Origin of the sequence: Ligilactobacillus sp. RTP31139st1_D10_RTP31139_211217 (assembly GCF_040226755.1) — a bacterium.
GTDB lineage: Bacteria > Bacillota > Bacilli > Lactobacillales > Lactobacillaceae > Ligilactobacillus > Ligilactobacillus animalis.
This window is the reverse complement of sequence record NZ_JBCOAR010000003.1, coordinates 57,474-172,816: the sequence shown is the minus strand read 5'-3', so window position 1 is coordinate 172,816 and position 115,343 is coordinate 57,474. Positions and strand designations below refer to the sequence as shown.

Below are 115,343 nucleotides of genomic sequence, written 5' to 3'. Positions count from 1 at the left end.
GCTGTTTTAAGTTTACTTTAAATCTCTTTGTAACCAGTTCCATCACCTTGCTTATCATAGTAAAATATACTTAAATTATTCGAACTATTAAATCACATAGAAAGGTAGGTAACACGAGTGGACGACCCTTATCCGCCTCGCGCTATTTTTGTACGCTTAGAAAAGATTTTCTTTGTCTATCGTAGTTAGTGCTAGGCAGCAAATGTTAGTGCTAGATATGAATTACAGAAAGGAAATATAATAAGTGAGACCTTATCAGAAGAATTTAGAAGAATTACTACAAAATTATGAGCAAGAGGACCCTTTACAGGGCCTTTCAACCAAAACTGCAACTGAAAGACTAGCAAGTGACGGGCCTAATGCCCTAGTTGCTAAAAAAACACCAAACTGGCTGTTATTTATCCGCCAGTTCAATAACATGATCATCTATATCTTGTTATTTGCGACACTATTGACGCTTTTTCTAGGACACTATACCGACGCGATCGTGATCAGTGTCGTGATCATCGCCAACGCTATGATCGGTTACTATCAAGAAGCAAACGCCGCTGATGCTTTAGCTAAGATCAAAGACTTGCTGGCAACTAACGCCACGGTCTACCGTGATGGGATCCGACAAGATATCGATGCGACCAAATTAGTTCGGGGCGATGTCGTCTTTCTTGAAGCGGGTGACCAAGTTCCCGCCGATCTACGTTTGATAAAGACCGCTGACCTTAGGATCCAAGAGTCCGCTTTGACGGGTGAAGCAGATGCGGTGACCAAACACGCTGATGCTTTAGAAACAGCTGACTTACCTTTGGCTGAACAAGCAAACATGGCTTTTTCATCCACTACAGTCGTCAACGGTTCTGGTTTAGGCGTGGTCGTAGCGACCGGTGAAAAAACCGAATTAGGAAAGATCTCGACCGCAGTTGCTAGCGCTAAAACGCGGCCAACTCCATTAGTCAAAGAGATCAACGCTTTAGGTAAAACCGTTTCACTTTGCGTTTTAGGGGCAGCCGTCTTACTGTTTATCTTAGGTTTTATCTTTGAGACCTATTCCCTACCCGTCTTGACTTTAGCGATCGTAACGATGATCGTTGGCTCGATCCCTGAAGGCCTGCCAGCTACGACTTCGGTGATCTTAGCTTTAGGTGTGTCTGACCTCGCTAAAAATAAAAATGCGATCGTTAAATCACTGCCTTCAGCTGAAACATTGGGGGCGGTCGATGTGATCGCAACAGATAAGACCGGGACATTGACTAAAAACGAAATGACCGTGACCGACATTTACATTGATGAACGTCATTTTTCCGTCAGTGGTAGTGGTTATGCTCCAACTGGGACGTTATTTATCAATGGTGAAGCGACTACTGAACGTGAAGCTAAGCTAAAAGAGCTTCTCTTAGCTGGTTATTTTGCCAACGATACGACTTTGACCCAAGTTGATGATACTTGGACGATCAACGGTGAACCAACTGACGGAGCTTTCTTGACCGCTTATCACAAGTTGATGCCAAACAAAGAAAGTGTCCAACTAGAAAAATTAGATCTCTTGCCTTTTGATTCGTTCCACCGTTACATGGCAAGCCTTATCCAGCTTTCAAATGGTGCTAAAAAGATCTATCTGAAAGGTGCACCAGATAAGTTGTTCAACTTTGCCCAACAACAAGATCCAAACTTTGAGCGTTCATTTTGGCAAGCCAAAGCCGACCATTTAGCCAACCAAGGCAAACGCATCGTGGCTTTAGGTGTGATCAAAGACGCTGACCAAATCACTGAACTAGAACATGAACATCTCGAAAATGGCTTTACCTTCCTGGGCTTGACCGGGATCATCGACCCGCCACGCCCAGAAGTTATCACAGCTTTACGTGAGATGAACAAAGCCAAAGTCGAAGTCAAAATGATCACCGGCGACGCTCCCCTGACCGCAGCTGCGATCGGACGTCAATTAGGCTTATCTGATGGTGAATTGCACACGATCACTGGGGTAGAATGGGATCAACTGACGACAAAAGAAAAGTGTGAAGCAGCCGTTAAAAATCAGATCTTTGCTCGGACAACACCGGAAAACAAACTCGAGATCATCGAAGCTTTACAGCAAAGTGGCAAGGTTACGGCGATGACTGGTGACGGTGTCAATGATGCCCCTGCGTTGAAAAAAGCTGACATTGGGGTTTCTATGGGGATCAAAGGAACTGACGCTGCTAAAGAAGCTTCCGATATGATCTTAACCGATGATAACTTTGCGACTTTAGCTACTGCGATCAAAGAAGGTCGCCGGATCTACGACAATATCAAAAAGAGTATCCTCTTCTTATTGCCGACTTCATTTGCTGAAGGGCTGATCATCTTCTTGACGATCCTTTTCAACCAAGAGATGCCTTTGCAAGCGACCCAACTGCTTTGGATCAACTTAGTCTCTGCGATCACGATCCAATTTGCGTTCATCTTTGAACCAGGTGCAAGTGACTTGATGAAACGTCCACCACGTAAGAGCAATAGCCGCTTAATCTCAGGACGTGAAATGCTTCAGTTAGGCTATGTTTCATTACTGATCGCCTTAGTCGGCTTAGGTGCTTATGAGCTGCTGATCGCGACAGGTGCTTCGGCAACGCTAGCAAGTACAGCGATGGTCAATATCATCGTCTTTAGCAAGATCTTCTACTTGTTCAACATCCGCACCGAAGAATCGGCCTTCTCGAGTGCTTCATTCACAAATAAAAAGGCCTTCTCGATCATCTTAATCATGATCTTGTTACAAATGGGATTGACCTACTTGCCATTCATGCAAGATGCCTTTAGCACAACGGGGATGCAACTAGGCGAATGGATCTTGACGATCGTCTGCGGTTTTAGCGTGCTAGCTGTGACTGAATTGGATAAATTCTTTAAACTTCGCTTAGCTCGGGCTAGAAACTAATTTTAAATGAGAAGCTCACCATGGTGTTTAGGCATCATGGTGAGCTTTTTTGCTATCCATTGCCACACGCTTCTTGCGCTAGATCTCAAACACCTATGTTACAATAAAGCTAAAAAAGAAGGTGTCCACATGTCCGAAACTATCTCGTGTCGGCAAACACTTGCCGTGACTAGCCATCGCGTCCTAGCTAGCGACCTAAACGAACATGAAACTGTCTACGGGGGCGCACTACTATCTCTACTCGACGGGACGGCCTCGATCTCTGCCAGTCGTTTTGCCCGCTCACAATGTGTCACAGCTGCCCTCGACCAGGTCAACTTCATCAAGCCTTTTGTGCTAAATGACTCACTATGTATCGAAAGCTACGTGACTGGGCACGGTAAACGGTCGCTCGAAGTTTTCGTCAAAGTCATCGGCGAGCATCTCGATACCGGTGAACGTTTCTTAGGGATGACCGCCTTTTTGACCTTTGTTGTTTTAGATAAACAAGTCATTTTACCCGAACTGAGCGCTGAAACACTGGAAGAAAAAAGCCTCTGTGCTGACTTTCAAAAACGCGAAGCTTATCGACGCCAAAAAATAGCCGAACAAAAGAAACTTCAAGCTTCATTGAGCCTAGATTTTCCGTGGCAAAGTTAAAATTATCAAAAAAGTACGCCTTGAGCCGATCTCAAGACGTGCTTTTTTAATATTATTTTTTGTTCGTTAAAGAACCACTATCGACCGCACCTTGCGCCAAGTTCAATAACAACTTGATCGCTTCTTCATAACTACAATCTCTTTCGTTCATAACTGTCCTGATCAACTCTTCAGTTGACGTCTTAGATGAGATCATCATACTAGTTCCGCACTATATCATGTGAGCAACACCAAAAGGATATAGCCTTCCTTTCTCCAAGATCTGAAGCGCCCCGCTTCTCTTACCGTACATTGAACACTCATAGCAGGCCCACATCTAACCTTTGATCTGCCACGTATGTCTACCACCAACTAGCAAACACGTGTTCATTTATTTTCGTTACTTTTATATTCTAGCGCGCCACCATCAAAAAATAAAGCATTAATATTGTTCAATTTTTTTAACTATCGCAACTATCCGTGGTAAGACAAGCAAACTTCCCTATAAAAAAATTTTGGACTTCTTTTTTATTCATTTTCACTCGCAAATATTAATTAAAAGCTTTAATAACAACAATAATACGATTTTTCTTATAGTCCGCCACAAAGCCTTATCCAACTTGCTTTCATAGTCATTTACATTCTTTTATATGTTATTATTAATTAAACTTTTAATATACATAAGTTAATAGTTATGGTTGTTTGAGATAAAATTTTGCGTAGCTAGTTAAAAACAATTGACGTTCATTTCAAAAACAGCTATAATCGCACTAACTTGATCGAACTATCGCTTTGATGAGATGAGTGGCAACGCCCAACAGAGACTAGCTCAATGCTGAGAGAACTAGATGTTAGCCACGGATGAACTCGGAGCTGTCCAACGGTGCGAGCCGTTAACGTCCGAACTGGGCCTCCAATTCATGAGATAGCCAGTGTGAGCTGACTATAAATCAAGGTGGTACCGCGGTAAAACGTCCTGACGATTCTTTCGTGAGGGCGTTTTTTGTTTCTAGCAAAGAAAGGTGGAATTTTGATGACAAATAAGCAATTAGTATTACAAACTGATTTTGGTTTAGGAGATGGTGCGGTCAGTGTGATGTATGGTGTCGCTAAAACGATCGCTCCCGCATTGCATGTGGCCGATCTGACCCATGAGATCACACCTTACAACATTTGGGAAGCTTCCTATCGTCTCTACCAAACGCTCAGTTATTGGCCAGTTGGAACGGTCTTTGTTTTCGTCGTTGATCCTGGCGTCGGAAGCGACCGTAAAAGCGTCTGTGCGCTCACTAAAACGGGTCACTATGTTTATTACACCAGACAACGGTACCCTTACGCATATCGCCAAATTTTTTGGTTTAAAAGCCGTCCGTAAGATCAATGAAACTACGAGCCGCTTGCCCACTCCGATGAAAGTCACACCTTCCATGGCCACGATGTCTACGCTTATAATGGTGCCCGCTTAGCCAGTGGCCAACTCGATTTTTCTGATATTGGACCTAAGATCAACCCAGCCACGATCGTCAAATTGCCACCAGTCGTCACTGCCGATTCGATCACCGGCATGGTCGATATCTTAGATGTGCGCTTTGGCTCAAAGAAAAAGCGGACTTGGTATACACAACAACCGTTCAAAGCAAGCGACTGGTTCGTCGTCATTTTAGCTATCGCATTATTTGGGATCACACTTTACCTCTTCAAATTGAATCATGGGCGTTTTTATGACCCATTCAACTAAAAAAGCTACCAGTCTACACTGATAGCTTTACATAGAACGATCAAAAAACTGGTCACGATCAAACATCGCGATCAGTTTTTTTATTTTATCAGCATCACTACCACGATCCCGATCACCTCTAAAACAGCATAGGTCCCGGTCAGATATAATGTTCCACGCTTATCTTGTTTACTCAACTGATAGTAGATCACACCAAAGAGCAGTATTTGTAAGATATTATTATTCACGTAAGCTGATCCAAAGACTGATCCTGTGATCACTATATAACTAGCTGAAAAAACACTAAGCAGACAATTAACGATCACCAGTGTCAAAAATAATGCCTCTTTATCGCCTTGATCGCTAGCTATGATCACTAAGAGACCGATACCCCATATTACTAAAAAACCAATCAAAGAGCCGATCGCTGTCCCAATGAGCGTGATTGCATTAATAAAGAATTTTCCTTCAAGCGGTACCTCAGCTGGGAGGGGCGTTGCTACTTGTGTAACAAGATAGACCCCCGCCACTGAAAGAGCAACGACTAAAAAGACAAGGCCCACCTTGGTCAACACAGATAATTTAAGTCCTGAATGTGACATCTCGAACACCTCTTTTTACAATTATTTTCTTCAGTATATACTGTTTTATCACATGGTAGTCCAAGTAAGCATAAGTGGTCATTTATTCGACTTATTTGGCTATCAAAAAAAGCAGAGACCATAATGATCTCTGCTCGTTAGCAACGACTTAAAGCCCCTGCTCTTTTGTATTTATCCCTGGCTTCCAAGTTAAATAGCCTTTATAGTCATCTACGCAAAGGAGTTTTTCAGCATTTTCGATCCGATCAGCCGTTGGCGGTTCAACACCTTCCAAGCGATACTTGATCCCCATTTCCTTATACTTACGAACTCCCATTGTGTGATAAGGCAAGACTTCGACTTTCTCGACATTTTTCAACGTCTTAATATATTCGCCGAGTTCTTTTAAATACTTATCATTGTCGGTGATCCCTGGGACCAAAACGTGTCTGATCCAAACTGGTTTACCGAGTTCAGATAGATACTCACACATGTCAAGAATGTTCTCGTTTGGATAACCGGTCAAGAGTTTATGCTCATCGGAGTTGATATGCTTGATGTCCACCAATAAAATGTCGGTATATTCCAGCAACTCATTGAATAAGCTAAACCATGGTTCACGGCGCGTAAATGGCGCTCCACATGTGTCCAAGCAAGTGCTGATACCAGGTTCTTTACACTTCTTGAACACTTCCAAAGCAAATTCTGGTTGCAATAAGATCTCGCCTCCTGAGAGGGTGATCCCACCGTCTTCACCCCAGAATCCTCGGTACGGTAAAGCTTTTTCTAAAAGTTCACTGGCGGTCATTTGCGTCCCAACATTTTTCTTCCAAGTATCTGGATTGTGGCAAAACTTACAACGCATATTGCATCCCTGCATGAAAGCCACAAACCTGATCCCTGGTCCATCGACTGCGCCAAAGGTTTCAAGGGAATGCACGTAGCCTAAAACCTGACCGTCTTTAGTTGGAACTGGATTAATATATGGATTAGCTTTCATTATTACGCCGCCTTTACTAATTGACTGTTGTGCTCTTAACTACATTGAAGTATGGAATGTTCTTGAAATAACGTCATCTTGTTGTTCCTTGGTCAGATCAGCGAAGTATACACAGTAACCAGAAACACGCACGGTCAACGTTGGATATTCTTCTGGATGTTTTTGAGCATCAAGTAAAGTATCACGGTTGAAGACGTTGATGTTTAAATGGTGACCTTCATTCTTCATATAACCACTGATCATGTTTACCAAGGTCTTTTCTTCTAATTTTTCATCGTGACCAAGTGTTGATGGTGTTACGGCGAAAGTATTGGAGATCCCGTCTGTTGCGTAGCGATATGGTAATTTAGCTACGGAAAGCAAGGATGCCAATGCCCCGTGTGTTTCAGCACCGTAAGCTGGGTTAGCACCTGGTGAGAATGGTTCGCCTGCTTGACGGCCATTAGGTGTTGTCCCGGTATTCTTACCGTAAACAACATTAGAAGTGATCGTCAAAACAGATGTTGATAACTTAGCATCACGGTAGAGGTGATGTTTGTTCATCTTGGTGTAAAGTTGTCTTACTAACCATGCAGCGATCTCGTCAGCACGGTCATCGTTGTTACCATAACGTGGGAAGTCTTTTTCAGTCTTGAAGTCAACTGCCACACCGTTTTCATCACGGATAACTTTAACTTTACCGTACTTGATAGCTGAAATGGAGTCAGCAGCAACTGCTAAACCAGAGATACCTGTCGCAAATGTACGATCTAAACGTGTATCCTTCAAAGCAAGTTGGGCTGATTCATAGTAATACTTGTCGTGCATGTAATGGATCACATTCAAAGCATTTACATAAACGTCAGCGACCCATTCCAACATGTCATCGAATTTCTTCAAGAATTCATCATAATCAATGTATTCTGAAGTGATCGGTGCATAAGCTGGACCACATTGCATCTTGGTCAATTCATCGACCCCACCGTTGATCGCATAAAGAACGGTCTTAGCCAAGTTAGCACGAGCCCCGAAGAATTGAACACCATCAGCGATCGGTTGCGCAGACACACAGCAAGCAATGCCGTAATAGTCTGTGCCCCATGTTTCCATCATCAATTCATCATTTTCGTATTGGATCGTTGAACTTGCGATCGATACACTAGCTGCGTAGTTCTTGAAGCCTTCTGGCAAACGTTCTGACCATAATAAGGTGATGTTTGGTTCTGGCGCAGCACCCATGTTATGCAAGGTGTGCAAGAAACGGAAAGCTGTCTTTGTAACGTGGTGACGGCCATCCATACCCATCCCAGCGATCGATAACGTTGCCCAAATTGGGTTACCAGAGAACAAGGAGTTGTATTCTGGTGTCCGAATGAATGTTACCATCCGGAGTTTCATTGTGAATTGGTCGATCAATTCTTGTGCTTCTTTTTCGGTCAATAAACCGTTGTCCATATCACGTTTGATATAGATATCGATAAATGAGTCGATCCGGCCGATAGACATCGCAGCCCCATTTTGTTGCTTGATGGAAGCTAAGTAGCCGAAGTACAACCATTGGATAGCTTCACGCGCATTGGTAGCTGGATAAGAAATATCGTAGCCGTAAGAAGCAGCCATTTTCTTCATGTCTTGTAAAGCACGAATTTGTTCGGAAACTTCTTCACGTAAGCGAATAACTTCATCTGTCATTTGACCGTCGCCATAGTTAGCTAAGTCATCTTTCTTAGCTGCGATCAAGCGATCGATCCCGTAAAGAGCAACACGAGGGAAGTCAGCGATGATTCGACCACGACCGTATGAGTCAGGTAAGCCTGTCACGATCTTGTTGTGGCGTGCACGCTTAATTTCGTCATTGTATGCATCAAAAACGCCTTGGTTGTGTGTCTTATGCAAGTCGGTGAAGATCCGTTCTGTTTCCGGATCAATTTCCATCCCGTAAGCAGCCAAAGCAACTTTAGCCATCCGAATACCACCATAAGGCATCAAAGCTTTTTTCATTGGCTTATCTGTTTGCAAACCAACGATCTTTTCTAAGTCTTTATCTAAATAGCCTGGTTTGTGTGAAGTGATCGTAGAAACAACTTTGGTGTCAGCATCTAAAACGCCACCAGCAGCACGTTCTTTCAACTTGATGTCAACTAACATGTCGTTTAATTTTGTGGTTGCTTCAGTTGCTTCTTCAAGGAATGATTGATCACCATCATAAGGTGTGTAGTTACGGTTGATGAAATCACGTACATCGATCTCGTCTTGCCAGTCCCCGCCGTTAAAACCGTTCCAAGCAGTTGTTACTGTTTCTTTGCTGTTGTCTTTGAGCATCTATATTCCTCCCTGTGTAAAAAATCCGTCTGACCTAAATAATATAACCTAGCACGTACTAAAAAACGTTTGTTAACGTTTTCATCCTTATATTATCTAAAATCGCGCATAAAAACAAGTCATAATCCATTATTTTTGTACAATTTTAAAAAAATGTTATTTCTATTTTTTTACTTAAATATAATGAAATATTAAGCTTTTTCGCCCACGCCAACATGGGTCGTTTTGACCCACTTAGTCTGGCGCCGAATTTTCTTATAACAGGCCAAAACGATCGCAAAATAAAAAAGGTAATTATACCCCAACATGATGGTCATAAAGAACAGCTTCTTAATAATTCCTAAGCGCCGAGTCTCGTGTTCATAAATACTTAGAATATAGAAATTAAAACAACTATTGATAAACAATAGACTCACTACGATCGGCCAATACAACTGGATAAACCAACTGACAAAGACCAAGACTAACAGATTCGCAAGCCCTGTCGCTAGCGAGATGAATGGTAACAACAAATAAAATGTCATTTCCATTTTAGCTTTAGTTCCTATGGCTTTACTTAATAAGATCTTGGGCCAATAACCCACTAAGCAGTCTAATCCCCCCTGAGTCCAACGAGCACGCTGGCGGATAAAGGGCCGAACTTGAGCAAGTGCCTCTTGATAGACCACGATCTCAGAAGCATAGTGGGTCGCTTTAGCTTGCAGTAAAAAGCGCGTGCTAAACTCAAAGTCTTCCAGCAAGGCATTGCCCCACGGATAATACCCGTTTACTGCACTGACCCGGATAAATTGGCCATTCCCTGACGCTGCTGCATTACCTAACCGATTCCGGATGTTTTGGATCCAATTATTGATGATGACAAATTCGATATCTTGTAGTTTTTGTAGCCAATTTTGCTCCTTAAACATAGCTACACGTGTTTGTAACAACGATAATTCTGGATCAAATGCAAAGTGTTCCATGACCCGCAGATAAGCTGCTTCATCCATATAAGCGTCGGCGTCTAAAACACCACAGATCACGCGCTTACGCAAACTTGGGGCTAGTGGCTCAACGAGTTGCTGGTACGCCCAATTTAATGCCTCGCCCTTACCCTGTTGCGCTTCTGGCAAATACCGTTGCAGCAGCTGGACTTTGCTCCCACAGGCCAGTTGTTGCAACGTTTCATTAACGACTTGAGCTGTCTGATCACTTGAGGCATCATCAATGATCACCATTTTAACTTGTGGTAAGCTTGCTGTCTGCGCCACAAAATTGGTGATCGTCTGCCTGATGACTAGCGCTTCGTTTAGCGCTGGGACCAAGATGATCAGTTGCTCAATGGGCTCTTTTAGCTGCGTTTGTTGCAGCTTTTGATCTTGCCCAAATAAAATTAAAATCAGCACCCACACCAAATAGATACCTATTCCAACAAAAGAGACACTAAAGATCAATTCATCGATGACCGATCCCTCCATTTAGTGCTTTTTGTTAAAAAACCATATAGATTTTACCACACGATTAACTCTAAATGATATAGCTAATTTATTTTAAATAAAAGTAGATATTTTTTAATCTTTTTACCTAAAAAGAGGCTGATAGCCACGAATGACTACCAGCCTCTTTCTAATTTATTTAAATTTCTTCCCAAATATCCTTTAAGACATTTGTTTGATCACGATCTGGACCAACAGAGAAGGTCGAAACTTCGACGCCAACTAATTCTTCGATACGTTTAACATAGTTACGCGCATTTTCAGGTAGATCAGCTAAAGTCTTAACCCCTGTGATATCTTCTTTCCAGCCTGGCATTGTTTCATAAATTGGCTTGCATTGTGCCAATTCTTTCAAGCTAGCTGGGTAACGGTCGATCTTTTCACCGTTCAATTCATAAGCTGTACAGATCTTGATCTCATCTAAGCCAGTCAAGACATCCACACAGTTCAAGCACAAGTTGGTCAAACCTGAGACCCGCTTGGAGTGACGCATTACGACACTATCGAACCAACCGATCCGACGTGGGCGTTTCGTGACTGTCCCATATTCATGACCCGCTTCACGGATGTAGCTACCGATCTCATCGTGTAACTCAGTTGGGAATGGACCATCACCAACACGTGAAGTATAAGCTTTGCAGGCACCCACAACTTTATTGACCTTTTCTGGACCAACGCCAGAGCCAGTTGTGACCCCACCGGCGATCGGGTTAGAAGATGTAACGAATGGATATGTCCCATGATCAACATCTAACATAACACCTTGAGCACCTTCAAATAAAACATGTCCGCCGTTGTCCAACGCATCATTTAAAATAACTGATGTATCAGCTACATACTTCTTGATACGTTGACCATATTCATAATATTCATTGTAAATTGTTTCAAAATCAAGCGGTTCGCCTTCATAATCGTACATCTTTTGGAATAAACGATTCTTTTCTTCCAAATTACGACGTAGCTTTTCAGCAAATGTATCTGCTTCTAACAGATCTGCGACCCGAATACCGATACGAGCTGCTTTGTCCATGTAGCAAGGACCGATACCCTTATTAGTCGTACCGATCTTGTTGTCTTTTTTGGCGCTTTCTTGTAAGCTGTCCAAGACAATGTGGTATGGCAAGATCACGTGCGCACGGTTTGAAACACGAAGGTTATCTGTTGGGATTCCATTTTCATGCAAGTATTCCAACTCAGCAACTAACGACTTAGGATTCAAAACAACGCCATTACCAATGACACTGATCTTATCGGAATAAAAAATTCCAGATGGGATCAAGCGCAATTTATAGGTCTTACCATCAAAAGCGATCGTATGACCGGCATTGTCTCCACCTTGATAACGTGCGATAACATCGGCATTTTTACTCAAGAAATCAGTGATCTTTCCTTTGCCTTCATCGCCCCATTGACTACCAACAACTACTACTGATGACATATACAGTCCACCTCATAATATTTCTAAGCATTACTCTGCTTGCTAGTCTAAATTAATGACCTTGATAATTGTAACAATCAAGCTTAGTTTTTTCAAGCAATTACGAATATTACTTCGCTAAAAAAAGGCTAAGTTTATTAATTGCGAACTTTAGCCTTTTTAATTTAAATTATTCTGATTTAAAACGAATAACTAATCCCAAGGATCATAGCGCCGAAAGGGCAATAAGCTACGCGTCCGGGATAATTCTTCCATTTGTTTGACGATCGCTAGTGTTTCTGCACTCATTTTGATCTTACCTTTGCCCCGTAGCACCGCCTCATAGGACGCTGTTACCATTTTTTCCATAATGATCTGGGGCGCGATCTGGCGGTCTGCCAAGGCATCTTTTCCGTAAGCGACGATCTTTAAAAATACTTTGTCATCGGTGCTTTGCTCAAAAGACTGTGTCAATTCATTTGCCAGCCGTGCGATCTCTTTGCGTGACTTCATCTCACTCACCTCATCTACATCTTACACCAAAGCTAAAAATTAAGCTTGTTTATCGGCATAGACTTCGATACAAAAATTTTTCTGTCTACAATTTGGACACACTAATTTTCGTGTACTCGGAGTGTGGGTAGACCAAAAATACTCTTTGAGTCCTGGACGAAATTGGTGCTGACAGTTAGGACAAATATACGCCGTATGCTGCCAAACATAGCGCACTAAAGCTGTTGTGAGCCCGATCGAGATCACTAAAGCCCCGGCTACTAACCACCATGAGCCATGGGTCAAGAATACATAGCTGATACTGCCCCACAAGATCAAGTCGATCACCAGTCCAATACCGATCATTTGCCAGTGTAATTGATGTAATTTCTTTGTCTTTTCCATTTCAAACTCAATTCCTTTCGTAAAATTTCCCGGGAAAACTTGAAATTTCTCCAGTTGCTCGGCTAAATAATCCAACTTGGTGGCGCGTTTTTTAGCCAATTCCAAAGCCTTAGCATTTTGTTCTTGGTGCTCCGCCACTAACAGCTGTAAAATTTTATAGTTTTCCGGTGTATCTAATAGACCTTTGATATCTTTTAGCGTGAAACCTAGTTCTTTATAGGTCAAGATCAGTTCTAAACGTGTGACTTGATCTTCAGCATATAAGCGGCGATCTGCTTCAGTACGACTAGCGACTAATAATCCTTGCCGTTCATAATACTGCACCGTCCGCAAAGTGACATGACACTGTTCCGCTAATTGTCCACTTGAATACATTATTGGCCCCCTTTCTAACTTCACTATAAATGATAACGTTACGTCATCAGCAAGTAAAAAGATAAGAGTGTGGGCCAAAGCGGTCAGCTCCGTACAGATAACAGAAAAATCACTATGATGCGTTTTTTGCATCGTGATCAGTTCATTCATATGCGTGCTAAAAAGGCCCTATCACGCTGCAAAACATACATCATGATAGGACCTGTTGTTATTCATACAATGCTGATCGTATTGTCGAACATTGTGTATCTAAGTCGTGCTCCGAAAATCAGCACTGTGTTAGTTATGTGGCAAGATATTTAGTACATACAACATCGCGATGAAGATGAAGAACAAGACGATGACCACTGGATTTAATTCTTTCCGACGGCCAGCCGCGATCATTGTGATCGGATAGACTAAGAAACCAAATGCGATCCCGTATGAGATGTTAGAGGTCAACGGCATTGCAATGATCGTTAAGAACGCTGGTAAGGCGATCTCGAATTTTTCCCAGTTGATAAAGCGCATCGATTGTGCCATCAAAGAGCCAACGATGATCAAGGCTGGGGCTGTAACTTCAGTCGTCACCACACTCAATAATGGTGAGAAGAATAAACTTAGCCCAAACATACCCGCGATCACTAATGAAGTAAAACCAGTCCGCCCCCCGACTGCGATCCCAGCAGAAGATTCAACATAAGCTGCCGTCGGAGTCGTTCCCATCACAGAACCAGCTAACATTGAAAATGAGTCAGCCATTAAAGCGCGCCCGATCCGAGGCATCTTATCATTTTTCATCAAGCCAGCCTGTTGGGCTAACCCGACTAAAGTACCTGCTGTATCAAAGAAAGTCACCAGTAATAACACGATGATCACAGCTAACATCTGTGGCGTGTTGATATTACCTAAGTTTGCTAGTCCGACCCCAAAAGTTGGTGCCAAACTTGGGATCGAAGAAACGATCTTATCTGGCATTGGGATCAAGCCTGTCACTAGGCCTAAAAGCGTTGTAGCTAAGATCCCGATAAAGATCGAACCTGGGACGCGGCGTGCCATCAATAAAGCAGTCACAAAGAAACCAAAGATCGTTAACCAGGTAGTTGGAACCGTCAATGATCCTAATTCGACTAACGAAGATTTGCTAGCAACGACGATCCCGCCACCCTTTAAGCCGACAAAAGCGATAAAGATCCCGATCCCAGCTGCCATTGCGAGCTTGAGATCATGCGGGATCGCATCGATAACGATCTCACGGATCTTGAATAATGAAAGTAACGTAAAGATAACGGAAGCCACCACGACCCCAGCCATTGCAGTCTGCCACGGGATCCCCATCGTTAAAACAACGGAATAAGTGAAAAACGCATTATCCCCTAGACCAGGTGCGATCCCGATCGGATAGTTAGCTAAAAATGCCATCAAGGTACAGCCGATGATCGCTGATAAGGCAGTTGCTGTGAAGACAGCACCCTTATCCATCCCTGCAGCCCCTAGGATATTAGCGTTGACGAACAAAATGTAGGCCATCGACACGAACGTAGTCAAGCCAGCAACGGTCTCCCGTTTAGTATTAGTTTTTAATTCTTTAAAATGGAAGGTTCTTTCGAGCCAACCTGCTTTGGTGGCTGTTGTTTGACCATTATCCAATTTCTTTCACCTCTGATTTATTTTTACTTTGATAAGTATTACACGTATGATTATAAAAATCAACCCCTAAATAGTTCGTGTTTTTATCAAAATGTATCCATTTTAAGGTAAAAAACTCCTGCTTCGGTTGAATAGCAGTATTTTAGCATGAATTTTCACAAAAAAAGACCACGCAAATTCACGTGGTCTGGTGGCAATTAGCCTTCAAATAATTCAGTTGAAAGATAACGTTCGCCGTTATCTGGGGCAACAGTCAAGACACGCTTACCAGCACCCAATTTTTTAGCTACTTCGATCGCGCCATAAATATTAGCACCAGCTGAGATCCCAGGTAAGAAGCCTTCATTTTTACCAACTTCGCGGGCCATCTCAAGCGCTTTTTGGCTTGGAACTTCTAAAATATCATCGTAAAGTTTTGTATCCAAGATCGAAGGCACAAAGCCAGCTGAGATCCCTTGGATCTTGTGCTTGCCCTTCTTACCTTCTTTTAAGACTGGAGATTCACTTGGTTCAAGAGCGTATACTTGAATATCAGCCTTCTTAGCCCGCAAAGCACGACCTACACCCGTCAACGTTCCACCCGTGCCGACCCCGGCAACAAAAGCATCGGGTAAGTCAGCTCCAAAGGCGCGCAAGATCTCTTGGCCAGTTGTTTGTTCGTGGATCAAAGCGTTAGCAGGGTTATCGAATTGCATCGGTAAGAAATAACCGTTCTTCTCAGCTAATTCCTTAGCGAGTTTGATCGCACCACCCATGCCTTCTTCACCTGGGGTCAAGATCAATTCAGCTCCATAACCTTGCATCAATTTACGCCGTTCGATACTCATCGTTTTTGGCATCGTGATCAATAAACGATAGCCCTTAGCCGCCGCTACTGCAGCTAATCCAATACCGGTATTGCCCGAAGTTGGTTCGATGATCGTGCCACCCTTGGTCAACTTGCCAGCTGCTTCAGCGGCTTGGATCATCGCTAAAGCTACCCGATCTTTGACTGAACCAGCTGGATTGAAAAATTCAAGCTTAACATAAACATCAGCTGCCTCAGCTGGAACAACATTATTCAACCTGACGATCGGTGTGTTCCCAATAGTATCTAAGATCGAATCATAAACTTTACTCATATCAAGACCTCCATTAATTTTTGATAAGTTCTTTAGCTTTGCGCGTCCCAGCTACTTGCTGTAACCAGTTAGCAAAGAATTGTTTTTGTAACGTTTCCCATAAAAACTGTGGTCGTCCATCAACATAGTAATTTTGGGGACGAGCTAGTGAATCTTTAGCACTTGGATCAACCGCTAATTCGCGTGTATATTCTTTTTGTAAGGCATCTCTACCATACTCCAAATGCGAAAATAAAAATGTCTGATGTTTTGTCGGTGCTTCAAGCAAGAAAGCTTCCCCTGTCTGCGAGACTGCTGTGATCTTTAACTCAGGGATCTGTTTTGCCTGACTAAGATCAATATCAGCATAACGCGCATGTGGGGCTAAAAAGCCCGGCGCTACTTGAGCTAATAACTTGGAATCACGTAAGACCTCTTGCGGATAGATCCCAAATAGTTTTTGGGGCAATAAGTATTTATCCACCCCATAAAAGTAGTTGACTGCAGCCATGGCGCCCCAACAGACATACAGCTGTTCGATCTTATTTTGAGCCAAACAGTCAAAGAGCTCCTGCAATTCATTGATATATGTGATCTCTGCAAAATCCAGTTTTTCGATCGGTGCCCCAGTTACGATGAAAGCATCCAGTTGCTTAACCTCATCTAACTCCAACGGACGAGCAATTCGCGTCACTTGAGCTGGAACTGGACGATCTTGATAGTGCTCTTTAGGATAAAAAAAAGTCAGTTCAACTGGATATGTCGTACTATTCAAGACCCGTTCGAATCGTCTTTTGGTGTCCAGTTTATCGTGCATCAAATTCAATACCCCGATTTTTAAGACATTTTCAGGCGTACGCATGACTATACCTTCCTTTCTCGGTAATTACAGCCAAGTCAATTTACTTGTATTCTGTAAGTTAAATTATACACTAGCTGCTTATAAAAGACAATTATACTACTATAAGTACTGAGCTTTATGCTATAATTTGGCAAACATTATTTTTACGAGGGGGACTTGCTAATGGCATTACCAAATCGAAAAGACATTGCACCAGAACTCACTTGGGATCTAACCGCACTTTACCCGAATGACACTGCTTGGTACGACGAGCTTAAAGCGTTAAAAAAACTCGTCACTGATTTTTCAGCTAACTTCGACGGACAGTTGACCACTCCAACCCAGATCATTGCTGGCTTGACCGCTTTAGAACAGATCGAACAAAAAGCATCTGTGATCGAACATTACGCTTTCTTGCAACAGGCAAGTGATATGACAGATCCTCACTACAATCAGCTACTAAAGCAAGCTGAACAAGTTTTAGCCTTTGTCAGTGCTAATATCGCCTTCTTTGATATCCAAGTTAGCCAAAATGACACGGCTAGCCTAGACGAAGTTGCAGCACGAGCACCGCATTTTGCTTCTGTCATTCGCCATTTAAAGAATGAGAAGCAACATCTTCTTGATCCTAAAACTGAAGCAGCTCTGGCCTTGTTAGGTCCGACTTTAAATGCACCGGAAGGGATCTATACAACGGCCCGCGCAGCAGATATGACATTTGAAGATTTTGAGGTCGATGGAAAGCTCTATCCTATGTCATTTGTCCTGTATGAAAATACCTATCAATACCACCCTAACTATAAAATACGCCAAAAAGCCTTCAAATCATTTTCCAAAACCTTGAAAAAATATCAGGATACCGTAGCAGCTACTTACTACACACAAGTTGCTAAGGAAAAGACTATGGCGACCCTCCGCGGTTTTGATTCAGTTTTTGATTATCTACTAGCTAAACAAGAAGTCTCACGTGAATTGTTTGACCGCCAGATCGATCTGATCTTAGATAAACTCGGACCAGTTATGCAAAAATATGCTAAACTCGTCCAAAAAGCTCATGGTCTAGAACAGATGACTTTTGCTGATCTACAGATCGATCTTGATCCTAGTTTTGCACCTAAAGTTAGCTTAGAAGAAGCACCTGCCTATATTCAAAAAGCAGTTTCGATCCTAGGCGTTGATTACGCCAAGATGGTCATGCGCGCCTTTGACGAACGGTGGATCGATTTTGCTGTCAATGCCGGTAAAGAAACTGGGGGCTTTGAGACCGATCCCTATGGCGTTCACCCCTATATCTTGATGTCATGGACTGACGAATTAGCTGACGTTTATACTCTGGCCCATGAACTCGGACACGCTGGTCAAGCGATCCTGACCGCTCAAAACAACTCGATCTTAGGTAGTGATCCGTCAATGTATCTGATCGAAGCTCCTTCAACCTTTAATGAATTATTGTTGACACACTCTTTGGAACAGAGTACGACCGATCCACGAATGCAACGTTTTGCCTATGCCAAGATGCTTACTAATACGTTCTACCATAACTTTGTGACTCACTTGCTGGAAGCTGCTTTCCAACGTGAAGTTTATCAACTTATCGATGCAGGTGCTTCATTTGATGGTGCTAAACTTGGCGAACTCAAACAAAAAGTGCTCAAGCGTTTCTGGGGTGATACGGTCATGATCGATGACCAAGCCGCTTTGACTTGGATGCGTCAATCACATTACTATATGGGCTTATACTCTTATACCTACTCAGCTGGTCTGACGATCGCTACCCAAGCTTATCTAAAATTACTAGCTGATCCACAAAAACAAGTCGGTGCTTGGCTTGAATTTCTAAAACTCGGCGACCAAAAAACACCGGTAGAAGCAGCTAAAGTTGCTGGCGTTGATATTTCAACTGCTGATCCGCTTGAAAATACGATCGCCTTTTTGGATGAGACCGTGGAAAAGATCAGAACTTTGTCCCAAGAGATCGCTAAATAAAGTTTCATGTGAAACATGTCAAGAGCGCAATATCATTAAATTAAGAGAACTAGCTTACACTGTTTTGCTAATGGTGTGAGATAGTCTCTTTTTTACTTTTATCATCTTCAGCGCGATCATCGTTCAAAAAAGACCAGCCTCAAACGAAGCTGGTCTTATAATTGACCTTTCAACTCACAAGCCCCATACCCTTGACCACGGATATTGAGCAAAATAGGTAAACTTTTGGTGTGGAACGCTAATTGTCATTTGAGGTAAAATGAACAAACCGTGGCAACACTATGAAATATCTAGCTTGTCAGCAAAAAGTTTTACTCTAGCTTTTAAGTGAGCGATCAGTGTTCTTTCCCATCGATAATAACGTGAACTCGTGGGTTCTTAGGGCTTTTAACTTTAGAAATAACACCTTTGTCAACTAAGTCTTCAATTTGATCTGGATCATAACCTAACTTAGTCAAAATTTCCTTGTTATTTTCACCTAGATCTGGTGCACGGTCGTAGGATGGAGTATAATTTGAAAGCGTAAATGGTAAACCAATAGTCTTAAAGTCACCACGACTCCCACCTTGGTCGATAGTAACGATCGCACCATCCTTATTTAAATCAGGATCATTTTCAAGTTCATGCCAGTCAAGAATAGGACCAACTGGAACACCAGCGGCACCGAGATCTTTAGTCAAAGTGTACTTATCGTATTGCATAGTGTAAGCTTCGATCAATGGATAAAGCTCTTCCTTATGTAATTGACGATGTTGCCAGTCGATAAATCTTGGATCTGTTTCCCATTCTGGGTGGCCCATTGCTTCACATAGTTTATCCCACTTCTTGTTCTCATTTTGAATAACAATATAAACATAGGCGTTTGGATCTGTTTCCCAACCTTTAGCTTTGTAGGTCCAGCCGATAACTTGGCCACCTTCAGTGTTTTCTGCTCGTGGGATCGCCTTACCCCATTTCCAGTCAGGGTAAACAGCATAGTGAGGAAGCGCACCGAGATTGTCCAACATAATTTGGTCACGTAATTTAATACGACAAAGATTTAATACAGCATCTTGCATTGATTGGTAAACGAAGGTCCCTTCACCAGTATGTTCACGTTGTAGTAAAGCTGCTAAGATACCAATAGCTAAGTGCATCCCTGAATTCGAGTTACCTAAAGCAGCGGCAGATTGGGTCGGAACATTGTCTTTACCCTTGTTCCAACCAGTAGCAGAGGCAGCCCCACCAGCAGATTGAGCAACTGGTTCAAAGGCCTTAACATTTTCAAAACGTGAACCTTGGTTGAAGCCCTTTAATGAAGCGTAGATCAATCTAGGATTCATTTTATGAAGTTCTTCCCAGCCAAAGCCATTTCTATCAGCAGATCCAGGAGCGATATTTTCCACGAAGATATCAGCTTTTTTGATCAAGTCGTACATGATCTTTTTACCTTCAGGGGTCTTGATATCTACAGTTAAGGATTTCTTATTTGCATTCAATTGTAAGAAATATAGACTCCAAGAATCTTCGATATCAAGTAATTCATTTCTAGTGGGATCACCAGTATTAGTCCGTTCGATCTTAATAACTTCAGCACCTAACCAAGCTAAAAGTTGAGTACATGAAGGACCAGATTGAACTTGAGTCCAGTCAATAACTTTGATCCCTTTTAATGGGGCATATGCATTTTGTTCATTTTTCTCATTTTCACTCATTATCACTCACTCCTTGTCAAGTTTTTCTTGTTCCGCTTCTTCAAGTGGTTTTAAGTTTAAGGTTGGATTTAAATTGCCAATGTGTCCCGATTCTTTACCCATTGATGGATCGATCTGAACATTTATGAGGCTTGGTCGGCCAGATCCAACTGCCTTAGCAAAAGTATCTTTCATCTCTTGATAATTAGTTACATAATAATTATCGCCGCCAAATGCTTTAGCGATCAGATCATATCTCCCAGTTGGGTCTAAGGTAGTTGGACCTAATTGATCAGGGACCACATTATCAATACCGTTATAAATACCACCATTGTTAATGACCACTACGGTGATAGGCAATTTGTAGCGACAGATCGTCTCTACATCCATCCCATCAAAACCAAAGGCACTATCACCAGCTAAAACAACTACATGTTTGCCAGTTTCAACAGCAGTGGCAATGGCATATCCCATGCCAACACCCATAACGCCCCAAGTACCAGTATCAAGTCTATGACGTGGCAATTTCATACCGATCATATCACGACCAATATCAAGGGTATTAGCACCTTCACTTACAAGATAAGTGTCTGGATGGTCTTGGAAGTATTCATTGATAGGTTCGATCGCACCGTAATAGCCAAATTTTGGATTGGTTTCGCCAGCTTGGATCCGCTTAGCAAATTTTGCATCATTTTTCGCAGTATCTTGAGCAATAGCTTCGGTCCAATCAGAAGGAACTTTATATCCTGTCGCTGTAAGAGCTGGGACTAACTTGTTTAAAATAGAAGTCAAGTCACCTTGAAGAGGGGCAGAGATCTTTTGAGCAGAATCGAATTGCGTAGGTTCAATATCCAATTGAATAAACTTAGCATTAGGGTTAAATTGAGGTGCACTTCCGTATGAAAGCATCCAGTTTAATCTAGCACCTACTAGAATTACAACATCAGCATTCTTTAACGATAATGAACGAGCTGCAGCAGCTGAATGTTTGCTGTCATCAGGAACAAGTCCCTTAGCCATAGACATTGGCAAGAACGGGATGTTGGTCTTATCTATTAATTCTTGAATTTGTTTTTCAGTCCTGTCATACGCAGCACCCTTGCCAAGAATTATTAACGGCTTTTTAGCTTGCTTAATAATATCAACAGCCCGAGCGATCGCTGCATCACTAGGTTCTTGTAAAGGAGCAGGGTCAACTAATTTGTAAACACCCATGTTCTTTTCACCCAGATCTTCGTTTAACTGTGCGATCGTATCTGCTGGCAAATCAAGATAAACACCACCTGGTCTACCAGAAACAGCAGTCCGAATAGCACGTGCAACTGCTAAACCAACATCTTGCGCTCTGTCTACACGATAAGCTTTTTTGCAGAAAGGCTTGGCAACATTATATTGATCTAAGCCTTCATAATCTCCTTGAGATAAATCAATAATATGCCGTTCCGAAGAACCAGAGATCATGATCAATGGAAAACAGTTTTTTGTTGCTTGAGCTAAAGCAGTTAGACCATTTAAAAATCCCGGTGCAGATACTGTCATCGCAACACCAGGTTTTTTAGTTAAAAATCCAGCTGCAGCTGCAGCATTTACAGCTGAATCTTCGCGACGAAAGCCGTAATACTTCATCCCACGTAATTCAGCTAATCTAGCTAAATCAGTGATCGGAATACCTACAACTCCGTACAGGTTATTAATACCATTTTTTTGTAAAGCGTCAATTAATAAACTGGCACCAGTCCTACTTAAAGATTTATCTACCATAACGCACCCTCCATGGTAATCAATTTATATAAAGGTACCAAATTACAAATTGGATACCCACACCTAAGTTATAACTTTTTTTATATTTATTAGCAAGAAAAAACTATCGGAAATTTTATATCAAAAAATAAAATATTTAGTTACTACTACTTATGGCGCTGATCTATAAAAATGTAAAATTACGCTTAAACATCAGCTAAAATCTTAAATTTTTGATTTATATTATGATGAGTGTTATAGTCAACTTGAATGTAACACCTATCAAATATAATTATAAGGAAGTTATGTAAATGATTAGCATTTTAGTAAATGATATATGTCCAATTTTAGTGATCATGTTACTCGGTTATCTTTGCGGAAAATTTTACTTTTTCGATAATGACCAACGGCAAGGGCTAAATAAATTAGTTCTTAATATCGCATTACCAGCCGCTTTATTCATTTCGATCGTTAAAGCTACAAGAAAAATGTTTGCGCAAGACATTATCTTAACGCTGATTTCTATTTTTGGTGTTGTAGGCTTATTTATGTTAAGTTACTATTTGGATAAGTTGTTCTTCCATAGAACTACCCCGCAAGCGGCGGTTTGTGCCTTGATCGCTGGTTCTCCCACAATTGGTTTCCTTGGTTTTGCTGTTTTAGACCCTATCTACGGGAATAACGCATCAACTAACCTTGTCATCGGGATCGTATCCATTGTTGTCAATGCGATCACTATTCCATTGGGGTTAGCTTTGATCAATAAGGGGCAAGCTATAGCTAAAAAGAAGGCTAAAGCAAATAATAATAAGGGAACTAACGTAGAAGTAGAAGATATAAAGAAGCAAGGGTCCACTAAAATCAAGCAAAAAGTCATGGTGACTATTCCCGATGGTGTTCCAGTTACTGATGCCGAAGCTAAGGCTCTAAAAGAAAAGGGATTAGAACGTGAGATCGACTTGGCTCGAGCAGAAATTGCTGACCATGCTGATGAACCTCATAAACCAATGGATCCAACTTTGAGATCTGTAATTGACGCTATTAAGCAACCAGTGGCTGCTGCTCCATTAATTGCGGTGCTTTGTGTTTTAATTGGGATCAGAATCCCAACTGCTTGGGCACCAACTTTTGACCTAATTGCTAAAGCTAATGCCGGGGTCGCTGTTTTAGCAGCCGGGCTCGCTTTATCGACAGTTAAGTTCTCAATTGATAAAGAAGTACTTTGGAATACCTTCTTTAGATTATTCCTAACTCCTGCAGTTATTGTGCTCGTCGCTTATCTTTGTGGTATGGGGTCAGATCCAACTAAGATCTCTATGCTTTGTTTGGCGACTGCTTTGCCACCGGCATTTTCCGGAATTATTATTTCTAGTCGCTACAACATTTACGTTAAAGAAGGTGCAAGTTCAGTTGCAGTTTCAACTGTCTTCTTTGCAGTAAGCTGTATTTTCTGGATCTGGTTATTACCAATTTTGGCACATCTGTTTTAATGAAATGAAAAAGGGGGCCCCCCCCTTTTTGACTACATATGTAAAGAGTAAATAGTTTTAGAAAAGCTCTGTGAGAATGGCTTAAGCTGTTTTCACAGAGCTTCTTTCTTATGCCTATTATTTTCTAGTAGTTTGACATACTGAAATAAGCACTCATTGCTGCATAATCTGCTTGCGTGATCCCTGCGATCGTCATAAAAGCTAATAATTGACCCAAGATCACCGTGAGATCATGCTTTTCGAGCTGTGATCCTGAAAGTTCTGTTCCAGTAGCTGTAACTAGTTCATAATAAGCGACATCCTTGTATGAAAAGATCCCCAAATTAAAGAAATCAAATCGTGCTAACATCACTTTTTCTGATGCTTGAAACTTATCCTCAAGCATCAAATATAATTCATCTCTTGTCTCCACAAAGATCGTTGGTCGCTTAAACAATGCATTGATCCCGGTAAATAACAGGCGTTCTGGTCGTTCTTCTGGAAGTTCTGCCAATTCTTTTTTTAGCTGTAGTAACTTAGTTTTAAATATCTGAACTAATTGCTCATTTGCCGTCTTATCGGTATTTGCGGTAACATAGAGCCCCTCTAACTTAGTCACTGGATAGCTCATACAACTAGTGATATCACGTTTGCCAGTCCATAGTCGCTTATCGTAAAAAAGATTATTATATTCGGGATAACGCGTTTGAGCCAAGCGTAAAGTCTTACCCAAATTCCCGATCAAATTGACAGCCATCCCATTAATATTTTGTTCTGTCAAAAAGGCTACGACAAAATCTTTGACCTTCATTATAGATCCCCCTCACTTTTCAAATTTATCATAGCACATTTTAAAGCTAAGCGAAATATATTTTTAGGATAACCTAAACAAAGGGTATGTTCTAAGTCGCTATTTGGCCTTCGAATTAACATAGTAGTTACCGCTGGCTGGGTTAGACAGTAGATAAAAAGAAGGCACAATGACGCAAAATACGCCTCATTGTGTCTTCTTTTTATCTGTAATTAGTTACCTCACATAAGTCATGTAAGATCTCAATAAATTCGGGATCATCGTTCAAACAAGGTACGACATCAAAAATCTTTCCTCCTGCTCTTTTAAAGATCTCTCGATTCTAGATCCCCAACTCATACTTCGTCTCCAAACAATCAGATATAAATGACGGTGAGATCACTAGTAGATTCTTACACCCCTGGCTAGGTAAACGATCGACGGTCGCATCAGTTGCCGGTTCTAACCACTTAGCCGGTCCGAATTTTGATTGATATGTATGTAAGATCTCGATGTTTGGTAATAATGCTTGTAGTTTGGCAGTCGTTTCTTCGCATTGCCTTTGATAAGGATCTCCCTTTTTGACGTAACTGACTGGAATACCGTGATATGAGATGATCAATTTATCATATGGTTTCTTTACCCACTGAGTTTTGATCTTAGTAGCAACTAATTTCAAATAAGTCTCATTTTCGTAAAACGAAGTGATAAATTTAATATTTGGGATATAAGTACGCTTATGATAAAAATGCATCACATCATCACTGACCGAGCCCACCGTTGTTGTCGAATATTGCGGATAAAGCGCAACGATGCACAGATCAGTTATTTTTTCTATTTCAAATTCTGCTAAAACCTGAGCAATATCAGGCTCGCTATAACTAAAAGCATATTTGACTACTGTATCAGGTACTAGAGCCTGTAATAATTCACATTGCCGCTTAGTATAATAGGCCAACGGTGAACCGTATTCTTTTGACCAGATCTTTTGATACATCTGAGCAGAAAATTTAGGTCGCCGGGGTAAGATCATCAATTCCAAAATCGGTTTCCAGATCATATCTGGAGTATCGATCACACGCTTATCTCCTAAAAAGCATCTTAAATAAGGTCGTAAGTGCTTAACATTCGGACTTTTAGGTGTTCCAAGATTGATCAATAATATTCCTTTTTTCATCAATTTGCCTCTAAACTTTTAAATTTATTACATACCTTAAAATACCATATCTATCTATGCTGGGCAATTATCGCGCTTTTTTTAATCATTCTAATCCTTCTAAATGTTTTTGGTATAGAACTTTTGCGATCGAGCAGGGTAAGATCCGTTGCTCGACTAAAAAATCCAAATACGCCTTAAAATCACTATCTCCCGTTGTTTTTTGAACTAGAGCATGTTTTAACTTTTGCATCCGCTTTTTAAGCATAAAATACGATTCCCCTGTCTCAGCAGATAATTTTGACAGCTTAAAATTTGCCTGTGCTAACTGATGTAAAAAAGTAACATCTTCTTGATCTAGTGCTTCATACCATTTCTTCACATTTCTCTCCCCTTTGTTTAAACTCTACTGTTATCATACCGCCGAGTTCAATTGTGAGCAATACTAAAGTAATCATTACAATGTTTTTTAAAATAACGTCCATAAAAAATCCGATTATATCAACTATTTTCCCCGAAAATTATTTTACCTTACTTAGTAAATGTTTAAGTGAATTTTAAATTTTGATAAGTCAGATAAATTTTATTATCGGCTTAAAATAAAGCTAGGCTTATATATGCATATTTTGGTAGAAAATCAATAGTTTTTCGCAAAATACTGAGGTATATACTTATCTACGTTGAGAGAACCTCAACTATCCATAATGAAAGAGGTGATGAATCGGTGCTGTTAGCTTTTAGTGGTTGCGCCCACCCCAGCTTATAGCTCGATCTATTGACATTGTGGTAAGTAGTCTTAACATCCTGCTTAACTTTTTAGGCTGCCCCTGTCCACGTGTCACATAGTTTCATCGATCTCACTCTCTAACTAATAATTGCCAAAAAGTCGTTAAACAAGACTATCCCCTTGTTTAACGACTTTTTGATCTGTTCACTTTTTCAGTATTTTGACTAACTCACGCGCTTTGCGGAAGGAAACTTTACACTCGACAGTCTCTTTAGCATCAAAAAAAGCTATCTCACACTCTTTTGAAACGTGTTCGTCAAAGCAACGCCTAGCAGATAACAAAAAAATCACCATGATGCCAAAAACGCATCAAGGTGATTTTCCCGTTATCCGTACGGCGCTAATCGCTTTATCTCACACTCTTTTGTGTTTTATCAGCCCACTCGATCGTACGGTCGACCAAAGTAGATTGGCTATCCACGATCGGTAAGTCAGTGATCGGTTCGCGCTCTTGGGCAAGTGATAATTCAGTACAGCCCAAGATCACAACATCACAGCCCGTTTCTTGGATCATTTGGGCTACTAGGTCATGGAATAGCTTACCATCAACCACGTCTTGTTCCTTGATATCATCATAGATCAATTCGTCAGTCATCTTTTGAACGGCTGGACTTGGCTTAGCTAAGTCATAGCCAGCAGCTAAGATCTCTTTATCGTAGATCTGATCACGGATCGTACCTTGCGTTGCAACTAAGCCGACTTTTTTAGCTTCCGGATAGCGCTTTTTGATCTCAGCGACCGTTTCTTTAGGCATGTGTAAGATCGGCACATCGACAGCTTTAGCAAGCTCATCATAAAAATAATGCGCCGTATTACATGGTAGAGTGAAAAAGTCTGGTCCCAGCGTCGCATATTGCTTAAAATCTTCGATCAATTCTGGTAGCGGGTTAGGCTTGGTATTATCCAAAATATACGCCGTTCGATCTGGCACTGTCGCATGATTGACCAAGGTGTAGTTGTAATAATCTTGGTCTTGGTGCGCCTTAGTGCGTAAATTCAACTGGTGGATATAACTTTCGGTCGCCATCGTTCCCATACCACCGATAATTGTAAAAAAGTTTTTCATCGTATCTTATCCTTTATTTTCTGCAAAATAACGGGCAAAATTCTTTACATAATTGTGGTTCATCCACTTGATCAATAACCACCGCTTAGGATTCATATCTTCAGAATATTCATATGTTGTTCCATAACGGTTTTCTTTGATCAACTCTAAAGCACGTTCCTTTGCTTCATTTTCACGGGCATATTTTTTGAAAGTCTTCACTGGAACACCCAACCATAAAGCAGCGTGGTCGTTATGTTCATTGCAGTAAAGCGTTTCTGCGTCCTTAAGATCACCCGTCACGTAATCACGTACGACCCACTGTGCCAAGTTATAACCATTCAAGGTCACAAAGAAGCTACTGCGGCCTTGGCGCAAGTTGATCTCAAAGAGCTTGTATTTGCCGTCACGCACATCGTATTTCATATCAAAGTTAGCATAACCGGTAAACTTGATCTCTTCTAAGAATTTTTGGATCGTATCATAGATCTCTTGGTTGTATTCTGGCATGATCGCTACATAGTTACCGATCGCAGATGGAGCTGGATCTTCCAATAATGGATGACCTAAACACATCATCTTGACCTTGTGATCTTGGTCAACGTAGGCATTTAAGACCCGCATGTTACTATCATCACCTGGGATGAAATCTTGTAAGATAAAATCACCCGTATAGCCATTAGTGTAGGATAAGTCAACGATCCGGTCAAATTCTTCGCGCGATTGGATCCGGAAAGCCTTCTTACGTCCTTCGAATTTAACATCTAACCAAGCAATACTATTAGCCGGTTTTAAAGCTACCGGATAGTCAAATGGTTGCTCGATCTTCTCACCGCTGTCGTGCATTTCCTTGGTTATAATTTGAGTCTTAGGATAAGGGAGGTCATATTTTTCACAGACCTTATAGAAGTTTTCCTTGTTGTTCAACTGATGCAACATATCAACATCGATATATGGACAAACAAAGACATCCTCTAATTCCTTTTTGTGGCGCACGATGAGCTCTGCATACCCATCGCCACACCCGATCAAGATGACCGGTTCTGCATGGTCACGATAGCGTTCTTTGATCTTTAACATCTCTTCGATCCAGACTGGATCTTCAGCAAAACCATCGATCAATTCGAGATCCACGATCTTTGTAAAGCGTGTTGGAGCTAATTCTCGTTGCGCAAATGCTTTGACCGGCTTATGGAATATTTCATAAAATGAACGCGCCATGCCGTACACATTAAAATCGCTCCCCAAAAGGATCGGGGTAAAATCTGCTGTTTCAATTGCCATTACTCTAGTTCCTCCAAAATCTCTTGTGCCAATTCAACGTCGGTCGGATATAAAATCTCTTCACCTTTAACTTTTAGATACTTATCTTCACCGCGGCCCGCTAAAACAACAACATCTTCAGCTGTGCTAGCTTCGATCGCCAAACGGGTCGCTTTTTTACGATCAAGTTCAAAAATGACTTCAACACGCTCATGATCGATATGCGCATCGATCTCTTGGGCGATCTGCATTGGATCTTCAAATCCAGGATCATCAGTCGTCAAGTAAGCAATATCAGCTTCTTCGCTCAGTGCTTTCCCAAAGCCCTCGCGCCGTGAGACCCCTTTATCACCGGTACTTCCGACCACGACTCTGATCTTTCCGGCATGTGTCTGTTGCCGTAAAAATTTGAGCAATGCACTCAGACTTGCATAATTATGGGCATAATCAATGTAGACCGTTCCGTGTTCTTTGGACGTTAACATTTCCATCCGACCGGGAACTTTAACGAGTGGTAAAGCTTCTTGTGCGACTGCTTTACGTGCCCCGGCTAAAGCTGAAGCGATGATCGCACTCGCCGCATTACCTTCATTGTAATCACCCGCTAAAGCGATCGTATAAGTGCCATCGATCGCCAAGGCCTGTGCTTTTTTAGTCTTAGCGCTCAATTTAAATTCACTTTGTTTAAGATCTTCAAAATCATTAGCGATCTCAAAATCGACCGGCACATCAAAACTCAGCTGCGCATCTTTGCGGGCATAAAGATAGATATTTTCGGTCCCTACGCTCGCCTTAGCTGTTTGATAAACATCCAACAAATGTGCTGTTTCAGCATTGATCACACAAGTCTTAGAGTTCAAAAGTAGTTGTTCTTTGCAGAACAGGTAATCTTCAAAAGTCGGATGTTCATTTTTACCGATATGATCAGGTGAAATATTCAAAAATAGCCCGATATCATATTTCAGGCCATAGACACGACTCTTCTTATAAGCTTGTGAGGAGACTTCCATGACTAAATGATTCATCCCGTTATTGATCGCTTGACGCATATCGTGGAATAGATCCAAGGACTCGGGTGTGGTCAAGTTGGATTTAAAACGTTGGTCTGGTTCAGGTCCTAAGATCCGGTCGATCGTGGAAAATAACGCGGTCCGATCGCCAGTCGCTGTTTCTAAGATCCCACGGGCAAAGTAAGACGAGGTCGTTTTGCCCTTTGTCCCCGTATAAGCGATGATGAACAATTCATTTTGGGGATAATCGTAAAAAGCAGCACCCAACAAGGCCATTGCTTTTTGAACATCGGAAACGATGATCGCGGTCATCCCATCGCCTTCTGGGTAATACTGTTCCGCCACATAGCCTGTTGCCCCGGCTTTTTTGGCACTAGCTAAATACTCAGGTCTAAAATTACCCTTGCAGATAAATAGCGTTTGGGCTCCAGCTTTACGGGAATCGTATGTAATTTCGGTAAACATTTCTGCTTTTGGTGCGATCACAAGTGATTGCAATAATTGGTGTTCTTGTAATAATTTCTTTATCTCTGGTACAGCTAGCACGCCTGACTGCATCTCCTCATACTCATTTTTATATCTTATTGATTATCTCATGTTTTCAAAAAAAAATACAATGCGAAGCCAAAGCACTACTATAATTTAGTTTGATACATCCATCTAAAATTCATGCTAGTCTTCCAAGTGTTATTTTATCCTATCTTTAAAGTAAATTAAAGCTAAGTTTATTATTTACAAGTATAAAGGAGGAAATTTCATGAACGATCCATTCGATCCCAGTTTCGGTAAAGTTTCTCATATCCCAATAATCGACTGCATAGATAAAAACAGACCTAAAACTACTCTTCCTAGTTTTAGGTCTGTTTTAACAAGGTTATTTAAATTTCTTCACTACGGGCGCCTTTTTGATCGACTGCTAATTGGGTAAATTCACCGGTCAAGCCGTGTTCTCTGGCAGCCTTGATGAATGAAGCCATCTTTTCAGGTGCGATCAGCGTCATTACAGTCGGGCCAGCCCCACTCAAATACGTACCCTTAGCCCCTACTTTATGGCCTAATTCACGTAAAATTTTTAAATGCGGGACTAATTTTTCACGGTACGGCTCATGATAGCCGTCTTGTTCGATCAATTCAGCCACCAGCTCTAGATCGTCAGTCAATAAGGCTGCCACTAAAGCATTGCCCACACTTCCCGCGCGGACTGCAGTCGCATATTCCAATCGTTCGGGTAAGACGCTGCGACTGACCTTAGTCTCTAATTCAAAATCAGGAATATACGCTAACAGCCCGATCTCAGGAAAGGTAGCCTTGATCGTTTGTGGGCGCTCATTTACTATCAGTGAGATCGTCAGTCCCCCGAATAACGCTGGAGCCACGTTGTCGGGATGACCTTCGAGCTTAGTAGCTACCTCAAGTAATTCTTGGTCCGAAAACTGTTTAGCCGATAAAACTTGGGCTAATTTCAACCCCGCCACGATCGCCGCCGAACTACTGCCAAGGCCACGCGCCAAGGGGATCTCAGAGTTCATTTTTATTCTGTGCGGTGTGAGATCTTTATCTAAGGTCAAAGCTGATTTAATGACTAAATTGGTTTCATCATGTGAAACTTCCGGGCCAAGGTCATGTTCGATCTGCCAGTTAGGCATTTTTTCCAACACCTCTAATGTCAAATAACGATCAACGGCTAGCCCTAGGGAATCAAAGCCGGGGCCCAAATTAGCACTGCTAGCGGGTACAATGATCTTTTGCATACATTACCCCTCCAATACTTTATACGCAGCCAGTAACTGCATCTCGGGCATTTCTTTTAACTCTGCCTTGATCGCATTCAGTTGCGCCTCGGTCATCGTATGTGTTACAAGCGAGATCCGCGCCGTACCTTGGCTTTCACCAGTCTGTTTGATCACATTGAAGCTAGCCTTTTGTTTGGCCATGATCTCAGTTAATTTCAACATCTGTCCCGGTTTGTCGGGAAGTACCAAAGAAAGATAGTATGGATAGATCACATCACTTGCTGGGGCCAAAGCAACGTTTTTGACATAGCCGTTAAAGCGACTACCAGTAGTCTCTAAGACGATATCTTTGGTGACCGCGATGATGTCGCTCAAAACACTGTTAGCGGTCGGCAATTCACCAGCACCTGGACCATAAAACATCGTCTCGCCGACAGCCTTACCGGTCACTAAAACGGCATTATTTTCATTTTGGATCGCTGCCAACGGACGTGAACTAGGGACGAGCACTGGTCCGACTGAAACGTCCAATTTATCATCGATGAGCTTAGCGATCCCTAACAATTTGATCGTATAGCCTAGTTGGGCCGCCTCATTGATATCGGCCAGCTGCACACCATCGATCCCCTCGAGCTTCACATCATCGACGGTGATATCTTTCCCAAAGGCAAACTGCGTCAAAATGATCATCTTATAAGCAGCATCCTTACCTTTGACATCATTAGTTGGATCAGCTTCTGCAAAACCTTTTTCCTGCGCAAGTTTTAAAGCTTGGGCATATGAGAGTCCATTTTGTGTCATCTGGGTCAAAATAAAATTCGTCGTCCCATTGACGATCCCTAAGACCGACTCTACTTGATCGGCCGCAAATGAATTGACGATCGTACGCAAGATCGGGATCCCCCCAGCAACGCTAGCTTCATAAAAGAGATCACAGTGATTTTGTTTGGCAAGCTCGGATAACTCAGGACCATGTTGGGCGATCAGATCTTTGTTAGCCGTCACCACATGTTTTTTGGCATTGAGTAGTTGCTTGATATAACTCCGCGCAGTCTCGACTGTCCCCATCACTTCGACGACGATCTTGATATCATCATCGGTCACTAACTTGGTAAAATCATCGGTCAATTCGATCCCCGTCAGATCCACGTTGCGCTTAGCGGTCACATCACGCACGACCACCGTTTTGACATTTAATTTGCAACCCGTGATGTCTGTGATCTTTTGTGCATTATCCTGTAAGATCTTCACGACCCCGCTACCTACTGTTCCTAAGCCTAAGATCCCAATATCGATCGTCTTCATGCGCGCATTCCTCCGTGTCTAAAAAAGTCATATTTTCTTAATATTAACATATTCAAATTCCACTCAAAATATTTTAAACACCTAATTTAATTTAACTAATAAATTTTACTTGTTATTTTAACTTTACTTTGGTAGTATGAACTCAAATTTACTCGAAAGGAATGTGAGCTTATGGCAATTTCATACCGTAGCACGCGTGACCACCATGCTACTCCCTTTTCAGCCTCACAAGCTGTCTTACAAGGCCTGAGTCCCGATGGCGGTCTCTTTGTCCCAGATCATTTACCCCAACTAAACTTGGAATTAATGGATCTACCAAAATTAACTTATCAAGAATTGGCTTTAAAAATTTTACAACCATTCTTTAGTGATTATACTGCTACCGAATTACAAGAATGTATTGCCAAAGCTTATGGGGATAACTTTACCTCACCCCAGATCACGCCCGTCAAATTCACCGATGAGCTCGCTTATTTGGAATTATTCCACGGTCCAACGATCGCTTTTAAAGATCTTGCATTGCAATTATTGCCTCATTTACTGCAATTAGCAGCCCAAAAAAATCAAACAGCGCTAAAAACAGTGATCTTAACTGCGACTTCAGGTGACACTGGTAAAGCTGCCATGGCGGGATTTGCCGACGTTAAAGATACCCAGATCATCGTTTTTTATCCTAAAGACGGGGTCAGCGAAGTCCAAGAAAAGCAAATGCGCTCCCAGACCGGCGCTAATACCCATGTCGTGGCGATCACGGGAAACTTCGATGATGCTCAGACCAAGGTCAAAGAGATCTTCGATGATCCTAATATGATACTTGCGCTACGTCAGCAGGGCTATCAATTCTCCTCAGCTAACTCGATCAATATCGGGCGTCTCTTCCCACAAATGGTCTATTACTTCTACGCTTATGGCCAAATGCTCAAAGCCGGTAAGATCACCGCAGGGCAAGCGGTCAACTTCAGTGTACCAACGGGGAATTTTGGCGATATTTTAGCTGGGTGGTACGCTAAAAAACTCGGGCTACCGATCAAAAAATTGCTCTGTGCTTCAAATGAAAACAATGTCTTAACTGACTTTTTTGCCAGCGGGATCTATGACCGCAAACGTCCATTCCACGTGACGACTTCGCCTTCGATGGACATTTTAGTCTCCAGCAACTTAGAGCGCTTATTATTCTATACGTTAGACCAAGATGCAGCTAAAACGGCGCAATTGATGAACCAACTCAGTACTCGTGGCGTTTATACGCTTGACGCTGAGTTGATCGCTAAATTACAAGCTGAATTCTTTGCTGATTTCGCCACGATCGACCAGACAGCGACCGAGATCAAACGCGTTTTTGAAAAAGAAGCTTATCCGCTCGATCCTCATACTGCAGTCGGTTCGTTTGTCGCCCGCCAATACCAGTTAAAGACAGACGACCTCACTCCGATGATCGTCGTTTCTACTGCTAGCCCGTATAAATTCCCAGAAGCTGTCTTAGATGCTTTAGACAAGCGCCAAGAAGCCACTGGATTAGCGGCCTTGGAACAGTTACAGCAAGTGATCGCCCAGCCTTATCCGCAAACGATCGCGGAACTCTTTACTGCGCCACTCTTACATGATCTGACTTGTGATCCTAAAGATATGAAAAAATTAGTGTTCAAACTCGTTGAGCAAAATTAGATAAGATATAGAGGTTTTTTGTTATGAAAGTTGTTAAATTTGGTGGAAGTTCTTTAGCTAACGGAGAACAGTTCAAAAAAGTTATCGCCATCGTGACCGCTCAACCAGAGCGCCAAGCCGTGATCACCTCGGCTCCGGGCAAACGTTTTAGCGATGATATCAAAGTGACCGACCTTTTGATCACTTATGCGGAACGATTTTTAAATTATCTAGATACAACAGAAGTCCAAGCAAAGATCTTTGACCGCTACCAAGAGATCGCCCAAACTTTTGAGTTACCAGCTGAGGGACTTACTTGGCTCAAAAAAGAATTACAACAGCTCCAAGAGCGGACTTATCCCAGTGCCGAATATCTTTTAGCAGCTTTTAAAGCACATGGGGAATATTTCAATGCCCGCCTGTTGACCTTGATCTTAAATCATCTAGGGATCAAAGCTCGTTTCATCGATCCCCGTGTAGTTGGCTTATTAGTCAGCTCTGATCCTAACGACGCCACAGTCTTACCCGTGACTTATGAGAACTTAGCTCGTTTAGACTATGCGGATGAGAAATTGATATTTCCCGGGTTTTTTGGGGTAACAAAAGAAGGTGAGATCGCGACTTTCTCACGTGGTGGCTCAGACATCACCGGGGCGATCGTGGCCCGCGGGTTAAACGCTGAACTCTACGAAAACTTTACCGATGTGGATGCGATCTACGCGGCTAATCCTAAATTAGTCCATGATCCATACGCGGTCACCAAAATGACTTACCGTGAGATGCGCGAACTCTCATATGCTGGTTTTTCGGTCTTTCACGATGAAGCGATCGTCCCTGCGATCGAAGGACGGGTCAAGATCAACGTTAAAAATACTAACCATCCAGAGCGTCCCGGCACAATGATCATTCCGTATCAAGAATTTACTCCGATCACCCCGATCACTGGGATCTCAAGTGCTAAACATTTTTCCGCACTGTACTTGCACAAATTCCTGTTGAACAAAGAAGTCGGGTTCACTCTAAAGATCTTAAACATCCTTTACAAGTACGGGATCTCCTATGAACACATGCCTTCTGGGATCGATGATCTGACCATCATCTTTGATAACAGTCAGTTGACTGAAGCTAAAAAAGAAGCCGTATCCCGTGATATTCGTGCGGTGATCCAACCCGATGAATTGCGCTGGATCGATGACTATGCCTTGATCATGGTCGTTGGCGAAGGGATGATCAATCGTATCGGGATCATGAAAGATGTGATCCTAGCTATCTCAGATCACAATATCAACATCCACATGATCAACCAGGGGTCATCTGAAGTTTCGATCATGCTCGGGACTAAGAGCGCTGATGCTGATAAAGCTGTCAAATACATTTATGAAGCTTTTTTTGAACAAAAATAACTGTCAATAATAAGAGCCTTACCACGATGTCACACATCAGGGTAAGGCTCTTTTATTTATCGCATTTGCTTACACTCTACACGCACAATATAGCTTAAGATCTGGGTGGGATCTTAAGCTATATTGTGCGTATCAGATCAAAACTCATATACTAAGTCTCAAACCTAAATAATGAATCAAAGTCTGATCCATCAAAAATCAGCAATATATTATACAGGAGCTATATTGGGTGGATGCGTTTCTGTAATAAAGTGTCTCTTTTATGGATTTTGTGTTTCTCTCTTACAGATATATATTAGCTGATCTATAGCTATATTCTAATCTATCTTTAGTTTTTTGACCTGTTTTTGTGCTAAAAAGGTACTTTTGTGTCAGATTAGACACTTTTCTTGTAAACGTTCTCCTTAGAAAGTACTATATATAAAAAGATAAAACTAATACTACTATGGAAAGCAAACTCCCCCATAACTGAGCTACAAACCATCTTAGAAAGGTAAAATGTGGAAGATGGGCTTACTTTTCCCGTAGTTATTGCACAAAATTATGAAAGGAAAGCTATATTTCTTTCTAAATTATGCAACTTGCATAATTCCATATTCGCTATATAGCGCTTTAAAGCAATGGAATATCACAAAGTTATTTCAGAGCTTAGAACCAACAAGAACATCAAGGTCTCTGACCTGATCGGCGATAATATGTCGCGTTCAAGCTACAACCGTTTTATTTCTGGAAAGACCGATATCTATAGCCAACACTTACTCGCTTTACTCGATCAGCTCCATGTTTCATTTTCCAAGCTAGAATATATTGCTAACGGCTATAATACTTCTAAAGAAGATACGTTCTTTCTCAAAGTCATCCTGGCTGCGCGAGCAAAGGATCATGAGGGGCTGATCCTTTGTTATCGCCAAGCGCAATCACTCGCCCAGCCAAAGCACAATGATTTTTACACCCATGTTTTAGGTGCCTTAGATCTAGTGATCCGTCAACTTAAGTCACAACCATATAACTTAAGTGACAATGCTTTATACACATATTTGATCCAAGCTTTTTCTTGGACCGACTATGAGTTTAAGTTCTTCCAATTGATCTTACCCGCACTTTCCCCCGCAGAACTCGAACCATTTTTGGCCAAGATCGAACGTAATCTAGCTAAATTTGGCAGTGCTACACCGTATAATCAGAAAAGTTTCAATTTGATCTGTGATATTATTTTTTATTTTATTCAGCACCAAAATTACGTCAATGCTTCACATTATCTCACGTTACTCGAAAATTATGACCTGACTGAAAATCTGGTCTACGAAAAGTTGTTACTCACATTTTTTACCAATCTCAAGAAATTATTACTCCATCAACCAGCCAATACTTGGCGCCGTCCATTAACTAAATGCATTGCGACCGCTAAATTTCTCGATATGCCTAATTTGGCTGAAAAATTTGAACAGACCATTTTACAGATAACTAACTAAAAGCAGGTAGCCTCCCGTAGCAAGGAAGGCTACCTGCTTATTTGATCTACCACATAAATAGTGGACCAAAAACCATAAAGATCTCTGATCCACCACTTATCTTATAGTGCACTAAAAACAAACATAGCCTGAGTTCGGACGATCTACTGGATGGGTGTACTGCCCGACCTAGGACCAGCAACGTCACCATTTCTTGTAAGCTACTCAACAAATGTCTCAGTCAAATGCTCATTCATCTCCCTAAGATATTCCCTAATTAGCAATATAGTACTTGCTAACATCTTGATTATAGTCGCTAAAACTTTATTTATCTGCTTTTTCTTCAAAAAAGATACAGGTGTATCATTTTTGAGACACTATCTGCTACTTATTTTGCTTCACTGCCCTTTCCGTAGCCTTACGCATCCAAATCCTTCATTTTTACCCTTAATCATAGTTTTTCATGCTACTTCAAACAATATTTTTGTTTGAACGTGCATTTTACACTTATAAATTCTCGTTTATTCCACTGCCCAGTATCCCTAATACTGCCAATAGCATCAAACTCCCTGCATTTTTGTATATACACAAAAACCCCCAGTCATTCAACTGGGGGAAAAGATTATTTTGTGATCTTTACCTTGCTTACAGTATCCGCTGTCGTGTCTTCTGGGAAGTACACTTGATACCATAAGATGAAGGTGTAGATAGTGAAGATCTTTTGCATTGAAGACTTACCGTTGATATGTTCTTGTAAGATCTCAAGTAAGGCCTCTGGTTCGAAGAATTTCTTAGCTACATCAGAAGTAAAGGCTTCTTCGATCCGCTTTCTGAACTTGTCTTCTTTGATCCAGCTAGCAATTGGGGATGGGAAGCCAAGTTTTTCCTTGTTTGCCACATCTTTTGGTAATTCAGCTGCAGCTGCCGTCCGCAATGAGACCTTGGTTTCATCGCCACGGATACGTGTCTTGATCGGCATTGTAGCCGCAAAGGCAGCCACTTCTTTATCAACTAATGGTGTCCGCACTTCAAGTGAGTTACACATACTCATCCGGTCAGCCTTATGCAAGATATCAAATGGTAACCAAGTGTTGATATCAAAGTATTGCATTTGCGTCATTTCATCTTTATCTTTAACGTCATCAAAAATATGCTTGGTGTAAGCACCGGAATCAACGTTTAAGTCCTTGTTCTTCAAGATCTTGTCTCGATCATGATAGTTAAAGACATAGTTTACCCGGTAGTAGCGTTCGCTCAATGGTTGTGCCCCACGGACCAAGAAACGTTGGCCATGGAAACGAGGTAAGTTGATCACCATCTTAGCAAGTGCGCTCCGCAAACCAGCTGGAACATATTTTTGATATTTTTCAAATGGACGAGCTTCTAAGTAAGTGTTGTAACCACCGAAGAATTCGTCAGCCCCTTCACCAGAAAGCGCAACTTTAACTTGTTTTCTAGTTCCCTTGGAAAGGTAGTAAAGTTGCATTGCTGATGGGTTAGAAAGTGGTTCGTCCATGTAGTACATGATCGTTGGTAAGATGTCGAAGTAATCATCGCCATCCATCGTGATCTGCGTATTTTCTTGACCGATCTTTTTAGCAAAGCGAGAAGACCAATCTAATTCACTATATTTGGAGTTGTTGAACCCAAGTGAAAATGACTTGATCGGTTTTAACTTAGCAGCTTCGTTCAAAACATAACTTGAATCGACACCACTGGATAAGAAACTACCAACTTCAACGTCTGCGACCATGTGAGCCTTGACTGAGTTGTCGACTAAGCCTTGGATCTTCTTAGCATCGCCTTCGATCGTTTGATTTTCATCAATGTGATCGTAGTTGAATTTGTAGTATTGATGGATCTCTGTTTTGCCATCTTTATGGATAAAGTAATGACCTGGCAAAAGCTTGTAGACATTTTTGAACATTGTTTCCTTAGAAGGGATAAATTCAAAACTCAAATGAATTGGTAAAAGTTTTTCATTAAATTCCTTCACAAATTTTGGATGATCTAAGAAAGCTTTGATCTCAGATGCCCACAAGAAACTTTGGCCATCATCATAGTAATACATTGGCTTGATACCAAAGTGGTCACGTGCCCCAAAGACTTCTTTAGTCTTGCGGTCATAGATCACAAAAGCATACATTCCACGTAGTTTATCTAATAATTTAGGACCCCAAGCATCATAACCATGGATCAAAACTTCTGAGTCAACATCTGTTCTAAATTCGTACCCTAAAGCTTTCAACTCTTCACGAATTTCGCGATAGTTGTAAATTTCACCATTGAAGGTCAAGACTTTAGTTTCATCACTGTTATACATTGGTTGCTTACCATGAGCCAAGTCGATGATCGAAAGGCGACGGAATCCCATTGCAGCCCCTTCGTCTGCAAAATATGCTTCATCGTCTGGACCACGGTGACGGATACGATCCGCCATTTTTTCAATTGTGTTATCTGGAATATCAGTTTGGTTTACATACCCAACAAAACCACACATAATGTTTGTTCTCCTTTTACTCTGTTTACTGCCTTAGATTACCCTTTATTACGCCAATTGTCAAAACTTACTGCGGTTCTGGCGTATAGGCAATATTGGCAAACTTATTATATGATTTGATAAATAAAAGCTTAACCGTTCCACGCGCACCAGCACGGTTCTTTTCGATGATCAGTTCAACTTCACCGACATCTTGATTTTCCGGTTGGCCATCGTTGTCTGTATCATCGTCATCCCCGTCAGCTCGCTCATAGTAGTCATCCCGGTAAAGGAACGCTACGATATCAGCATCTTGCTCGATCGATCCAGATTCACGGATATCGGACAACACCGGCCGTTTATCTTGGCGCTGTTCGACCCCACGTGAGAGCTGGGATAAGGCGATGATCGGAACTGAGAGCTCTTTTGATAATTTCTTTAATTGACGCGAGATCTCAGAAACTTCTTGTTGACGACTTTCTTTGTTAGAGCCTTCGATCAACTGTAGGTAATCGATCACGATCAGACCGAGATCGCCTTTTTCCTTAGCTAACCGCCGACTCTTGGCACGGATCTCAGACATCTTGATCCCTGGCGTGTCGTCGATATAAATACTCGTTTTTGAAAGGGCCCCGACTGCCACGATCAGATTAGCCCATTCTTGCTCATCTAATTGCCCGGTGCGCAAGTGATTAGCACTGATCGACCCTTCTGCACATAACATCCGGTTAACTAGCGATTCCGCACTCATTTCTAAAGAGAACAATGCGATCGTCTTATCAGTCGAAGTCCCGATATTTTGCGCGATATTCAAGGCAAAGGCCGTCTTACCCACGGCCGGGCGGGCAGCCAAGATGATCAAGTTATCTGGCTGTAGCCCAGCTGTCATATGGTCAAAATCTTTATAGCCCGTTGCAAGCCCGGTGATATCTTCATCTTGTTGCGACAATTTATCGATCTCATCTAAGGAATCAGTCAAAACTTTACTGATCTCTTTAAAGCCACTTTGAGTGCGATTTTCCGCCACTTCCATGATCTGCCGTTCTGCCGATTCTAAGATATCGGCAACGGGCTCATCTTGTTCTTTGGCTTGGGTGATGATATTGGTTGCCGCTGCGATCACCCGGCGGAGGACAGCTTTTTCTGCCACCAATTTGGCGTAATATCCCACATTGGCTGCTGTCGGCACGGATGAAGCCAATTCAGCAATGTAGGCGACCCCACCGACATCATCGAGTTGGTTGTTCATCTCAAGGCGGTTATTGACCGTTAAAACATCAATTGCTTCTCCATCGTCGTTTAAATCGATCATTGCTTGGAACAACAATTGATGGGCACGCCGGTAAAAATCTTTAGCTTCCACAAATTCCATCGCATCAGCTAAAGCATCAGGACTCAAGAAGACAGCCCCTAAAACAGCTTGTTCTGCTTCAATATTTTGCGGTGGTAAGCTGTCATTTAAAAGTTCATTATCCAACCAGCTTCATCCTTTCTGTAATTTAAGTGTACAACTTGAAATTATAACATAAAAAATAGGCTGGTCGAATCTATTGTTACCTATATATCACTGACCCCCAAAATTTAAAAAATATTACCTTGTTTTATATCACGATCAATTCTACACTAAAGAAAATACGCAAACGATATCCGACAGCTTATATCATGCCCGATCAAGGAATGTTTGAGCCACCATTTGACAGTAGATGGACTATTATCCAGTTTGAAGATTGCTATCTACTAGTAGCACGTGGTCGACTTCCATATAGCCCTAAACAATATTTCATTTTACCTAGTGTTATTCGCTACTTGGTAACTATCCTACCTAAATCACTTGCACTGAGTAAATTAGAAAATCCGACTATGCAACTTGCTGCCAAAGAACTTATGGTCCCTGATCTTCGTCGAACCCAGTTTTTTCAAATGGCAAAATGCCGCTTAACTTTATTGTAAATAAGCTTAGATAGTCCACAAAAAACCAACAGTTCAACTATGCTTTTTATATCCTCACCCTCCCTACCACCTACACAAATAGCCCGCCAGATCTACTCTAGCGGGCTATTATTAAGCTATTTTATTGTTCTGAGATGTGCACGCGGATCTTAGCAGAAACCTCATTGTGCAACTTAACAGGGACATTGGCGTATCCCCTCGCACGGATCGGTGCTGCTAATTCCATCTTGCGCTTGTCGATCTTTAAGCCGTGTTGTTTTTCCATAGCTTGGGCGATATGCTTGGATGTGATCGAGCCAAATAAACGACCATCTGTCCCAGCTTTTGCCTTGATCTCAACGACATAATTGCCAGATTCTAATTTTTCTTTGAGGACCTTTGCTTCGGCTAATTCTTCAGCCTCTTTTTTGGCTTCGGCTCTCTTTTGACCACGTAATTGGCTCATCGCTGCTGCATCAGCTTGCTTAGCCTTATTGCTCTTGATCAAGAAGTTTGCGTATCCATCTGGAATTTCCTTAACTTCACCGCGTTTGCCTTTACCGCGCACGTCTTGTGTAAAAATGATTCTCATAAAAAAATCCTCCCATACGTAGTTCTTCTACTCTTTATTTTCCTGCTCTTGTTTAAGAATTGCAAGCAGTTGTTCTTTGACCGCACCCACAGTCGTATCAGCGATCTGGGTCGCAGCATTGGATAAGTGACCGCCACCACCCATTTCTTCCATGATCACCTGCACGTTCTTAGTCCCATTGCTTCGCGCTGAAACGCCGATCTTGCCTGAAGCCCGCTTAGTGATCACAAAAGAGGCTTCCACTCCACTGACATTTAACAGTGAGTCAGCAACTTGAGCGGCGATGACTGGATCATAGACTCGATCTTCTTCACCACAGCAGATTGCGTCTCCCTCAGTAAACTCAGTCCGTTCGACCAAATGATTGCGTTGCATGTAGCTATTGACGCTTTCTTTCATGAAATGCCGCGCCATCACCAGATCAGCTCCAACCGAGCGCAAATAGCTCGCTGCATCAAAAGTTCGCGTTCCTGTCCGCAAAGCAAATGATTGTGTATCAATGATGATCCCTGTCAGCATTGCCGTGGCTTCCAATTTATTGATCGGTTCACTGTCTTTTGATTGATACTCAAAGAGCTCAGTGATCAACTCACACGTCGAACTGGCATACGGTTCGATGTAGACCAAGATCGGGTTATCGGGAAATTCTTCGCCCCGGCGATGATGGTCGATCACCATGACACGATTTTTGAGCTTATCGTAGAGCGGTCGTGCGATCGACATTGATGGTTTCGAGTGGTCAGCCATGATCAAAAGGCTATCCTTAGTAGCTTTTTCCAAGGCCATTTCCGGGGTTATAATTGACCCCTTGATATTTGGATATTGTTCCAACTCCTCTAACAAACGCTCAATGTCTGAGTGGAGATCTTCTTGATCTAAGACGATCCAACACTGCTTGCCATTCATCGCTGCGATCCGACGCACCCCTAGGCAGGCACCCAGAGAGTCCATATCTGGATGGCGATGGCCCATCACAAAGATCTGGTCGGCTTGATTCATCAATTCGGTCAACGCTTGTGAGATCATCCGTGCCCGAACTCGGGTGCGTTTTTCCATCGGGTTGGTCTTGCCCCCGTAGAAACGGGCTTGGCCATCGACCGCTTTGACGACGACCTGATCGCCCCCACGTCCCAAGGCAAGATCTAAGTTATTTTGTGAGAGCTTTGCCAGTTGGGTCAGATCAGAACCACCGTATGCGATCCCTACACTAAGCGTTACTGGCGAATTTTGCTTGGACGTCCACTTGCGCACTTCATCTAGGATCTTGAATTTTTCTTCTTCTAATACTTTGAGCGTCTTAGCATACGTCAAGATAAAGAAGTGATCTTCATCAACACGTTTGAGGTAGATCCCAAATTCGCGCGCCCAATCTGATAAAGCATTCGTCACGAAATTTCCCAGGTTAGAAATATCTTTATCGTTCATCGCACTGGTAACTTCATCGTAATTATCCAAGAAGATCTGTCCGATCACTAACCGCGTATCTTCGTATTCTTGTCGGATCTCGGCATAATGCGTCACATCCATCAGGTACAGCGCATCAATGTCTTTTTGGACCATCAGACTAAAGGCTCGTCCATGCAATTTGACTTCGATATCTTTGTCTTTATTGTCTTGTTTAGCCTCGAGTTGCTCATAGAGCTGATGATCGACCTCTTTTAACGGCTTACCCAGCACCTCTTGATTATCAAAATAGCGTTGCATATAAGGGTTGATCCATTCGATATGACCCTCTTTGTCGTAAAATAAGATCCCGATCGGCATTTTGATCAACGCATCCTGTTCACCGCGTTTGATCCGATAAGACAGATCAGAAATGTATTCAGTTGTATCTTCAGTAATTTGTTTTAAAGTAATATAGGCAACTACGGTCACAATAAGTGTAAAGACCATGCTGATATATCCTAGAATAATATTGGTTCTAAAGGCCAGGATCACACAAATGACCGCTACAAACGCCAACATCCAAGCTAACACACGCAAATGTCTGTCATACATGAATTCAGGCAGTTGCCAAAAATCTTTGTTAAAAAATTTTTTCACTGGTTTATCCCCGCATTCCTTTCCCAATTCTTAACCTAATTTTATACTTCTGCTATTTATTCTATCACAAACGAGTTTGACTCTCAGTAAGTATGACTATAATAGCTTGAAAAATCAAGTTGCTTTGCCCAAAATAAAAAGCCACGGGCTGACCCGTAGCTTAGTGTTATGAGTTAAGTTATTCACTTAGTTTAAGTATACGCCCGCGACTATTTATTGTCAGCCATTCAAAACTAAATTTTAAGCTTTCTTTGAGACTTCCCCTCTAAACCAGCTGTTCTTGCTGAAAAAGGCATACATATCATTTAAGAAAAAGACACTGTAACTAAAGATCAAGGCAAAATTCCCATCACCTTGCAACATCGTTTGGACCCATAAAGCGATCGTAAAGACTGATGCCAGTGTGAAAACATAGTATTGTTCACGTTTACGATTCAATTCCAATAATGCCCCCGTGATCGCCATCGCTAAGTTCAAGCTATCCAAAAAGACCCGGGGATCATTCGTAAAGCTAAAGATCGTATAGGTGCATAACCAAGCAACTACAAAAAATAAGCCATATTTGATCCATTCAAGCCCACTTTCTAGTTTTTCCGCTTGGATATCATCGTTCCATTTTGGATCTAAAATGCAAAAAATATCTAAAAAGATCAAATAACCGATCTGTTCCCAAGCGGTCGCATAATTTTTTGCCATAAAACCTGTTGCTGCGATACAAATAGCTGAGATCGCACCACACCAGCCTTGGATCCCGGATAAGTTCGAGATCCCGATCACACATGCCACGGACAGATTGCCCCCAACAAAGGCTAACAGTGACTGGACTGGCGTTTGGCTAAAAGAATCGACCAACGAGATAACTTGGAGCACAAAGTTGAACGCCAATAAGAAGTAACTAAAATACCCCCAACCTTTACATTGATTCAACAACCATTTGAAATATCCCTTCCGAAATACATTCTTGGAATATTCTGGCAAATGGGTCAATACATCTTGATAACGTTCAAACATCTAAAAACTTCCTTCCGATAGACAATAATTTCTTGCATTTAAAAATTGCAATGTAACTATTATAGCCATGCATTCTGACTAAATTCAACCGAAAAAACACAATATATTGTAATTCTAATTTTATTAAATCTATATATTGTGTGTAATTTGATTTTCAAACGTTGATTTTCCTAAGTTTTTCTTACGATATTTATATCTTTTTCTTAAAAGACAAGAATTGATTTCTGGTGGTAAAATTAAAATGTAGCTAGATATAAAATTAATGAGGTGTTTTAGAGATGAAATTAAAAAAATTAGCAACTGCATTCTTGGCAGGGCTGACCTTTTTAGGGGTAACTTTGACCAGTGCTCCCAAGGCTTTAGCCGCAAGTAGCAGTAATACGCATACGTTAAATTCCGCTTATGTCGTCTATGGAGCCGGCACGAGCCAAGAAGCACGCCAAAATTTAGCTAAAGTATTTGAAACTGATTCTTCGTTCAAGACTTTGACCGCTACCGCCGCTGATTACAACAAATATATCGCTAATGGCTCTAGCAATACGACTGACGCTGCAATGATCAGCTCAGTTGCGATCGCACCCGGAGATCCTGGTTCTGGGGTCAAGGTCAACATCAAAGACTACAATGGTTCTAACAATATCACCCAAGTAACTTCCCAACAATACGCAATGGTCGCTCAAATGGCGGGGGTAACAGATGTCAGCATCGTTGTGACCGCTAATCGTCCTGTTTCAGGTGAATCAGCCTTGACTGGGGTCTACAAGGCCTTAGCCGAAGATGGCGTTTCATTGAACACAGAAAACACAGCGACAGCCAATGAGATGCTTTCAGCGACCCAACCGGCGATCGACGCTAACAAAGATGACAAGACCTATCCTGGGAAACTGATGGCAGCTATTGGTGATGTTTCCAAGCAATTGGCCCAACAAAAACAAGACAACCAAGAACTAGCTACAAAACAAGACATTGAAGATATGTTAAATAAGGCTTTGGCTGACCGTGGCATTCAAAACCAAACGACCTCAGAGCAAGTAACACAGATCTCAGGCGCTTTGGTAAACTTCCAAAATTCACCGATCAGCTCAAGCAAGACATATATCAATAACGTGACGAACACGATCAATAACGTTAAAGATTCGACGGGTAATTTGATGAATAAGGCTAAAGACTGGGCTAACAGTGCTCAAGCTAAAGAAGCCGTTGAACAAGCAAAAGGCTGGTTTGCCCGCTTCATCGAATGGATCAAGAGTCTGTTTAATTAATAAGACCATACGGGAGAGCCCCCCAGCAGATACATTTGCTGGGGGGCTCTTTGCAACTAGGAACTCATATCGCAACCTATGCACCCTGTAATACGCCTAAAGCCGAAAAGATCCCAAGAGCGCACAATAAACCACCACTGATGATCCCTAACCACAAACGGCCACCAGAAAGCATATTTTTGCGATCTGCCACGACTAATTTGTGATAGTAGCGATATGTAGCATAAAGTTCAAACACTCCTAGAACAAAAATTATTGCACTTAAAACCAATCCTTTGACCATTTTTTCACCCTCGTTGCTATTTTATTCCATAATACCACATTTCTTCTATAAAGAGTGCTTGTCTCACCTGGGCGATATCACATATTATTATGGTGGGGCTAGTGTGCAGAAGATGACATTTATAAATTATGCTAGTTAATTCATAGAAATGAGGTCTAAGATGAAAAAAATCGTTTTTACCGATTTAGCTACTAATTTGTATGCCGCTCCATTTTTCACTACACTTGAATTTAATGGGCGGACATTTTACGGAACCAATCGCTAACTGCCACTTGCAATTTTATTTCGTAAAAATTCACTTGCTTTTGCGAAAACACAGTTTGAAGCAACACATCTCAAGCTCTTCGATGACCGCGACAATTTAATGCTTACCCTATTACCCGACCAGATCACCCAGGCTTGTCTGGGAATGTATTTGGCTAAGATCACGCTCCGACCGTTACCCAAACTGACTGAGCGTTTTATCTTTTCACTGATACTCGAGTTAGCTGACGACCGCCAGATCCAACTGTTAAATGGCGAGACTCAGGCGATCCCACAAGTGATATCTTGGCTTACCGACCAAAATATCAAAATCAATGATCCAATGCACCTAGCTTCTAAACTTGATGCGTCGACCACGATCGACTTTAGAAACTTTACCGTACTTTCAAACGGAACTGAATTTGCTAGGACTCTCGAGCTAAGCTAATTGAGCTATCGTCATCACTGAGCATGTGAGAACGCGGGATCTACTACAATGTTTTTACATCGTGGTAGATCCCGTGTTTTGTATTCGCGAACATAAAAAAACTCCGTGATCGGGGAAAATCACGGAGAAAAAGGTTATGTTATTGGGGAAATACTATCCTAAAGTAAATCTAAGATAGTTATCACTTACTACATAAAAAGGGGAGAAGATTGATTCATCATCAATCTACATATCTATAATACACCTAAATGACCCAAAATGGCTAACTTTTTTATTGATTTTTTCTTAAGAATTTAAATTATATTTTTTTCATAATAGATAACGTTCGGTTATTACATTTGAGTTTTCCACAACTTTATCCACACATAGGTCTATACCTTCATAAACAAAAGATTTACCACTAGAATCTTTAAAATCATTTTTCACTCTTTAACTTATAAATCGTATAATACCCAATAAAAAAATATAATAGTTCGTCTTTAAAAACGAAATTTTTAAAAACTTTTTTCAAAAAAATCGCCCAAACAAAAAAACGCCTCGCAATGAGACGTTTTTTGATTAATCTTCGGCAACGAATGGCAATAAGCCCATGATACGTGCACGTTTGATCGCAACTGTAAGTTTACGTTGGTTCTTTGCGCTAGTACCTGTTACACGACGTGGCAAGATCTTACCGCGTTCTGAGATGAAACGCTTAAGAAGATCTGTATCCTTGTAGTCGATGTATTCGATGTGGTTAGCAGCGATGAAGTCAACTTTACGACGGCGACGTCCGCCTCTTCTTTGTTGTGGCATTAGATTTCCCTCCTGTCAATTTTAGAATGGTAAGTCATCATCTGAGATATCGATCTGTTGACCACCGGCAAATGGATCAGCAGCATTGTTACTATTGTTTGTATTGGTATCAAAACCATTACCACCAAAAGCATCATTGGTCTGATTATTTGCTGGAGTCCCAAATGGATTAGATGACTGCATATCATTTGAAGGAGCTGAACCTTGCACATTAGCGTTACTGTTGCCGTGTTGGGCACGATACCTTTCTGATTCAGCCTTGGATTCCAAAAGTGAGAAATTCTCAGCTAAAACTTCAGTAACATAAACACGTTGACCTTGCTGATTTTCATAAGAACGGGTTTGGATCCGTCCTTCGATCCCAACTAAGGAACCTTTGTGGGTAAAGTTAGCAAAGTTTTCGGCTGCTTTACGCCACATTACGCAATTGATGAAATCAGCTTCACGTTGACCTTGTTGGTTAGTGAACCGACGGTCGATCGCGACAGTAAAGCTTGCCACGGCTGCCCCTGAAGGCGTGTAGCGCAGTTCAGGATCTCGGGTCAAACGACCTACTAGAACAACTGAATTGATCAAAGTTCATTTCCTCCTTTACTTTATTTATAGTCTATCTTAGTCTTCACGTTTAACGATCATGTGGCGTAAGATACCATCATTGATCTTGGAAAGACGGTCAAATTCGTTGATAGCGTCTGCGTTTTCAGCTTTGATGTTTACGATGTGGTAGACACCTTCTGTGAAACCACCAATTTCGTAAGCAAAACGACGCTTAGACCAGTCTTTTGATTCTACGATTTCAGCACCATCATTTTTCAAGATGTTGTCAAAGCGTTCAACTAATTCATTCTTAGCTGCTTCGTCAAGTGATGGGTTGATGATGTAAGTAATTTCATAATTTGTCATGACTGTTTGCACCTCCTTATGGACTATTGGTTCTTTATCTAATGTAAGAACAAGGAGAATCTAAAGCTAATTTTGTTTAGATACTCACGAAATAGAATTATAACATTATTAAACCTATTTTGCAAGGGATTTTGAACTACGGCTACACTTTATAAATACGCAATTGCTGGCGAAAATTTTTTCTTTTTTCAAAAAAATTTATTTCCGCTAATTATAGGTAAACACAAAAAAATAAAATATTTTTTAGTTGTAATGATTGACATTACATTTATAAAAAGATAAACTAAACTCATCAAGCAAATGTAACAAAAACAATTACAACCAAATGGAGGAATTTATTATGACAAAAGTTGCTGTAATTAGTGCTAACGGACGTGTTGGGAGCTTAGTCGTCAAAGAATTAGTCGAGCGTGGTTATGACGTAACTGGTTTTGGTCGTAAAGCGCAAAATACTACGGTCGCTCAAACATATATCCAAAAAGATCTGTTTGAGCTCACTAAAGCCGATCTTGCCGAATTTGAGGTCGTCGTTGATGCTTTTGGGACTTTTGCGCCTGAGACCCTTCATTTACACGTTGAAGTCATCAAGCACTTGACCGCTCTTTTAGCTGGGACCAAGACTCGTTTGCTCATCGTTGGTGGCGCTGGTAGCCTCTATGATGACCCAGAACACAAGACTCAGTTAGTCGACACGCCAGATTTTCCAGCCGAATTTTACGCTTTAGCCAAAGCTCAAACTGATGCCTTGACCGAACTACGCAAACATGATGATGTTGATTGGACCTTCATCAGCCCCGCCGCTGATTTCCAAGTTGACGGAAAACGTACGGGTAAATATATCCTTGCTGGTGAAGAATTGACCCTTAACGACCGTGGCGAAAGCATCATCAGTTATGCTGATTACGCCCTTGCCATGGCCGATGAGATCCAAAACGGTGACCATATCAAAGAACGTATCAGCGTTGTCGGCAAATAATTATCTATAAACGCAAAAAATCCACAGCACTCCTAGGAGTACCGTGGATTTTTTTGTGGATAAATTATTTTTAGAATGAATTTTAGTTATCCACAGTTTTATTCTTCAGTCGTTTCTTCTTCCTCAGTGGATTCAGCTTCAACTTTAGCCATCGTTGAAACCTTAGCATCATCGTCTAAGTTGATCAACTTGACCCCAAGTGTTGCCCGACCAGTTTGAGAAACATTAGCGAGGTTAAAGCGGATCATGACACCCTTATCTGTGATGACCATGATGTCTTCATCCCCATTGACCGTTGTCATACCAGCGAGGTTACCGTTTTTAGCCGTGATATTTGTGGTCTTGATACCTTTACCACCACGCCCTTTGATCGGATATTCGCTAGCCGGTGTCTGCTTACCGAAACCTTTTTCAGAGATGACAAAGACTTTACTGTCAGGCCGTAAGATCGAGGCCCCGACAACATGATCTTCATCACGCAAGCGGATACCGCGGACCCCAGCTGCTGAGCGTCCCATTGGGCGGACAGCTGTTTCGGCAAAGCTGACGGCATAACCACCATGCGTTGCGATGATGATGTTTTGTTCACCATCTGTGATCGAAACATGGATCAATTCATCGCCATCGTGTAAGGAGATCGCCTTTAACCCATTCTTTCTGATATTGCCAAATTCAGTCACGGAAGTCCGTTTAACTGTACCTTTGACCGTAGTGAAGAATAAGAAGTGCGAATCGTCACGCTTATCAGCTTCAACGTTGATCACTGTTTGGATCTTTTCTTCTTTATCGAGATCTAGCAAATTGATCACCGGGATCCCTTTAGCAGCTCGACCATACTCTGGAACTTCATAGCCCTTCATGCGATAGACTTTACCCACATTCGTGAAGAACAACAATTCATCATGGGTCGAAGTCGTGATCAAGTGTTCAATGAAATCATCATCGTGCACGCCCATCCCTTGGACACCACGACCACCGCGCCGTTGTGCTTTAAAATCACTGGTTGGCAAACGCTTGATGTAGCCGTTATGCGTCAAGGTGATCACAACATTTTCTTCTTCGATCAAGTCTTCATCTTCAATGCTCAAGACTTCGCCGACCATAAGCTCAGTCCGACGATCATCTCCAAAGCGCTCTTGGATCTCCAATAATTCTTGGTAAATGATCTGATAGATACGTTCTTCGTGCGCTAAAATATCTTTGTAATCGGCGATTGCTTCCATCGTCTTTTGATATTCAGCTTCAACTTTTTCACGTTCCAGACCGGTCAAGCGAACTAAACGCATATCTAAGATCGCTTGGGCTTGTTTATCACTCAAATGATATTCATTCATCAAACGATCTTTAGCGATATCACCACTCTTAGAATTACGGATGATGTTGATGATCGCATCGATATGGTCTAGGGCGATCCGTAGACCTTCTAAGATATGTGCTCTTGCTTGCGCTTTTTTCAAATCAAATTGGGTCCGCCGCCGGATGACTTCTTCTTGATGCTTCAAGTAATATGTCAAGATCTGCTTTAGGCTCAAGACCCGCGGCGTTCCATTAACGATCGCCAACATGTTGAAGTTGAAGGCAGTTTGCATCAAAGTCAATTTGTATAAATTGTTCAACACAACTGAGGCACTGACATCACGGCGCACATCGATCGTGATGCGCATCCCTTCACGGTCAGATTCATCCTTGATATCGGTGATCCCTTCGATTTTCTTATCGCGCGCTAATTCAGCGATCCGTTCGATCAATTTAGCCTTGTTGACCATGTATGGTAACTCATGCACAATGATCTGTTCACGGCTATTTTTTAATTCCTCGATCTCAACTTTAGCCCGTAAAGTAACTGAGCCTTTCCCAGTCTCATAAGCTTTTCTGATCCCAGATTTGCCCATCACGATCCCACCAGTTGGGAAATCAGGCCCGGGCAAAGCTTCCATCAAGTCAGCCGTCGTTGCATCGGGATTTTCCATCAACACATGTAAGGCTGAGATAACTTCAGCCAAGTTATGGGGTGGGATATTTGTCGTCATCCCGACGGCGATCCCAGTTGCCCCGTTGACTAATAGGTTAGGGAAACGAGCAGGTAAAACTTCGGGTTCACGTTCGGTGCCATCATAGTTTGGCTGAAAATCGATCGTGTCCTTGTTGATATCACGTAACATCTCCAACGTGATCTTAGACATCCGCGCTTCGGTATAACGCATCGCAGCAGCCCCGTCACCATCGACCGAACCAAAGTTACCGTGACCATCGACTAAGAGATAACGGTAGCTAAAATCCTGCGCCATCCGGACCATCGATTCATAGATCGCCGAGTCCCCATGAGGGTGGTACTTACCCATAACATCCCCAACGATCCGGGCTGATTTCTTATATGGTTTATCCGGAGTCACACCTAATTCATTCATCCCGTATAAGATCCGGCGGTGAACAGGCTTCAAGCCATCACGCACATCAGGCAAAGCGCGCGCAACGATAACACTCATCGCATAATCTAAAAATGAGGTCCGCATGACTTTGGATAAATCAACATTGTTAATTCTGTTAGGTACTTCTACCACGTCCTGTGCCTCCACTTCTTTTCTTACTTTTTACATAAATTTCAAACTTATACACAGTTTATTCACACTAAACTGTGCATTATGTGCAGAACTTATTGCTCTGCTCTCATTAAACGTCCAAGTTATCTACGAAAGTCGCATTCTCTTCGATGAATTGACGTCTTGGACCGACTTGATCGCCCATCAACATTTCAAAGACTTCATTTGCTTCCATCGCATCCGATAATTCGACCCGCAAAAGGCGGCGGTTTTCTGGATCCATCGTAGTTTCCCACAATTGTTCAGCATCCATTTCACCCAGACCTTTGTAACGTTGGATAACTGGTTTTGGACTTGGTGGTAATTGACCTAATACTTCTTCTAATTCTTCATCAGTGTCGATGTAACGGATCATCTTGCCTTGGCGCACTTGATACAATGGTGGCTGTGCGATATAGACATAGCCCCGTTCGATCATTGGGCGCATGAAGCGGTAGAATAACGTCAACAATAAGGTTCTGATATGAGCTCCATCGACATCGGCATCGGTCATGATGATCAATTTGTGGTAATTTACTTTATCCACATCAAAGTCATCCCCAAAGCCTGTGCCTAAAGCTGTGAATAAGGAACGAATTTCTTCGTTGGCCAAGATCCGATCTAATGTAGCTTTTTCCACATTCAAGATCTTCCCACGGATCGGTAAGATAGCTTGGGTCAAACGTGAACGCCCTTGCTTAGCTGAACCACCCGCGGAGTCCCCTTCGACGATGAATAATTCTGAGATCTCAGGGTCTTTGCTGGTGTTATCCGCCAATTTTCCTGGCAAGTTTGAGATCTCGAGACCATTTTTCTTGCGTGTAACTTCACGTGCTCGTTTAGCTGCTACCCGCGCTTTGGCTGCCAACATCCCTTTTTCCACGATCCGGCGTGCTACATTTGGATTTTCCAGCATAAATTTGCTGAAAGTTTCGGAAAATGTCTTATCGGTCGCCGCTCTAGCATCGGAGTTACCCAATTTAGTCTTAGTTTGTCCTTCAAACTGTGGATCAGGGTGCTTGACGGAAACGACTGCGGTCAAACCTTCACGTACGTCTTCACCCGACAAGTTCGGTTCATTTTCCTTTAACTGCCCAGATTTGCGCGCATAATCGTTGATAACACGCGTCAAAGCAGTCTTGAACCCCGATTCATGGGTCCCACCTTCATAAGTGTGGATATTGTTGGTAAAGGTCAACAAGTTGGAGTGGAAATCATCTGTGTATTGTAATGCTACTTCAACTGTGATGCCTTTTTGTTGGCCTTCCACATAGATCGGTTCATCAAACAGAACTTCTTTGCCCTTGTTTAAGAATTCCACATAGTGTTTGATCCCACCAGCATAGTGGAATTCTTCGTGGGTCGGTTCTTCGGGACGCATGTCATCGATCGTGATCTTTAAGCCCTTGTTCAAAAAGGCTAATTCCCGGATCCGCGTCGTCAAAACTTTGATGTCATAGACAGTCGTTTCTGTAAAGATATCTGGATCAGGCAAGAAATGCACGGTCGTCCCGTGTTCATGTGGTTGACTTTGCCCCACGACTTCCATCACATGGTCGACTTTACCGAGTTTAAAGTCCATTCCATAGACGTTCGTATCGCCTTCACGTCTAACTTGAACATCTAAGCTCGTTGAAAGGGCGTTAACAACTGAGGCCCCGACCCCATGAAGACCACCGGAGACTTTATAACCGCCACCGCCGAATTTACCACCGGCATGAAGCACAGTAAAGACGGTTTCTAACGCTGGCCGGCCCGTTTTTTCTTGAATATCGACCGGGATCCCACGTCCATTATCTTTGACCGTGATACTGTTGTCTTTTTCCACGATCACATTGATCTCGTCGGCAAAGCCCGCTAAAGCTTCATCGATCCCATTATCGATGATCTCCCAGACTAAGTGGTGCAGACCTTGTGAGCTAGTCGAGCCAATGTACATCCCAGGACGCTTGCGCACGGCTTCTAAGCCTTCAAGGACTTGGATCTGACTGGCATCATATTCTTTGGCTTTTTCTTCCTTTACTTCTTCAAGCGTTTCTTTTTCTGTCACGTTTAGTACCCGCTACATCTCTTATGTAGACTGTCCTTTCTTGGATTTTTCATTTTTTGGATAAAATGTAACAACTTTATTTTTGTCTTCTGAAACCCAGTCGATATGATTTTCAGCCATTTCTGAATTTTCAGAAATCTGGCCATCATCAATATGAAAAATCTTTGGTTCTTTGATCAACTGTTGCGTAATATCATTTAATCCAGGTGTCGTTAAAAAGGTCTGGACGCGCCCTTGGATCGTCTTTAACAAATGTGTTTGACGATTGCCGTCAAGCTCAGACAACACATCATCAAGTAATAAGATCGGATATTCGCCCGTCTTATTTTTCATCAATTCGATCTCTGCCAATTTGACCGATAAAGCTGTGGTCCGCTGTTGTCCCTGTGAACCATAGATCTGAACATTTTGTCCGTTGATCTTAAAAACAACATCATCGCGATGTGGGCCTAAAAGGGTCGTACCTTGAAAAATTTCTTTTTGTTGTAAATCTGCAAAACCTTTTTTTAATGCTTCGGTAATTTCATTTTCAGTAGCCTCGCTTGGTTCTTTCAAGCTACTTTCATAACTAAAAGCTAACTGCTCTTTGTCCTGTGTTATCTGACTATGGATCTCTTTTGCATAGCGCTCAAGTTCCGCTAAAAATTCTAGTCGTTTCACAATGATCGCCCCAGCAAATTGGGCTAATTGTTCCGATAAGACCTCTAAATAGAGCGTATCCGTTGCCTTTTTTTGCTGGAGTTGTTTTAGATAATTATTTCGTTGCTTTAAGATCGTGCGGTACCGCGTCAAATTATAGAGGTAGCGTGGATCGATCTGACCAAATTCCATATCGATGAACCGCCGTCTGATCGCAGGTGATCCCTTGACCAAGCTGAGGTCTTCGGGCGCAAATAAGATCACGTTCAAGTTACCGATATACTGAGATAAGCGAGCTTGCTCGAGATGATTGACTTTGGCCTTCTTACCCTTACGGCTCAAACTGATCTCTAAGGGTAAGCTGCCTAACTTCCGCATCACCCGTCCACTTAAATATGCCTCTTTTTGTTTAAAGCTGATCAACTCACGATCATTATTGGTCCGGTGGCTACGCGCCATTGCTAAAACATAGATCGCCTCTAACAGATTAGTTTTGCCCTGAGCGTTTTTTCCGATCAAGACATTTATCTGGGGTGAAAATTTGACCGCTACCGTTTGATAGTTACGGAAATTGCGAAGTTCCAGCTCTTCTAAATACATTGTCTTAGCTAGCTTTCTTTCAATAGATAGCTGCCTTGATCTTTGATCTCAACACTATCCCCAGGATAAAGCTTGCGTCCACGGCGGTTTTCTGGCTCACCATTGACCAAGATGTCAGCAGCGTATTCTTGTAAGAACCACTTTGCCTGACCGCCAGAAGAAACTAGATCCGCAATTTTAAGCAACTGGCCTAAGGTGATATGCGGTGTTTTTAAGTGAATTTCTTCTTTCAAAAAAATGCCTCGCTTTCCTTTTAGTACTCATTAAATTATACCTTTTTTAAAAACTAAACACAATCATGGAAACCAATTAAACGCGTTCTGAGCTAATTTGACCTATCTGAGTGTTATGACACCCTAGACAGTAAAACCTGCCCAGAAATTGAATATATGCGTTCTAAATTCCATTTATACCTTTCAGAGAAAAATAAAAAGCGAGCGGTCAAATTACCACTCGCTTTTAGCCTCTAAAGCACAAATATTTTAGACTGTTCGAACTGGGGTGATCAATTGGATGAATTCGCCTTGAGCTTCACTTGGGACCAAGATAAATGGACGCAATGGCATCGTGAAGTTCAATGTCACTTCACTTTGACCAAAGGAGCGCAAAGCATCTTTCATATAGTCAGGGTTAAAGGAGATATCTAGATCATTTCCTTCCAATTTGTTGAAAGTCAATTCTTCTTCAACATTCCCGACTTCAGGAGAATTGCTGTAAAGCGTTGCTTGGCTTGTACCAGCTTGCATCGACAATTTGACCACATTATTGCGACCTTCGTGGGAAAGCAATGAAGCACGTTCGATTGCACGTAAGAAAGCAGGCGCGTTGATCTCTAAAGTTGTTGTTGAGTTTTGTGGGATCAAACGTTCAGTGTCAGGGTAATTACCTTCAAGTAAACGCGAGTAGAAGGAAGTATTGCCCAAGATGAAGAGGATCTGATTTTCTGAGATCTGGATCTCGATGTCTTCACTTAGATCACCTAACATCTTAGCTAATTCATTCATTGATTGCCCTGGGACGATGATATCGTAATCAGCAGCACTATCACCATTTAAAGTGAGTTTTCGTTGGCTCAAACGGTGTGAGTCAGTTGCCACAGCTAAAAGTTGACCATCCTTGATCGCTAAATGGATCCCTGTCAAGATCGGACGTGTTTCTTGCTTGGAAGCTGCGATCACAGTTTGGTTGATAACTTGTTTTAGCACATCGCCTGGTAACGTCAATTGTTCCCGTGAATCGATCTCTGGTAAATGTGGATAATCATCGGGATCTAGACCGTTGATGATAAATTCTGCTGAACCAGATCTGATCGTGGCTTGGAAACGATCATTTACTTCAACACTCAAGCTATCTTCTGGTAACTTTTTAACGATCTCATTGAAGAAACGAGCGGGTAAAACTACGCTTCCTGTTTTTTCAATGTTCAAAGCTGCATTTTCATCTGCGATCGAGATCACTGTTTCGATCGAGATATCCGAATTACTACCTGTCATTGTCAAACCGTCTTCAGATAGATCGAGCTTGATCCCAGATAAGATCTCTAAGGCTGCTTTGGATGAGATAGCACGTTGAACATCATTTAGATATTGGATGAAAGCTGTTCTATGTACCGTAAATTTCATAAGGCAAAATTCCTCCTGGTGGTTAAATATATATTATTAATAAAGTTAGTAGTAATAGTAGGGGCTGTTCATACTGTGGAAAAAGTCCAAACCCTTTGAAAAGCTAAGAAATCGCTTGTTGATAACTTGTGGATAACTGTTGAGGTTTATCCACATTGATCCACAGGTCGTTGTTAACTGCGTAATTCAGCTCGTAATTTATCGACATCTTTTTTGAGCTCGTCATCGCTCTTGAGCGCTTCACTGATCTTTTCATGTGCATGAATGACCGTGGTATGATCTTTGCCCCCAAATTCCTGTCCGATCTTAGGTAGTGAGGCTTCGGTCAATTCACGCGCGAGATACATTGCGATCTGGCGTGGGATCACGATCGTTTTGACCCGTTTTTTTCCTTTGAGTTCCGCCACAGTCACGTGGAAAAACTTCGCAACTTTTTCTTGGATCATCGCGATCGAAAGTTCTTTGTCCTGTGGGGCACCATTTAAGCTTTGCAAAGCTTCTGCAGCTAAGCTCGTTGAAACGGGCTGACCATTTAGCTTAGCATAAGCTTGGACGCGCATCAATGCTCCTTCCAATTCACGGATGTTGGAGTCGATCTGCCCGGCAATATAGCTCAAGGTATCGTCAGGGACTTGTAGGTGTTCGGCTTCGGCTTTGTTACGTAAAATCGCGATCCGAGTTTCCAAGTCGGGTGGGGTGATATCAACCGATAAGCCCCATTTAAAACGTGAGACTAAGCGTTGTTGCAGCTTAGGGATCTCGTTTGGTAGGCGATCTGAAGAAAGAACGATCTGCTTTTTATCATCGTAAAGAGCATTGAATGTATGGAAAAATTCCTCTTGTGTCCCAACTTTATCTGAGAAAAATTGGATATCATCGACCAATAAGAGATCAACATTGCGATATTCTTGGCGAAACTCTTCCTGATGCTTAGACTTGATCGAGTTGATGAAATCATTGGCGAAAGATTCGCTAGTTACGTATTTGACACGGGCGTTAGGGTTATTTTCTAACATCTGATGTCCGATCGCATGCATCAAGTGGGTCTTACCTAAACCAACTCCCCCATAAAAGAACAACGGATTATAGAAGACACCAGGCTCTTCAGCCACTGCAAGTGCGGCTGCGTGGGCCAATTGATTACCTTTGCCGACCACAAATGATTCAAAAGTATATTTGTCATTTAGTGGAGTGCTTTTTTTAGGTACAGGTTGCTTTGCTTCAAGTGACCTGACTTCGGGTTCAGTCTCAGCTTCGACCAAGGGATTGGGCTCGTCAACCGTCTTAACTAGGATCGTGATCTTAGTTGAAAGATTATCTGCAAGCAGTGAAGTGATCTGAGGAATAATGTTTTGTTTCCAGTAGTCTTGGTGCAATTTAGAAGCCACTTCAACGACCAAAGTATTATCGGTGAGCTGTAGTGGTCGTGCAGATGCGATCCAAGTGGTAAATGCGATCGGCGAAAATTCAGCTTCGAATTTATCGCGAATATACTGCCATAAAGTTTCAAGATCGAGCACTAAGATCCCTCCTTTTTGATAAATTTTGCATGCTCCTATTGTAGCATTAAAAAAAAATGTTTTCCACAGGTTGGGTAAAAAAAGTAAAAAATAAATCACAGGTTGTTAATTAAGTTATCCACAAGTTGTAAAAAAGTGTGGATAGTTAAATTATTTTAAAAAGTTATGCACAGAAAATTTCAAAAGCTATAAACCTTGGTATCAAAGAGATATATGAGTTATACACATAGGGTTATTTACAAATTGACAGGGAGAAATTGACAGGCTGTGATTTGTGGATGCTTTTGGGGATTACGCTGTGGATGTAAAAATTTTATCGACAGCCAAAAAACGCAAAAGTGGATAAAATGTGCATAAAAATCAGCTACTTTTTTGCCGAGAAAACTGAAAAAAAACTTTGAATTTTAGCTAAGATATGGTAGTATTACAAAGTAAGTCTGAACTTGACATCAAGCTACTTTTTTTGTAGGATATTAAGTAACATTGTATAAAAGGAGGTGTTCTGTTGTGAAAAGAACTTACCAACCTAAGAAACGCCATCGCCAACGCGTACACGGTTTCCGTAAACGCATGAGTACAAGCAACGGTCGTAATGTGTTAGCACGTAGACGCCGTAAAGGTAGAAAAGTATTGTCTGCATAGGCCACTGGACCGTCAGTGGTCTTTTTTAGTGTATGCGGACTTTTCAAATCATTTGGAGATGGGTTATGAAAAAATCATACCGCGTCAAGAAGGAAGCGGAGTTCCAAGAAGTCTTTACCCAGGGTAAGTCATGTGCGAACCGCATGTTTGTGGTCTACATGATCGAAAAGCCCGAGCAAAAGCATTTTCGCGTCGGAATTTCCGTCGGCAAGAAAATTGGGAATGCTGTCGCACGTAACTGGGTCAAGCGTCGGATTCGTCAGAGCTTGACCGAATTAAAGCCGCAGCTAAAACAAGATTGCGATTTTATCGTGATCGCGCGCCCAAGTGCTGCTGGAATTTCAACAGCTGATGCAAAGAAGAATTTGATCCATGTCTTGCACTTGGCAAGAGTATTGTCGGATGACCAATTTGCGAAGTGAGGTAAATGCAAATGAAGCAAGGGAAAAGACTAGCCGCTGTCATTAGCGTTTTAGGTTTAATGCTCTTTTTGAGCGGCTGTAGTACTGATCCAGTCAATGCCCAAAGTACTGGGATCTGGGATCATTACATCGTATGGAACTTTATTCGGGCGATCGAAGCCTTGAGCAACATTTTTGGCCATAATTATGGCTGGGGGATCGTGGTCTTTACGATCATCGTACGGATCGTGATCTTACCGTTGATGATCTATCAAATGCGCAGTATGCGTAAAACAAGTGAATTGCAACCAAAATTAAAGGAATTGCAAGCTAAATATCCAGATAGAGATGTTGAATCCATGCAAAAGATGCGGGAAGAACAACAAAAGCTCTATGCTGAGGCTGGAGTCAATCCAGTCGCTGGATGTTTACCGATCTTAGTTCAAATGCCGATCTTGATCGCCTTGTATCAAGCGATCTACCGGTCAGAAACTTTGAAGACGGGGCATTTCTTGTGGATGCAATTAGGTGGGCGTGACCCATACTTCATCTTGCCAGTGTTAGCAGCGTTATTTACGTTTGCAACGTCTTGGTTAAGTGTTAAATCTCAACCAGAGCAAAACATGATGACAACGATGATGACTTATGGGATGCCACTGATCATCTTCTTTACCGCGTTAAACGTGCCTGCAGCCCTTTCATTGTACTGGGTGATCACAAACGCCTTTTCAGTTGTTCAAACACTTGTGATCAATAATCCGTTTAAGATCCAACGTGAACGTGAAGAAAAGAAACGAGCTGAAAAAGCCCGTCAACGTAAACTTGAAAAAGCTAAACGCAAAGCTCTCAAGAGTAAAAAGAAAAAATAGTAGTATCATAACCGAGTTGCTCGCAAGTGCGAGGGGCTCGGTTTTTTGTATAAAGCAAACAAGGGAGCTACTACGATGAATTTACATCGTGGTAGCTTCCTTATTGTTTATTCAGTGATATTTTATTTGAATTCTAACTTAAAAGAATCATCTAATAGAAAAACATCGGCTGGCTCAAGCCCACAGATCTGGATCGTTCTATCTTTAGTAATAAAAATAGCACCATAGACTTCGGAGGTCGGTTGCCAATCGGGTTGCGGACCGTCGGCAAAGAAAAGCCGCGTCGTTTCGATCTCGGCTTGGACCGATGTTTTAGTAAAAACAGTGACACTAGCTAAGTTATTCTCATGTGGATAACCTGTTTTAGGGTCAAGAATGTGATGATAAGTTTTGCCGTTAGTTTTCAACAGGCGTTCATAGATGCCACTGGTGACAGCTGAACAGGGACCGTATTTGACTGAGAGGATCGAATTGCCCCGTTTAGTGAATGGATCTTGGATACCGATCCGCCATAACCCATCTGGATGATGTGGTGCCAGTCCTTTGAGCAATAGATTGCCACCAAGATTGATCATCCCACTGCTGATCCCTTTGGCAGCCCAGAGATCTTGGATCCGATCAGCGATATAGCCCTTAGCGATCGCACCAAGGTCAAGTTGCATGCCTGCTTGTTTTAAAAAGATCGTGAATTTATCATCATCTAATTCGACTTGGGTAGGATCGATCAAAGAAAGCTGTGAGGCGATCGCTTCTTTAGGTGGAACATTGGCCCCACTAAAACCGATCTTCCACAATTTGACGAGTGGTCCGATCAAAGCGTTAAACCCAAAATTTTCTTGGCTGGTCTTGATCGCAAGTTTAGTCAGCTGATAAGTTGAGTCACTGACAGCAACGGGCTTGATCCCAGCTGCATCATTGACGTCCATCAGTTCTGAAGTAGAGCGATTAACAGTCAAGGCAGTCTCGTAGGCTTGGAGAAGAGCGTAACTATCATCAAGGTCACTTACTTTAGCACTCCCAAAAGCAGTTAAGTAGATGTTTGTCCCCAAGCCACGATAAGTTTTGTGGATAGTTTTATGTGCTAGATCTTCCATCAGCCTTCAGATGCCCCCGTTGTTGTGTCAACTTGGGCAGGAGCGGGAACTGGCTCTTCTTTTGGCGCTGGAGTCGATTCTGAAGCGCTAGTCAAGGCATCTTCAGTATAGATCAAAGCTGGCAGTTCTTCGGTGACCGTTTCTGGTTTTGTAGCTGTTTCTGAGGCGCCCGTTTGTTCATCTGGGAAACTAAACTCGGTATCGTCGTCTAGGACAAAATTGATCCCATTAGCTTCTTCAAAACTCATATCGGCAGTTTCTGAAGCGCCAGTAGTAGTATCGATCCGATCAAGTGCTTGTAAGGCACTTTTAGCTTCTTGCTGTTTAAGTGCTGGAGTGGTCGGGATGTGTTCGTTTTTGGCCTGTGCTTGTTGAGCATGTTGCAATTTTTCAAGCGCAGTTGCATAGTGGATGAAGCCATTAAAGCATTGTTCTAACCAGGAAATCGTCCCTTGATCGATCAAACATCCTTTTTCATCAAAGGCATTTTCCGCACGGCCAAGTAAAAATTGGAAGCCTGGCAATACAAAAGAACCCAGACCAGGAGAATCAAGGATCCGCCGCAAACTCTCTTGGGCTTGGACGGTACCCAAATTACCTAGGGAAGCACCGACGATCATTACCGGACGTTTTGTTAGCGGGTGGACTTTCCAAGAGAGCCATTCGATCACTGATTTTAAAGCTGCTGGAATATCATGGTCATATTCAGGGGTTCCAAAGATCACTCCATCAGAAGCTTCGATCTTTTGAGCTAAATCTAAAACACTTTGGGGCGTCTGTTCGTAATCTTCGCAAAAGAGTGGGATGTCTTTTATCTCAGTCACTTCGATCTGCGCTTGCGTAGCAAAATGTGAACTCATGAACTGAAGGAGCTTACGGTTGTAGGATTTTGTAGCGTTAGTACCAACGATAGCGATGAATTTCATAATTAGCCTGCTATATAGAATGTAAGCAAACAACACGTGTTTGAGAGAGAAATATAGCTTTTCCTTTCGTAATGAAAATAATTGTCATTGTGGTCTCTTACATTTTAACTTTCTGTGACCCGACTTTTTATAATTACCTATATATAAAGATAAGGATATTTGCCAGTAAGAGCAAGTCTTTTATAGATTTATCGCAATTTATTTACAGGTCGATAAACGTAAATTTATTTAGATGATATACATTGAACGCAAAATAATAAAAGTTTATTTTAATTAAATTTACAAATGAACACTTATCTCTTTTCTAACTTAATTTGACAATTCGGGTATAAAAAGAAACGTGAAAATGAGCAACGAAAGCAGATCTTTATCCTGACTAACAGCGATCAACTCAAGCAGATGGTCCAAAAGCTAAAACGAGCAGCAAGTGACCGAGCATATTTAGATACCCTCTTGGCAGCCCAAAGACAGCAAGCTGAGATGGGATCGGTGGCAATGTATCAAGAAGTGTTAGGGAGCTAAGCTGATGAGTGAAGATCCGTTAAGAGAAGGGATCGCAAAACGAATGGAAAAGGTCAGAAAAGACATTCCCGTCGAAAAAAAGCCTAATTGGCGCCGGCGAGTGATCGTCTTAGTGATGAAATTGGTCTTGGCTGGAGTAATGTTATTTTCGATCCTGCGCTATTTTTGGTAATAAATAAGCAAATAACGAGGACTCAGCATAGTGGTCCTTGTTTTATGATAAGATGATTAGAATTTGTTTCAAAGGACGATATTACTTTTTTTAATATGAAGTAGATCGAAAAAATCAATTTTGGTAGTTGGCTAAAATTTTTGCTAGAATTGAATAATGTGTTAAAAAATAATAGAAACGAGGGGCGAAAGTGTTAGCTAATTTTAAAAATTTGACTAAGCAAGCAAAAAAGACGGAGATCATTGCGGGGCTAACGGGCTTTTTTGCGATCTCATATATCATCATCGTAAATCCACTGATCTTGGCTGATGCCCATATCCCAGCAACTTTGAGTGTGTTTGCGACGATCTTTTCTTCGGCGCTAGGGTGTTTGATCATGGGGCTTTGGGCAAATGCTCCGATCATCATCACTCCAGGAATGGGGATCAATGCCTTCTTCACCTATACTTTAGTGGTCGGAATGCACTTAAATTGGCAACAAGCGATCGCGATCTCGATCATCAGTAGTGTATTGTACATGCTGGTAGCCTTCAGCAAGGCGAGCGAGAAACTATCTGAAGCGATCCCCCAAGAGTTAAAGATCGGGATCACAGCGGGGATCGGGCTGTTTTTAGTTACTTTAGGCCTAGAGAAAGCCAAATTGATCCAACAAGGTGGCTCCCGCTCACTCTTAGCTGTAGGACACCTAACTGATCCAGAAGCGCTTTTAGCCTTATTTGGTTTAGCTTTGACCCTAGTTTTATATCTAAAGAGAACTAAGGGAAGTTTTATGATCGGGATCGTTGTAACGAGTGCCTTGGGTGTGGTCTTTAAGGTTGGACTTCAAGATCCGCCTAAGGTCAGTTTAGCTGATCTGGGTAAGTACAGTGCACTCTTATTTCAAGGTGATTTTAGTAGCTTGTTTTCTTTGAAATTCCTCTTGGCAGTTTTTTCGATGTCGATGATCTTGATCTTCGAATCGATGGGGATCTTAGAAGGTTTATTACCAGATGCGAAGAAATTTAAAAAGACGTTTGAAGCTAGCTCGGTAGCGACATTTTGTTCAGGCTTCTTAGGCACAAGTCCGACCGTTGCCGCAGCTGAAAGTGCCGCCGGGATCGAATCTGGTGGCAAGACGGGCTTGATGACGCTCGTCAGTGGCGCAATGTTTGTCTTGTCATTATTCTTTATCCCACTGCTCAGCTATGTTCCGCAAGCGGCGATCGCACCGGTGATCATCATTACAGGAGCGATCATGATGCAACAGTTGAAAGCCTTGGATTTTGACGATTTTTCAGAATGGTTCCCGGCCTTTTTGATCATCGTGTTGATCCCGTTGACCGGCTCGATCTCAGTTGGTTTAGCCTTTGGGTTTGCAGCTTATCCATTGGTAAAATTTGCGGCACGTAAAATGGATAAATTAAATCCATTATTATGTTTATTGAGTGTCTTATTTATTTTGCAGTTGATCTGTGAAGCAGTCTTACTATAGTAAAATTAGGTTTTAAGCAGAGCATTCTGTTTAAAACCTTTTTTTATTAAAAAAGTATTGTTTTTAGATGTGAAGACTTGCTATACTTAGGGATGAAAATGGTCTAAATTGAGGGTGGTGAGTTAGGTGAAATTTTTCCAAAAGCTCAGTTGTGTAATGTTGCTTTTGGCATTAGTTATTTGTTTTTATTATCGTAATGGCTTAGTGAGTAAACCGATCGGACATACGGGCGAATTTGCGTTGAAGCATGAACAGGCTGGGTATGCTGTTTCTTTGTATTACCCTAAGATCGATCTAACTAAAGCGCACCAAAAAAATGTCAGCGTCGGTATCATTGACTCAGGGATTTCACCTAAAGTAGGACATGAATTAAATATCGCAGCTGCTTACGATCTTTCGGGGCAAAATGAGCCATTTGATCAGACCGGTCAGGGAACTAAGATCGCGAGTATTATCGGAGCTAAAGATAACCACTATAAAATGATCGGTTTAGCGCCTAATGTTAAACTCTATTCATATAAAGTAGATACCACTAGTCACGCGCTACAAGCCGCTTTGCAACAGGCTTTAAGTGATCGCGTTGAAGTTTTAGATCTCAGTTTTAAAGTCGACCAAATAACGCCACAGATAAAAGCACTGGTAAATAAGTATCTCGCGCAGGGAGGCTTATTTTTTACTGCGGACAAGCGTTTGGGGCAGATAAGAGGAGTTGCCACGGTCGGAACGTTTAACGAGTATTTCGAGCTACTGGACAGGGGGCGGACCTACTATGCTCCAGCTGAACAACTAGCATTGGGAATGGATAATCGGATCCAGAAGGTCACTGGTGATGCGTATAGTACGGCGTTTGTCAGCGGGACGGCTGCCAGTCTGCTGGCGCAAAGAGTAGCACCTGCGCAAGTCAAACAACAACTCGCAGTGTATTTTAGTCCACAGGCGATCGAAAAACACCATAATATCAGTCATGTGATCGCTAAAACTTTTAACAAAAGTGATATATATCTGGGTATTTCCCTGGTTATTTTGACTTTGATAACAGCTGGCCTAGCCTGGATGTTGGCCATCAGACGGCGTAAGAACAAGTATTTGCTAGGGGTAAGTATCAATACTTTGTTGCTTTTGATCTTAGCGTATTTGTTGGTGCCGATCCAAGCCAATGATCAGACGATGAAATATTGGATCTTAGGCTTATTAGTGATCTTTACGCTCTTTCAGTTGTATTTTAGTTGGCGTTTAGATATGGCAAAGCCTTTTAGACTGAATCGCCTATTCAATCTGAGTTATAATATCTTTTTACTAGTCTTTTCGCTTTGGCTGATCATGTTTGTGATGTTAGGCTATGCGGGCAGTACGCATTTTTAGATAAATAAACGCGGGACCCACGATGGATGGATCCCGCGTTTATTTATTTAGCGCTGACCGGCTTATTTTTGCGCTAAAGTTTGCAGTTTATCGAACAATTCATTAGCTTTTTCACTCAATTTTGGGGTTGAATGTTTGATGACTGGCGCCATATTGGTGAATTTATGTAATTCAGCTTTAAAGGCTTCGTCGGAACTGTTCTTAAAGGCTGTAACGGTCTCTTCGATGTATTCGGTAAATTTGGTACCGGGTTGGGTCTGTTTGAGTTCGGTAACGAATTTTTCTAAAGTTGCGACGATATTTTCTTTTGTACTCATAATAGATTGCCACCTTTACTATGAATTTTATTTACACTTAGGAGAATACGCTTACATAAAAATGAATGCAACAAAAAAAGACCGCAAAACTCGGTCTTTTTTAGCTAATAAGTTTCACTATCTAAGTAGTGGTTGTAGTATTCGACTTTGACATCATCGTCAGTCACAGTCAATTTTGTGACAGCACCGTTTTTAGGACCTAATTTTTCAGCGCCTAGATCAGGGGCAAAATGATCGACAATACTTCTGATCGTGATGCTGTGGCTGACTAAGAGCACTTTTTGACCGTCCGCTGTATTTTTACGTAGGTGCTCAAAACCGGCATTGATTCGGGCCCAATACTGTTCATCATTTTCGGCATCCTTGAAAGGATCGGTCTCATGCAAGAGATCGCGCGTTTTTCCTAGGTTATATTTTTCTAAAATATCGTTATATGTGCGACAACCGTGTAATGCTCCGACCATGAGCCAAGTTTGAGCTGCGTCGTTACCTTCGAAATAGCCAAAGCTTTGTTCGCGGAAGTTTTTGAGCTCACTTGGCACGATATCTTGGGAGTGTTGGTTATTTTCTAAGATGAAATGGCAGGTACGCATGGCACGTGTCGTATCGGAATGATAAGCTTTGTCGAACTTGATGTCGGCTAAATGCTTACCCGCACTTTTGGCATCGTTGACCCCTTTTTGCGTTAAAGGTGAGTCACACCAGCCTTGGAGACGGTTATAACTATTCAAGATCGTTTGCCCATGGCGCACCATATAAAGTGTAAATGACATTGTAATATTCCTCACTGTTTTTTCGATACTTTAAATAATAACATGTACAGACTAGCTTTTAAAGCGTTGCTACGGGTATAATTAGGCTAGAGTAAAAAATGAGCGTAATCTTAGAAAGGAAATTACATTTGAAAAAGACACGACATATCAAGCTTTTTTCGCATAACGACTTAGACGGATTTGGAGCTCCCGTCTTGATCACGACGCTAGCGCCTTACCTTTTTAAGGACGTTGAATTTGACCTAACGACTTGTTCGGCAGGCAATCTTGATCGCGAATTATCCTATTGGTTCCGACAACCCGATATTTCTCGCTTTACCGATGTCTACATTATGGATATGACACCGGATAGCGATTATTCGTTCCAACAGCTCAAGCAACGCTTCGCTAATCATTGGTTGATCTTTGACCATCATGAAAGCGAAGAAGAATTACGGAACAACTATGCGCTAAACTGCATCAAACCACTAGATGAGGGAAAAAATCCGAGTGCGGTCAGCTTGGTCTATGATTGGTTGAGCCAAAAGCCTGATTTTATGAAGATCCCGGAAAAGAAACGGGCGCAAGTGGCGGAATTGGTAGAGTTGATCCGGGCGTATGATACTTGGGATTGGCAAAATGATCCATTGATGTCGGTCGAAGAAAGACAAGCAGCTGATGAATTGAATCAACTATTTTGGTTCTATCCGTTGAGTAAATCGTGCAATTTTGTCGAAAGTGTCTTTGCTACAGGCTGGGAAGATTACCGGCAAGCAAACGAACTGTTGATCCACACCTTAGCTGGCAGACGGACGCGTTATTTGGAAAAACACCTTAAAAATGTTGAGACCTGTGAGTTGGATGGGCACAGCTTTGGCGTTGTCTATGCCAGTGATTATAAGTCGGAGATCGCGCATGCGTTGTTGAAACGTTACGATGTCGATGCAGCCTTAGTGATCGATGGCCACAGTGTTTCTTTACGCTCTAATGGACGGCTCGATGTGGCTAAATTTGCCGCTGAATATTTTGGTGGTGGTGGGCATGCCGATTCCGCTGGTGGAAAATTAGAAGTTGAACCCCTTAAAGTTGCCGAACAAGCGGTGATCGAATCGATGCGCCAACGCTCCACGCTAAATGCTGATGTTGCTAAACAAAATAATAGTGATAAAGCTTCATTAGCTGATCAACTCGATCCAGAAATGGCAGCCAAGCTCGTAGCCTTATTTGGAAATGCTGATTAACTAAATCCTGCTCTGTAAGTGCTAAATCCTGTATTGCACTTGCGGAGCTTTTTTTGTTGCATTAAGCTTAGTGACAAAAAAAGGGGGCTGGGCACATGATCGAGGTCAAACATGCAACGTTACAATACACCACATTTACGCGGGCTCAAGGTGTAAATGGCGTCATCCGTGATTTTTTCAAACGGAGAAAGCAACAAGTCACGGCAGTAGCTGATGTCTCATTTACGATCAGAGAAGGCGAGATGGTCGGCTTGATCGGGCGCAACGGTGCAGGCAAGACGATTCTAGTCAAATTGCTGACGGGGATCTTACCCTTGGCCCAAGGAACGATCGTGATCGACCAGGCGCTCCCTAATGAACGCAGACCCCATTTTTTAAAACAGATCGGGGTCTTATTAGGCCAACGCTCGCAATTGATCTGGGATCTACCACCGATCGATACATACGATATGTTGGCAGCGCTGTATGAACTTGGGGCTGAGCAATACCATGCACGGCTCAACTGGTTGAGTGAACAGCTGGCTGCGACCGACCTGATCTATCTGCCGGTCAGAAAGCTATCTTTAGGACAAATGGTCAAGTGTGAGCTGATCGCGGTTTTGCTACATGAACCCAAGTATCTTTTTTAGATGAACCGACATTGGGCCTTGGTCTAGTGACCCAAAAGGCAATCTACAAGATCTTGCGTGCCGAAAATCAGCAAAATAAGACGACGATCGTGACGACTTCTCACTATGTCAAAGATATGGAACAGCTAGCTGATCGTCTCTTGATCTTAAATCAAGGAGCGCTGATCTTTGATGATGACTGTGATCAGTTAGTGAACAACTTGGTGACTAGAAAACTCTTTGATGTAGAGTATTTGGCTAAAGGACAGATCGTTAAAGTGACTTGGAGTGCAGCTGAACTTTTTTCAAAGGTAGCTGAGCTTGAGCCTGAAAATATTTTAACGATCAAGCAACGTGGGGTCAGCTTAGAAGAACTGATCAGTCAATTGATCGAGGAAGCAAGATGAAGTATGCGGTTATTTTTTGGACGAGTTTAAAAGAAAAAGTGATGTACCGGACAGATCTTTGGTTGCAATACATTTTGCTAGGGTTACAGCTAGTAGTCAATATTTCCGTATGGCAGGCGCTATACACCAATGATGCTCTTATGCTCAAAGGCTATTCGCTCAAACAGTTGAGTCTGTATCTTTTGAGTACTAATCTTTTAGCGTTGTTATTTAGCGTGGCGCCAGCTTTTAGATTGGCCGATCAGATCAAAAGCGGGCGTTTATCAACACTGTTATTGCGCCCAGTTTCCCTATATGGTGAGAGTTTAGTGCATTTTTTAGGGGCGCAAGTGTCGAGTCTATTACTGGAATTAGGTGTGATCGGGTATTTGTTATGGACACTAGAGCTGTCGTTGTGGCGCTTGCTGTGGCTATTAGTTTATTTGGCACTAGCCCTGCTGATGTTTTATGGTTTGATGCTATTATTTGGGATGCTGGCCTTTTGGCTATTGGAATTGTGGCCTCTGCGCGCTTTTGTGACGGCTTGTTATCTTATGCTAGGTGGGCGGTATTTTCCACTGAGCAGCTTACCCGAAGCGATATTTAGGTTTCTCCAGTACAATCCTTTTTCGCTGGTGACCGATGTCCCGGCGCGGATCATGACTGGCCAACTAGCGCTAGAGAGATCAAGTAATTACTTTTTAGCTGTGCTTGGGTGGATCATGTTACTGACCATGATCTATAAGTTCACTTTTTTACGGGGAACAAAGCGGTATGAGGGGGTCGAGAGTTGATGCGGATCTTGCAATGTGTTTGGAGTAGAAGTTGGAAACAATTCATGATCTACCGTGCGACGGGATGTTTAACGCTAGCTTTAGCATTAGTATTTTATGGGATCGAATTGTTGACGGGATATATTTACTTTTCAAGTGATGTTACGGTCAAGGGCTGGGATCGCACCGATTATCTGTTGTTGGTGACGACCGCTTCGCTGATCATGGCGTGGTATAATTTCTTCTTTGTTTTGGGGCATGAGCAGTTGAGCGAAAAGATCTTAACTGGGGCATTAGACCAGATATTACTTAGACCGGTAGACCCTTATTGGCTTACAGCGTTTGGAGGGTTTGATATTCCCAGTCTTTTTGACCTGGGCTTTTCCTTAGTGATCGCAAGTTTATTTTTGAGCAAGTATCAGCCAGCGTTTTTCGAGTTAGTATGGTATTTTTTAGCGTGTTTATTAGGTGTTTGTGTCGTTTTTTTATTGAATCAATTGTGTATCGGCTGTGCCTTTTGGATCGTGCGGACCAGCGCCTTGAGTGGGATAGTTGAAGATCTAGTCGGGATCTTTAGTCGTACCCGCGCATTTTTCCCAGTGAGCCTGCAGATCATTTTTACTTGGCTCATTCCCATCCTTACAGTGATCAATTTGCCGATTTTATTGCTCAAAAGGCATGCTGGACTAACAAGTTTATCTCTATTAGCTGGACTGACGTTGTTTTTGTACATTGTTTCACGGTGGCAGTGGAAATTAGGTTTGAAGCGGTATTTTTCAGCGGCTTAGAAAAATTCATTCAAAACATTTTTACCCACGGGGATGATTTTGCGTTAAAATTACGCTAAAGGGGGAATGAAAAATGGAGGTTATGTATTTTGTGCCAGCATTGTCGTTAGATGCAAATGCTAAATTAAAGGATTATCTGTCGAAGGTTCCTTGTTGTGACGAACTTCAGGCGTTAGAGAAGATGTCAGCTCAAGTCTGGATCGTAGTTTTGACCCAGAAGTTGTGCCAACAGACTTTGGCGACCTGTAAGTTGCGCCAGCAGTTGAATCCAGGTCAGAAATTTATTTTCTTAGTTGATCAAAAAGAGCTTTGCTTTTGGATGTATCGCTATCAATTACAGGCAACTGCAGTTATTTTTTGTTATGCCCAAACGTGGTATCAAGAATTGATGGCCGCCTTGCAGGAGCTTGAAAAAGCTACGGATCTTTGTTTTAAATGTCGGGGAAAGATCATCAAGGTCGAACTTGAATAGATCTGTTATGTGGAGTCGCATTGCTCTAACACGCATGCTGCTGTTTTGTGGCTCGTAGATAAACAAACGATCCAAGTACCTAAGAATTTGCATGTTTTGGAAAAAGAAAATCCGCGTCTCTGGCGAAGTCATCAGAGTTATCTTCTTAACCCGGGAAATGTCTACATGTTAGATAAGTTGAACGCGACTGCGACATTTGTTAACGGACTGAAATGCCCAGTCTCACGGCAAAAATTCAAGATACTAGCCGAACGTTTTGCGTAAACCACTCAATTCTTAACACAATAATAGCTAAGAAAAAGAACAACTACGATCTTTTCTTGGCTATTATTGTGTGGAGCTATTGATCGGGGTGACTGAGCAGTTGGAGTGTGGCAATGAAGACACAGCTCATAAAGACCAGTTGATCTCTTGCATAGAATGTGAGCATAGCATAGATCGCAAAGGCCAGAATACATCCTTTGAAAAACTTTGGCCATGCGAAGGTCCACTTATGTTGCCTATACTCTAGACCACACAGCATACTGATGGTAAGCGTTGATAGGACTGGAGATAGCCAAGATGAGACTGGATCAAGGCTAGCCCAAGTGCTAATGAACGTTAAGCAGACATAGCAGTTAGCTTTGCCCCACCAAGAGATGCTGGCTTTTTTCAAAACTGACATTGCTATTCACCGACCCTCATCAAAATAATTTTAGGGACTGCTTATGCGAACTATTTGAGCTTAGCGAGTTTATCGAATAGCCGGCAAGTGATCACAAAGGCAAAAAGTACCATAACTTCTCTGTCGGCTAGGTAATAAAAACACATGGCATAGACGGCAGTCGCGAGGATGATCCCTTCTAAGAATTCGAGCTGCGAAAAAAATAATTTATTGTTTTTACATTCTAGGCTGGATAAACCGCTAAAAACAAGAACTAGTAAGCCAGGTTCTAACCAAGATGAAAATGTGTTTAAGCTAGCTAAAAAGCTAACAAGTGATAAGCAAGCATAATCGCCACTTTTGATCCATACAGAAGTAGTAACTTTTTTAAAACCAACATGTATATTCACCGACCTTTACCTAAAAATTAGCGATTTAACGTCGCTTTTTACGTCTTTTTTTAGGAGTATAATTGGCATATGCAGCGAGTGAACCAAGAAATGCACCAGCACCTAAGGCAGTAAAGAAAGTTCCTGCATTTCCGGAATTCTCTTCATCGGAGATTGGTCTGGAACCGCCAATCGAGGTTTGAAGTTCAGCGATTGATAAAATTGGAAAATTTAATTTACTTACCATATCGTTTCTTCTCCTTTCGATGTTCATAATAGTAAGCAACAGCGAATTCTGTTGCAAATCCCACAGACCCCACAACCCAATCACCGCGGATCTTAGGGGAAATTGTTGCCCCACCTGAAATTGATTCGAGTTCATTTTCGGGTAAAGCTGTATATTCTGCTAAATTTTTCATATACCATACCTCCAATGTTTTTTAGGAAAGAGCGATCTTTCCTTGCACCTAAAGATAAACTCCTTACTAACTAAAATCAATTGGGTTACAGGATTTTGCCTACTGGTAGCAGGATTTTTTCAAAATAGAGAATGTTACATACGATACTAGTTTTTTCATGTTGCTTTACATAACAAGTTTGGAATTTTGGTAGGTTGTTGTTGAGTAGTGTAAATGTTTTATCCTAGACTAGAGAATGCAGGAAACATCTTAGCTAGTTTTTGAATTAAGGTCAGTGGAAAAATATACAATTTGCTTGTGCTTAATAGAAATAAAGCATATAGCGAACCAAGAAAAGAATTATATTATGCAGTTAATGATAAATTTAACTTGTAGATTTAGACCTATATATTTTATTTTACTCAAATTGGATACAAGAACACCCAAATACGACGATTTTCGCGGTTTGCCCCATTTTTGCGTTATCTTAATATTGTGAAAATTAAGAAATTTAGGAGGATCGTGATGAAAAAGCATAAAAAACGTAATGTGTTCATCTTGTGTAGTGTACTCGTAGTATTAGGTCTAGTTGCTTATCTGGCTTTGAGTGGTAACGATAACGGGGATGGCTTTATGCAAGGAATCAGAGATGGTATGAGAGAGGCGCAGAACCAAAAATAGCAATATATCTTCTTTGTTGTACGAGAGGGCGATAAAAATGAAAAAACATAAGCTAACTATTTTAGGTGGCGTATTATTATTGTTGGTCGTTGGGGCCCTTTTTCTATCTGGACTCTTGCATTTAGATGACATAACACATGGCTTTGAACGGGGCTTTCAAAGCGAACAGACAAAGTAAAAAGCACGACCGAGGTCAACTCGGTCGTGCTTTGGTGTTAACGGGGCATAAGGTTTTTAACCCGGGTTATTTTGCGGGTTTATTATCGAATAAAACGTGATCAGTGGTCGTGACATACCGTGCGCCCATGGGAACCTCATACATGGGATTCTTATCCTTGTCGACAAATAACTTCAGATCAGCGAGTTGTTGCATCGCTTGTTTGACCTTTTCCGTGTCAAGATCGGTATCGACAAAGTTTAGCTGCATGTGGTGTGTCGCATGCTTAGCAGTGGATAAGAAGATGAGATCTAATTTTTTCATAATGTGTTACCTCCGTGCTTAATTAGTGTGGCTTGTGGTCATGACATAAACTTCTTTTAGCTGTTCGCCAGTCAACATAGCGATGAGTTGTCCAAATTGATGGAGTTGATCGGGAGTTGCACCTTGGATCACATTGTTAAAGGAACGTTGTCGTGTTGTCCCGTCCTTTTTTACAAGTTTTACGCGAATTGCATTTTTGTCCCAGATTGCTTCAGTCATTGGTTAGTCCTCCTTAGATTTATTCTGTAAGTCGATCGCCCTTACACTACTAATAACGAAATGAGTTGCTGATATGTAACCCTAAAAAATAATTTTTTTGAAAAATGACCACTTACTGAAAAATAGGACCATTTACTGTTTGGAGATACTTTTTCAACTTTTTTGATAGCATGATCGGATTATAGAAAGGAGCTAAAAGATACGTAAGAAAGAATTTAAGGTGTTGGACAAAGATGTAAAATGCTCTATCGTTGATGGTGGAATTTAAATCACCGATACTTTAGGATTTGAAGTGTTAGGGAGGAATAACAATGGAAAAGAAAAGGGTCTAAAAGCAAAATTTGCGCTTGTCGGGATCATTGTGTTGGGAATTATTGTTGGTTTTTCATTGTGGACACATCGGGCAGATAATATCAATATACATAAAAAAAGACAAACACTCATTAAATAAAATAAGGTTTGTCTTCGATCTGGGCAGTACTACATGTGCTGCTTTTTTTTTGCGTGTACATATTTGTCATAAAAAAGACCACATCTGATAAATACCATTTCTGCGCCAAAGATAAGTTATACTTACAGTGAGGTGGTACAGATGATCGAATTCAAAGGTGTAACTAAAAAATATGATAATGTGATCGCTTTGAATAATTTGAACTTGGTGATCCCAGCGGGAAAGATCTTTGGCTTTTTAGGCCATAATGGAGCGGGAAAATCAACGACCATAAAGAGCTTAGTCTCGATCTTAAATCCAGATGCGGGGCAGATCATAGTTGATGGGAAAGATTTGGCCGAGCAACGCTTTTTGGTCAAGAAAATGATCGGCTATGTTCCCGATTCACCCGATATCTTTTTACAGCTAACGGCAGCTGAATACTGGGACATGCTAGCGGCTGCTTATGAGATCAAGGCAAGTGAAAAGGCTACTAGGATCAAAGAATTAGCTGGCTCATTTGGGATCTTAGAACGCCAAGATGAAGTCATGGAGAGCTATTCACACGGGATGCGCCAAAAAGCAATCATCGTGGGAGCTTTATTATCTGAGCCAGATATCTGGGTCTTAGATGAACCACTACAAGGACTAGACCCGCAAGCTGCTTATGATCTAAAAGAGATGATGAAAAAGCACGTTGCGAAGGGAAAGACGGTGATCTTTTCAACACATATCTTAGATACGGCTCAACAATTGTGTGATGAACTAGCAATCTTGAAGAAGGGTTCACTGATCTACAATGGTACCGTGGCGGAACTGTTAGCCAAAGAACCAGGGAAATCTTTAGAACAGATCTATCTAGAGTTAGCCGGCCGGAAAGAGGGTGAATGAGATGATCGATCTGCATCGGTTATGGGCTTTGATCAAGGTAAGTCTGATCTACCGTCAACCTGAACTGACGCTAAGAGAGCGGAAGAATCACAAGAGTGGGGACCAACTGATCAAGAAGTTTTTATTGATGGATCTAGGTAGTGGGGCCCTATTAGCTGTCGTCTTTGGGTGGATATTTTTAGCAAGTGACTTTATACGATCGCCGGGACTATTTACGCTGATGGTCGTGTGGTTTGGAGTGGTCACTATTTCCCAGGAAATAATGTTTATTTACAACATCTTTTTTGATAGTCGCGATCTGAATGCTTATTTGCCGTTACCATTTAAGATGAGTGAGCTTTTTTTGGCAAAAATGCTGACGGTATTTTGGTCGACACTACCAGTAACTTTGCCACTTTATGTCATGATGTTATTGACTGCTTGGCAAGCACAAGGCTTCTTTTGGTTAAGAGTCTTGGCTGCGAGTTTAGCGTATCTTTTATTAGTTATTTTGTTGTGCCTTTTGGGAAATTTACTCGTCTTTTCTTTGACTAGAAGTAAATTCTTTCAGCACCACAAAAAGATCATTACTTTTGTCTTGTTGGGATTTTCAATGGTGATAATCGTATTTAGCTATGCTCTTTTCAAAGATGTCTTTAAAGTAGCTGAACATGTCAAAGTGATAGCGATAGCATTACCATTTTACAAATTGATCGTGATGCCAAGTTGGCAAGCGGTGATCTTTAGTTTACTAGAGATATTAGGTGTTATCGGAATCTTGGGCTGGGGCTTGAGTAAGCTCTTCTTGAGGGATCTAAATGCTCAATTGATGAGTGATAAAGTTACTAAAGTCGTCAAAAAGCACCATGAGTTTAATAATTTGGATCGGGTTTTACAGCATTACAATATAAGATTATTGAGTGATCCCACTTTATTATTGCAGGTGATCTTGGGGAGCTTGATGATCCCACTAATGTTTATGTTACCTGGCTTATGGGGACAAAACCTGGCGCTACAAAATATTACGGGGAGATACTATGGGATCTTTTTACTAGTGGGCGTATGTTTAACACCATTAATGTATGGAATAACTTCATTAGGAGCGATCATCATCTCACTAGATCGTGAAAATCTATATTTTATTGAGAGTCTACCACTTAGTTTGAAACGATATCTCAAGAATAAGTTTAAGATCGTCTGTTGGCTACAAATGAGTCTATCATTTGTAGTAGCTGTTAGTTTAGGGATAATCACTCATTTTCCGTGGTGGGGGTGGGTATATTTTTTGATAGGGATCCTAAGTGCAACTTATGTATGTACCATATATTTTTTCGTTAGAGATTGGCGAAAACGATATCTAGAATGGGTCGACATCTCACAACTTTTTACACGCGGTGGCGGACAGATCGTACTATTTTTGCAAGGGGCAGTATTATTATTAGTTGAAGGGATCATTATGGGAATCGCTATTTTCTTGGCTACGGTATTACCTGCTTGGGTAACAAATACTGTAATACCGCTCGTTATTTTAGGGGTAACGATTTGGTGTCATGGGTACTATCGCAAGACTTTTTGGCAACAGATCGAATAAATATGTTAGCCAAAGGACCACTTATGAGTGTTTGCACTATTTTTTGAGTTTTTAGCATAAAATAGTTTTGGAATTATTATAGTTATTATGGGGTGAGTAGCGTGCAGGGGATCTTGGATTCGATCGCAGAATTTTTTTGGTTCACGGTAGGAACAGGGGTAGGAATATTTTGGACTCTGTGGTATTGGATGGATAAATATATTCTGAATCTTAAAGTATTAGTAGCAATATTTGTAGCTATCTTATTATTTTGGATCAATCTTGAAATGGGCATTTCATTTGTATTGGTCGTATTTTGTGCCATGATTATTGATCTAACAAGAGCATAGGCTAGCCTGTGCTTTTTTAATAGGGCTTTTCCCCTTATAGACCCAAATAGCTCGAATAATTAGGTATATCATGATTCCGACGAGGATCAATAATAGAAGCGAATAGCAAATTTCGGTAACTATATCCCTTGGGGTAGTTACTAGTCGATAAACGCCAAGCGCCAAGCGCTATTGCTAAGAGAACTTGTACCATGACGTAGAAATAGCCTAAAAGATAAAAAATTTTAGATGCAAGCAACTTCTTGAGCCTCACTAGTGTCCGATGAAATAGAATAACAGCGAGGGCCCAAATAACTAATAACAGAGAATTGATGATAAAGGATAAACGAAAAATTACTTTTGTCATCGTCAACGTCAAAAAAGCTAAGAGTATTAAACTTAGTAATGAAGCAAAGAAATAATATTTTTTCATATTGAGCACCTTCGATCCTTCCTAATAAAGGATAGCATCAATATGCTGGTGCTAACTGAAAGTATCATAACTGGGCTATTTTTACTCATATTCGGGAAGCAAAGACGAGCTCAACTGAAATGTGTTAGTATGGCAACTTTTTTCGAGTATTTGAGTATAGTCCAAATATTGTCTTATGTTAAGATGAAATCAAGAATTTTGATGATAGAAGGGATCGGATATGCTGTATCGATGGGGCTTTAGCCTGATCGCAACGATTATTGAATATAGTGCGATCTACCTTTTGATCAAGCCTAACAAGAGTCGGTCACAGACGGTGCTTTTTATCGCAGTTACTTTGCCACTCCTGGTCAGTTTAGATCAAGCGGGGATCGTTGGGAAATACTGTTCCTTGGCGTTAGAAATGCTCGCATTTTACTTCTTTTATCGGACCAAACCACGTAATTATGCACTACTAGGGCGATTAGTGCTGGCAAATTGCCTAATATTCATTGCAGTTTTAGCAAGTGATATTCTCTGGCGTTATTATTCTGCAATTTATTTTGCTTTAGGGCATTTAGCAGTTGAGGCGTTGTGTGGTGCGATCTTTGTTTACATAGGAGTGCATCTTAAAGTTGATAGTGAGCTGGATAGCGAGACCGGAAAACCCTTCTTTTTGCTTATTTGCTACATGGGGCTTGCTTTGAACTCGTTTCTTTTTATCCGGGATGTGAGTTAAAGTAAGTTTGTGACGGGGATCTTATTTGGTTTTACCGTGATCCAGTTGATTTTTGTCGGGATCATTTACTCTTTGATCAAACAGTATCAGCATAAAAAAGACCTCGAAGAACAGCGGCGCGATCTGGAAGCCTATATGCGTGAATTAGAGCTAAATCAGCGTAAGTTGCGCAAATTCAAGCATGATTATCAAAATATGTTGCTCAGTCTAGAAGAAAGCATTCGGGCGGGCAAGAGTGCACAAGCTTTACAGCAGTTAGCTAAATATTCGCAAAAAAATTTTACGGATAAACTTTTGTGGCGTTTTAATGATGTAGATAATATCAGAGATCTACAGTTAAAGAGTATCTTTATCAATAAGTTAAACATTTTATTCAGCTATGATATCAAAGTCGATTTTGAATGTCGGCAAGAGATCAAGACGCCTGCGCATTTAGATACCTTTGATCTAGTGCGGATCATCGGGATCGTTTTAGATAATGCGATCGAAGAAAGTCGTCTTTTAGGGGCAAGTGCTTATGTCCAAATGGCACTCTATCAGACAGAGGGCGTGTTAGAGATCATGCTGAAAAATCGTTGCCGACATGAAAAAGTTGAATTAGCTCAGATCGAAAATGCGGGCTATTCGACTAAAGCCGGACATTATGGGGTGGGACTTACGACTGTGCGTGAGATCGTATCAGACTACAACAATATTTTTATCGAGTATACGTCAGCCAAGCATGAATTTACCTTTGAGATGAAGGTCGTTTTGGAAGAAAGGTGAGAGAGATGAAACATCAAGTGCTCGTATGTGATGATGAATTAGCGCAAGCCCAAGGCCTAGCCGAGATGCTTGAGCGGGCGATCGTGATCCAAGATGATGAGCGACAGGGGAAACTAGGATTTTTAGGGTACTACACCTCATATGCTGCGACGCTACAAGCGGTCACCGACCATCAAGTGACGGGAGGAATCTATTTTTTAGATATCGAACTTTCGCCTAAACAGTATGATAGGATAGGTTTGGATCTAGCCGAAGCGATCAAACGACAAGATCCTAAAGCGCAGATCATTTTTGTAACAACGCATGATGAATTGGCACTAATGACTTTCCATCGGCGGATCGGTGCTTTGGATTATATCATCAAAGATTCGACGCGCTCGGAATTTCAAGGTCGAATAACAGAGGCCTTGGCCTTAGCTTTAGAAAATATCGCTACAAGTCATACAGCACAAAAATACACCTTTACCTATAAGATCGGCCACAAGATATATAACGAAAATATTGATGATGTCGTCTGCATCGTAACGACTGAGCGCCCACATCGACTGCGCCTCTATAAAGTTGATGGGATCGCTGAATTTAATGGCAATTTAAAGGAGCTAGTCGAGCAATCCGAGTTTTTACATCCGATCTCACAATCGTGTATCGTCAACGCCAAAAATATCAAGTCGATCGATCTTAAGGAAAGAAAGATCCTGTTTGTTAACGGTGAGTTCGAGTATTTTCCACGTCGTTCGCTCAAGCAAGTCAAGCACTTGATCGATGAACTGGGAAAGATACAATGAATAACATTAGGGACCAAATTTTTTTAAACAAATAATTATTTTTGGCGTATACTAGAGCTGGGAAGTGAGCAAAATGCAAGCTAAATTACACGGAAAAACAGTGGAAGTTTGGCAAGTAAGTCGGACTAATGAACAGCCCCAATGGGTCAAAGAAGCTTTTGCTAAGCATTATTTGACTTGGGTCGGTAAGCGTTTACGCATCGTGATGCCAGCGCTAGATACTTCGACTATGGTAAACCTAAAGTTGGAGATGATCGGGACTTTAGGTGGTGGCTTTTGCGGTTATACGATGTATGTCATGGCCGACTAAGGTGACTATTTAGATGTGACCGACCATCGTGTTGTCAGTGAACAGCAATTTTTACGGAAATATCAAGTGGACTAATAAGTATGTGATAATGCGGTTAGTGCCGTATGAATAACGCGGGCTCCACCATATCTTGGTGGGGCCCGCGTTTGCTTTATCGCTTATTCTTTATTTGTACTTCTTTGCACTGTGAAGTCGTGCTGCGAAAATCTGAGCCTAGCGTATAGCTACGGATAGTCAATGATGCTAAGCCCGCATCATCGCCTATCCTAGGCTATCCGTACGGCTCATCCCGATTTTCTCCGCACTGTGTAAAGTCGTGCTGCGAATTGCAGCTCCTAGGAAATAACCCCATCACAACTCCGAGGCAAAAAGCGCCTCAAAGTTGCGCTGCAGTTATTTCTACGGAGCTAAGCGCAATTCTTCGCACTGTGTATTTATAGCATGATCCCGACGGTGTAGTGGATGATCATAGTGATGATCCCTACTATCAAGTTGCGTAGGATAGCAGTCTTGACCATGCCATTGCCCAATTTAGCACTTAAATAGCCGGTCAGTGCGACTGAGACACAGACCGCTAAGATCGTGGCCGGCCATTGATATTGAACTGGACTCAAAGTCATGGCTGCTAACGGGAAGATCCCACCGATCGAAGCCGAGACTAAAGACGAGAGAGCCGCATTCCACGGATTCATATATTGCCCGAGATTTAGGTTGTATTTGATGCTGATGATGGTCTCAAGTGGCTTTTTTGACATCAGATCTTGGGCGATCAAAGCAGCAGTTTGTTCGCTTACGCCCCGTTCAACGTAAAACATTTTGACAGTTGCTAATTCACTTGAAAAATCAGTCTTTAATAATTGCTTTTCTTTAGCGACTGCCGCTTTTTCGGCATCTTTTTGCGTGCTGACCGAAGCGTACTCGCCAGCTGCCATCGAAAAAGCACAGGCTAGTAGATCAGAAAGCCCCGCGATAAAGATCGTAAATTGATCAGTCGTTGCCACCGCCACACTGAACAATACGCCGACCACGGTCAAGATCCCATCATTTGAGCCTAAGACCCCAGCCCGTAAGGTATTGAGCCGTTCACTCATTGAACTTGTCTTTTTCATCTGCGTCTACCCCCCAATAATTTTCCCGATCAAATATGTAACTGCCATCGTCAGTGTCCCCGAGATGACGTTGCGGATGATACCTTGCTTTTTATCAGCCTTACTTAAAATAGCTGCGCCCCAGCCAGTCAAAGTTAAAGCGATCAAAACAGCGATGAAGGTCGCAATGATCTTGATCTTTTCGGGAAACAGCGTGATCGCAAGCATCGGCAATAATGAACCAGTTGGAAATGAGACCATTGAAGCGATCGCTGCGGCATACGGGTCGATGATCTCATTGATATTTAAGCCATAGCGTTCGCGAACTGTGGTCACGAGTGGATCTTTTTGCATCATTTCTTCCGTTGCTTTTTGTGCTAGATCGGGTCTGATCCCTTGAGCTAAATATTTTTGTTTGACCATTTCAAATTCATGCTCATAGTTCAATTTTAAGCGTGCTTTTTCCTCAGCGACGGCTTGCTTTTCAGAGTCTTTTTGCGTACTAACTGAAACATATTCGCCCATTGCCATCGAAACGGTCCCCGCTAGCATTCCGGCGATCCCTGAGATAAAGATCCCATAGTTACTGGCAGAAGCCCCAGCTACCCCGACAACGATCCCAGCAACTGAGATGATCCCATCATTTGCACCCATGACACTCGCACGTAAAATATTGACGCGCTGAGCTAAAGTCAATTTACTATCCATAATTGATAACCTCTTTTTTTAGAATGATTCTAAACTATATTCTACCGTAGAATTTAAATTTGTAAACAAAAAATTTAAGTTACCCAAAAATATTTCATCTGTATACCTATAATTATAGATCTAATGCTAATCTTTGTCTTAAGTTAACAATTTTGAGATAATTAAGAAGAGACAGTATCAGGCAAAGGGGGCAATGAAAATGAACAGGATAGGTAAATTGATCGTAAGTCTGTTGGTTGGTCTAGGCTTATTCTTCACTGCGAGTAGTACGGCTTTAGCAGATGGTGATTATCAAATAACTGACTATGATGCAACGGCAATTGTACGTGAAGGTGGCGAAATATTTTTTACCCAACGAATAACCTATGAATTTGATGGCGATTTTAATGGGGTATATTACGACCAAAACCTGACTAAAGTTACTGATGTCAGTGGAATTGAGGTCTCGATCACCCAGAATGGTCAAACGACTCAGTTGACTGAGAGCTCAACAGGGGAGAACAATACATTTACGCAAACAAAGACGGCAGATAATTTAAAGCTCAAAGTCTATCATAAAGTCAGTGATGATAAGTTGACGGTGAACTATCACTATGTTTTGAGTGGCTTGATCACGAACTATCAAGATACGGCTGAGTTGAATTGGAAGATCCTCGGTGCTGGTTGGGATGTGCGCTTGCATAATGTCAAGGTGACGGTGCAATTGCCCCAAGCTCCGATCAATGATCTGCAAGCTTGGACGCATGGTCCTTTGACCGGCTATACCGATGTTGATCGCAAGCAGGGTAAAGTGACGCTGACACTTGATGAACTTGATACCGATGAGATGTTGGAGACACATATGCTTTTCCCGACCTCGGTCACACCTATTAATCCGCAAGTGTCTAACGAAAAGGCAAAAGAAAGGGTCCAGCAAGCCGAGGCTAAGTTGGCTAATGAAGCTAATCAAAAACGTAAAGCTGAGGAAAAAAAGGCACGAATCATCAAAAATATTTTCAGTGGGCTTGTGTTCACCCTTTCACTAGGCTTTATCGGGATCTTGGTGGCAAACCCGGGAAATAAAAAGACCAAATTACCGCCACTTAAGCATAGTTATGAGATCCCTAAGTATGCGCCTGAAGTAGCTTTTGCGGTATTAAACCAAATGCAGCCGAATAATCAAGCATTCAGTGCACATTTATTGGAGCTTGCGGGTCAAGGAAAGTTGGAGATCGTTGAAGCTTCAGGCAAAGAAAATTATGTGATCAAGTTGAAGGATAAGGCAATTTTAGAAGATAGCTTATTGCGTTTTCTCTTTAAGAATATCGGAAATGGGACTGAATTTGATCTAAAGACCCTTAAGCAGGTAAAAAACAAGCGCAGTAAAGCCAAGGCGCTTAGTAAAAAATTTGAGCAATGGGCTAAGCGGGTAAAACGTCAAGCTGATGCCTATAACTATATCGATAAAAAGACGCATACTTGGTGTATTACTGTTATGCTAGGTGCTTTTGTCAACTTAGGGATCTTATTGTTATTGGGAGTTATCTTTAGTGGAACGATCAGATGGGTCTGTTTAGGTTTAGGGATCGTGATCATTTTATTGAGTGCCAAGTATTTGATGACGCACTCGGGTTATACGCCAACGGGAGACAGAGAGATCTATGAATTACGGTGTTTCAGATCGATGTTAAAAGATGTTGGGCGTTTTGATCTGCGCGAAGTAGGCGACATTGTTTTATGGGAGCAGATCATGCCGTATGCAGTTGCATTTGGATTAGCGAAGAAGGTCATCAAGGCCTTGAAAGCCGAGTTTAGTGTAGCTGAATTAGAGACTGGTTTTGGTATTTACTATGCATTGTATTTTGCAGGTAGTTGGAATGACAGTTTCACCTCAAGTTTTGAACAAAGTATTGCGGCAGCCAATGTTGATTCATCGTCTAGTGGTAGTTCAGGTGGTTTCTCCGGTGGTAGTTCCGGTGGCGGTGGCGGCGGAACCGGCGGTGCATTCTAAGGCAGAGTGTGAGGCAAAGCGTTTAGCGCCGTAGAAATAACGGTATCCCAGCCATGAGGCGTATTTTGCCTCATGGCTGGGACATTGTTATTTCCTAGGAGCTGCTTTGCCGAACACGTTTCGATTCTAGTGCAGTGCTAAGAAATCTTAAGGTTTTCTTAGCACTGCTTTATTATTAATTTAAGTAAAAAAACGGATAATGATAATCAGGAATTATTGTAGCAGTTGTTCTTTGCTTAGTCAGAAAGAAAGCGTTATACTGATTAAGTAAAGTCATATTTTTAAAAGAGTATACTTTATGGAGGGCTTATGAAACAAACATTATATTTAATGCGACACGGTGAAACATTATTCAACCAATTGGGTAAGATCGAAGGTTGGAGTGATTCACCACTTACTGAAAACGGTATCAAGCAGGCCAAGCGAGCAAGCGAATATTTTAAAGAAGTCGATCTTTCGGCGACTTATTGTTCAGCTTCTGAGTGCTGTTGTGATACTTTGCGTCAAGTTACGTCATTACCATATATGCGTCTAAAGGGATTGAAGGAACAAAACTTCGGTCTGCTTGAAGGTGAGCATAATTACCTACAACACTTGCGCCCGTATGGTGATCTTTTTGTTAAGTACGGTGGCGAAAGTGATTTTGAAGTTCAAGATCGGATCGTTACGACCTGTACTGAATTGATGCACCGTTCCAGCGGTCACACCGTTTTGGCAGTCACACATGCTAATGCGTGTTTACAATTTATCAAACGCTGGGATGACCAGCTCGAGCTCTCCAATATCCCAAATGGGGCGATCTTTAAATATGGCTTCGATAAAGAAAATGATACGTTTGAACTGTTAGAACAGGTAGAGTTGACGGTTTAGACAAGAAAGGGTGAGCTGATTGGCTTTTAAGAAAGATTTTTTGTGGGGTGGCGCAACGGCTGCCAACCAATATGAAGGTGGCTTTGCTGAAGATGGTAAAGGTCTAAATGCGGTCGATGTTTTAACGAACGGCTCAGCAACTGAACCACGTAAAGTTACGTGGAAAAGATCTGACGGCACGACGGGAGCAACTCCACTTGAATGGGGGAGCGATTTTGAACTGCCAGTAGGTGCAAAACCAGCGTTAGTCGACGGGTATTACTATCCAAGTCATACAGCGACAGATTTTTATCATCACTATGAAGAAGACCTTAAATTGATGGCAGAGATGGGATTTAAGTGTTATCGGCTCTCACTCAATTGGTCACGGATCTTTCCAAATGGCGATGAAGAAACGCCAAATGAAGCTGGGCTAGTCTTTTATGATAAGATCTTTGACCTATGCAAACAGTATGGGATGGAACCGCTGGTAACTCTTTCGCACTACGAGACGCCTCTTGGTCTGATCAATGACTATGGTGGCTGGAAAAATCGCAAGTTGATCAAGTTCTTTGAAAATTATGTGCGAACTGTCTTCACACACTATAAAGGCAAAGTGAAGTATTGGTTGACCTTTAATGAGATCAATGCCGTTGATCTAGCCCCATATATGGGAGCAGGCTTGTTGGATTCGAGTTTGCAAAGCCGGGCGCAAGCTGCGCATGATCAATTTGTCGCTAGTGCTTTGGCAGTCAAGCTAGCCCATGAGATCGATGAAAATATGCAGGTCGGCATGATGTTAGCTTATCAGCCGGTATATCCGTATACTTGTGATCCCGCCGATCAGATCAAAGTTATGGAATACAACCAAAAGATGCTTTTCTATGCTGATGTTCAAGCCGGTGGCCGCTATCCTGACTATAAATTAAAAGAATATGAACGTGAAGGTATCAAGCTTGATATTGCGCCAGAAGATCATGCTTTGCTCAAAGACTATCCGGTCGATTTTGTGAGCTTTTCTTGTTATGGTTCAAATGTCTTGACGACGCATGAACAAGAAGCTGTTGATAGTGGAAATTTAGGGATCAATGGGATCAAAAATCCTTACTTAGAGACCAATGCTTGGGGCTGGGCCACTGATCCTGATTGTTTGCGACTAGCTTTGAACGTTTTGTGGGATCGATACCACAAACCACTTTGGGTCGTGGAAAATGGCCTTGGTTGGAGTGATGAGCTCACAAGTGATGGTAAAGTTCACGATGATTATCGGATCAAATATTTAAATGCAAACATCCAGTCGATGAAAGATGCGGTCGAGCTAGATGGCGTCGATCTTATGGGCTACACGATGTGGGGCTGTATCGACCTTGTGTCCAATGGGACGGGTGAGATGAAGAAGCGCTATGGCTTTGTCTATGTCGATCGTGATGATTTTGGTAATGGTAGCTTGAAGCGGATCCCCAAAGATTCATTTTACTGGTATCAAAAAGTTATTGCTTCAAATGGTGAAGATCTGACGATTTAAGCAATTTTCCGGGTTATTTTTGCTATAATTAAGTGAAAATAGGGAAATGAAGTGATGCAGTGGGCAAACGAGCAAACGAGTTGATGGTAGGTACTTTACCGGATGTAGCTGGCTTTATCCGCGAAATGGCTGCCAGTAAACAGGCGATCTTAGCCAAAGCAGCGCAAAAAAAGCGCCAGTTACAAGCTTTTACCACCGAGGAACAGGGCGATCAACATACTAATTTCAATGCTAAAATGATCGAATTGACCCCTGAACAAAAACAAGCCTACCGAGTTCGTAATCTACAAGTAGATTATCAATTTGCAGTCCGAAAATTACGGCAAGAAATGGGGCTAGATCAGCCACATTTTGCATATAAAGCAGGCTTTAGCTGGGAACGGCTAAAAACGATCGAAGCCGGTGAAGCTTTGCCGACAACAGATGAATTATTGCGGTTAGCTGAGATCAGTGGGCGTTCAGTCCACCTTCGCTTTGATTAGAGTGTGATCCAAAGCGGTCAGCGCCGTACGGATAAGACAGCCTTCACCAGAATGGGCATTTTTGGTGAAAGCTGTCTTATTTGTTATGCGTTGCTTTAGTGAATGAATTTTCATTCGGAATTTAGTTGACTTTTGTCTTGTTGATGGTATTATATTAGATAAAATTTTACCAAAAACGAACGATGGAGGCTGTATTATGACTGAAGTGACCCGTGATTTTACGCATAACTTACCCAAAGCTGAATTGCATGTGCATATCGAAGGGACCTTAGAACCCGAACTAAAACTCAAATTAGCTCAGAAAAATAACATTGATATCGGTCAAAAGACGATCGCTGAAGTAGAGGAGAATTTAAAGTATGATGATCTTGCGTCATTTTTAGCGGTCTACTATCCAGCAATGGAAGTTTTAGTGCACGAAGAGGATTTCTATGAATTGGCAATGGCCTACCTCAAAAAAGCGGCTAAAAATAATGTGCGACATGCTGAAATCTTCTTTGATCCCCAAGCGCATACTAGTCGTGGCGTCAAATTTGAAACAGTCATCAATGGTTTATATCGCGCAACTGTAGATGCACGGGCGTTAAACATTGATGCGCGTTTGATCATGTGTTTCTTGCGCGATCTGTCCCGGGAATCGGCGCGTAAGATTTTACTTGAGGCCTTACCTTACAAGGATAAATTTATTGGGGTCGGCCTCGATTCAGATGAACACAATAACCCACCGATGAAGTTTTTCAATCAGTTCTGTACCGCTCAAGAGCATGGCTTACACGTTACAGCCCACGCCGATGTCGATCAAGTCAACTCATTAGAGCATATTCGTGAATTGTTAGAGGTTATCGGCGTTGAACGGATCGATCACGGAACTAATATTGTTGAGGATCCAGATCTAGTTGAATTTGCCGCTAAACAAGGGGTTGGTTTTACTTCATGTCCACTCTCAAATGACTTTATCGCGTCTGATATGAAGGGCAAAGAAGTGCTCGAATTGTTAGCAAAAGGCGTTAAAGTTTCGATCCATTCTGATGATCCGGCCTATTTTGGAGGCTATATTGGTGATAACTACTACGCACTAGCTCAAAAGTATGACTTAACTAAAGAACAGATCGTGGCCTTAGCTAAGAATTCCTTTGCCGCTTCCTGGATCAGCGAACAACAAAAAGCTTTTTATCTAGCAGAATTAGATGAATATTTAGCAAATAACTAGACAAGGTGAGTAAAATGGGCCAAAAAGTTGATGTGGGGCATGTAAAAGAAGTGATCCATGAATTGTATAATAGCTTAGCTGAACGTCCAGAACAAAGTGCGCGGTTATTGGATATTATAGATGTGTTGGCACAAGTCTATAAGAAGATCGATCAAGAAGAATATCCAGAATATTTGGTGGATCGGCTTGTTAAATACATTTATGCAGTTGGTTTTAACAACAAAATTCGCTTTTTAGGGCAGGACGGGAAACTTCTAGTCGAGCTAAGTGATGTTGCCAAAAAAGCGGGGCTAAATAGTCGCTATCGGGCTGATTATAGCGATAAATCCCAATTCTATGGCTTTTTTGAAGAATTTCCGCGGCGCTGATCCGTGTATATAGTCGTGCATCTCAAAGCAGTGCCTAGCGGATGACCCGCTTGGGGGAGCACTGTGTTTTCTGATTGACAAATCAAAAGTTTAACATTATATTATAGATAATCATTCTTATCTTAATTGATAAAGTAGTCAAAGTGCTTTATCCACATGAGAAGCTTGTCTTGGGGACAAGTTTATTTTGTGTGGAGTAGGCGCTTTTTTTATGCTTAAAGATAAATTTTACGGAGGGAAATAATGGCAAATACAGTGACTGAATTTGATACGATCGCGGCGATCGCTACCCCACCTGGAGAAGGGGCGATCTCGATCGTGCGTTTGAGTGGCGATGATGCAGTGACGATCGCTAACCAAGTATTTAAAGGCAAGGATCTGACTAAAGTTTCTAGTCATACGATCAATTATGGTCATTTTATCGATCCTAAAACCCGGGAAATAATCGATGAAGTAATGGTCTCTGTTTTGCGAGCACCTAAGACGTTTACGTGTGAAGATACGATCGAGATCAACTGCCACGGTGGGATCGTGCCCACCAATAAGATCTTACAAGTCTTATTGACCAATGGTGCGCGGTTAGCTGAACCGGGTGAATTTACTAAGCGTGCTTTCTTACATGGGCGGATCGACTTGGCGCAAGCTGAATCAGTGATGGATCTGATCCGCGCTAAGACCGACCGCTCGATGAAAGCTGCGTTGAACCAGCTTGATGGAAATCTTTCGCAATTGATCAAGAATTTACGGCAAGAGATCTTGGATGTACTGGCTCAAGTCGAAGTCAATATTGACTATCCTGAATATGATGATGTGGAAGAGATGACTTCTAAGCTGTTGCGTAAAAAAGCGATCGATGTTCGTGCAAAGATCGAACAACTTTTAGTTACCGCGCGCCAAGGCAAGATCTTGCGTGAAGGGTTAGCGACTGCTTTGGTTGGCCGGCCTAATGTTGGGAAATCCAGCTTATTGAATCATTTGTTACATGAAGATAAGGCGATCGTGACGGATATTGCTGGGACGACGCGAGATGTGATCGAAGAATACGTCAATGTTCGCGGTGTACCATTAAAATTGGTCGATACAGCCGGGATCCGCGAAACCGATGATATGGTCGAAAAAATCGGGGTCGAGCGTTCACGACAAGCGATCGACCGCTCTGATCTGGTGATGTTATTGTTAAATGCCAGTGAGCCTTTGACTACTGAAGATATCGAGTTATTGCAACTGACGCAAGCTAAAAAACGGATCATTGTCTTGAATAAGACGGATCTCGAACCAAAACTCGATCTCAATGAATTATATCAATACGTTGATAAAGCTGAAGTTCTCAAGACCTCAGTGCTAAAAAATGAAGGGATCAGCGAATTAGAAGAGCATATCGCTGCGCTTTTCTATGGCGGGATCGAAAATTCACAGGCGACAGTTTTAGTGACCAATGCACGCCATATTGCTTTGTTAGAACAAGCTAAGGCCGCTTTGGAATCAGTTTTAACTGGTTTGGATCAAGAATTGCCAGTTGATCTAGTTCAGATCGATATGACCCGTGCTTGGGAACTATTGGGTGAGATCACAGGTGATAGTTACCAAGATGAGTTATTAGATCAGTTATTCAGTCAATTCTGTTTAGGAAAATAAGGGAGTATTTATGCAATTTGGAGAAAAATACAAGGCAAAAGATTATGATGTGATCGTAGTAGGTGCTGGCCATGCGGGTTGTGAGGCAGCTTTAGCTTCAGCACGGATGGGTAATGAGACCCTTTTGATCACGATCAACTTAGAAATGGTGGCATTTATGCCATGTAATCCTTCGATCGGTGGTCCAGCTAAGGGGATCGTTGTGCGTGAAGTCGATGCACTCGGCGGTGAAATGGGTAAAAATATTGACAAAACTTACGTGCAGATGCGGATGCTAAACACCGGTAAAGGCCCAGCTGTTCGAGCTTTACGGGCTCAAGCAGATAAGAGTCGCTATTCGATCGAAATGAAGCATACGTTGGAAAATCAACCACATTTGACTTTACGCCAAGGGATCGTCGATGATCTGATCGTTGAAGATGGTGAAGTCAAGGGGGTTGTGACTAACACGGGAGCTTGTTATGGTGCGAAGGCAGTTGTCTTAACAACTGGGACTTCAGCTCGCGGTAAGATCATCATTGGTGAATTGATGTATTCTTCCGGCCCTAACAATACGCAAGCTGCGATCGAATTATCTAAAAATCTAGAACGTTTAGGCTTTGAACTCAAGCGTTTCAAGACTGGTACACCACCACGAGTAGATGGTAGTACGATCGATTATGCTAAGACAGAGGAACAACCGGGTGATGTAGAGCCTCATCTATTCAGTTATGAAAGTGACGATGCCAACTATTTAGATGTAAAACAACAGCTATCTTGTTGGTTGACTTATACACAAGAGATGACACACAAGATCATTCGTGATAATCTCGACCGGGCACCGATGTTTTCTGGTGTGATCGAAGGGGTCGGCCCTCGCTATTGTCCTTCGATCGAAGACAAGATCGTCCGTTTTTCTGATAAACCGCGCCATCAGTTATTTATCGAACCAGAAGGCCGTGATACCGATGAATACTATATCCAAGGGCTGTCAACTTCTTTACCAGAAGATGTACAACAACAAATGGTCCATTCGATCCCAGGCTTAGAGCAAGCTGAGATGATGCGCCCTGGTTATGCGATCGAATACGATATCGTTTCACCATATCAGTTACGTCCGACCCTTGAGACCAAGTTGATCAAAGGGCTATACACTGCTGGACAAACTAACGGGACTTCAGGTTACGAAGAAGCGGCTGGCCAAGGGTTGATCGCCGGTATCAATGCGGGTCGTCATGCTTTAGGCAAAGAAGGGATCGTCTTGAAGCGTAGTGATGCTTATATTGGGGTCATGATCGATGACTTAGTAACTAAGGGGACAAATGAACCATACCGTTTGTTGACGAGTCGAGCAGAATATCGCTTGATCTTGCGTCATGATAATGCCGATCTACGTTTAACAGAACTTGGTCACGAGATTGGCTTGATATCAGATGAACGTTTGGCAGCTTTTGAAGCTAAGAAAGCTGAGATCGCTGCTGAAAAAGAACGGTTATCCAAGATCCGCATCAAGCCATCACCAGAAGTAGATGCATATTTAGAAGCTCATGGCGATCGTCCTTTGAAAGATGGGGTCTTAGCAAGTGATTTCTTGCGTCGTCCGTACGTGACCTATGCCGATCTGATGCAATTTATTCCAGCTGCACCAGAAGCCCTTGATCGGCGAGTGATCGAGCAGATCGAGATCCAATACAAATATGAAGGCTACATCAAGAAAGCCTATGAGAAAGTTGAAAAATTAAAGCGGATGGAAGCTAAGAAGATTCCAGAAAATATTGATTATATGGCGATCGAAGGCTTAGCTACTGAAGCTAAACAAAAATTAGTCAAGATCCAGCCTGAGACCTTGGCGCAAGCAAGTCGGATCAGTGGTGTCAATCCTGCTGACTTGTCGATCTTAGCGGTGTATATCGAACAAGGCAAGATCGCTAAAGTGAAAGATTAAGCGAAAAGACGGATAACTCCGGGAGAATGTTCCTGCTGAGTTATTCGTCTTTTTTGGTTTAAATTTCTAATGAGCGGATGCGCTCGATCTCCTTTGTGACGTCTTGGGCCCCACTGGGATCGCCCATCTGTTGGAGAATATCACGATATTTTTCAGCGGTAGAAAAATCTTGTTCACAAAGTGCTAAGAAGGCATAGGCAGTATTCAAAGAGTCGAATTGAAATAGTTCTTTATACAGAGGGCTCCCCTTTTCTATCCAGAGCTTTGCTTGGGGAAAGTCATTATTTGTGATGAGTAAAAGACTACAATTTTCGATAAGAGCGAACTTTAAGTGCAGTAAGTGAGGATAGTTAGTATTGATCGCTTGGAGTGCCATTTGAGCAATTGAGGCAGCAGTGTCTAAACCAAAGAAATAGAGAATATTGTTGAGCAAAAATAAGTCAAATTTTGTCCAAGTATCGATTTTTTTCAGACTTTGCCAAACCATACTGGCTTGTTCTTTAGCTGCAGAATAGTGACCGCGTTCAAATTCATAGATAGCGGCTAGAATCGTCTTAATATGGTAAACGTCTAAATCTTTATGTTAGGTATTGCTGATCGGAAATTTGGAGGTTAAGTTCATATTTATACTGAGGCAAGAGTTGTTTATCAGAATTTGATGACAGCTAGTTTGGCAGAAAAAAATAGAATTTCTCCTAAAAGTGAACGGTTATTGAAGCAAATTGACGATTTTTCAAGATCTAGAAGCATATGGTCAAAAATCAATGATCTTATGACGGCAAAAACTTGGCTTGGAAAATAAATATATGGAAATTTTTATAGAAGGTATAGTTAACATAGTATTCGTAAAGTATTTTTCTAAACCGGAATACTAGGTGAGTTCAATAAAAATTATGATATCCCTGCTTTTTATGGCTAAATTTGTTATGATTTAGGTATTGTAAAAAGAGAAGGGGTATTTTATTTATGGAAACATGGTTATTTTTGCTGCTGATCCTGGCAGTTTCTTTTTTTGGTAAGAACAATTCTTTGATCATTGCAACACTTGTAGTTATGGCGATCAAATTGATCCCGGCGTTATCTGAAAAGTGGTTCCCAGTGATCCAAGCAAGGGGGATCAATTGGGGGGTCACGATCATTTCAGTTGCGATCTTGATCCCGATCGCGACTGGTCAGATCACATTTCGCGATCTGCTAGATGCTTTTAAGATGCCGGCTGGCTGGATCGCAGTCGGGTGTGGTATCTTAGTTGCGATCTTATCCCGGTATGGCGTTGATCAGTTGGCGGCTACTCCACAAGTTACTGTTGCCTTAGTCTTTGGGACTATCTTAGGTGTAGTTTTCTTGCGTGGGGTCGCAGCTGGACCTGTGATCGCCAGTGGGATGACTTTTGTGATCATCAGTTTATTAGGTCTTAGTTTTAAATAATGTAAAAAACTCCTGCAATAAAAAATAATTGCAGGAGTTTTTGCGTATCTATATAGTGAAGGCACTTAAAGCAAGAGGTGAGTTTTTATTAAATTGATACTCTACAACTTTTATGCTAAAATCTTCCCTAAAACTTAGCACGAAAGTTGTGTAATCATGAATAATAAAGAAAAAATTTTAAACATAGCAAATAGTAATGGTGGAGTAGTCTTAACAAAACAAGTCACTGCAGCCAAAATTCCGCGGTCAACTTTGACTGACCTAGTAAATGTGGGGATCCTTTTTCCTGTCCAAAGAGGAATTTATGTTACAGAAAATGGATATATAGATGATTTTTACTTATTACAGGCAAGATATCCAAAAGGGGTATATTCTCACGAAACAGCACTGTACCTACAAAATTTTTCAGATAGAGCACCTGTCGTTCCCACAATGACATTTAAGTACGGGACATCTACAACACGTATGAAAGGTGAAGTAAAGCCGGTCATTGTCTCAAAAGATTTAGATTTAGGAAAAATAGAGATCATGCATAATGGCTCAAAGATAACTGCTTATAATATTGAGCGAACGTTGGTAGATCTACTGAAGACCAGATATAATACGGATTTTGAACAATTTATACCTGCTCTTAAAAAATATGCTACATCAAAAAATAAGGATATAAATAAGCTTTTCAGATATGCACAGTATTTTGGAGTGGATATTGAGTTACAAAAATATATTGGGGGACTATTATGATTTTCAAAAATGCAATGAGTTTTAAAGCGAAGATAAAGCAGATAGCAAAAGAGAAAGATCTCACTACACAGCAAGTTCAGCAAAATTATCTTATTGAAGTTTTCTTGGAAAAATTGTCTAAGTCAAAATACAAAAATAATCTTATATTGAAGGGTGGCTACATAATTGGGTCGATCGTTGGCATAGGTCAGCGTTCAACACTCGATTTAGATACTACAATTAAGGGATTTGATTTGACACCAAAGAAACTGACTAGAATTGTAGAAAATGTTATTTCGATTCCCACAGAAGAGTCTTTTAGACTTTCTTTTAAAAGTGTTAGAGAAATTAGGGAAGAAGATAGTTACCCTGGGTATAAAGTAAAAATGTATGCAGATTTTGAAAAAATCCATGAAGTTGTATTAGTTGATGTTACTACTGGTGATGCTATTACACCAAGAGAAATAAAATTTAGTGTAAAAAGATTATTTTCGAACGGTAAGCTGTCAGTACTATCTTATTCTACAGAGAATATTGTGGCTGAAAAAATAGAAACTATACTCTCTCGAGGAGTCGCCACGACTAGACCGCGTGATTTTTATGATGTATATATACTTTTTAAATTACGAAAAGATGAAATCAGTATATCTAGTCTGTCGAGTGCTTTGAACAATACAATGAGAAAAAGGGAATCTACCTTTGATGTGGCTGATTATTCACATATCCTTAAGCATATTAGATATTCTGCGGTACAACAAAGTTTTTGGAAAAATTATCAGAGTAAGTATAGCTATGCAAGAGAGCTAACGTTCGAAGATGTCGCTGGTGCTGTATACAAATGTATAGAAAAAATTCTTGAATATCGAAATCAATAGAAACTAAAGAAAAAGTACATATGGGTCTAAAAAAACTCCTGCAATAAAAAATAATTGCAGGAGTTTTTGCGTATCTATATAGTGGAGGCACTTAAAGCAAGGTGGAATTATTCTTCAGATAATTCAGGTAAGCTACCGCGGCGAACGAAGTGGAGAACAAGTCCCACGACAAGGCCGACGAGTGCTGGGACCGCCCATGACATTCCGATGCTTGCGAGCGGTAGGTATGAACGCATATCAGCCACGACTAGCCCAACTTGGCTTTGGCTGACTACTTTTGGAAAAGCAACGATCATATCAAAGAAGGCTGGAACAACGGTACAAACAACGACTGTAAGATAAACGACCCCTTCTCGTTTGAAAAGTGGTGAGAAAACTGAGAGTAAGATCAAAACCATTGAGAGTGGGTAGAGGAACATCAACATTGGGGTTGACCAAGCGATGATCGTTTCGAGCCCAAAGTTAGCTGTTAAGAATGAAGATAAGCAACTTAAGAATAACCAAACATGGTAGCTGACCTTTGGAAAATGATTATGAAAATCTTGCGCAAAAGCAGCAACTAAGCCAACTGCAGTCGTTAAACAGGTCACTGTCAAAAGTGCGGCTAAAACAGCTTGACCCACTGGACCAGCGTAAGCATTGACGATTTGAGTAAAGGCTGTGCCCCCTTCAGGCGATAACTTGAATTGTCCTAGAGACATTGCACCTAATAAGATCAAGAGCAAGTAGATCAAAGCAACTGCCCCCATGGAGAAGAAACCTGATTTAGCCGTAACGAGTGAAACGCTCTTGGGATCTTTTTGCCCCATCTGTTGGATAGCTGTGACCACTGTGACCCCAAAGGCTAAACCGGCTAAAGCATCCATCGTGTTGTAACCTTCCAAAAAGCCGTTTGTTAAAGCATTTGAGAAGTTAGAGTATGCTTCTGTAACAGGTGCACTTGTAGTCGAACCTAATGGATTTGCAAAAGCTACCACAAAAACTAAGGTCAAAAGTGCTAGGAACAAAGGATTCAAAACCTTACCGACATTAGACAAGATGTTGTTTTCACGGTAAGAAAATACAAAAGCAGCGCCGAAAAATAAAGCAGAAAATAAGAGCAAGCCCCAGCTGTTATCAGCCCCTAAAAATGGTTTCAAACCAACTGCATAAGCAACAGTTGCCGTCCGTGGTGTTCCAAAGAGTGGTCCGATCGTAGCGTGGATCAAGACCATAAATGTCAATGCAAAGCCAGTCCCAAGCGGTAAACCAACATCATAGACACCTTTAGCCCGAGTGATCGCGATGGCCAAAACTGATAATAGTGGTAATAAGACCCCAGTAACTAAAAATCCAAGGGCTGCTGGTCCCCAGTTATGTCCGGCTAATTGACCTAAATGTAAGGGGAAGATCAAGTTCCCAGCCCCAAAGAACAGGCCAAATAGTAATGAGCTGACGACAGCATAATCTTTAAATGTCATCTTTTTTTCTGTGTTATTCATAATCCATACTCTCCTTTTTTAGTTGCACAAAATATCAGAACTAAAAGAAAAAGCGTCCTTAGACTAATTGCTTAGTCCAAGGACGCCTGTAGAGCGTGGTACCACCTTGCTTCATGAACGCCTCGCTACGTTCACCTTTCACATACGGCCCGTGCCTAGAATAAAGGGCGATATGCTAACACTGTAATGGGTGTACCCAGAGTATCTACTAGAAGTTCGTTCGATACAACGCTCGAAAGTGATTTTTCATCGTAAGGCTGACCTGCTCTCTTTCACCGACCAGAGCTCGCTTTTAGGCGCACATACGATTACTTGTCTTTCTCATTGCGTTCGCTGATATTTATTGTTGAACTAAATTTACAACCTTTTTTTGGTAATGTCAACACTTTTTTTGAAGAAAATAAGTTAGCACCAAAAATGAGTTTATAGAAATAACATTTTCAAATAATTTTTTTCTAATGTTCGTTGCTAGTGCTAGATAATAAAGGGATAAGTAAATGTTTTTAGTTTTGATTTGATAATTTTATTTCATATTGCAATTATGACCCTACAAATAGCGGTTTTAAAAAGTGAAAACTTTTAGTAAATTAGTTGTTGACAAAAGTAAAAATTATAAATAGAATTGGTAAAAATTCACTCACGCTAAATTAGGGGGGCGAGATATTGTTACTGGAAATCAAAAATGTCAGTACCGCATTCAAAGTTGAGGGCCAATTTTACAACGCACTTGATGATGTTTGCTTAGAAGTAAATGAAAATGAAGTTCTAGCGATCGTTGGTGAATCTGGCTGTGGTAAGAGTACTTTAGCCACGAGTATTATGGGTCTACACAATGAGAAGCAAGCCAAAGTGACTGGAAGTATCAAATATCGTGGGACCGAATTGGTCGGCACGAGGCGCCAACAACTAGAACAGATCCGTGGCAAACAGATCGGAATGATCTTTCAAGATCCGCTCTCTGCACTTAATCCGTTGATGCGTGTGGAAGATCAGATCAAAGAAAGCTTGGACCTCCATACTAAGATGACAGATGAGCAAAAACATGCTCGTGTGCTTGAATTACTACAGCAAGTAGGTCTAGAACATCCCGAGCTAGTGGCACGGCAATATCCACATGAGTTATCAGGTGGGATGCGCCAACGTGTCGTTATTGCGATCGCGATCGCCTGCAAGCCCGATCTGATCATTGCTGATGAACCGACCACAGCCTTAGATGTTACGATCCAAGCTCAGATCTTGGATTTATTGCTAGCGATCCAAGCTGAAAATCATGCGGGCATCATTTTGATCACCCATGATCTAGGGGTCGTGGCAGAGATGGCCGACCGAGTTGCTGTGATGTATGCGGGGCAGGTCGTTGAGTTAGGGTCGGCTAAGCAAATTTTTACCGATCCCAAACATCCATATACACGATCACTCTTACGCTCAATGCCACAAGCGGACAGCGATCAAGAAGAATTATACGTGATCGAGGGGATGGTGCCATCTTTGAAGAATATGGAACATAGCGGTTGTCGTTTTGCTAAACGTGTCCCATGGCTAGATACCTGGGAACATGAAAGTGAACCGCAAATGCACCAAGTTGCGGTCGGCCATTACGTCAGATGTATTTGTTGGCGGGATTTCAAATTTCCCGATGAAACTAAAGTAGGGGGCGCTGATAATGGGTGATGAATTGCTAAAAGTAGAGAATTTGCGGGTCCATTATCCCGTACGATCAGGTTTTTTCAATCATGTAACAGATTATGTCCATGCGGTCGATGGGGTCTCATTTACGATCCAAAAGGGGCAAAGTTACGGTGTGATCGGTGAATCAGGCTCGGGGAAATCAACGATCGGGCAAGCACTTGTTGGCTTGGTCGAAGCGACTTCGGGGACGATCACTTACCGTGGAAAAGATGTGACTGACAAGCGGGTCAGAAAGAAACTAAAGTACAACAAAGACGTACAGATGATCTTTCAAGATTCACTTTCCAGTCTAAATCCAAAGAAAAAGGTCATCGATATCATCGGTGAGCCACTCAGAAATTTTGAAAAATTGTCACGTAAAGATTTAAAACAGCTGGTACTTGAATTACTACAAACTGTGGGCTTGGATGGGGAATCACTGTATAAGTATCCCCATCAATTTTCTGGGGGACAACGGCAACGGATCGGAGTTGCGCGAGCCGTGGCGACTAAACCCAAATTGATCATTGCTGATGAACCAGTCTCGGCTTTGGATCTGTCGGTACAGGCTCAAGTCTTGAATTACATGAAGGCGATCCAAAAAAAGTATGGTGTAGCCTTTCTGTTTATTTCACATGATCTAGGGGTCGTCCATCACATGTGTGACAATTTGGCGATCATGCATCGAGGACGCTTTGTTGAAATTGGGACACGTGAGGATATTTATCAAGATCCACTGCATATTTATACAAAACGTCTTTTGGCTGCTATTCCGCAGACAGATGTAGAAAATCGGGAAAGTCATCGCAAAAAGCGTCAAGCACTCGAAGCCGAATATAATGCTCAAAAAGAGGATTATTATGATAAAAATGGTCGGGTCTATCCGTTAGAAGAGGTAACGCGGACACATTCTGTTGCTTTGAGAAAAGAATGAGCACTGAAAGGGGAATCGATATATGTGGAAAATTATTTTGAGACGTGTTTTGCTGATGATCCCAGAATTAGTCTTGCTGAGTATCGTGATTTTTTTGATCGCAAAATTAATGCCTGGAGATCCATTTACGGGGATGATCACACCGCAGACTTCACCCGCCCAGATCGAAGCTTTGCGTGTTAAAGCTGGGGTCTATGATCCGTGGTATCTGCAATACTGGCACTGGATCGTTCGGATGGTCCATGGGGATCTAGGGATGAGTTATCAGTTTAAGACACCCGTTGGAAGTCTGATCTTATCGCGGATGGGCAATACGATCTGGTTACATTTATTGACTTTGATCTTGAGTTATTCATTAGCTATTCCATTGGGGTTGATCGCAGGGCGGTATGAGAATTCGAGATTGGATAAGGGGATCATGATCTACACCTTTGTTGCATATGCGATCCCGTCCTTTGTCTTTTACCTGTTAGGGGTTTGGTTATTTGGGTATAAATTACGCTGGTTTCCGACTTCTGGTTCCGTCTCAGTCGATGTTACCGGGACGCTAGGTTATATTTTGAGTCGTTTGGATCATATGATCTTACCGGCTTGCTTGATGGCCGTTCTTAGTGTGACCGCGGTCGTGCAATATTTGCGGAGTGAGGTGATCGACAATAAGAATCAAGATTATGTCAAGACAGCTCGGGCCAAAGGTGTACCAGAAAAGACGATCTTCACCCATCATATCTTTAGAAATTCATTATTGCCGATCGCTGCTTTCTTAGGATATTCGATCACAGGTCTGCTGGGAGGCTCGATCTTTATCGAACAGATCTTTAACTATCCAGGCATGGGGCTATTATTTATGAACTCGATCTTAAACCGCGATTATTCAGTGATCACCGCCTTAGTCCTGTTATATGGCACGATGACTTTGATCGGCTCGTTATTGTCAGATATCATTTTGAGTTTGGTCGATCCACGGGTCCGGATCGAATAATGGGGGAAGGATTATGAAAAAGAATACGTCTAATTTCTCAATGATCGTGCGCGAATTTAAACAGGACAAGGGAGCAACATTTTTCTTGTTTTTACTGTTAGCACTGATTTTGTTTATTTATATTTATGCAGCTTTTTTGAATACTAAGCAAGTAATGCATGTGGACATCATAAACAGCTACGGCCACCCCAGAAAAGGTGGGCATTTGTTGGGGACCGACCAAGGTGGACGTGATGTTTTGAAGTATTTAGTGTTGGGGGCACGTAATTCATTAGATATTGGTTTAGCGGTCACATTGATCGTTGAAGTGATCGGGATCGTTTTTGGCTTGGTCGCAGGTTATTACGGTGGGCTCGTCGATAATATCATGATGCGCTTTTTGGATTTTATGATGCTGTTACCGATGCTGATGTTAGTTATCGTGATCGTGTCGATCATTCCAAATTATAGTATGTTGGACTTTATTTTAGTCGTTTCGGCTTTTTTATGGGTCGGTACGGCAAGGTTGATCCGCTCTAAGACGCTAGCTGAAGCGCATAAAGAATATGTTTATGCGGCTGTGACTTCAGGGAGTAGTGCTTGGAAGATCATGTTGACCGATATTTTGCCAAATATCAGTTCACTTATCATTGTTGATCTGATCTTGAGCTTGACATCAAATATCGGGATCGAAGTTGGTTTAAGTTTCTTAGGGTTTGGTTTGCCGGAATCAGTGCCAAGTTTAGGTTTGATGATCGGATTAGCTCAAGATCCGGATGTCATGATCGGGGCGCCTTGGGTCTGGATGCCGGCATCGTTGTTGATATTGTTGTTGTGTGTGGGCATTAGTTATGTTGGAAATGTTATTCGACGTGCGTTTGATGCACGCCAGCGCTTAGGATAAGCGAGGAGGAATTTAAAATGGGGAGAAGACATTTATTCACGCAAACAGTAGCTTTATTAACAGTTTTAGCTGGAACACTAGCTGTTCCGACCAGTACTGTCTTAGCCAAAGATGTCACGTTGAAACAAACACATGTTAATCATAAAAAGGAACTAAAAGGTGGCACGCTAAAAGTCGGCTATCCTTCAAATACGAACTTTAAAGGCATCTTTATCCAAGAATTGGGGACCGATTCTGAAACAAATAGGTTGGCAGAATTAGGCCAATCGGGATTGTTCAGAAAAGATAAAAATGGTAAGTATGTCAAAGGCGGGTTAGACGATGTTTCATTTGACCGCGGTAGTAAAACAGCTTTGATCACGATCGGACCGAAAACTCGCTGGTCTGATGGCAAGCCAGTGACAGCCCGAGATATGGCATTTGTCTATGAGATCATCGCTAATAAAGATAGTACATCTGAATACTACAGTGACGCTCTTGAGACGATCATGGGGATGAAGGAATATCACGAAGGTAAAGCTGATAAGATCTCGGGTCTGCAGATCAAAGATAGCAAGCACCTTTTGATCCACTATAAGAAGATGACACCAGCGATGGAGTATGTTGATTCAGGTTATCTGTACAATGATGCTCAACCCTATCACTACTTAAAAGATGTGCCGATGTCTAAGATGGCACAAAGTGATAAGGTACGCAAACACCCATTGTTCTTTGGACCATATACGATCAAAAAAGTCGTTCAAGGTGAAGCGATCGAGTGGGTCCCAAATAAATATTACGGTGGTAAGAAGCCTAAGTTAGACAAAGTGGTCGAAGAAGTTGTACCAGTAGCACAGATCGCAGAAGCTATGCGTTCGCATAAGTATGATGTCATCTTGCATGAATCACGGGCTACTTATGCTAAGACGAGCAAGGTCGATCAATATGTGACACTAGGGACGATGGCATATGGCTTGCAATACATGGGCTTTCGTGTCGGGGATAAGGGTGCGAATGGTACAAGTGTGTTAGACAAAAAGCTAGTTACGAATAACCGCTCTTTACGTCTTGCTTTGGCTTATGCGATGAATACGCAACAGATCGTCAAAGAATATGGTGCTGGTCTGCAAAAATGGGCCAATTCAATGGTCTCGCCAGCTTATGGTGCATATCATGACAATAAGATCAAGCCGTATTATCAAAATTTGAAGAAAGCTGATCAATTGCTTGATCGAGCTGGTTTCAAACGAGGAAAAGATGGTTATCGGACTCAGCCAAATGGTAAAGAATTGACATTACATTTGTTAGATCAAGCAAGTGGACGTGGAAATGATGAGATCCGAGCTAATTATATGCAACTTTGGAAAAAGATCGGGGTCAGAGTTGAGTTAGTAAATGATCGTCCTTTGGAATTTAATACATATGAAGATCTGCTTCATAGTAATTCACATAAGTTTGATATTTGGTTTGGTAACTGGTCATTGGGTCAAGAGCCATCAACTGCAGCGACTGCAGCTTACAGTCCAAAGTCTTCGTTCAACCACGGGCATTTTGTAACTAAAGAAAACACAAAACTATTGAAGTCGTTGAATTCAGAAAAAGCATTTAACCCTAAATATCGGATCGAGCAGATGCACAAGTGGCAAGAATATATGCGCAAAGAAGCCTATGTCGTTCCACTTTCATATAGCTATGATCTGACAGCAGTAGGTAAAAATGTCAAAGGAATGACGGTCGATGATAGTACGCAATTGACAGTGTGGGACAATGTTTGTTTAACAAAATAAAGGGGAGTATAAATTGAAAAATAAAAAATTTTTGCAGCGCTTGGCTGTAGTAACGGCAGTAAGTTTAATGACTGTTTCTAGTGTACAGCCTTTAACAGCTAAAGCAGTTAGTTTCCCAGATGAATATGTGAATCATAAAAAAGCTCTCAAGAATGCGACCTTGCGTGTAGGGTATGCCAGCGATGAGCCATTTAAAGGTATCTTCATCGATGAACTGGACAGTGACGGGAAAACAAGTGTTATGGCTGCACCTGGTTCCGCTAGTTTATTTGGCTATGATAACGATGGTAAGTATGTTGCTGGAGGCTTTGGCAATGTTAAGTTTGATCGAAAAAACAATACTGCTTTGATCTCGATCACTAAGAAAGCCCGCTGGTCAGATGGTGAGCCAGTGACCTCCCGTGATGCAGCCTATGCTTACGAGATCCAAGCTAATAAAGATAGTAATTCTCCTTATTACAATGAGATGTTAGAAAATATCGAGGGTGTGAAGGAATATCACGAAGGTAAAGCTGATAAGATCACAGGTTTGGAAGAAAAGGATAGTAAACATTTATTGATCCATTTTAAAGAATTAACACCAGCGGCTGAATATGCTGGCTCTGGCTATGTAGCGAATGTGGCCTATCCGTATCATTACCTAAAAGATGTTCCATTCGATAAATTAGTTTCAAGCGATAAGGTCAGAAAACACCCATTGTTTTTCGGACCATATGCAATAAAGAAAATTGTTCAAGGTGAATCGATCGAATGGGTCCCAAATAAGTATTACGGTGGTCCTAAACCTAAATTAGCTAAGATCATAACCGAGATCGTACCCCTTTCTCAAGCTGCAACAGCTATGAAATCAGGGAAGTATGATGTTCTTTTAAATACATCAAGTGCAACATACAACAAGATAAAAGATGATAAGAAATTGGTAACTTTGGGGAGTTTAGGAACGGGGATCACCTATCTTGGCTTTAAAGTGGGTCATGCCGATAAAGATGGAAAAAGTGTGATGGATAAATCTTTACCGATAAGTAATCGTGCACTTCGTCAAGCTATGGCTTATGCAATGAATGTAGAGGCCGTAACTAAAAAGTTTGGTCATGGAGTGACAAAACATGCTAATACGCTGATCTCGCCAAATTATGGTACGTATCATGATAAAAGTGTCAAAGCGTATAACTTTAATTTAAAGAAGGCAAATGAACTGTTAGACAAGGCTGGATTTAAGCGAGGTAAAGATGGGTACAGAACACAACCTAATGGTAAAAAATTGGTGTTGACCATGTTAGACCAAAAGGGAAGCGAGAGTAATGTGGCAGCTCGAGCTAACTATATCCAACTATGGAAAAAGGTAGGACTAAATGTCAAATTATATAGTGGCAAAGCGCTTGAGTATAACAACTATCTAGATGTGTTATCAAGTAATAAGAAACACAATTTTGACCTTTGGACCGGTGTTTGGAGTTTGCCACCGGAACCAACTAGCTATCCAAGTTACATCTCTGCGCCAACATCAGAGTTAAATTATGGTCATTTTACATCTAAGGAAAATGATAAATTGGTTGCTCAGATGAATTCACAAAAAGCATTCAATACCAAATATCGGATCCAACAAATGCATAAATGGCAACAATATATGCAAAAAGAAGCGTATGTTGTTCCGTTATATTACCAATATGATCTAGAAACAGTTGGTAAGAATGTGAAAAATATTTCAGCTGATGCCACGGATGTTAAATATAATCTCTGGGATCAAGTAGCATTGACTAAATAAAGCGGGGCTGTGTTTCGTGTTTCACGTGGAACAAATATGCTAAAATTTGGGTAAAACGATTGGAATGAGAAACATGAAAATAATTATTTCACCCGCTAAAAAGATGCAAGATGCTACGAGTGACTTTGAAGTTCAAAGCCGACCTCAGTATATGTCAAAGACACAAGAACTTTTTGAGTGGCTACAACAATTGTCCTATCCACAACTAAAAGAGATCTGGCACTGTAGCGATAAGTTAGCACAGTTGAACTATCAACGTTTAAAGGATTTAAAGCTCGACCAAAATCTAACGCCAGCTTTGTTTTCTTATGTGGGCTTACAGTATAGTTCGATGGCACCAGACTTATTAGAAGTGGAAGCTGTAGAATATCTAGCGCAAAATTTGCGGATCCTTTCGGGATTGTATGGGATCTTAGCACCATTTGATGGCATTATTCAATATCGCCTGGAGATGGGGTCTAAATTGCTGGATTCACAGTATCGTGATCTGTATAACTTTTGGGGCGCTGATCTATACACGGCACTTTATGAGACTAAAGAGCCAGTGATCAATTTAGCTTCCAAAGAGTATGCAAAAGCGATCGAACGTTATTTGACGCCAGCGGATATCTTTATCACTGTTGAATTCAAAGAATTTGACCAAAAGCGCCAAAAATATGTTCAAAAAGCTACACATGCGAAACAAGCACGGGGACAATTTGTACGTTACTTAGCACAACATCAAGTAAAAACTTTAGAACAACTCAAAGGCTTTGATGAACTGGGGCATCATTTTGCAGCCGAAGTATCAACTGAAAAGAAGTACGTATTTTTAAAAGAATGATCAAAAGATAAAAAGGGTATAAACAGATGGAGAAAAAGTGGGCAGTAAAAAGTGTTTTAGCGCTGGCGACAACATTATTGATGTCAGGGACGGTCGTTAATAGTGTTCAAGCGGCTAAGCTTCCAATTGAATACGACAATCACAAAAAGCCAGTTAAAGGTGGGACCTTACGCGTTGGTGTTTCTGAGAATGGGGTATTCAAAGGTGTATTTGCTGATGTTTTACGCTCGGATGCTCCTACAAGTGAGGTAGCGCAATTTGGCGAAATTAGTTTGTTCAGAGTAAACGATGATTACACGTATGCCAAAGGTGGTTTGGCTAATGTTTCTATCGATTATGGTAAAAAGGAAGCAACAGTTAAGTTGAAGAAAAATGCAGGTTGGTCTGATGGGCAACCTTTGGAAGCCAAGGATCTAGAATATACCTATGAAGTTGCAGCTAATCGTGCTACCGGTTCAGCTGATTATAATGGACAGTTGCAAACTATTGAAGGTATTAAAGAATATCATGATGGTAAAGCCGACAAGATCTTTGGTCTAGAGATCAAAGATAAAAAGACTTTGGTGATCCATTTTAAGGAATTGGAGCCCGAGATCAAATTCCCGCATGCAGGGTACATTCTTTCGACAGCAATGCCATACCACTATCTAAAAGATGTTCCGTTTGATAAATTAGCTTCAAGTGATAAGTTACAAGAGCATCCGCTATTTTATGGGCCATTTAAGATCAAAAATATGGTTCGGGGTGAATCGATCGAATGGGTCCCTAATAAATATTACGGGGGTAAAAAGCCTAATGTAAGTAAGGTAGATGTTGAAATGGTCTCTCCATCTAAGTCTGCTGCAGCAATGCGAGCTAATAAGTTTGACGTCTTACTATATGAAAATGGCAGTACCTATAATAAAGTGCGAAAATTATCGCAATATGTTGTTTTAGGCGAAAAAGCAAAGTATTATTCCTATCTCGGTTTTAAGGTCGGACGTGTCAATGATAAAGGTGAAAGTGTGATGGATCGTAAGACACCAGTTCAAAATCGAGCTTTACGCCAAGCAATGGGCTATGCGCTTAACACCGATCAATTTGATAAGAAGTTTAGCTACGGTCTTGCTTATCGGGCTAATACGATCGTTCCGGACGTATTTGGAAAATACAATAATCATAAAGCAAAAGGTTATCCATTAGATCTAAAAAAAGCTAATAAATTATTGGACAAAGCTGGTTTCCGTATGCAAAAGGACGGTTATCGGACTTTACCAAATGGGAAAAAATTCACATTGAAGTTGTTAGCGCCAATGGGATCAGGTCCAATGAACGACCGAACAGCTATCGATGTGTATTTTGAACAATGGAAAAAAATTGGGGGTCAAAGTTGAATTAAAGGATAATCGTCTCCAAGAATTTAATTCGTATGTTGAACAATTGACTAAAGATGGCAAAGGCTGGGATGTTTGGCTAAGTGCTTGGTCTGTAACTAATGCCCCAACGACTGGTGTTGCTGGTAGCTATATGCCTAATGACCCATATAACTTAGGACATTTTGTCACGAAAGAAAATACAGAGTTGATCAAATCATTGAGCTCTAAAGCAGCATTTAACGAAAAATATCAGCTTAAACAATTCCATAAGTGGCAAGATTACATGAATAAGGAAGCTTATATCGTTCCAATGAATTTCCGCTACAATACTTTTGTTTTCTCGAAAAAGTTAGCCAATGTTTCGTTGGATGATAAAAAAAGTTACAATTTATGGGAGAATATTGCTTTCACTAAATAATAGAAAATAGCGCAAGTTATCGAAATAAAAAAGTCCCTAGGGAAAAATTTTTTCCTAGGGACTTTTTTAGTGCCAAAATAATAAAACAAGTGGTGGGATCAATAAACTTGGTAAGAGATTCAAAACGCTGATCTTGGTAAGCTTGAGAATGTTTAAGCCTGCGACAAAGATCAAGATCCCACCAACGATCGAAACTTCGGCCATGAGTGCAGGGGAGATAGCTGAGGCAAAAAAGAGAGCACAGAGATATAGACTTCCTTGCCAGATAAGCAACACGACCCCACATAAAGCGATCACCCAGCCGTATGCTGAAGCTAAGATGATCGAGGTGATCCCATCTAATAATCCATTTGTCAAAAGATATGTATAGTTATGATTTAAAGCAGCCTCAAAAGGCCCGAGGATCGAAAGGGAGCCGACGCAAAACAATAAGATCCCCGTTGAAAGTCCACTACTAGCGCGACTTCCTCCCAAGTGAGTGGTGAGTTGCTCAAAACGGTCTTCGAGTTTGAGTGCTTGTCCGATAACGCCACCGGTAACAAGGCTGACAATGAACAATACGGGTAGCTGGCTTTTTTGCATATTAGTCAAAGTACTGTTGAGTCCGATCATTAAGGCGCAAAGCCCTAAAGCTTGCATGACGATCTGATGATAACTGTCACCGAGCCCTTTTTTAAAGATCGAACCGACTGCGCTACCTAAAAAAATCATACCAACATTAAAAAATGTACCCCACATGGGAAGAAACCTCATTTCACAAAAAAAGACTAAGCAAAGCCATGACTTTGCTTAGTCAACTATAGCAAAATTTTAGTGGAATTGCATACCGCCATCAACGATCAAGGTTTGACCAGTGACATAATCGGAATCTGGCCCAGCCAAAAATGAAACAGCAGCTGCTACATCTTCTGGTTCGGAGAGTTTTTCTAATGCAATATCTTTAGCGAAAGTTTGCATGCCCCATTCATCATCTTTGCCAGCATTTTGGCCGACACGGTGGGCAATATCGTACATCATTGGGGTTTTTACGATCCCAGGGGCAAAAGCAGTTACCGTGATCCCTTCTTTAGCAAGGTCACGTGCAGCTACTTGGGTGATCCCGCGAACGGCAAATTTGGTTCCACTGTATAACAAGAGATTAGGGTTACCTACGACACCAGATTGAGAGGTGGCGTTGATGATCTTACCAACGATTTCTTTACCAACGCGTTTTTTCTTTCTAAACTGTTCAACTGCGGCTTGGATACCCCAAATAACACCAGCAACGTTGATATGGTATACTTGATCAAATTGTTCAGGCGTAATCGTTTCGATCGGAGTGGTCGGACCCACGCCAGCGTTATTAACGATCACATCAAACCCGCCAAATGCATTGTATGCTTTTTGCACAGCTTGGAAGACACTATCCTTATCAGCAACGTCAACTTCGATCGCAACTGCGCTTTTACCAGCAGTCGTTAGATCAAAGGCTGTTTGTTTAGCTGCTTCTAAATTGCGATCGGCAACGGCTACAGCAAAGCCATCATCAGCTAAACGGCGGGCGATCGCTTGTCCAATTCCTTGGGCACCCCCGGTGATCAATGCTACTTTTGTCATAAAAAAACCCCCTCATAAATTAAAACCAACTTTAACTTCTAACTAAGTATACCATTTTTTGCCGATTAAGAAAACGGTTACAACAGCAAGAAACTTGAAATATACTAAAAAAAAGCTATAGTTAAGTAATTAAGACTGACATTTCAGGGGGGAGAATTGATGCGGATAAAATTTGATGAAAAGATGCTTGTGGCCCAAGACCTTTCAGCGATCGGGAATCTCTCATTGGCAGTGGCGATCCCGATCTTACAAGTACAAAAGATCCCGTTAGCTATCTTGCCTACGAGCCTATTATCGACTCAAAGTGAAGGCTTTGGCATCCCAGCAGTCAGTGATTGCTACTCCTTTGTCAAAGAGACTTTTGCACATTGGCAAGCACAAAATGTTAAGATCACGGCAGCATTGGTCGGTTATATCGATAATTTGGCTACTGGCGAAGCACTATACCAATATTTAAAACAGGCCGAGTTAGATCTAGTTGTGATCGACCCAGTTTTTGCTGATGAAGGGAAATTCTACCCTAATTTAGATGAACGGCATTTAGCTTTGCAAAAAAAGTTGTTACAAGTAGCTGATTTTGCGACTCCAAATTTGACCGAAGCAAAATTTTTAACAGGCCAAATGCAAAACGATCCTGATCTAGCTAAATTAGCCCACGAGGTAGAACGGCTTTTACGTCCAGGAGGTCGGGCGGTCATCACTGGAGTTGAGTTGGATGGCCAAAAGGGGTGTATTTGGCTGGAGGATGGCCAGTTAAAAACCTGTGTCTTACCGAAAGTAACAGGCCACTTCTATGGGAGTGGTGATGTTTTTGCAGCGCTCTTAGCCTCATTTTTACGGCAAAAAGTTCCGTTTGAACAGGCGATAAAGCAAGCCACGGGGTTGACGCAACAAGCTTTGATCCAGACTGCTGACCAAAATGTTGATCGTAGTTATGGGATCTATCTGGGCGAGTTATTGCCACAATTAGCGAAGGGGATATCACATGAAGACTAGACAAATCGTGACATTAGCTTTGATAACGGCTTTAAATGTAGCTGTGGCACGTATATTTTTGATCCCGGTAGCATTTACGCATGGAAATATCAATTTATGTGATGCGGGGATCGTTCTTGCTGGGCTTGTCTTTGGCGTGCGCAGTGGTGCTCTAGTTGGGGGCTTGAGTGGCTTTTTGCTCGATCTATTCAGCGGTTATCCGCAGTACATACTCTTTTCATTGGTGATCCATGGCACACAAGGCGCACTTGTTGGAACCGCTCAAACTAAGTCCTTAAAAGAGCAAATACTGGTCTGTGGCGGAGCGATCGTCGTTTTAGTTGGGGGATATTTTATCGCCGATAGTTTGTTGTACGGCTGGAGTGCCGGGATCTTAGGCATAGCGACTAATTTAGTACAAGGGATAGTTGGAACGGGTCTTGGTTTAGTCTTGACCCGAAGAGCACCTAAGATAAGAGCGTGAAAGTGGTAATTTGTTCGGTTTTTCTGATATGATGAAAGAAAAACTGGAGGGATTTTTATGCACGAATTAAGTGGGTGGCTACTATTGATTTTTGCATCGATAGCAGCTAGTATTTTAGCGCAGTTTTTTCCAAAGATCTCGGAAAATTATGTCAGTATGGCCGTTGGCGCGATAATTGCTAGCATCCCCTTTTTCAACAATATGATCCCCGAGTTTGAGCCTGAGGTCTTTATGATCACGATCATTGCGCCATTGCTATTTTTTGAGGGACAGGCGATGAATCTCAATCGTGTGGGGCACAAACTCAAAACTATCTTGGGGATCGTAGTTGTTTTAGTAGTCATAAGTACAGTCGTAACGGGTTTTGCACTCTCGTATATCACGGGGATCGGCTTGTCGCTAGCATTAGTGATGGCAGCGATCAGTACCCCAACTGATGCGACGGCGACGGAATCTGTTTCGGAAGGGCTACAGCTTCCTAAGGGTGAAAAAAACATGCTAAAGATGGAAGCCTTGTTCAATGATGCTTCTGGGATCATCTTATTGAATGCGACGGTGCTGTTCTTATTGCGCGGAGAGATCGATTATGGGTCCACGATCATAAACTTCTTATTTGCAGCGATCGGTGGTGCACTGTTTGGTGCTATTATTGCTTTTATTGCGATCTTCTTCCGCCAAGCCTTGATCCGCTTGCCTTTTGATAATGCAGTCAATGCCTAGATCATGTTAGCTGTTGCATTACCATTTATCATTTATGTCTTAGCTGAAGAGATCCATGTATCAGGGATCATTGCCGTTGTATGTGCTGGCTTATTGCATAACAGTGAAGCGCAGCGGAGTCGTTTCAGTGATATGCATCAATTCTATTTGGGAAATAATATTTTTTCCTTAGTGCAAGAATTATTGAATAATGCCGTCTTTTTGATCTTAGGCTTAAACTTTGTCCGGATCATTATGGACGAAGATGTGACCTTCTCATCATGGATCTGGATCACAGCTGGGATCGTCTTGTATGCCATGAATTTGCTTGTTCGGTACCTCTACGTTTTACTGATCATGAAACGTGGTCACCATAGCGCTTTGATCTTTTCGTTAGGTGGTGTTCATGGGGCCGTTACTTTAGCGCTTGTCTTTATGGCTGCAAGTTTGGGACTAAGTTCAAATCAATTCAACCTGGTCATCATGTCTGAATCAGTAATGATCATTTTGAGTATGTTAGTTCCAAGCATCGTTTTCTGGTTTATTTTGCCAAAAGAAGAGCATGATACAGGCGAAAAGAAAAAGTATCGCCAAGAGATGGTCAATCGAGCGATCAGTGAAGTTGAACAGATGTATCTGCCAGAAAAGGTCAGGCAAAGTGTGATCTATGATCTGCGTGACCAAAATTCAGAGACCAGCTTGCGGCAATTTTGGCAACAGTGGTTCTACGTTTCACGCCGTCCAGCCTTTAACAAGGTCGAACGTTCCTTAGAGCAACAAGCCTTGTTATGGTCATTTTATATTGAACGTGAGTATTTGGCAGGATTACTGGAGGAAGGGGAAGTTGATTCGACCGACCTATATGATTTGTATAATGAAGTTGCATTAGCTGAAGCCATGGTTTTAGATCCAAAGAGTTCATTCCACTGATCAGCAGAGACCCACTGCGTATTATCGCGGTGGGTCTCTCTGTGTATTTTAGTGTATTTTTTGATAGATCAAGATACCAAGATAAAAGAGCGGAGCAAACAGCAAGAAAAGTAGGCTCATAAAAAAGCTCTTGGCTAAACTGTAAGCTAAGCCGGTGGCGCCATCATAGGATTGGGTATAAGGTGAGGTGTACTCAAAGGGATTGACCCGCACGCCACTTGAATCCCAGCGGCCACCGCAATAATGGGAAGCGACGTCTTGGTGGTGTTGATCTAAAGCCTTTTGTCGTAAAGAGACAAATTGATCATCACTGATGAACAGGCGTGGATGTCTGAGACGAAAAAATGGCAGTAATAATAAAGTGATCACGAAATAAAGCTGATAGAACTCAAAATGATATGCAAAGCTGGGGTAAAAAACGAGTGCATCAAGATACATCAAGAGCGCTACCAAAGCGAGCGCACCAAACAACAAATAACATGACCATCTAAAGCATATACTAACGATCCGCATTTAGCTCAGTCCCTTTTTAATTTTTCTATTATAATAACATCAATTTCTAATGAAATAAAATGTTTTGGGAACAAGAAAGAGCCACCACGATATTCCGTGGTGGCTCTTGTTATTGATCATTGTGTTTATTACCAAATAGCGATCCGTTTGTCGGGTGCTAGATACATCCCATCGCCTGGTCGAACGTTAAAGACTTGGTAGAAGTCGTCTAAGTTACGCGGCTGGATATTTGCCCGTAAGACATGGGGGGCATGAACATCGATCGCTAACAGGAGTTTTTCCCGTTCTGGTGCAGACTTCATCCCCCAGATCCGAGCCCAGTTGATGAAGAATTCACGCAGATCAGCATCCGGTTCACTTTTGGCGGCTTCAAGCGCACAGCTCAACCCACCTGCATCCGCAATGTTTTCGGAAACGACGAGCTTGCCGTTGACTTTTCCAGCGGGCAATTCTAAGCCGTCAAATTGTGCGATCATTTTTTCGGCTAATTTTTGGAAGTGGGCTAGATCTTCTTTAGTCCACCAATTAGCTAAGTTCCCGTGTTCGTCAAATTGAGCCCCGTTGTTATCAAACGCATGAGAGATCTCATGGGCGATAACGGCACCGATCCCGCCATAATTGGCACTTGAAGATTGTTCAAGGCTGTAAAATGGCGCTTGTAAGATCGCTGCTGGGAAGACAATGATGTTAAATGAAGGATGATAGTAAGCGTTGACCATGTGTGCGGGCATCTCCCAACGTGTGCGGTCGACCTCTTCATCGATCCGTTCAAAATGACGCTTAGTTGCGATCTTGGTGAAATTCGTCACGTTATCAACTAAGTTTAAGTCATCATTGACGATAAACTTGGAGTAAAGGGGATCGAGTTCATCGGGATAGCCGACATTGATCCCGAGTGCATCTAATTTGACGATCGCTTTTTTACGCGTTTCATCGCTTAACCATTCATTTTCTTCCAGTCGTTTCTTATAGACGGCGATCATCTTTTCGACCATGTGGTGCACATCGGCTTTAGCTTGAGCACCGAAGTATTTATGGGCATAATAGAGCCCGACTACTTGACTGTATTGGTTCGTAGCTAAGTAAAAGGCAGCTTTTTGCGGTTTCATCGCCTCTTTTGAACCAGAGAGCGCCCGGTTATAGGTGCCACCTAAAACCCGGATCTCATCGCTCAATAACCCAGTCAGATCGAGCAGTGTTTTGACAAATAACCAGCTCCGCATGCTCTCAAAGTTTTGTTCGTTGACTAATTCATTTAAGGCTGCATAGTATTTAGGTTCGCTGACGATCACTTGTTCAGGTGCTTTTCCAAGTAAAGCCGTCACGACTTTAGCGAGATCAACATGTTCGCTCAACGCTACGAAATCTTGGAAAGTGTACTTGTTGTAGGATTTGACGTAATCGGCGCGTTCAGTGCTGTCCTTTTGGAAAGGAGCCAGCTTTTTGTCGTAAGCCAAAGCTTGTTTGATCGTCTTTTGGCTAAATTCTTCATCATAACCAGCTAACTTGAAGAGTTCAGTCAGCATCTGTTCTAAGATCTGAAGCAATGTTTTCGCTTGTTCATTGCCAGGTTCATAGTAGGTCTTATCGGGTAAAAATAAAGATGGCACATCAGCATGGAGCGCGTAATGTTTAGTATCTTTCATATCCGGTGAAACATAGAGTTCAAACGGTGCATCATAGCTCTCAAGGAACAGATCCGGTAAAGCATCTTGCCAAGCTTTTAGATCTTTTAAGGCTAAGATCTTATCTAGATACTTTTTAGCTGGAACAAAGCCAGCCTTGTTACGAGCTTCAAAATCAGATGCAAGGCGGTAGAATTTCACAAATTCTGCCATTTCTTTAGTCTGTGGTCGAACTTGGCCTGTCAACATCTTGCCAAAATCAGACATCAACGTTTCTTCGATATTATCGGCCAAGTCGGCAAAGCCCCCAGTAGTTGCCTTATCTGCTGGGATCACGGCGGTCTTGAGCCATTCACCATTGACGGCTTGGTAGAGATCATCTTTTAGCAAAGCCTCATTGACAGTTGTTTTTTTCCCCATCGAAAATTCCCCCTTAGGATCTTTAAAAATCGGCCGTATCAGGGTCAGTTGCAAAGCCCGCAACGCCCTGTAAGGCATCGATCTGTTGCATTTCGCTTTCGGTCAATTCAAAATCA

Annotated in this window: 105 protein-coding genes, 5 pseudogenes and 1 other annotated feature (1 of these 111 only partly in view); of the genes and pseudogenes, 56 read left to right on the top strand and 54 right to left on the bottom strand. The window is 41.7% G+C overall.

Translation table 11 applies throughout. The features are described 5' to 3' along the window. Positions 1-244 precede the first annotated feature (244 nt). Both ABT996_RS03120 and ABT996_RS03115 read left to right on the top strand, forming a co-directional pair. Positions 245-2,908, top strand: coding sequence for an HAD-IC family P-type ATPase (locus tag ABT996_RS03120; protein ID WP_035446961.1), 2,664 nt, complete (start codon positions 245-247; stop codon positions 2,906-2,908). A 129-nt stretch (positions 2,909-3,037) separates the two neighbouring features. After that, the gene (locus ABT996_RS03115; RefSeq protein ID WP_010690144.1) at positions 3,038-3,547 is read left to right on the top strand and encodes an acyl-CoA thioesterase; all 510 of its coding nucleotides are present in this window, start codon (positions 3,038-3,040) and stop codon (positions 3,545-3,547) included. 52 nt (positions 3,548-3,599) lie between these two features. Here ABT996_RS03115 and ABT996_RS03110 read toward each other — a convergent pair whose 3' ends face one another. Further along, positions 3,600-3,746, bottom strand: a complete 147-nt coding sequence (locus tag ABT996_RS03110; RefSeq protein WP_168731169.1) for a hypothetical protein — start codon at positions 3,744-3,746, stop codon at positions 3,600-3,602. An 813-nt stretch (positions 3,747-4,559) separates the two neighbouring features. On the opposite strand from ABT996_RS03110, the pseudogene ABT996_RS03105 reads away from it, so the two are divergent. Continuing rightward, positions 4,560-5,264: pseudogene (locus ABT996_RS03105) on the top strand (SAM hydrolase/SAM-dependent halogenase family protein). Positions 5,265-5,344: 80 nt separating this feature from the next. Here ABT996_RS03105 and ABT996_RS03100 read toward each other — a convergent pair. From ABT996_RS03100 to ABT996_RS03055, 10 genes are all read right to left on the bottom strand, one after another. Beyond that, complete coding sequence (locus ABT996_RS03100; RefSeq protein WP_035446962.1) at positions 5,345-5,845, bottom strand: hypothetical protein; 501 nt, start codon at positions 5,843-5,845, stop codon at positions 5,345-5,347. 148 nt (positions 5,846-5,993) lie between these two features. Then, the gene (pflA, locus tag ABT996_RS03095; protein ID WP_035446964.1) at positions 5,994-6,824 is read right to left on the bottom strand and encodes a pyruvate formate-lyase-activating protein; all 831 of its coding nucleotides are present in this window, start codon (positions 6,822-6,824) and stop codon (positions 5,994-5,996) included. A 39-nt stretch (positions 6,825-6,863) separates the two neighbouring features. Beyond that, on the bottom strand, positions 6,864-9,125 hold the full coding sequence (gene pflB, locus ABT996_RS03090; protein ID WP_035446965.1) for a formate C-acetyltransferase: 2,262 nt from the start codon (positions 9,123-9,125) through the stop codon (positions 6,864-6,866). A gap of 191 nt (positions 9,126-9,316) precedes the next feature. Next, the gene (locus tag ABT996_RS03085) at positions 9,317-10,582 is read right to left on the bottom strand and encodes a glycosyltransferase family 2 protein (RefSeq protein WP_035446967.1); all 1,266 of its coding nucleotides are present in this window, start codon (positions 10,580-10,582) and stop codon (positions 9,317-9,319) included. A 157-nt stretch (positions 10,583-10,739) separates the two neighbouring features. Next, positions 10,740-12,038 (bottom strand): adenylosuccinate synthase, encoded by a 1,299-nt coding sequence (locus tag ABT996_RS03080; RefSeq protein ID WP_035446968.1) that lies wholly within the window; start codon positions 12,036-12,038, stop codon positions 10,740-10,742. Positions 12,039-12,230: 192 nt separating this feature from the next. Then, positions 12,231-12,530, bottom strand: a complete 300-nt coding sequence (locus tag ABT996_RS03075) for a hypothetical protein (protein ID WP_005920938.1) — start codon at positions 12,528-12,530, stop codon at positions 12,231-12,233. 39 nt (positions 12,531-12,569) lie between these two features. After that, entirely contained in the window at positions 12,570-13,289 is a 720-nt protein-coding gene (locus ABT996_RS03070) for a MerR family transcriptional regulator (protein ID WP_005920934.1), read from the bottom strand. A 279-nt stretch (positions 13,290-13,568) separates the two neighbouring features. Then, positions 13,569-14,918: an NCS2 family permease gene (locus tag ABT996_RS03065; RefSeq protein WP_035446970.1), complete on the bottom strand. Its 1,350-nt coding sequence runs from the start codon at positions 14,916-14,918 to the stop codon at positions 13,569-13,571. Positions 14,919-15,115: 197 nt separating this feature from the next. Next, complete coding sequence (cysK, locus tag ABT996_RS03060; RefSeq protein WP_035446971.1) at positions 15,116-16,039, bottom strand: cysteine synthase A; 924 nt, start codon at positions 16,037-16,039, stop codon at positions 15,116-15,118. A 13-nt stretch (positions 16,040-16,052) separates the two neighbouring features. After that, the gene (locus tag ABT996_RS03055; RefSeq protein WP_035446973.1) at positions 16,053-16,880 is read right to left on the bottom strand and encodes a homoserine O-acetyltransferase/O-succinyltransferase family protein; all 828 of its coding nucleotides are present in this window, start codon (positions 16,878-16,880) and stop codon (positions 16,053-16,055) included. 162 nt (positions 16,881-17,042) lie between these two features. On the opposite strand from ABT996_RS03055, the gene pepF reads away from it, so the two are divergent. Further along, positions 17,043-18,845, top strand: coding sequence for an oligoendopeptidase F (gene pepF, locus ABT996_RS03050; RefSeq protein WP_035446975.1), 1,803 nt, complete (start codon positions 17,043-17,045; stop codon positions 18,843-18,845). A 335-nt stretch (positions 18,846-19,180) separates the two neighbouring features. On the opposite strand, the gene frc is transcribed toward pepF, so the two are convergent. Both frc and oxc read right to left on the bottom strand, forming a co-directional pair. Continuing rightward, positions 19,181-20,539, bottom strand: a complete 1,359-nt coding sequence (frc, locus tag ABT996_RS03045; RefSeq protein WP_035446977.1) for a formyl-CoA transferase — start codon at positions 20,537-20,539, stop codon at positions 19,181-19,183. A gap of 6 nt (positions 20,540-20,545) precedes the next feature. After that, the gene (gene oxc / locus ABT996_RS03040; protein ID WP_010690130.1) at positions 20,546-22,282 is read right to left on the bottom strand and encodes an oxalyl-CoA decarboxylase; all 1,737 of its coding nucleotides are present in this window, start codon (positions 22,280-22,282) and stop codon (positions 20,546-20,548) included. Between the two features lie 290 nt (positions 22,283-22,572). Here oxc and ABT996_RS03035 point away from each other — a divergent pair, with 290 nt between their 5' ends. Next, positions 22,573-23,751, top strand: a complete 1,179-nt coding sequence (locus tag ABT996_RS03035) for an AEC family transporter (protein ID WP_035446979.1) — start codon at positions 22,573-22,575, stop codon at positions 23,749-23,751. Positions 23,752-23,875: 124 nt separating this feature from the next. Here ABT996_RS03035 and ABT996_RS03030 read toward each other — a convergent pair whose 3' ends face one another. The 8 genes and pseudogenes from ABT996_RS03030 to ABT996_RS02995 form a co-directional block, all read right to left on the bottom strand. Further along, complete coding sequence (locus ABT996_RS03030; protein ID WP_010690128.1) at positions 23,876-24,541, bottom strand: hypothetical protein; 666 nt, start codon at positions 24,539-24,541, stop codon at positions 23,876-23,878. Positions 24,542-24,743: 202 nt separating this feature from the next. Then, positions 24,744-25,697 (bottom strand): annotated as a pseudogene (hemH, locus tag ABT996_RS03025) (ferrochelatase). Positions 25,698-25,782: 85 nt separating this feature from the next. Next, positions 25,783-26,058 carry a hypothetical protein gene (locus ABT996_RS03020; protein ID WP_035446981.1) on the bottom strand — a complete coding sequence of 92 codons (276 nt, stop codon included), beginning with the start codon at positions 26,056-26,058 and terminating at the stop codon, positions 25,783-25,785. 754 nt (positions 26,059-26,812) lie between these two features. Continuing rightward, positions 26,813-27,529 carry an aspartate/glutamate racemase family protein gene (locus ABT996_RS03015; protein ID WP_010690125.1) on the bottom strand — a complete coding sequence of 239 codons (717 nt, stop codon included), beginning with the start codon at positions 27,527-27,529 and terminating at the stop codon, positions 26,813-26,815. 6 nt (positions 27,530-27,535) lie between these two features. Beyond that, on the bottom strand, positions 27,536-28,792 hold the full coding sequence (locus ABT996_RS03010) for a carboxylate--amine ligase (protein ID WP_010690124.1): 1,257 nt from the start codon (positions 28,790-28,792) through the stop codon (positions 27,536-27,538). Next, positions 28,792-30,339, bottom strand: coding sequence for a UDP-N-acetylmuramoyl-L-alanyl-D-glutamate--2,6-diaminopimelate ligase (locus ABT996_RS03005; RefSeq protein ID WP_052006312.1), 1,548 nt, complete (start codon positions 30,337-30,339; stop codon positions 28,792-28,794). Before ABT996_RS03005 ends, ABT996_RS03010 begins: the two co-directional genes overlap by 1 nt. 320 nt (positions 30,340-30,659) lie before the next feature. After that, on the bottom strand, positions 30,660-31,532 hold the full coding sequence (gene thrB / locus ABT996_RS03000) for a homoserine kinase (RefSeq protein ID WP_035446983.1): 873 nt from the start codon (positions 31,530-31,532) through the stop codon (positions 30,660-30,662). Between the two features lie 3 nt (positions 31,533-31,535). Next, positions 31,536-32,819 (bottom strand): homoserine dehydrogenase, encoded by a 1,284-nt coding sequence (locus ABT996_RS02995; RefSeq protein ID WP_035446985.1) that lies wholly within the window; start codon positions 32,817-32,819, stop codon positions 31,536-31,538. 171 nt (positions 32,820-32,990) lie between these two features. Between ABT996_RS02995 and thrC the strand changes: the two genes are divergently transcribed. The 3 genes from thrC (at position 32,991) to ABT996_RS02980 (ending at position 37,338) form a co-directional block, all read left to right on the top strand. Continuing rightward, on the top strand, positions 32,991-34,484 hold the full coding sequence (gene thrC, locus ABT996_RS02990; RefSeq protein WP_035446987.1) for a threonine synthase: 1,494 nt from the start codon (positions 32,991-32,993) through the stop codon (positions 34,482-34,484). A gap of 23 nt (positions 34,485-34,507) precedes the next feature. Further along, positions 34,508-35,866 (top strand): aspartate kinase, encoded by a 1,359-nt coding sequence (locus tag ABT996_RS02985; RefSeq protein ID WP_010690119.1) that lies wholly within the window; start codon positions 34,508-34,510, stop codon positions 35,864-35,866. A gap of 620 nt (positions 35,867-36,486) precedes the next feature. Then, positions 36,487-37,338 carry an Rgg/GadR/MutR family transcriptional regulator gene (locus ABT996_RS02980; RefSeq protein WP_005922574.1) on the top strand — a complete coding sequence of 284 codons (852 nt, stop codon included), beginning with the start codon at positions 36,487-36,489 and terminating at the stop codon, positions 37,336-37,338. A 601-nt stretch (positions 37,339-37,939) separates the two neighbouring features. Here the strand turns inward: ABT996_RS02980 and asnB are convergent. From asnB to pnuC, 5 genes are all read right to left on the bottom strand, one after another. After that, a complete protein-coding gene (gene asnB, locus ABT996_RS02975) occupies positions 37,940-39,817 on the bottom strand; it encodes an asparagine synthase (glutamine-hydrolyzing) (RefSeq protein WP_035446991.1) in 1,878 nt (625 codons plus the stop codon). A 67-nt stretch (positions 39,818-39,884) separates the two neighbouring features. Further along, positions 39,885-41,273, bottom strand: coding sequence for a replicative DNA helicase (dnaB, locus tag ABT996_RS02970; protein ID WP_010690115.1), 1,389 nt, complete (start codon positions 41,271-41,273; stop codon positions 39,885-39,887). Positions 41,274-41,867: 594 nt separating this feature from the next. After that, positions 41,868-42,317 (bottom strand): 50S ribosomal protein L9, encoded by a 450-nt coding sequence (gene rplI / locus ABT996_RS02965; RefSeq protein WP_035446996.1) that lies wholly within the window; start codon positions 42,315-42,317, stop codon positions 41,868-41,870. A gap of 27 nt (positions 42,318-42,344) precedes the next feature. Beyond that, positions 42,345-44,360 carry a DHH family phosphoesterase gene (locus ABT996_RS02960; protein ID WP_010690112.1) on the bottom strand — a complete coding sequence of 672 codons (2,016 nt, stop codon included), beginning with the start codon at positions 44,358-44,360 and terminating at the stop codon, positions 42,345-42,347. Between the two features lie 240 nt (positions 44,361-44,600). Further along, a complete protein-coding gene (gene pnuC, locus ABT996_RS02955; RefSeq protein ID WP_035446998.1) occupies positions 44,601-45,371 on the bottom strand; it encodes a nicotinamide riboside transporter PnuC in 771 nt (256 codons plus the stop codon). 278 nt (positions 45,372-45,649) lie between these two features. On the opposite strand from pnuC, the gene ABT996_RS02950 reads away from it, so the two are divergent. Next, positions 45,650-46,633 (top strand): DUF1002 domain-containing protein, encoded by a 984-nt coding sequence (locus ABT996_RS02950; RefSeq protein WP_035447000.1) that lies wholly within the window; start codon positions 45,650-45,652, stop codon positions 46,631-46,633. Positions 46,634-46,709: 76 nt separating this feature from the next. Here the strand turns inward: ABT996_RS02950 and ABT996_RS02945 are convergent, their stop codons facing one another. Next, positions 46,710-46,916: a hypothetical protein gene (locus ABT996_RS02945; protein WP_010690109.1), complete on the bottom strand. Its 207-nt coding sequence runs from the start codon at positions 46,914-46,916 to the stop codon at positions 46,710-46,712. Between the two features lie 364 nt (positions 46,917-47,280). Here ABT996_RS02945 and ABT996_RS02940 point away from each other — a divergent pair, with 364 nt between their 5' ends. Next, entirely contained in the window at positions 47,281-47,607 is a 327-nt protein-coding gene (locus ABT996_RS02940; RefSeq protein ID WP_036687233.1) for a hypothetical protein, read from the top strand. Between the two features lie 558 nt (positions 47,608-48,165). On the opposite strand, the gene rpsR is transcribed toward ABT996_RS02940, so the two are convergent. From rpsR to rpsF, 3 genes are read right to left on the bottom strand one after another with little or no spacing between them, the layout of a single operon-like run. After that, entirely contained in the window at positions 48,166-48,402 is a 237-nt protein-coding gene (gene rpsR, locus ABT996_RS02935; RefSeq protein WP_003695889.1) for a 30S ribosomal protein S18, read from the bottom strand. A 21-nt stretch (positions 48,403-48,423) separates the two neighbouring features. Next, complete coding sequence (gene ssb / locus ABT996_RS02930; RefSeq protein ID WP_010690103.1) at positions 48,424-48,978, bottom strand: single-stranded DNA-binding protein; 555 nt, start codon at positions 48,976-48,978, stop codon at positions 48,424-48,426. Between the two features lie 36 nt (positions 48,979-49,014). Then, positions 49,015-49,305, bottom strand: a complete 291-nt coding sequence (gene rpsF, locus ABT996_RS02925) for a 30S ribosomal protein S6 (protein ID WP_004049701.1) — start codon at positions 49,303-49,305, stop codon at positions 49,015-49,017. A gap of 340 nt (positions 49,306-49,645) precedes the next feature. On the opposite strand from rpsF, the gene ABT996_RS02920 reads away from it, so the two are divergent. Continuing rightward, positions 49,646-50,281, top strand: a complete 636-nt coding sequence (locus tag ABT996_RS02920) for an NAD(P)-dependent oxidoreductase (protein WP_035447007.1) — start codon at positions 49,646-49,648, stop codon at positions 50,279-50,281. A gap of 98 nt (positions 50,282-50,379) precedes the next feature. Here the strand turns inward: ABT996_RS02920 and gyrA are convergent, their stop codons facing one another. The 6 genes from gyrA to dnaA form a co-directional block, all read right to left on the bottom strand. Beyond that, on the bottom strand, positions 50,380-52,842 hold the full coding sequence (gene gyrA / locus ABT996_RS02915; protein WP_035447011.1) for a DNA gyrase subunit A: 2,463 nt from the start codon (positions 52,840-52,842) through the stop codon (positions 50,380-50,382). A 109-nt stretch (positions 52,843-52,951) separates the two neighbouring features. Beyond that, positions 52,952-54,910: a DNA topoisomerase (ATP-hydrolyzing) subunit B gene (gene gyrB, locus ABT996_RS02910; RefSeq protein WP_010690100.1), complete on the bottom strand. Its 1,959-nt coding sequence runs from the start codon at positions 54,908-54,910 to the stop codon at positions 52,952-52,954. 21 nt (positions 54,911-54,931) lie between these two features. Continuing rightward, complete coding sequence (recF, locus tag ABT996_RS02905; protein ID WP_035447014.1) at positions 54,932-56,149, bottom strand: DNA replication/repair protein RecF; 1,218 nt, start codon at positions 56,147-56,149, stop codon at positions 54,932-54,934. A gap of 8 nt (positions 56,150-56,157) precedes the next feature. Further along, positions 56,158-56,382 carry a S4 domain-containing protein YaaA gene (yaaA, locus tag ABT996_RS02900; protein WP_010690097.1) on the bottom strand — a complete coding sequence of 75 codons (225 nt, stop codon included), beginning with the start codon at positions 56,380-56,382 and terminating at the stop codon, positions 56,158-56,160. A gap of 249 nt (positions 56,383-56,631) precedes the next feature. Next, entirely contained in the window at positions 56,632-57,771 is a 1,140-nt protein-coding gene (gene dnaN, locus ABT996_RS02895) for a DNA polymerase III subunit beta (RefSeq protein ID WP_010690095.1), read from the bottom strand. Positions 57,772-57,944: 173 nt separating this feature from the next. Next, complete coding sequence (gene dnaA / locus ABT996_RS02890; RefSeq protein ID WP_035447016.1) at positions 57,945-59,291, bottom strand: chromosomal replication initiator protein DnaA; 1,347 nt, start codon at positions 59,289-59,291, stop codon at positions 57,945-57,947. A 507-nt stretch (positions 59,292-59,798) separates the two neighbouring features. Between dnaA and rpmH the strand changes: the two genes are divergently transcribed. The 3 genes from rpmH to ABT996_RS02875 all read left to right on the top strand — a co-directional run bounded on the left by rpmH (position 59,799) and on the right by ABT996_RS02875 (position 61,203). Next, complete coding sequence (rpmH, locus tag ABT996_RS02885) at positions 59,799-59,933, top strand: 50S ribosomal protein L34 (protein WP_003701411.1); 135 nt, start codon at positions 59,799-59,801, stop codon at positions 59,931-59,933. Positions 59,934-59,998: 65 nt separating this feature from the next. Then, positions 59,999-60,355 (top strand): ribonuclease P protein component, encoded by a 357-nt coding sequence (rnpA, locus tag ABT996_RS02880; RefSeq protein WP_004049716.1) that lies wholly within the window; start codon positions 59,999-60,001, stop codon positions 60,353-60,355. A gap of 11 nt (positions 60,356-60,366) precedes the next feature. Further along, positions 60,367-61,203, top strand: a complete 837-nt coding sequence (locus ABT996_RS02875; RefSeq protein WP_010690081.1) for a YidC/Oxa1 family membrane protein insertase — start codon at positions 60,367-60,369, stop codon at positions 61,201-61,203. Between the two features lie 122 nt (positions 61,204-61,325). Here ABT996_RS02875 and ABT996_RS02870 read toward each other — a convergent pair whose 3' ends face one another. Further along, positions 61,326-62,297 (bottom strand): FAD:protein FMN transferase, encoded by a 972-nt coding sequence (locus tag ABT996_RS02870; protein ID WP_010690080.1) that lies wholly within the window; start codon positions 62,295-62,297, stop codon positions 61,326-61,328. Next, positions 62,297-63,223, bottom strand: coding sequence for an NADPH-dependent FMN reductase (locus tag ABT996_RS02865; RefSeq protein ID WP_035447019.1), 927 nt, complete (start codon positions 63,221-63,223; stop codon positions 62,297-62,299). Before ABT996_RS02865 ends, ABT996_RS02870 begins: the two co-directional genes overlap by 1 nt. A 399-nt stretch (positions 63,224-63,622) precedes the next feature. Between ABT996_RS02865 and ABT996_RS02860 the strand changes: the two genes are divergently transcribed. From ABT996_RS02860 to ABT996_RS02845, 4 genes are all read left to right on the top strand, one after another. Further along, positions 63,623-63,745, top strand: a complete 123-nt coding sequence (locus ABT996_RS02860) for a hypothetical protein (RefSeq protein ID WP_010690077.1) — start codon at positions 63,623-63,625, stop codon at positions 63,743-63,745. A gap of 4 nt (positions 63,746-63,749) precedes the next feature. After that, positions 63,750-63,917 (top strand): hypothetical protein, encoded by a 168-nt coding sequence (locus ABT996_RS02855; RefSeq protein WP_168731138.1) that lies wholly within the window; start codon positions 63,750-63,752, stop codon positions 63,915-63,917. A gap of 190 nt (positions 63,918-64,107) precedes the next feature. After that, positions 64,108-65,388, top strand: a complete 1,281-nt coding sequence (locus ABT996_RS02850; RefSeq protein WP_010690073.1) for an NCS2 family permease — start codon at positions 64,108-64,110, stop codon at positions 65,386-65,388. A 126-nt stretch (positions 65,389-65,514) separates the two neighbouring features. After that, complete coding sequence (locus tag ABT996_RS02845; protein ID WP_035447021.1) at positions 65,515-66,750, top strand: S8 family serine peptidase; 1,236 nt, start codon at positions 65,515-65,517, stop codon at positions 66,748-66,750. Positions 66,751-66,812: 62 nt separating this feature from the next. Here the strand turns inward: ABT996_RS02845 and ABT996_RS02840 are convergent, their stop codons facing one another. Together ABT996_RS02840 and ABT996_RS02835 are read right to left on the bottom strand one after the other, a co-directional pair. After that, a complete protein-coding gene (locus ABT996_RS02840) occupies positions 66,813-67,067 on the bottom strand; it encodes a hypothetical protein (RefSeq protein ID WP_035447024.1) in 255 nt (84 codons plus the stop codon). Between the two features lie 104 nt (positions 67,068-67,171). Next, a complete protein-coding gene (locus tag ABT996_RS02835; RefSeq protein WP_035447027.1) occupies positions 67,172-67,840 on the bottom strand; it encodes a histidine phosphatase family protein in 669 nt (222 codons plus the stop codon). A gap of 128 nt (positions 67,841-67,968) precedes the next feature. Here ABT996_RS02835 and ABT996_RS02830 point away from each other — a divergent pair, with 128 nt between their 5' ends. The 7 genes from ABT996_RS02830 (at position 67,969) to ABT996_RS02800 (ending at position 72,351) form a co-directional block, all read left to right on the top strand. Next, positions 67,969-69,060 (top strand): DHHA1 domain-containing protein, encoded by a 1,092-nt coding sequence (locus ABT996_RS02830; RefSeq protein ID WP_035447029.1) that lies wholly within the window; start codon positions 67,969-67,971, stop codon positions 69,058-69,060. Between the two features lie 95 nt (positions 69,061-69,155). Further along, positions 69,156-69,689 (top strand): ATP-binding cassette domain-containing protein, encoded by a 534-nt coding sequence (locus tag ABT996_RS02825; RefSeq protein WP_052006313.1) that lies wholly within the window; start codon positions 69,156-69,158, stop codon positions 69,687-69,689. 26 nt (positions 69,690-69,715) lie between these two features. Continuing rightward, complete coding sequence (locus tag ABT996_RS02820; RefSeq protein ID WP_237745239.1) at positions 69,716-70,075, top strand: ATP-binding cassette domain-containing protein; 360 nt, start codon at positions 69,716-69,718, stop codon at positions 70,073-70,075. Further along, positions 70,072-70,848: an ABC-2 family transporter protein gene (locus tag ABT996_RS02815; protein WP_035447032.1), complete on the top strand. Its 777-nt coding sequence runs from the start codon at positions 70,072-70,074 to the stop codon at positions 70,846-70,848. Before ABT996_RS02820 ends, ABT996_RS02815 begins: the two co-directional genes overlap by 4 nt. Beyond that, a complete protein-coding gene (locus ABT996_RS02810; RefSeq protein WP_035447035.1) occupies positions 70,848-71,615 on the top strand; it encodes an ABC-2 family transporter protein in 768 nt (255 codons plus the stop codon). Before ABT996_RS02815 ends, ABT996_RS02810 begins: the two co-directional genes overlap by 1 nt. A gap of 73 nt (positions 71,616-71,688) precedes the next feature. Further along, positions 71,689-72,087 (top strand): hypothetical protein, encoded by a 399-nt coding sequence (locus ABT996_RS02805; RefSeq protein WP_225361382.1) that lies wholly within the window; start codon positions 71,689-71,691, stop codon positions 72,085-72,087. A gap of 9 nt (positions 72,088-72,096) precedes the next feature. Then, complete coding sequence (locus ABT996_RS02800; protein WP_237745240.1) at positions 72,097-72,351, top strand: LytTR family DNA-binding domain-containing protein; 255 nt, start codon at positions 72,097-72,099, stop codon at positions 72,349-72,351. A gap of 450 nt (positions 72,352-72,801) precedes the next feature. On the opposite strand, the gene ABT996_RS02795 is transcribed toward ABT996_RS02800, so the two are convergent. From ABT996_RS02795 to ABT996_RS02785, 3 genes are read right to left on the bottom strand one after another with little or no spacing between them, the layout of a single operon-like run. Next, positions 72,802-73,140: a hypothetical protein gene (locus ABT996_RS02795; RefSeq protein ID WP_035447038.1), complete on the bottom strand. Its 339-nt coding sequence runs from the start codon at positions 73,138-73,140 to the stop codon at positions 72,802-72,804. A gap of 25 nt (positions 73,141-73,165) precedes the next feature. Next, the gene (locus tag ABT996_RS02790; RefSeq protein WP_035447041.1) at positions 73,166-73,366 is read right to left on the bottom strand and encodes a hypothetical protein; all 201 of its coding nucleotides are present in this window, start codon (positions 73,364-73,366) and stop codon (positions 73,166-73,168) included. Beyond that, positions 73,356-73,538: a hypothetical protein gene (locus tag ABT996_RS02785; RefSeq protein ID WP_010690042.1), complete on the bottom strand. Its 183-nt coding sequence runs from the start codon at positions 73,536-73,538 to the stop codon at positions 73,356-73,358. Before ABT996_RS02785 ends, ABT996_RS02790 begins: the two co-directional genes overlap by 11 nt. A 504-nt stretch (positions 73,539-74,042) precedes the next feature. Between ABT996_RS02785 and ABT996_RS02780 the strand changes: the two genes are divergently transcribed. Further along, on the top strand, positions 74,043-74,198 hold the full coding sequence (locus tag ABT996_RS02780; RefSeq protein WP_146024636.1) for a cytochrome c maturation protein CcmE: 156 nt from the start codon (positions 74,043-74,045) through the stop codon (positions 74,196-74,198). A gap of 37 nt (positions 74,199-74,235) precedes the next feature. Then, on the top strand, positions 74,236-74,376 hold the full coding sequence (locus ABT996_RS02775) for a hypothetical protein (RefSeq protein ID WP_010690040.1): 141 nt from the start codon (positions 74,236-74,238) through the stop codon (positions 74,374-74,376). 66 nt (positions 74,377-74,442) lie between these two features. On the opposite strand, the gene ABT996_RS02770 is transcribed toward ABT996_RS02775, so the two are convergent. Together ABT996_RS02770 and ABT996_RS02765 are read right to left on the bottom strand one after the other, a co-directional pair. Beyond that, entirely contained in the window at positions 74,443-74,679 is a 237-nt protein-coding gene (locus ABT996_RS02770) for a DUF2922 domain-containing protein (RefSeq protein WP_035447043.1), read from the bottom strand. 18 nt (positions 74,680-74,697) lie between these two features. Beyond that, positions 74,698-74,898 carry a DUF1659 domain-containing protein gene (locus ABT996_RS02765; protein WP_035447045.1) on the bottom strand — a complete coding sequence of 67 codons (201 nt, stop codon included), beginning with the start codon at positions 74,896-74,898 and terminating at the stop codon, positions 74,698-74,700. Positions 74,899-75,490: 592 nt separating this feature from the next. Here ABT996_RS02765 and ABT996_RS02760 point away from each other — a divergent pair. From ABT996_RS02760 to ABT996_RS02735, 6 genes and pseudogenes are all read left to right on the top strand, one after another. After that, positions 75,491-76,219 (top strand): ABC transporter ATP-binding protein, encoded by a 729-nt coding sequence (locus ABT996_RS02760; protein ID WP_010690037.1) that lies wholly within the window; start codon positions 75,491-75,493, stop codon positions 76,217-76,219. 1 nt (position 76,220) lies between these two features. After that, positions 76,221-77,789 (top strand): hypothetical protein, encoded by a 1,569-nt coding sequence (locus ABT996_RS02755; RefSeq protein WP_010690036.1) that lies wholly within the window; start codon positions 76,221-76,223, stop codon positions 77,787-77,789. Positions 77,790-78,750: 961 nt separating this feature from the next. After that, positions 78,751-79,248 carry a hypothetical protein gene (locus ABT996_RS02750; RefSeq protein WP_035447049.1) on the top strand — a complete coding sequence of 166 codons (498 nt, stop codon included), beginning with the start codon at positions 78,751-78,753 and terminating at the stop codon, positions 79,246-79,248. 9 nt (positions 79,249-79,257) lie between these two features. Then, positions 79,258-80,013 carry a GHKL domain-containing protein gene (locus ABT996_RS02745; RefSeq protein ID WP_052006315.1) on the top strand — a complete coding sequence of 252 codons (756 nt, stop codon included), beginning with the start codon at positions 79,258-79,260 and terminating at the stop codon, positions 80,011-80,013. A gap of 5 nt (positions 80,014-80,018) precedes the next feature. Then, positions 80,019-80,798: a LytR/AlgR family response regulator transcription factor gene (locus ABT996_RS02740; RefSeq protein ID WP_035447051.1), complete on the top strand. Its 780-nt coding sequence runs from the start codon at positions 80,019-80,021 to the stop codon at positions 80,796-80,798. 73 nt (positions 80,799-80,871) lie between these two features. Further along, positions 80,872-81,183 (top strand): annotated as a pseudogene (locus ABT996_RS02735) (hypothetical protein). 359 nt (positions 81,184-81,542) lie between these two features. Here ABT996_RS02735 and ABT996_RS02730 read toward each other — a convergent pair. Next, positions 81,543-82,217 (bottom strand): VIT1/CCC1 transporter family protein, encoded by a 675-nt coding sequence (locus ABT996_RS02730; RefSeq protein WP_010690026.1) that lies wholly within the window; start codon positions 82,215-82,217, stop codon positions 81,543-81,545. A 6-nt stretch (positions 82,218-82,223) separates the two neighbouring features. Continuing rightward, complete coding sequence (locus tag ABT996_RS02725; RefSeq protein WP_035447053.1) at positions 82,224-82,904, bottom strand: VIT1/CCC1 transporter family protein; 681 nt, start codon at positions 82,902-82,904, stop codon at positions 82,224-82,226. Between the two features lie 199 nt (positions 82,905-83,103). Here ABT996_RS02725 and ABT996_RS02720 point away from each other — a divergent pair, with 199 nt between their 5' ends. From ABT996_RS02720 to mnmG, 8 genes are all read left to right on the top strand, one after another. Continuing rightward, on the top strand, positions 83,104-84,894 hold the full coding sequence (locus ABT996_RS02720) for a DUF2207 family protein (protein WP_035447055.1): 1,791 nt from the start codon (positions 83,104-83,106) through the stop codon (positions 84,892-84,894). A gap of 309 nt (positions 84,895-85,203) precedes the next feature. Then, positions 85,204-85,764, top strand: a complete 561-nt coding sequence (locus ABT996_RS02715) for a histidine phosphatase family protein (RefSeq protein ID WP_035447056.1) — start codon at positions 85,204-85,206, stop codon at positions 85,762-85,764. A gap of 19 nt (positions 85,765-85,783) precedes the next feature. Beyond that, positions 85,784-87,268 (top strand): family 1 glycosylhydrolase, encoded by a 1,485-nt coding sequence (locus ABT996_RS02710; RefSeq protein WP_035447058.1) that lies wholly within the window; start codon positions 85,784-85,786, stop codon positions 87,266-87,268. Positions 87,269-87,327: 59 nt separating this feature from the next. Next, positions 87,328-87,750 carry a helix-turn-helix domain-containing protein gene (locus tag ABT996_RS02705; protein WP_010690019.1) on the top strand — a complete coding sequence of 141 codons (423 nt, stop codon included), beginning with the start codon at positions 87,328-87,330 and terminating at the stop codon, positions 87,748-87,750. Between the two features lie 196 nt (positions 87,751-87,946). Beyond that, positions 87,947-88,960: an adenosine deaminase gene (gene add / locus ABT996_RS02700; protein WP_035447061.1), complete on the top strand. Its 1,014-nt coding sequence runs from the start codon at positions 87,947-87,949 to the stop codon at positions 88,958-88,960. A 14-nt stretch (positions 88,961-88,974) separates the two neighbouring features. After that, positions 88,975-89,328, top strand: a complete 354-nt coding sequence (locus ABT996_RS02695) for a bacteriocin immunity protein (protein WP_035447063.1) — start codon at positions 88,975-88,977, stop codon at positions 89,326-89,328. A gap of 243 nt (positions 89,329-89,571) precedes the next feature. Beyond that, a complete protein-coding gene (gene mnmE / locus ABT996_RS02690) occupies positions 89,572-90,963 on the top strand; it encodes a tRNA uridine-5-carboxymethylaminomethyl(34) synthesis GTPase MnmE (protein ID WP_035447065.1) in 1,392 nt (463 codons plus the stop codon). A gap of 10 nt (positions 90,964-90,973) precedes the next feature. Next, positions 90,974-92,887, top strand: a complete 1,914-nt coding sequence (gene mnmG, locus ABT996_RS02685; protein ID WP_035447068.1) for a tRNA uridine-5-carboxymethylaminomethyl(34) synthesis enzyme MnmG — start codon at positions 90,974-90,976, stop codon at positions 92,885-92,887. A 58-nt stretch (positions 92,888-92,945) separates the two neighbouring features. Here mnmG and ABT996_RS02680 read toward each other — a convergent pair. After that, positions 92,946-93,452 (bottom strand): annotated as a pseudogene (locus ABT996_RS02680) (Rgg family transcriptional regulator); the annotation flags it as partial. Positions 93,453-93,853: 401 nt separating this feature from the next. Here ABT996_RS02680 and ABT996_RS02675 point away from each other — a divergent pair. The 3 genes from ABT996_RS02675 to ABT996_RS02665 all read left to right on the top strand — a co-directional run bounded on the left by ABT996_RS02675 (position 93,854) and on the right by ABT996_RS02665 (position 95,910). Beyond that, entirely contained in the window at positions 93,854-94,315 is a 462-nt protein-coding gene (locus tag ABT996_RS02675) for a DUF441 domain-containing protein (protein ID WP_010690008.1), read from the top strand. Positions 94,316-94,471: 156 nt separating this feature from the next. Beyond that, complete coding sequence (locus ABT996_RS02670) at positions 94,472-95,056, top strand: type IV toxin-antitoxin system AbiEi family antitoxin domain-containing protein (RefSeq protein WP_035447073.1); 585 nt, start codon at positions 94,472-94,474, stop codon at positions 95,054-95,056. Then, the gene (locus ABT996_RS02665; RefSeq protein WP_005917908.1) at positions 95,053-95,910 is read left to right on the top strand and encodes a nucleotidyl transferase AbiEii/AbiGii toxin family protein; all 858 of its coding nucleotides are present in this window, start codon (positions 95,053-95,055) and stop codon (positions 95,908-95,910) included. The genes ABT996_RS02670 and ABT996_RS02665 overlap by 4 nt, the downstream gene beginning before the upstream one ends. A 107-nt stretch (positions 95,911-96,017) precedes the next feature. Here ABT996_RS02665 and brnQ read toward each other — a convergent pair whose 3' ends face one another. Beyond that, a complete protein-coding gene (brnQ, locus tag ABT996_RS02660; RefSeq protein ID WP_103050383.1) occupies positions 96,018-97,391 on the bottom strand; it encodes a branched-chain amino acid transport system II carrier protein in 1,374 nt (457 codons plus the stop codon). A 75-nt stretch (positions 97,392-97,466) separates the two neighbouring features. Next, positions 97,467-97,725 (bottom strand) — a binding site (T-box leader). Positions 97,726-98,054: 329 nt separating this feature from the next. On the opposite strand from brnQ, the gene ABT996_RS02655 reads away from it, so the two are divergent. The 9 genes from ABT996_RS02655 (at position 98,055) to ABT996_RS02615 (ending at position 107,985) form a co-directional block, all read left to right on the top strand. Then, complete coding sequence (locus ABT996_RS02655; RefSeq protein WP_035447078.1) at positions 98,055-99,062, top strand: ABC transporter ATP-binding protein; 1,008 nt, start codon at positions 98,055-98,057, stop codon at positions 99,060-99,062. Beyond that, positions 99,055-99,993, top strand: a complete 939-nt coding sequence (locus ABT996_RS02650; protein WP_035447081.1) for an ATP-binding cassette domain-containing protein — start codon at positions 99,055-99,057, stop codon at positions 99,991-99,993. Before ABT996_RS02655 ends, ABT996_RS02650 begins: the two co-directional genes overlap by 8 nt. Before the next feature lie 22 nt (positions 99,994-100,015). Continuing rightward, entirely contained in the window at positions 100,016-100,975 is a 960-nt protein-coding gene (gene opp4B, locus ABT996_RS02645) for an oligopeptide ABC transporter permease (RefSeq protein WP_005919065.1), read from the top strand. Positions 100,976-100,988: 13 nt separating this feature from the next. Beyond that, positions 100,989-101,858 carry an ABC transporter permease gene (locus tag ABT996_RS02640; RefSeq protein WP_005919062.1) on the top strand — a complete coding sequence of 290 codons (870 nt, stop codon included), beginning with the start codon at positions 100,989-100,991 and terminating at the stop codon, positions 101,856-101,858. Between the two features lie 17 nt (positions 101,859-101,875). Next, positions 101,876-103,624 (top strand): ABC transporter substrate-binding protein, encoded by a 1,749-nt coding sequence (locus ABT996_RS02635; protein WP_035447083.1) that lies wholly within the window; start codon positions 101,876-101,878, stop codon positions 103,622-103,624. A gap of 13 nt (positions 103,625-103,637) precedes the next feature. After that, complete coding sequence (locus ABT996_RS02630) at positions 103,638-105,389, top strand: ABC transporter substrate-binding protein (protein ID WP_035447086.1); 1,752 nt, start codon at positions 103,638-103,640, stop codon at positions 105,387-105,389. A gap of 73 nt (positions 105,390-105,462) precedes the next feature. Further along, entirely contained in the window at positions 105,463-106,212 is a 750-nt protein-coding gene (yaaA, locus tag ABT996_RS02625; protein ID WP_035447088.1) for a peroxide stress protein YaaA, read from the top strand. A gap of 26 nt (positions 106,213-106,238) precedes the next feature. Continuing rightward, positions 106,239-107,585, top strand: coding sequence for an ABC transporter substrate-binding protein (locus ABT996_RS02620; protein ID WP_225361384.1), 1,347 nt, complete (start codon positions 106,239-106,241; stop codon positions 107,583-107,585). After that, positions 107,551-107,985, top strand: a complete 435-nt coding sequence (locus tag ABT996_RS02615) for a periplasmic substrate-binding domain-containing protein (RefSeq protein WP_225361385.1) — start codon at positions 107,551-107,553, stop codon at positions 107,983-107,985. Before ABT996_RS02620 ends, ABT996_RS02615 begins: the two co-directional genes overlap by 35 nt. 66 nt (positions 107,986-108,051) lie before the next feature. On the opposite strand, the gene ABT996_RS02610 is transcribed toward ABT996_RS02615, so the two are convergent. Together ABT996_RS02610 and ABT996_RS02605 are read right to left on the bottom strand one after the other, a co-directional pair. After that, positions 108,052-108,723 (bottom strand): DUF554 domain-containing protein, encoded by a 672-nt coding sequence (locus ABT996_RS02610; RefSeq protein WP_010689988.1) that lies wholly within the window; start codon positions 108,721-108,723, stop codon positions 108,052-108,054. Positions 108,724-108,795: 72 nt separating this feature from the next. Beyond that, positions 108,796-109,581 carry a (S)-acetoin forming diacetyl reductase gene (locus tag ABT996_RS02605; protein WP_035447091.1) on the bottom strand — a complete coding sequence of 262 codons (786 nt, stop codon included), beginning with the start codon at positions 109,579-109,581 and terminating at the stop codon, positions 108,796-108,798. Positions 109,582-109,740: 159 nt separating this feature from the next. On the opposite strand from ABT996_RS02605, the gene ABT996_RS02600 reads away from it, so the two are divergent. The 3 genes and pseudogenes from ABT996_RS02600 (at position 109,741) to ABT996_RS02590 (ending at position 112,669) form a co-directional block, all read left to right on the top strand. Continuing rightward, positions 109,741-110,577, top strand: a complete 837-nt coding sequence (locus ABT996_RS02600) for a PfkB family carbohydrate kinase (protein WP_035447093.1) — start codon at positions 109,741-109,743, stop codon at positions 110,575-110,577. Further along, positions 110,567-111,040, top strand: a complete 474-nt coding sequence (locus tag ABT996_RS02595) for an ECF transporter S component (protein ID WP_035447096.1) — start codon at positions 110,567-110,569, stop codon at positions 111,038-111,040. The genes ABT996_RS02600 and ABT996_RS02595 overlap by 11 nt, the downstream gene beginning before the upstream one ends. A gap of 57 nt (positions 111,041-111,097) precedes the next feature. Further along, a pseudogene (locus ABT996_RS02590) lies at positions 111,098-112,669 on the top strand (cation:proton antiporter). A 48-nt stretch (positions 112,670-112,717) separates the two neighbouring features. Here ABT996_RS02590 and ABT996_RS02585 read toward each other — a convergent pair. The 3 genes from ABT996_RS02585 to ABT996_RS02575 all read right to left on the bottom strand — a co-directional run. Continuing rightward, on the bottom strand, positions 112,718-113,182 hold the full coding sequence (locus ABT996_RS02585) for a hypothetical protein (RefSeq protein ID WP_066024264.1): 465 nt from the start codon (positions 113,180-113,182) through the stop codon (positions 112,718-112,720). 128 nt (positions 113,183-113,310) lie between these two features. After that, entirely contained in the window at positions 113,311-115,227 is a 1,917-nt protein-coding gene (locus ABT996_RS02580) for a M13 family metallopeptidase (protein ID WP_035447099.1), read from the bottom strand. Positions 115,228-115,249: 22 nt separating this feature from the next. Continuing rightward, positions 115,250-115,343 carry the end of an aldo/keto reductase gene (locus tag ABT996_RS02575; RefSeq protein WP_010689979.1) on the bottom strand. It continues 758 nt past the right edge of the window, so 94 of the gene's 852 nt are visible here — the last part of the coding sequence; its start codon lies beyond the right edge, outside the window; the stop codon is at positions 115,250-115,252.

What these genes read in the sequence shown, in the direction of transcription:
- add (WP_035447061.1), top strand. Translation starts at nt 87,947, where the DNA reads ATGACTGAAGTGACCCGTGATTTTACGCATAACTTACCCAAAGCTGAA.
- ABT996_RS03085 (WP_035446967.1), bottom strand. Translation starts at nt 10,582, where the DNA reads ATGGAGGGATCGGTCATCGATGAATTGATCTTTAGTGTCTCTTTTGTT.
- rpsR (WP_003695889.1), bottom strand. Translation starts at nt 48,402, where the DNA reads ATGCCACAACAAAGAAGAGGCGGACGTCGCCGTCGTAAAGTTGACTTC.
- ABT996_RS02785 (WP_010690042.1), bottom strand. Translation starts at nt 73,538, where the DNA reads ATGAAAAATTTAGCAGAATATACAGCTTTACCCGAAAATGAACTCGAA.
- ABT996_RS02730 (WP_010690026.1), bottom strand. Translation starts at nt 82,217, where the DNA reads ATGAAAAAGACAAGTTCAATGAGTGAACGGCTCAATACCTTACGGGCT.
- rpsF (WP_004049701.1), bottom strand. Translation starts at nt 49,305, where the DNA reads ATGACAAATTATGAAATTACTTACATCATCAACCCATCACTTGACGAA.
- ABT996_RS02840 (WP_035447024.1), bottom strand. Translation starts at nt 67,067, where the DNA reads ATGAGTACAAAAGAAAATATCGTCGCAACTTTAGAAAAATTCGTTACC.
- ABT996_RS02720 (WP_035447055.1), top strand. Translation starts at nt 83,104, where the DNA reads ATGAACAGGATAGGTAAATTGATCGTAAGTCTGTTGGTTGGTCTAGGC.
- ABT996_RS02860 (WP_010690077.1), top strand. Translation starts at nt 63,623, where the DNA reads ATGGTCCAAAAGCTAAAACGAGCAGCAAGTGACCGAGCATATTTAGAT.
- ABT996_RS02620 (WP_225361384.1), top strand. Translation starts at nt 106,239, where the DNA reads ATGGAGAAAAAGTGGGCAGTAAAAAGTGTTTTAGCGCTGGCGACAACA.
- ABT996_RS03100 (WP_035446962.1), bottom strand. Translation starts at nt 5,845, where the DNA reads ATGTCACATTCAGGACTTAAATTATCTGTGTTGACCAAGGTGGGCCTT.
- ABT996_RS03055 (WP_035446973.1), bottom strand. Translation starts at nt 16,880, where the DNA reads ATGCGTACGCCTGAAAATGTCTTAAAAATCGGGGTATTGAATTTGATG.
- brnQ (WP_103050383.1), bottom strand. Translation starts at nt 97,391, where the DNA reads ATGAATAACACAGAAAAAAAGATGACATTTAAAGATTATGCTGTCGTC.
- ABT996_RS02650 (WP_035447081.1), top strand. Translation starts at nt 99,055, where the DNA reads ATGGGTGATGAATTGCTAAAAGTAGAGAATTTGCGGGTCCATTATCCC.
- ABT996_RS03015 (WP_010690125.1), bottom strand. Translation starts at nt 27,529, where the DNA reads ATGAAAAACTTTTTTACAATTATCGGTGGTATGGGAACGATGGCGACC.
- thrC (WP_035446987.1), top strand. Translation starts at nt 32,991, where the DNA reads ATGGCAATTTCATACCGTAGCACGCGTGACCACCATGCTACTCCCTTT.
- ABT996_RS02865 (WP_035447019.1), bottom strand. Translation starts at nt 63,223, where the DNA reads ATGAAATTCATCGCTATCGTTGGTACTAACGCTACAAAATCCTACAAC.
- ABT996_RS02950 (WP_035447000.1), top strand. Translation starts at nt 45,650, where the DNA reads ATGAAATTAAAAAAATTAGCAACTGCATTCTTGGCAGGGCTGACCTTT.
- opp4B (WP_005919065.1), top strand. Translation starts at nt 100,016, where the DNA reads ATGTGGAAAATTATTTTGAGACGTGTTTTGCTGATGATCCCAGAATTA.
- rplI (WP_035446996.1), bottom strand. Translation starts at nt 42,317, where the DNA reads ATGAGAATCATTTTTACACAAGACGTGCGCGGTAAAGGCAAACGCGGT.
- ABT996_RS03080 (WP_035446968.1), bottom strand. Translation starts at nt 12,038, where the DNA reads ATGTCATCAGTAGTAGTTGTTGGTAGTCAATGGGGCGATGAAGGCAAA.
- cysK (WP_035446971.1), bottom strand. Translation starts at nt 16,039, where the DNA reads ATGAGTAAAGTTTATGATTCGATCTTAGATACTATTGGGAACACACCG.
- ABT996_RS02995 (WP_035446985.1), bottom strand. Translation starts at nt 32,819, where the DNA reads ATGAAGACGATCGATATTGGGATCTTAGGCTTAGGAACAGTAGGTAGC.
- ABT996_RS03110 (WP_168731169.1), bottom strand. Translation starts at nt 3,746, where the DNA reads ATGATGATCTCATCTAAGACGTCAACTGAAGAGTTGATCAGGACAGTT.
- ABT996_RS02665 (WP_005917908.1), top strand. Translation starts at nt 95,053, where the DNA reads ATGATTTTCAAAAATGCAATGAGTTTTAAAGCGAAGATAAAGCAGATA.
- ABT996_RS02810 (WP_035447035.1), top strand. Translation starts at nt 70,848, where the DNA reads ATGCGGATCTTGCAATGTGTTTGGAGTAGAAGTTGGAAACAATTCATG.
- pepF (WP_035446975.1), top strand. Translation starts at nt 17,043, where the DNA reads ATGGCATTACCAAATCGAAAAGACATTGCACCAGAACTCACTTGGGAT.
- ABT996_RS02750 (WP_035447049.1), top strand. Translation starts at nt 78,751, where the DNA reads ATGCTGTATCGATGGGGCTTTAGCCTGATCGCAACGATTATTGAATAT.
- ABT996_RS02855 (WP_168731138.1), top strand. Translation starts at nt 63,750, where the DNA reads ATGAGTGAAGATCCGTTAAGAGAAGGGATCGCAAAACGAATGGAAAAG.
- ABT996_RS02775 (WP_010690040.1), top strand. Translation starts at nt 74,236, where the DNA reads ATGAAAAAACATAAGCTAACTATTTTAGGTGGCGTATTATTATTGTTG.
- ABT996_RS02790 (WP_035447041.1), bottom strand. Translation starts at nt 73,366, where the DNA reads ATGGTAAGTAAATTAAATTTTCCAATTTTATCAATCGCTGAACTTCAA.
- ABT996_RS02770 (WP_035447043.1), bottom strand. Translation starts at nt 74,679, where the DNA reads ATGAAAAAATTAGATCTCATCTTCTTATCCACTGCTAAGCATGCGACA.
- dnaN (WP_010690095.1), bottom strand. Translation starts at nt 57,771, where the DNA reads ATGAAATTTACGGTACATAGAACAGCTTTCATCCAATATCTAAATGAT.
- ABT996_RS02585 (WP_066024264.1), bottom strand. Translation starts at nt 113,182, where the DNA reads ATGCGGATCGTTAGTATATGCTTTAGATGGTCATGTTATTTGTTGTTT.
- recF (WP_035447014.1), bottom strand. Translation starts at nt 56,149, where the DNA reads ATGTATTTAGAAGAGCTGGAACTTCGCAATTTCCGTAACTATCAAACG.
- oxc (WP_010690130.1), bottom strand. Translation starts at nt 22,282, where the DNA reads ATGGTAGATAAATCTTTAAGTAGGACTGGTGCCAGTTTATTAATTGAC.
- ABT996_RS02695 (WP_035447063.1), top strand. Translation starts at nt 88,975, where the DNA reads ATGGGCCAAAAAGTTGATGTGGGGCATGTAAAAGAAGTGATCCATGAA.
- ABT996_RS02600 (WP_035447093.1), top strand. Translation starts at nt 109,741, where the DNA reads ATGCGGATAAAATTTGATGAAAAGATGCTTGTGGCCCAAGACCTTTCA.
- ABT996_RS02675 (WP_010690008.1), top strand. Translation starts at nt 93,854, where the DNA reads ATGGAAACATGGTTATTTTTGCTGCTGATCCTGGCAGTTTCTTTTTTT.
- ABT996_RS02610 (WP_010689988.1), bottom strand. Translation starts at nt 108,723, where the DNA reads ATGTGGGGTACATTTTTTAATGTTGGTATGATTTTTTTAGGTAGCGCA.
- ABT996_RS03070 (WP_005920934.1), bottom strand. Translation starts at nt 13,289, where the DNA reads ATGTATTCAAGTGGACAATTAGCGGAACAGTGTCATGTCACTTTGCGG.
- ABT996_RS02815 (WP_035447032.1), top strand. Translation starts at nt 70,072, where the DNA reads ATGAAGTATGCGGTTATTTTTTGGACGAGTTTAAAAGAAAAAGTGATG.
- ABT996_RS02780 (WP_146024636.1), top strand. Translation starts at nt 74,043, where the DNA reads ATGAAAAAGCATAAAAAACGTAATGTGTTCATCTTGTGTAGTGTACTC.
- ABT996_RS02725 (WP_035447053.1), bottom strand. Translation starts at nt 82,904, where the DNA reads ATGGATAGTAAATTGACTTTAGCTCAGCGCGTCAATATTTTACGTGCG.
- ABT996_RS02870 (WP_010690080.1), bottom strand. Translation starts at nt 62,297, where the DNA reads ATGGAAGATCTAGCACATAAAACTATCCACAAAACTTATCGTGGCTTG.
- ABT996_RS03010 (WP_010690124.1), bottom strand. Translation starts at nt 28,792, where the DNA reads ATGGCAATTGAAACAGCAGATTTTACCCCGATCCTTTTGGGGAGCGAT.
- ABT996_RS02580 (WP_035447099.1), bottom strand. Translation starts at nt 115,227, where the DNA reads ATGGGGAAAAAAACAACTGTCAATGAGGCTTTGCTAAAAGATGATCTC.
- ABT996_RS02740 (WP_035447051.1), top strand. Translation starts at nt 80,019, where the DNA reads ATGAAACATCAAGTGCTCGTATGTGATGATGAATTAGCGCAAGCCCAA.
- thrB (WP_035446983.1), bottom strand. Translation starts at nt 31,532, where the DNA reads ATGCAAAAGATCATTGTACCCGCTAGCAGTGCTAATTTGGGCCCCGGC.
- ABT996_RS03005 (WP_052006312.1), bottom strand. Translation starts at nt 30,339, where the DNA reads ATGCAGTCAGGCGTGCTAGCTGTACCAGAGATAAAGAAATTATTACAA.
- ABT996_RS02605 (WP_035447091.1), bottom strand. Translation starts at nt 109,581, where the DNA reads ATGACAAAAGTAGCATTGATCACCGGGGGTGCCCAAGGAATTGGACAA.
- ABT996_RS02595 (WP_035447096.1), top strand. Translation starts at nt 110,567, where the DNA reads ATGAAGACTAGACAAATCGTGACATTAGCTTTGATAACGGCTTTAAAT.
- yaaA (WP_035447088.1), top strand. Translation starts at nt 105,463, where the DNA reads ATGAAAATAATTATTTCACCCGCTAAAAAGATGCAAGATGCTACGAGT.
- ABT996_RS02715 (WP_035447056.1), top strand. Translation starts at nt 85,204, where the DNA reads ATGAAACAAACATTATATTTAATGCGACACGGTGAAACATTATTCAAC.
- ABT996_RS02635 (WP_035447083.1), top strand. Translation starts at nt 101,876, where the DNA reads ATGGGGAGAAGACATTTATTCACGCAAACAGTAGCTTTATTAACAGTT.
- pflA (WP_035446964.1), bottom strand. Translation starts at nt 6,824, where the DNA reads ATGAAAGCTAATCCATATATTAATCCAGTTCCAACTAAAGACGGTCAG.
- ABT996_RS02760 (WP_010690037.1), top strand. Translation starts at nt 75,491, where the DNA reads ATGATCGAATTCAAAGGTGTAACTAAAAAATATGATAATGTGATCGCT.
- mnmG (WP_035447068.1), top strand. Translation starts at nt 90,974, where the DNA reads ATGCAATTTGGAGAAAAATACAAGGCAAAAGATTATGATGTGATCGTA.
- ABT996_RS02945 (WP_010690109.1), bottom strand. Translation starts at nt 46,916, where the DNA reads ATGGTCAAAGGATTGGTTTTAAGTGCAATAATTTTTGTTCTAGGAGTG.
- ABT996_RS03035 (WP_035446979.1), top strand. Translation starts at nt 22,573, where the DNA reads ATGATTAGCATTTTAGTAAATGATATATGTCCAATTTTAGTGATCATG.
- ABT996_RS02980 (WP_005922574.1), top strand. Translation starts at nt 36,487, where the DNA reads ATGGAATATCACAAAGTTATTTCAGAGCTTAGAACCAACAAGAACATC.
- ABT996_RS03030 (WP_010690128.1), bottom strand. Translation starts at nt 24,541, where the DNA reads ATGAAGGTCAAAGATTTTGTCGTAGCCTTTTTGACAGAACAAAATATT.
- ABT996_RS02940 (WP_036687233.1), top strand. Translation starts at nt 47,281, where the DNA reads ATGCTTACCCTATTACCCGACCAGATCACCCAGGCTTGTCTGGGAATG.
- pflB (WP_035446965.1), bottom strand. Translation starts at nt 9,125, where the DNA reads ATGCTCAAAGACAACAGCAAAGAAACAGTAACAACTGCTTGGAACGGT.
- ABT996_RS02755 (WP_010690036.1), top strand. Translation starts at nt 76,221, where the DNA reads ATGATCGATCTGCATCGGTTATGGGCTTTGATCAAGGTAAGTCTGATC.
- rnpA (WP_004049716.1), top strand. Translation starts at nt 59,999, where the DNA reads ATGAAAAAATCATACCGCGTCAAGAAGGAAGCGGAGTTCCAAGAAGTC.
- pnuC (WP_035446998.1), bottom strand. Translation starts at nt 45,371, where the DNA reads ATGTTTGAACGTTATCAAGATGTATTGACCCATTTGCCAGAATATTCC.
- ABT996_RS02875 (WP_010690081.1), top strand. Translation starts at nt 60,367, where the DNA reads ATGAAGCAAGGGAAAAGACTAGCCGCTGTCATTAGCGTTTTAGGTTTA.
- ABT996_RS02920 (WP_035447007.1), top strand. Translation starts at nt 49,646, where the DNA reads ATGACAAAAGTTGCTGTAATTAGTGCTAACGGACGTGTTGGGAGCTTA.
- ABT996_RS03115 (WP_010690144.1), top strand. Translation starts at nt 3,038, where the DNA reads ATGTCCGAAACTATCTCGTGTCGGCAAACACTTGCCGTGACTAGCCAT.
- ABT996_RS03075 (WP_005920938.1), bottom strand. Translation starts at nt 12,530, where the DNA reads ATGAAGTCACGCAAAGAGATCGCACGGCTGGCAAATGAATTGACACAG.
- ABT996_RS02985 (WP_010690119.1), top strand. Translation starts at nt 34,508, where the DNA reads ATGAAAGTTGTTAAATTTGGTGGAAGTTCTTTAGCTAACGGAGAACAG.
- mnmE (WP_035447065.1), top strand. Translation starts at nt 89,572, where the DNA reads ATGGCAAATACAGTGACTGAATTTGATACGATCGCGGCGATCGCTACC.
- ABT996_RS02765 (WP_035447045.1), bottom strand. Translation starts at nt 74,898, where the DNA reads ATGACTGAAGCAATCTGGGACAAAAATGCAATTCGCGTAAAACTTGTA.
- ABT996_RS02805 (WP_225361382.1), top strand. Translation starts at nt 71,689, where the DNA reads ATGGAGGTTATGTATTTTGTGCCAGCATTGTCGTTAGATGCAAATGCT.
- ABT996_RS02670 (WP_035447073.1), top strand. Translation starts at nt 94,472, where the DNA reads ATGAATAATAAAGAAAAAATTTTAAACATAGCAAATAGTAATGGTGGA.
- ABT996_RS02835 (WP_035447027.1), bottom strand. Translation starts at nt 67,840, where the DNA reads ATGTCATTTACACTTTATATGGTGCGCCATGGGCAAACGATCTTGAAT.
- asnB (WP_035446991.1), bottom strand. Translation starts at nt 39,817, where the DNA reads ATGTGTGGTTTTGTTGGGTATGTAAACCAAACTGATATTCCAGATAAC.
- frc (WP_035446977.1), bottom strand. Translation starts at nt 20,539, where the DNA reads ATGAGTGAAAATGAGAAAAATGAACAAAATGCATATGCCCCATTAAAA.
- ABT996_RS02825 (WP_052006313.1), top strand. Translation starts at nt 69,156, where the DNA reads ATGATCGAGGTCAAACATGCAACGTTACAATACACCACATTTACGCGG.
- ABT996_RS02640 (WP_005919062.1), top strand. Translation starts at nt 100,989, where the DNA reads ATGAAAAAGAATACGTCTAATTTCTCAATGATCGTGCGCGAATTTAAA.